The organism is Pseudomonas sp. ATCC PTA-122608 (assembly GCF_001952855.1).
GTDB lineage: Bacteria > Pseudomonadota > Gammaproteobacteria > Pseudomonadales > Pseudomonadaceae > Aquipseudomonas.
The window spans coordinates 1-115,343 of record NZ_LPNO01000015.1 but is presented as its reverse complement, the minus strand read 5'-3'; the positions used below and the strand labels follow the sequence as shown (position 1 = coordinate 115,343).

93 protein-coding genes and 1 riboswitch (1 of these 94 running past the window's edge) are annotated in these 115,343 nt (G+C 61.3%); of the genes, 41 read left to right on the top strand and 52 right to left on the bottom strand.

Annotation, left to right across the window (positions count from 1 at the left end):
• Positions 1–292, bottom strand: the beginning of a protein-coding gene (gene thiC, locus AU074_RS15970) for a phosphomethylpyrimidine synthase ThiC (RefSeq protein ID WP_076015523.1). Its footprint begins 1,613 nt before the window's first position; only the first 292 of its 1,905 coding nucleotides appear in the window; the start codon lies at positions 290–292; its stop codon lies off the left edge, out of view.
• A gap of 145 nt (positions 293–437) precedes the next feature.
• Positions 438–543: riboswitch (TPP riboswitch) on the bottom strand.
• A gap of 195 nt (positions 544–738) precedes the next feature.
• Between thiC and AU074_RS15965 the strand changes: the two genes are divergently transcribed.
• Positions 739–2,178, top strand: a complete 1,440-nt coding sequence (locus AU074_RS15965) for a TolC family outer membrane protein (protein WP_076015522.1) — start codon at positions 739–741, stop codon at positions 2,176–2,178.
• 122 nt (positions 2,179–2,300) lie between these two features.
• Here the strand turns inward: AU074_RS15965 and waaA are convergent, their stop codons facing one another.
• Positions 2,301–3,578 carry a lipid IV(A) 3-deoxy-D-manno-octulosonic acid transferase gene (gene waaA / locus AU074_RS15960; RefSeq protein WP_076015521.1) on the bottom strand — a complete coding sequence of 426 codons (1,278 nt, stop codon included), beginning with the start codon at positions 3,576–3,578 and terminating at the stop codon, positions 2,301–2,303.
• Positions 3,579–3,601: 23 nt separating this feature from the next.
• Complete coding sequence (locus AU074_RS15955; protein WP_076015520.1) at positions 3,602–4,492, bottom strand: LysR family transcriptional regulator; 891 nt, start codon at positions 4,490–4,492, stop codon at positions 3,602–3,604.
• Between the two features lie 200 nt (positions 4,493–4,692).
• Between AU074_RS15955 and AU074_RS15950 the strand changes: the two genes are divergently transcribed.
• From AU074_RS15950 to AU074_RS15935, 4 genes are all read left to right on the top strand, one after another.
• Positions 4,693–5,028: a multidrug efflux SMR transporter gene (locus AU074_RS15950; protein WP_003209492.1), complete on the top strand. Its 336-nt coding sequence runs from the start codon at positions 4,693–4,695 to the stop codon at positions 5,026–5,028.
• Between the two features lie 69 nt (positions 5,029–5,097).
• Entirely contained in the window at positions 5,098–6,273 is a 1,176-nt protein-coding gene (locus tag AU074_RS15945) for an FAD-binding oxidoreductase (protein WP_076015519.1), read from the top strand.
• Positions 6,270–7,082: an aldo/keto reductase gene (locus AU074_RS15940; protein ID WP_076015518.1), complete on the top strand. Its 813-nt coding sequence runs from the start codon at positions 6,270–6,272 to the stop codon at positions 7,080–7,082. Before AU074_RS15945 ends, AU074_RS15940 begins: the two co-directional genes overlap by 4 nt.
• A 41-nt stretch (positions 7,083–7,123) precedes the next feature.
• On the top strand, positions 7,124–8,092 hold the full coding sequence (locus AU074_RS15935; protein WP_076015517.1) for a metal ABC transporter ATPase: 969 nt from the start codon (positions 7,124–7,126) through the stop codon (positions 8,090–8,092).
• Between the two features lie 133 nt (positions 8,093–8,225).
• Here the strand turns inward: AU074_RS15935 and hldE are convergent, their stop codons facing one another.
• Positions 8,226–9,647, bottom strand: a complete 1,422-nt coding sequence (hldE, locus tag AU074_RS15930) for a bifunctional D-glycero-beta-D-manno-heptose-7-phosphate kinase/D-glycero-beta-D-manno-heptose 1-phosphate adenylyltransferase HldE (protein ID WP_076015516.1) — start codon at positions 9,645–9,647, stop codon at positions 8,226–8,228.
• 97 nt (positions 9,648–9,744) lie between these two features.
• Positions 9,745–11,550 carry a lipid A export permease/ATP-binding protein MsbA gene (msbA, locus tag AU074_RS15925; RefSeq protein WP_076015515.1) on the bottom strand — a complete coding sequence of 602 codons (1,806 nt, stop codon included), beginning with the start codon at positions 11,548–11,550 and terminating at the stop codon, positions 9,745–9,747.
• Positions 11,551–11,709: 159 nt separating this feature from the next.
• Here msbA and AU074_RS15920 point away from each other — a divergent pair, with 159 nt between their 5' ends.
• Positions 11,710–13,587 carry a bifunctional O-antigen ligase/aminoglycoside phosphotransferase family protein gene (locus AU074_RS15920; RefSeq protein WP_076015514.1) on the top strand — a complete coding sequence of 626 codons (1,878 nt, stop codon included), beginning with the start codon at positions 11,710–11,712 and terminating at the stop codon, positions 13,585–13,587.
• A gap of 66 nt (positions 13,588–13,653) precedes the next feature.
• Here the strand turns inward: AU074_RS15920 and AU074_RS15915 are convergent, their stop codons facing one another.
• From AU074_RS15915 to AU074_RS15890, 6 genes are all read right to left on the bottom strand, one after another.
• On the bottom strand, positions 13,654–14,538 hold the full coding sequence (locus AU074_RS15915) for a glycosyltransferase (RefSeq protein WP_076015513.1): 885 nt from the start codon (positions 14,536–14,538) through the stop codon (positions 13,654–13,656).
• Positions 14,535–15,683 carry a glycosyltransferase family 4 protein gene (locus AU074_RS15910; RefSeq protein ID WP_076015512.1) on the bottom strand — a complete coding sequence of 383 codons (1,149 nt, stop codon included), beginning with the start codon at positions 15,681–15,683 and terminating at the stop codon, positions 14,535–14,537. The genes AU074_RS15915 and AU074_RS15910 overlap by 4 nt, the downstream gene beginning before the upstream one ends.
• Before the next feature lie 86 nt (positions 15,684–15,769).
• Positions 15,770–17,176 (bottom strand): PIG-L deacetylase family protein, encoded by a 1,407-nt coding sequence (locus tag AU074_RS15905; RefSeq protein WP_076015511.1) that lies wholly within the window; start codon positions 17,174–17,176, stop codon positions 15,770–15,772.
• Complete coding sequence (locus tag AU074_RS15900) at positions 17,173–18,069, bottom strand: GNAT family N-acetyltransferase (RefSeq protein WP_076015510.1); 897 nt, start codon at positions 18,067–18,069, stop codon at positions 17,173–17,175. Before AU074_RS15900 ends, AU074_RS15905 begins: the two co-directional genes overlap by 4 nt.
• Positions 18,070–19,827 carry a carbamoyltransferase gene (locus AU074_RS15895; RefSeq protein ID WP_076015509.1) on the bottom strand — a complete coding sequence of 586 codons (1,758 nt, stop codon included), beginning with the start codon at positions 19,825–19,827 and terminating at the stop codon, positions 18,070–18,072.
• Between the two features lie 154 nt (positions 19,828–19,981).
• Positions 19,982–20,353, bottom strand: coding sequence for a YceK/YidQ family lipoprotein (locus tag AU074_RS15890; RefSeq protein WP_076015508.1), 372 nt, complete (start codon positions 20,351–20,353; stop codon positions 19,982–19,984).
• A gap of 120 nt (positions 20,354–20,473) precedes the next feature.
• Between AU074_RS15890 and AU074_RS15885 the strand changes: the two genes are divergently transcribed.
• Complete coding sequence (locus AU074_RS15885; protein ID WP_076015507.1) at positions 20,474–22,564, top strand: TonB-dependent receptor; 2,091 nt, start codon at positions 20,474–20,476, stop codon at positions 22,562–22,564.
• Positions 22,565–22,831: 267 nt separating this feature from the next.
• Here the strand turns inward: AU074_RS15885 and AU074_RS15875 are convergent, their stop codons facing one another.
• From AU074_RS15875 to glnE, 8 genes are read right to left on the bottom strand one after another with little or no spacing between them, the layout of a single operon-like run.
• On the bottom strand, positions 22,832–24,286 hold the full coding sequence (locus AU074_RS15875) for a lipopolysaccharide kinase InaA family protein (protein WP_076015505.1): 1,455 nt from the start codon (positions 24,284–24,286) through the stop codon (positions 22,832–22,834).
• Positions 24,286–25,038, bottom strand: coding sequence for a lipopolysaccharide kinase InaA family protein (locus AU074_RS15870; RefSeq protein WP_076015504.1), 753 nt, complete (start codon positions 25,036–25,038; stop codon positions 24,286–24,288). The genes AU074_RS15875 and AU074_RS15870 overlap by 1 nt, the downstream gene beginning before the upstream one ends.
• Complete coding sequence (locus AU074_RS15865) at positions 25,035–25,769, bottom strand: lipopolysaccharide kinase InaA family protein (RefSeq protein WP_076015503.1); 735 nt, start codon at positions 25,767–25,769, stop codon at positions 25,035–25,037. The genes AU074_RS15870 and AU074_RS15865 overlap by 4 nt, the downstream gene beginning before the upstream one ends.
• The gene (gene rfaP / locus AU074_RS15860) at positions 25,769–26,575 is read right to left on the bottom strand and encodes a lipopolysaccharide core heptose(I) kinase RfaP (protein WP_076015502.1); all 807 of its coding nucleotides are present in this window, start codon (positions 26,573–26,575) and stop codon (positions 25,769–25,771) included. The genes AU074_RS15865 and rfaP overlap by 1 nt, the downstream gene beginning before the upstream one ends.
• Positions 26,572–27,696: a glycosyltransferase family 4 protein gene (locus AU074_RS15855; protein ID WP_076015501.1), complete on the bottom strand. Its 1,125-nt coding sequence runs from the start codon at positions 27,694–27,696 to the stop codon at positions 26,572–26,574. The genes rfaP and AU074_RS15855 overlap by 4 nt, the downstream gene beginning before the upstream one ends.
• A complete protein-coding gene (gene waaC / locus AU074_RS15850; protein ID WP_017478297.1) occupies positions 27,696–28,754 on the bottom strand; it encodes a lipopolysaccharide heptosyltransferase I in 1,059 nt (352 codons plus the stop codon). The genes AU074_RS15855 and waaC overlap by 1 nt, the downstream gene beginning before the upstream one ends.
• A gap of 1 nt (position 28,755) precedes the next feature.
• The gene (gene waaF / locus AU074_RS15845; protein WP_076015500.1) at positions 28,756–29,790 is read right to left on the bottom strand and encodes a lipopolysaccharide heptosyltransferase II; all 1,035 of its coding nucleotides are present in this window, start codon (positions 29,788–29,790) and stop codon (positions 28,756–28,758) included.
• Between the two features lie 54 nt (positions 29,791–29,844).
• Positions 29,845–32,784 (bottom strand): bifunctional [glutamate--ammonia ligase]-adenylyl-L-tyrosine phosphorylase/[glutamate--ammonia-ligase] adenylyltransferase, encoded by a 2,940-nt coding sequence (glnE, locus tag AU074_RS15840; protein WP_076015499.1) that lies wholly within the window; start codon positions 32,782–32,784, stop codon positions 29,845–29,847.
• Between the two features lie 383 nt (positions 32,785–33,167).
• Here glnE and aceE point away from each other — a divergent pair, with 383 nt between their 5' ends.
• The 4 genes from aceE (at position 33,168) to msrA (ending at position 41,301) form a co-directional block, all read left to right on the top strand.
• Positions 33,168–35,813, top strand: coding sequence for a pyruvate dehydrogenase (acetyl-transferring), homodimeric type (gene aceE / locus AU074_RS15835; RefSeq protein WP_076015498.1), 2,646 nt, complete (start codon positions 33,168–33,170; stop codon positions 35,811–35,813).
• A gap of 11 nt (positions 35,814–35,824) precedes the next feature.
• Positions 35,825–37,471, top strand: coding sequence for a dihydrolipoyllysine-residue acetyltransferase (gene aceF / locus AU074_RS15830; protein ID WP_076015497.1), 1,647 nt, complete (start codon positions 35,825–35,827; stop codon positions 37,469–37,471).
• Between the two features lie 417 nt (positions 37,472–37,888).
• Complete coding sequence (locus AU074_RS15825) at positions 37,889–40,579, top strand: bifunctional diguanylate cyclase/phosphodiesterase (RefSeq protein ID WP_076015496.1); 2,691 nt, start codon at positions 37,889–37,891, stop codon at positions 40,577–40,579.
• Between the two features lie 74 nt (positions 40,580–40,653).
• Positions 40,654–41,301 carry a peptide-methionine (S)-S-oxide reductase MsrA gene (msrA, locus tag AU074_RS15820; RefSeq protein ID WP_076015495.1) on the top strand — a complete coding sequence of 216 codons (648 nt, stop codon included), beginning with the start codon at positions 40,654–40,656 and terminating at the stop codon, positions 41,299–41,301.
• 133 nt (positions 41,302–41,434) lie between these two features.
• Here the strand turns inward: msrA and AU074_RS15815 are convergent, their stop codons facing one another.
• Positions 41,435–42,271: a 23S rRNA (adenine(2030)-N(6))-methyltransferase RlmJ gene (locus AU074_RS15815; RefSeq protein ID WP_076015494.1), complete on the bottom strand. Its 837-nt coding sequence runs from the start codon at positions 42,269–42,271 to the stop codon at positions 41,435–41,437.
• Between the two features lie 174 nt (positions 42,272–42,445).
• Here AU074_RS15815 and AU074_RS15810 point away from each other — a divergent pair, with 174 nt between their 5' ends.
• The gene (locus AU074_RS15810) at positions 42,446–43,723 is read left to right on the top strand and encodes an O-acetylhomoserine aminocarboxypropyltransferase/cysteine synthase family protein (protein ID WP_076015493.1); all 1,278 of its coding nucleotides are present in this window, start codon (positions 42,446–42,448) and stop codon (positions 43,721–43,723) included.
• Here the strand turns inward: AU074_RS15810 and AU074_RS15805 are convergent.
• From AU074_RS15805 to AU074_RS34060, 4 genes are all read right to left on the bottom strand, one after another.
• Entirely contained in the window at positions 43,709–44,422 is a 714-nt protein-coding gene (locus AU074_RS15805) for a DUF4123 domain-containing protein (protein ID WP_076015492.1), read from the bottom strand. The genes AU074_RS15810 and AU074_RS15805 overlap by 15 nt on opposite strands.
• Positions 44,419–46,440, bottom strand: a complete 2,022-nt coding sequence (locus AU074_RS15800) for a type VI secretion system tip protein VgrG (protein WP_076015491.1) — start codon at positions 46,438–46,440, stop codon at positions 44,419–44,421. Before AU074_RS15800 ends, AU074_RS15805 begins: the two co-directional genes overlap by 4 nt.
• Positions 46,441–46,644: 204 nt before the next feature.
• Positions 46,645–48,129 carry a sodium/proline symporter PutP gene (gene putP / locus AU074_RS15795; protein ID WP_076015490.1) on the bottom strand — a complete coding sequence of 495 codons (1,485 nt, stop codon included), beginning with the start codon at positions 48,127–48,129 and terminating at the stop codon, positions 46,645–46,647.
• Positions 48,130–48,251: 122 nt separating this feature from the next.
• Complete coding sequence (locus tag AU074_RS34060) at positions 48,252–48,557, bottom strand: hypothetical protein (RefSeq protein ID WP_159442635.1); 306 nt, start codon at positions 48,555–48,557, stop codon at positions 48,252–48,254.
• Between the two features lie 29 nt (positions 48,558–48,586).
• Between AU074_RS34060 and putA the strand changes: the two genes are divergently transcribed.
• Both putA and AU074_RS15785 read left to right on the top strand, forming a co-directional pair.
• Positions 48,587–52,540 (top strand): trifunctional transcriptional regulator/proline dehydrogenase/L-glutamate gamma-semialdehyde dehydrogenase, encoded by a 3,954-nt coding sequence (gene putA, locus AU074_RS15790; protein WP_076015489.1) that lies wholly within the window; start codon positions 48,587–48,589, stop codon positions 52,538–52,540.
• 226 nt (positions 52,541–52,766) lie between these two features.
• A complete protein-coding gene (locus AU074_RS15785; RefSeq protein ID WP_076015488.1) occupies positions 52,767–54,569 on the top strand; it encodes an acyl-CoA dehydrogenase in 1,803 nt (600 codons plus the stop codon).
• Here AU074_RS15785 and AU074_RS15780 read toward each other — a convergent pair.
• Together AU074_RS15780 and AU074_RS15775 are read right to left on the bottom strand one after the other, a co-directional pair.
• Positions 54,566–54,859 (bottom strand): cell division protein ZapA, encoded by a 294-nt coding sequence (locus AU074_RS15780; protein WP_003209415.1) that lies wholly within the window; start codon positions 54,857–54,859, stop codon positions 54,566–54,568. The two genes, AU074_RS15785 and AU074_RS15780, sit on opposite strands and share 4 nt — an antisense overlap.
• Complete coding sequence (locus AU074_RS15775) at positions 54,856–55,086, bottom strand: hypothetical protein (RefSeq protein WP_003209413.1); 231 nt, start codon at positions 55,084–55,086, stop codon at positions 54,856–54,858. Before AU074_RS15775 ends, AU074_RS15780 begins: the two co-directional genes overlap by 4 nt.
• Positions 55,087–55,363: 277 nt before the next feature.
• On the opposite strand from AU074_RS15775, the gene AU074_RS15770 reads away from it, so the two are divergent.
• From AU074_RS15770 to trxC, 6 genes are all read left to right on the top strand, one after another.
• The gene (locus AU074_RS15770) at positions 55,364–56,989 is read left to right on the top strand and encodes a methyl-accepting chemotaxis protein (RefSeq protein WP_076015487.1); all 1,626 of its coding nucleotides are present in this window, start codon (positions 55,364–55,366) and stop codon (positions 56,987–56,989) included.
• A 233-nt stretch (positions 56,990–57,222) separates the two neighbouring features.
• Entirely contained in the window at positions 57,223–58,965 is a 1,743-nt protein-coding gene (locus AU074_RS15765) for a potassium/proton antiporter (RefSeq protein ID WP_076015486.1), read from the top strand.
• 70 nt (positions 58,966–59,035) lie between these two features.
• On the top strand, positions 59,036–62,386 hold the full coding sequence (gene mscK, locus AU074_RS15760; RefSeq protein ID WP_076015485.1) for a mechanosensitive channel MscK: 3,351 nt from the start codon (positions 59,036–59,038) through the stop codon (positions 62,384–62,386).
• Between the two features lie 49 nt (positions 62,387–62,435).
• The gene (gene selO / locus AU074_RS15755) at positions 62,436–63,899 is read left to right on the top strand and encodes a protein adenylyltransferase SelO (protein ID WP_076015484.1); all 1,464 of its coding nucleotides are present in this window, start codon (positions 62,436–62,438) and stop codon (positions 63,897–63,899) included.
• A gap of 108 nt (positions 63,900–64,007) precedes the next feature.
• On the top strand, positions 64,008–65,189 hold the full coding sequence (locus AU074_RS15750) for an MFS transporter (protein ID WP_076015483.1): 1,182 nt from the start codon (positions 64,008–64,010) through the stop codon (positions 65,187–65,189).
• Between the two features lie 76 nt (positions 65,190–65,265).
• On the top strand, positions 65,266–65,700 hold the full coding sequence (trxC, locus tag AU074_RS15745) for a thioredoxin TrxC (protein WP_076015482.1): 435 nt from the start codon (positions 65,266–65,268) through the stop codon (positions 65,698–65,700).
• On the opposite strand, the gene AU074_RS15740 is transcribed toward trxC, so the two are convergent.
• Positions 65,688–66,023: a DUF6124 family protein gene (locus tag AU074_RS15740; RefSeq protein ID WP_076015481.1), complete on the bottom strand. Its 336-nt coding sequence runs from the start codon at positions 66,021–66,023 to the stop codon at positions 65,688–65,690. The two genes, trxC and AU074_RS15740, sit on opposite strands and share 13 nt — an antisense overlap.
• Positions 66,024–66,441: 418 nt before the next feature.
• Complete coding sequence (locus AU074_RS15735) at positions 66,442–67,212, bottom strand: ParA family protein (RefSeq protein ID WP_003209397.1); 771 nt, start codon at positions 67,210–67,212, stop codon at positions 66,442–66,444.
• A gap of 347 nt (positions 67,213–67,559) precedes the next feature.
• Between AU074_RS15735 and AU074_RS15730 the strand changes: the two genes are divergently transcribed.
• The 19 genes from AU074_RS15730 (at position 67,560) to AU074_RS15640 (ending at position 83,828) form a co-directional block, all read left to right on the top strand.
• Positions 67,560–68,282, top strand: a complete 723-nt coding sequence (locus AU074_RS15730) for a beta-ketoacyl synthase chain length factor (RefSeq protein ID WP_076015480.1) — start codon at positions 67,560–67,562, stop codon at positions 68,280–68,282.
• Entirely contained in the window at positions 68,258–69,070 is an 813-nt protein-coding gene (locus tag AU074_RS15725; protein WP_076015479.1) for a 1-acyl-sn-glycerol-3-phosphate acyltransferase, read from the top strand. The genes AU074_RS15730 and AU074_RS15725 overlap by 25 nt, the downstream gene beginning before the upstream one ends.
• The gene (locus tag AU074_RS15720) at positions 69,048–69,317 is read left to right on the top strand and encodes a phosphopantetheine-binding protein (protein WP_076015478.1); all 270 of its coding nucleotides are present in this window, start codon (positions 69,048–69,050) and stop codon (positions 69,315–69,317) included. Before AU074_RS15725 ends, AU074_RS15720 begins: the two co-directional genes overlap by 23 nt.
• Before the next feature lie 9 nt (positions 69,318–69,326).
• Complete coding sequence (locus AU074_RS15715; protein WP_003209389.1) at positions 69,327–69,581, top strand: acyl carrier protein; 255 nt, start codon at positions 69,327–69,329, stop codon at positions 69,579–69,581.
• The gene (locus AU074_RS15710) at positions 69,578–70,123 is read left to right on the top strand and encodes a hypothetical protein (RefSeq protein ID WP_076015477.1); all 546 of its coding nucleotides are present in this window, start codon (positions 69,578–69,580) and stop codon (positions 70,121–70,123) included. Before AU074_RS15715 ends, AU074_RS15710 begins: the two co-directional genes overlap by 4 nt.
• Positions 70,120–71,790, top strand: a complete 1,671-nt coding sequence (locus AU074_RS15705) for an acyl-CoA synthetase family protein (protein ID WP_076015476.1) — start codon at positions 70,120–70,122, stop codon at positions 71,788–71,790. The genes AU074_RS15710 and AU074_RS15705 overlap by 4 nt, the downstream gene beginning before the upstream one ends.
• Positions 71,791–71,960: 170 nt before the next feature.
• Positions 71,961–72,695, top strand: a complete 735-nt coding sequence (locus AU074_RS15700; RefSeq protein ID WP_076015475.1) for a glycosyltransferase family 2 protein — start codon at positions 71,961–71,963, stop codon at positions 72,693–72,695.
• Positions 72,692–73,627 (top strand): glycosyl transferase, encoded by a 936-nt coding sequence (locus tag AU074_RS15695; protein WP_076015474.1) that lies wholly within the window; start codon positions 72,692–72,694, stop codon positions 73,625–73,627. The genes AU074_RS15700 and AU074_RS15695 overlap by 4 nt, the downstream gene beginning before the upstream one ends.
• Positions 73,611–75,152 carry a histidine ammonia-lyase gene (gene hutH, locus AU074_RS15690; RefSeq protein ID WP_076015473.1) on the top strand — a complete coding sequence of 514 codons (1,542 nt, stop codon included), beginning with the start codon at positions 73,611–73,613 and terminating at the stop codon, positions 75,150–75,152. The genes AU074_RS15695 and hutH overlap by 17 nt, the downstream gene beginning before the upstream one ends.
• Positions 75,145–75,570 (top strand): thioesterase family protein, encoded by a 426-nt coding sequence (locus tag AU074_RS15685; protein ID WP_076015472.1) that lies wholly within the window; start codon positions 75,145–75,147, stop codon positions 75,568–75,570. Before hutH ends, AU074_RS15685 begins: the two co-directional genes overlap by 8 nt.
• The gene (locus AU074_RS15680; protein WP_076015471.1) at positions 75,567–76,262 is read left to right on the top strand and encodes an outer membrane lipoprotein carrier protein LolA; all 696 of its coding nucleotides are present in this window, start codon (positions 75,567–75,569) and stop codon (positions 76,260–76,262) included. The genes AU074_RS15685 and AU074_RS15680 overlap by 4 nt, the downstream gene beginning before the upstream one ends.
• Positions 76,252–78,570: an MMPL family transporter gene (locus tag AU074_RS15675; RefSeq protein ID WP_076015470.1), complete on the top strand. Its 2,319-nt coding sequence runs from the start codon at positions 76,252–76,254 to the stop codon at positions 78,568–78,570. The genes AU074_RS15680 and AU074_RS15675 overlap by 11 nt, the downstream gene beginning before the upstream one ends.
• Positions 78,567–79,301 (top strand): class I SAM-dependent methyltransferase, encoded by a 735-nt coding sequence (locus AU074_RS15670; protein ID WP_003209370.1) that lies wholly within the window; start codon positions 78,567–78,569, stop codon positions 79,299–79,301. The genes AU074_RS15675 and AU074_RS15670 overlap by 4 nt, the downstream gene beginning before the upstream one ends.
• On the top strand, positions 79,298–79,780 hold the full coding sequence (locus AU074_RS15665) for a hypothetical protein (protein WP_076015469.1): 483 nt from the start codon (positions 79,298–79,300) through the stop codon (positions 79,778–79,780). Before AU074_RS15670 ends, AU074_RS15665 begins: the two co-directional genes overlap by 4 nt.
• A complete protein-coding gene (locus tag AU074_RS15660; RefSeq protein ID WP_076015468.1) occupies positions 79,777–80,943 on the top strand; it encodes a beta-ketoacyl-[acyl-carrier-protein] synthase family protein in 1,167 nt (388 codons plus the stop codon). Before AU074_RS15665 ends, AU074_RS15660 begins: the two co-directional genes overlap by 4 nt.
• Positions 80,940–81,401 carry a hotdog family protein gene (locus AU074_RS15655; RefSeq protein ID WP_076015467.1) on the top strand — a complete coding sequence of 154 codons (462 nt, stop codon included), beginning with the start codon at positions 80,940–80,942 and terminating at the stop codon, positions 81,399–81,401. The genes AU074_RS15660 and AU074_RS15655 overlap by 4 nt, the downstream gene beginning before the upstream one ends.
• Entirely contained in the window at positions 81,398–82,126 is a 729-nt protein-coding gene (gene fabG, locus AU074_RS15650; protein ID WP_076015466.1) for a 3-oxoacyl-ACP reductase FabG, read from the top strand. Before AU074_RS15655 ends, fabG begins: the two co-directional genes overlap by 4 nt.
• Entirely contained in the window at positions 82,126–83,352 is a 1,227-nt protein-coding gene (locus AU074_RS15645) for a beta-ketoacyl-ACP synthase (RefSeq protein WP_076015465.1), read from the top strand. Before fabG ends, AU074_RS15645 begins: the two co-directional genes overlap by 1 nt.
• Positions 83,353–83,378: 26 nt before the next feature.
• Positions 83,379–83,828 (top strand): hypothetical protein, encoded by a 450-nt coding sequence (locus AU074_RS15640; protein WP_076015464.1) that lies wholly within the window; start codon positions 83,379–83,381, stop codon positions 83,826–83,828.
• A gap of 160 nt (positions 83,829–83,988) precedes the next feature.
• Here the strand turns inward: AU074_RS15640 and AU074_RS15635 are convergent, their stop codons facing one another.
• Complete coding sequence (locus AU074_RS15635; RefSeq protein WP_076015463.1) at positions 83,989–84,882, bottom strand: LysR family transcriptional regulator; 894 nt, start codon at positions 84,880–84,882, stop codon at positions 83,989–83,991.
• Between the two features lie 181 nt (positions 84,883–85,063).
• Here AU074_RS15635 and AU074_RS15630 point away from each other — a divergent pair, with 181 nt between their 5' ends.
• Positions 85,064–86,275: an MFS transporter gene (locus tag AU074_RS15630; RefSeq protein ID WP_371916628.1), complete on the top strand. Its 1,212-nt coding sequence runs from the start codon at positions 85,064–85,066 to the stop codon at positions 86,273–86,275.
• Here the strand turns inward: AU074_RS15630 and gspM are convergent.
• The 22 genes from gspM to pilM all read right to left on the bottom strand — a co-directional run bounded on the left by gspM (position 86,272) and on the right by pilM (position 112,382).
• On the bottom strand, positions 86,272–86,721 hold the full coding sequence (gene gspM / locus AU074_RS15625; protein WP_076015461.1) for a type II secretion system protein GspM: 450 nt from the start codon (positions 86,719–86,721) through the stop codon (positions 86,272–86,274). The genes AU074_RS15630 and gspM overlap by 4 nt on opposite strands.
• Positions 86,718–87,818 carry a type II secretion system protein GspL gene (gspL, locus tag AU074_RS15620; RefSeq protein ID WP_076015460.1) on the bottom strand — a complete coding sequence of 367 codons (1,101 nt, stop codon included), beginning with the start codon at positions 87,816–87,818 and terminating at the stop codon, positions 86,718–86,720. The genes gspM and gspL overlap by 4 nt, the downstream gene beginning before the upstream one ends.
• A complete protein-coding gene (locus AU074_RS15615) occupies positions 87,818–88,666 on the bottom strand; it encodes a type II secretion system protein GspK (protein WP_076015459.1) in 849 nt (282 codons plus the stop codon). Before AU074_RS15615 ends, gspL begins: the two co-directional genes overlap by 1 nt.
• Positions 88,663–89,211, bottom strand: coding sequence for a type II secretion system protein GspJ (locus AU074_RS15610; RefSeq protein WP_076015458.1), 549 nt, complete (start codon positions 89,209–89,211; stop codon positions 88,663–88,665). The genes AU074_RS15615 and AU074_RS15610 overlap by 4 nt, the downstream gene beginning before the upstream one ends.
• Positions 89,204–89,596, bottom strand: a complete 393-nt coding sequence (gene gspI / locus AU074_RS15605) for a type II secretion system minor pseudopilin GspI (RefSeq protein ID WP_143503589.1) — start codon at positions 89,594–89,596, stop codon at positions 89,204–89,206. Before gspI ends, AU074_RS15610 begins: the two co-directional genes overlap by 8 nt.
• Positions 89,589–90,056, bottom strand: a complete 468-nt coding sequence (gene gspH, locus AU074_RS15600) for a type II secretion system minor pseudopilin GspH (RefSeq protein WP_076015457.1) — start codon at positions 90,054–90,056, stop codon at positions 89,589–89,591. Before gspH ends, gspI begins: the two co-directional genes overlap by 8 nt.
• 4 nt (positions 90,057–90,060) lie before the next feature.
• The gene (gspG, locus tag AU074_RS15595; RefSeq protein ID WP_076015456.1) at positions 90,061–90,519 is read right to left on the bottom strand and encodes a type II secretion system major pseudopilin GspG; all 459 of its coding nucleotides are present in this window, start codon (positions 90,517–90,519) and stop codon (positions 90,061–90,063) included.
• Entirely contained in the window at positions 90,520–91,725 is a 1,206-nt protein-coding gene (gene gspF / locus AU074_RS15590; RefSeq protein WP_076015455.1) for a type II secretion system inner membrane protein GspF, read from the bottom strand.
• 2 nt (positions 91,726–91,727) lie between these two features.
• Entirely contained in the window at positions 91,728–93,188 is a 1,461-nt protein-coding gene (gspE, locus tag AU074_RS15585) for a type II secretion system ATPase GspE (RefSeq protein ID WP_076015454.1), read from the bottom strand.
• Complete coding sequence (gene gspD, locus AU074_RS15580) at positions 93,185–95,080, bottom strand: type II secretion system secretin GspD (RefSeq protein WP_076015453.1); 1,896 nt, start codon at positions 95,078–95,080, stop codon at positions 93,185–93,187. The genes gspE and gspD overlap by 4 nt, the downstream gene beginning before the upstream one ends.
• A 4-nt stretch (positions 95,081–95,084) precedes the next feature.
• Entirely contained in the window at positions 95,085–95,603 is a 519-nt protein-coding gene (locus AU074_RS15575) for a type II secretion system protein N (protein ID WP_256576914.1), read from the bottom strand.
• A gap of 456 nt (positions 95,604–96,059) precedes the next feature.
• The gene (gene gbpA / locus AU074_RS15570) at positions 96,060–97,520 is read right to left on the bottom strand and encodes an N-acetylglucosamine-binding protein GbpA (RefSeq protein ID WP_076015451.1); all 1,461 of its coding nucleotides are present in this window, start codon (positions 97,518–97,520) and stop codon (positions 96,060–96,062) included.
• A 334-nt stretch (positions 97,521–97,854) separates the two neighbouring features.
• A complete protein-coding gene (gene hemE / locus AU074_RS15565) occupies positions 97,855–98,922 on the bottom strand; it encodes a uroporphyrinogen decarboxylase (protein WP_076015450.1) in 1,068 nt (355 codons plus the stop codon).
• A gap of 243 nt (positions 98,923–99,165) precedes the next feature.
• Positions 99,166–100,584, bottom strand: coding sequence for an FAD-dependent oxidoreductase (locus AU074_RS15560; RefSeq protein ID WP_076015449.1), 1,419 nt, complete (start codon positions 100,582–100,584; stop codon positions 99,166–99,168).
• 32 nt (positions 100,585–100,616) lie between these two features.
• A complete protein-coding gene (gltB, locus tag AU074_RS15555) occupies positions 100,617–105,062 on the bottom strand; it encodes a glutamate synthase large subunit (protein WP_076015448.1) in 4,446 nt (1,481 codons plus the stop codon).
• Between the two features lie 351 nt (positions 105,063–105,413).
• Positions 105,414–106,979, bottom strand: coding sequence for an SPOR domain-containing protein (locus AU074_RS15545; protein ID WP_076015447.1), 1,566 nt, complete (start codon positions 106,977–106,979; stop codon positions 105,414–105,416).
• Positions 106,980–106,989: 10 nt separating this feature from the next.
• Positions 106,990–108,090, bottom strand: a complete 1,101-nt coding sequence (gene aroB, locus AU074_RS15540) for a 3-dehydroquinate synthase (protein WP_076015446.1) — start codon at positions 108,088–108,090, stop codon at positions 106,990–106,992.
• A gap of 147 nt (positions 108,091–108,237) precedes the next feature.
• Positions 108,238–108,756, bottom strand: a complete 519-nt coding sequence (gene aroK, locus AU074_RS15535; RefSeq protein ID WP_003209345.1) for a shikimate kinase AroK — start codon at positions 108,754–108,756, stop codon at positions 108,238–108,240.
• A 4-nt stretch (positions 108,757–108,760) separates the two neighbouring features.
• Positions 108,761–110,098 (bottom strand): type IV pilus secretin PilQ, encoded by a 1,338-nt coding sequence (locus tag AU074_RS15530; RefSeq protein WP_076015445.1) that lies wholly within the window; start codon positions 110,096–110,098, stop codon positions 108,761–108,763.
• Between the two features lie 69 nt (positions 110,099–110,167).
• Positions 110,168–111,181: a pilus assembly protein PilP gene (locus AU074_RS15525; protein WP_076015444.1), complete on the bottom strand. Its 1,014-nt coding sequence runs from the start codon at positions 111,179–111,181 to the stop codon at positions 110,168–110,170.
• The gene (locus AU074_RS15520; RefSeq protein WP_076015443.1) at positions 111,178–111,729 is read right to left on the bottom strand and encodes a PilN domain-containing protein; all 552 of its coding nucleotides are present in this window, start codon (positions 111,727–111,729) and stop codon (positions 111,178–111,180) included. Before AU074_RS15520 ends, AU074_RS15525 begins: the two co-directional genes overlap by 4 nt.
• Positions 111,729–112,382: a type IV pilus biogenesis protein PilM gene (gene pilM, locus AU074_RS15515; RefSeq protein ID WP_076015526.1), complete on the bottom strand. Its 654-nt coding sequence runs from the start codon at positions 112,380–112,382 to the stop codon at positions 111,729–111,731. The genes AU074_RS15520 and pilM overlap by 1 nt, the downstream gene beginning before the upstream one ends.
• Before the next feature lie 220 nt (positions 112,383–112,602).
• On the opposite strand from pilM, the gene AU074_RS15510 reads away from it, so the two are divergent.
• Complete coding sequence (locus tag AU074_RS15510; protein WP_371916627.1) at positions 112,603–115,068, top strand: penicillin-binding protein 1A; 2,466 nt, start codon at positions 112,603–112,605, stop codon at positions 115,066–115,068.
• 82 nt (positions 115,069–115,150) lie between these two features.
• Here the strand turns inward: AU074_RS15510 and AU074_RS15505 are convergent.
• A partial coding sequence (locus AU074_RS15505) for an integrase core domain-containing protein (RefSeq protein ID WP_143503588.1) occupies positions 115,151–115,343 on the bottom strand: 193 nt, incomplete at its 5' end.

Below are 115,343 nucleotides of genomic sequence, written 5' to 3'. Positions count from 1 at the left end.
ACGGCGAGCGCACATCCCCCAGGCCTTTGCGCACGTCGATGATCACATTCGGGTCGGTGTACGGGCCGGAGGTGTCGTAGACCACCACGGGCGCGTTGATTTCACCGCCGAAGTCGGTGGGGGTCACGTCGAGGCTGACTTCGCGCATCGGCACGCGGATATCCGGACGGGTGCCCTGGACGTAGATTTTTTGCGAGCGGGTAAACGGCTGTACGGAACCGGAGTCGACCTTGGCCGATTCACTCAGGTGCACGGTATTTTTTGATTTTTGGCTTTTTAATTCGATGCTCATCACGGGCTCTCCAACTATCCAGGCGGTGGATTTTTGTCGGAGTGAACCTGTGACGGATGGACGCACTGTGACAGTGCTGTGCTTGGCGCACGGGCTGTTCGATTGTCGAACAACATCCCGGACGAAGCACAAGAGGACTCGCCGGGTGACGAGAAATCTTGTTCCCTACGCAGGCGCTAACCTGATCAGGTTCAACGGGATCCGGTATTTACCGATCTCAGCCTTCCAACAAGGCACCCCGACAAGAACGCGGCCAGTCTAGACCATGGAGCAGGCAAATTGCCAACGGCGGTGCATTCATCGTGATGAATGGCGTAATTACAGGATTGTTGTGCCGTGATAGCGCCACTACACTCGGTGACTGCTTGAGGTCTTGACGCCAGGAATCGGCCGCCTTAGCCTTGGGCACCAAATTATCGCCGTAATATTATTCTAGGGATCGCCTCATGCTGCGCAAACTTTCACTGGCTCTCGCCGTGTCTTGTGCGACCAACGGACTGGTCTGGGCAGCTGAAGCGCCCCTGACGACCAAAACCGACCTGGTCAGCGTCTACCAGGAAGCGGTGGACAACAACGCCGACCTGGCTGCTGCCCGCGCCCAGTATGGCGCGCAGAAAGAAGTGGTGCCCCAGGCTCGCGCCGGCTTGCTGCCGAACCTGTCGGCCGGTGCCGACATCAATAATGTGCGCACTCAGCTCGATCAACCTGCGGCCACGGTCAACCGCGATGCGCATTCCTGGCGCGCGACCCTGAGCCAGCCGCTGTTCCGCGCCGATCGCTGGTTCCAGTTGCAGGCTGCCGAAGCCGTCAACGAACAGGCTTCGCTGCAACTCTCGGCCACCGAACAGAATCTGATCCTGCAAAGCGCCGAAAACTACTTCGCCGTGCTGCGAGCCCAAGACAACCTGGCCTCGACCAAGGCCGAAGAAGCCGCATTCAAGCGCCAACTGGACCAATCCAATGAACGCTTTGACGTCGGCCTGTCGGACAAGACTGACGTGCTGCAATCCCAGGCCAGCTACGACACCGCCCGCGCCAACCGGATCCTGGCCCAGCGCCAGGTGGACGACGCCTTTGAAGCGCTGATCACCCTGACCAACCGCCAATACAACTCGATCCAGGGCATCGTGCACACGCTGCCGGTGCTGCCGCCGTCGCCGAACGACGCCAAGGCCTGGGTCGAAACCGCCGGCCGCCAGAACCTGAACCTGCTGGCCAGCAACTACGCGGTCACCGCCGCCGAAGAAACCCTCAAGCAACGCAAGGCCGGCCACGCGCCGACCCTGGATGCCGTGGCGCAATATGAAAAAGGTGACAATGACGCCCTGGGTTTCAGCAACCCGAGCGCCTTCGGCCAGCCGTATCAAGGTGACGTGTCGCAACGCACCGTGGGCTTGCAGTTGAGGATCCCGCTGTACAGCGGCGGCCTGACCAGCTCGCAAGTGCGCGAATCCTATTCCCGCCTGGGCCAGACCGAGCAGCAGCGCGAAGGCCTGCGTCGCCAGGTGGTAGAAAACACCCGTAACCTGCACCGCGCGGTGAACACCGATGTGGAGCAGGTGCAGGCGCGCCGCCAGTCGATCATCTCCAACCAGAGCGCAGTGGAAGCCACGGAAATCGGTTACCAGGTGGGAACACGCAATATCGTCGATGTGCTGGACGCCCAGCGCCAGCTCTACACCTCGGTGCGCAACTACAACAACAGCCGCTATGACTACATCCTCGACAACCTGCGCTTAAAGCAGGCGGCGGGAACGCTGAACCCGGGGGATTTGCAGGATCTGGCGCGGTATTTGAAGGCCGACTACAACCCGGACAAGGACTTCCTGCCGCCGGACCTGGCCAAGGCGGCCGCGGCGCAGTTGAAGGCTAACCCCGGTTACTAAGACTGCCGAATAACTCAATGTGGGAGCGGGCTTGCTCGCGAAAGCGGTGTATCAGTCGACTTATTCGCTGACTGACACTGCGCATTCGCGAGCAAGCCCGCTCCCACATTTGATTTGTGTTGTTAGACGTTCAGCAGTCTGCCCAACCCGTCCAGCAAACGCTTCAACGCCCCCTGATTGGCGCGCATCACCGCCAGCCCCGCCTGCCCCATCTTCTGCGCGTCACGCGGCAGCTCGAACAAGCGCTGCACCGCCACCGCCAAACCCTCGGCATCGTCCACTTCCTGCAACGCCCCGGCGTCGCGCATCATTGCGCTGATTTCAAGGAAGTTGAACACGTGGGGCCCGCAAATCACCGGCTTGGCCAAGGCTGCCGGCTCCAGCGGGTTATGCCCGCCCGTAGCGACCAGGCTGCCGCCGACAAAGGCGCTGTCGGCCAGGGCATACAGAAACAGCAACTCGCCCATGGTGTCGCCCAGCAACACGGAAGTCTGCGCCGTCACCGCCTCGCCGCTGGAGCGACGCACGGTGGCGAAGCCTTGCTGCTGGCACAGCTCGAACATCGGGTTGAAGCGCTCTTGATGGCGCGGCACCAAAATCAGCAACGCATTGGGATAGCTGGCGAGCAACTGGCGATGGGCGGCGAGTACCACTTCATCTTCGCCTTCGTGGGTGCTGGCGGCTATCCACACCGGGCGTTCGCTGGCGTGCCATTGCTCACGCAAGGCGGCGGCGCGCTCCAGCAGTTGCGGGTCGATGGTCAGGTCGAACTTGATCGAGCCGGTGACCTCGACGGTCTCGGGCCGTGCACCCAGGCTGCGAAAACGCTCGGCCTCGGTTTCGGTCTGTACGGCGAACAGGCTCATTTCCGCCAACATCGGCGCCGTCAGCTTGGCGAAACGCCCGTAGCCCTTGGCCGACCGGGCCGACAGCCGTGCGTTGGCCAATGCCACGGGGATCCCGCGCTGGGCGCACTGATGAATATGGTTGGGCCACAGCTCGGTCTCCATGATCACCGCCAGTTTCGGCTGCACGCGATCGAGAAACCGCTTGGCCGCACAGGGCAAATCGTACGGCAGGTAGCAATGCTGGATGCTTGGCTCGTTGGCGAACAACGCCTGGATGCGCTCGGAACCGGTGGGCGTCATGCAGGTGACGGTGATCGGCAGCTGTGGATAACGTTCCAGCAGACCGCGGATCATCGGCGCAGCGGCGATGCTTTCGCCCACCGACACGGCGTGCACCCAGATCCCGCCAGGCTGCATCACCGGCAAGCCATAGGAAAAGCGCTCACCCACGCGCTTCGCGTAAGCCGGCGCCTTGCGTGAGCGCAGCCACAGACGTAAAGCCACCAACGGCAGCGCCAGGTAAAACAGACAGCTGTAGAGAGTTCTATTCATGGCGGCGGAGTTTATCGGCTTTTTCAGTCGATCGCCTGCAAGCACTCGGCAAAACGTTCTGCGAGGAAACGCGCGGCCGGGCCGAGGGGTTCGTCGCGGCGCCAGACCAACTCCACCACCAGCGCCGGCGGGGTCCATTCGCTGTTGAGTTCGACCATCTGGTTCTGATAGGCCGGATACTGCACCACATGCCGTGGCAACCAGGCCCAACCCAGGCCCCGCGCCAGCCATTCGGCCAGCACGTAGAAACTGTCAGCCCGCCACACTTGCGGGCTGGCGGCCTCGCTGCCGGGATACACACTGGTCTGAGTGGCCATTAGCAACTGGCGAAACTGTGCCAGGCGCTGGCAATCCACGAACTGTTCCTTGGCCATGGGATGACCGATACCGCACACGGTCACCATCTCCACACTGCCCAGCACCCGGCGCTCCAGCGCTTCGGGGATTTGATCGTGATAGAACAGCAGGCCCAGATCGGCCTTGCGCTCCACCAGTTTGCGCGCGACATCGCCTTGGGCCGCGCTGGACAACTGCACCTCCAGGCTGGGAAATTTTCCCGCCAGCGCTTCGAGGCTATCGAGCACCGGCTGATAGAGCATGGCTTCATCCTGGGCCAGGCGAAGGCGCGCCTCTTCGCCGCGCATCAACGACAAGGCGCGGCCATTCAGGCGCTCACACTGGCGCAAGACTTCCCGCGCCTCTTCGAGCAATGCCGTGCCGGCCTCGGTCAAACGGGGCTGGCGGCCGCTGCTGCGATCAAACAGACACAGGCCCAGGTCCGCCTCCAGCAAGGCAATCCCATTGCTGACCGCCGACTGCGCCCTGCGCTGATCCCGTGCCACCGCCGAAAACGAGCGTTGCTCCGCGACGCTTACAAACAGGCGCATCTGCTCAAGACTCCACTGCACGCTCATGGCTCAACCCATCTTTAATTCGGATAGGTAATGACTTTACCGCATCTGGAAAGTCTCTAGAATGCCGACCTTTGTAGGAGCGAGCTTGCTCGCGAAAAGCCTCAGCGCGCCGCGTTAAACCAGATGCACTGCGTCATCGTTGACTATTTTCGCGAGCAAGCTCGCTCCTACGGTTGAACCCCTGTACCGAGGATTTACCCATGAACGCCGCCTACTATTACCTGGCCATTGCCATCTGCTCGGAAGTGATCGCCACCGTTTCCATGAAAGCGATCAAGGGTTTCAGCACGCCTATCCCGCTGTTGCTGGTGATCGTCGGCTACGGTGTGGCCTTCTGGATGCTGACGCTGGTGGTGCGCACCGTGCCGGTGGGTGTCGCGTATGCAGTGTGGGCCGGGATGGGCATCGTGATGGTCAGCATCGCCGCGCTGTTTATCTATGGGCAGAAACTGGATATCCCGGCGATGCTGGGGATGGGCCTGATTGTGCTTGGGGTGGTGGTGATTCAGTTGTTCTCGAAAACGGCCGGGCACTGATCACCGACAAATCGCCACCGCGCTGTGCCTGTATACTGCGCCTCTTGTCTTGAACACTGAGGTCGCTGCATGCCATCCGTTATTTCCACCGACGTTCTGATTGTCGGCGCCGGGGTTGCCGGCCTCTGGCTCAATGCGCGCCTGCGCCGCCAGGGCTTTTCCACGGTGCTGGTGGAAAGCGCCACCCTCGGCGGCGGGCAAAGCGTGAAGTCCCAGGGGATCATCCACGGCGGTGCGAAATACGCACTGCACGGCGCCCTGACCGGCGCCTCCGAAGCCATCGCCGACATGCCCCGCCGCTGGCGCGAAGCCCTGGCGGGCAACGGCGAGTTGGACCTTTCCGGCGTGCGACTGCTGTCCGAAGCCCACTATCTGTGGTCGCCGGGGACTATCGCCGGCAACCTCACCAGCTTCTTTGCCAGCAAGGCCGTGCGTGGCCGCGTGGACCAAGTGAAGGGCGATGACCTGCCACCGGCCCTGCAAGACCGCCGCTTCAAGGGCAAGGTCTACCGCCTGGCCGAACTGGTGATCGACGTCCCGAGCCTGATCGAACGCCTGGCGCAACTGGCCGGTGACGGCCTGCTTGCCGGGGAGAAGATCGAACCGTTAATGGAAGACGGCACGCTGGCAGGCCTGAAGGTCGATGGCCGCGAGATCCGCGCCCAACGTATCGTCCTCAGCGCCGGTGGCGGCACCGCTGACCTGCTCAGCGCCCTGGGCCTGAGCCAGCCCGCGATGCAACGCCGACCGCTGCACATGATCATCGCCAAGGGCCCCGGCCTGAAGCCGCTGTATGCGCACTGCCTGGGTGGCGGCACCAAGCCGCGAATCACCGTTACCACACACCCCGCCGCCGATGGCAATTGGGTGTGGTACCTGGGCGGCGATATCGCCGAGGCCGAAGGTGTGGCCCGTACCCCGGAGCAACAGATCGCCACGGCACAAAAAGAGCTGGCGCAGCTGCTGCCCTGGATCGATATGAGCCAGACTCAGTGGGCCACCCTGCGCGTGGACCGCGCCGAGCCGTTGCAGTCAGGCCTGACCCGCCCGGACAACGCCTTCCTCGCCGAGCAGGATCGCCTGCTGGTGGGCTGGCCGACCAAGCTGGCATTGGCGCCGGACTTTGCTGATCGGGTGATCAACGCACTGGAACGTGACGGCATCAAGCCCGGCACTACCGAAAAACTGCCTGAACTGCCGAAACCCTCCATCGCCCAACCTGCCTGGGAGCAACTGCTGCCATGACCCTGCCGACCCTGCATGACCTTCATCGCCCGCTGGGCAGCACCGGCCTGCTGGTTTCGCCGCTGGGCCTGGGCACCGTCAAGCTGGGCCGCGACCAAGGGGTGAAATACCCCAGCGGCTTCCAGATTCCCGATGACGATGCCGCGCGGATGCTGTTGCGCCAGGCCCGGCAATTGGGCATCAACCTGATCGACACCGCACCCGCCTACGGCCGCAGCGAAGAACGCCTGGGCCCGCTATTGCGCGGCCAGCGCCAGGAATGGGTGATCGTCAGCAAGGTGGGTGAAGAGTTCGCCGAGGGCGTGTCCCATCATGATTTCAGCGCGGCCCATACCCGACTGTCTGTGGAGCGCAGCCTGAAACGACTTGAAACGGATTTTATCGACCTGGTGTTGGTGCACTCCGACGGCAACGACCTGCATATCCTCAATGACTGCGAGGTTTACCAGACCCTGGCGGACCTCAAGCGCGAGGGCAAGATTCGCGGTTTTGGCTTCTCCGGTAAAACCGTCGAAGGCGGCGTAAAGGCTCTGGAACAAGGCGATTGCGCCATGGTCACCTACAATCTGAACGAACAGGCCGAGAAAGCCGTCATTGATTATGCCGCCGACCATGGCAAAGGCATCCTGGTGAAAAAGGCACTAGCCAGTGGCCATGTCTGCCTCGAATCAGGAGTGGATCCAATTCACGCCAGTTTCATGTTGTTGTTTGCGCAAACCGGCGTCGCCAGTGCTATTGTCGGGACCATTAATCCGCTGCACCTCGCCCATAACGTAGCGACCGCTGCCAAGGTCATTCGCCAACTCTGATGCCGCCGACGCGGCCGACCCCGACGCAAGAAGGAGCCGACATGGCGCGAACGCTCATTAGAAAAAACCCGAGTAACTTTAAAACACTGCCGCTGCATGTCGAAGCCACGCCCGAAGGCTTGAGTTACCAGAGCGTTGGCATGCCGCTCAACTTCGCCCAGACCCTGCAACGGCGCAAGCCGGTGGAGGTGCAAGACACTGAGCGGTTCGTACTGGAACTGGCCAATCTTGGCGTCTCGGTACGCCTGACTCTGCACTGGCAGAACCGCGATTACTGGGTGCTGGTGCGCCAGCGCCGGCAAGACCGCGGCGATGTGGTGCTCAAGCTGATCTCCGGTTATGTGCCGGCCCACGAACTGAACCTGCCACTGCACACCGCCATTCAGGAAATCGCCGAGGAATGCCTGCTGGAAACCCCGGAAGGCTGGCTGGGCGGGCGCTTCAACGACACCTGGCTACCGGCACCCTACTCGTCTGCCCTGCACTACCGCGAAGCGTTGCCGTTTCGCCTCTCGCCGCTGTCCGGGGCCGCGCGCCCGGTGCGCTGCGCCACCATGCAATTGATTGAGCGGCCACGCGCTTACGTGCACCTGCCTACGGCTTCGCTGCAGTTGATTTATGACTTGCGCCTGGAAGTGCCCAAGGAAGCAAAGTCCCTGAGCCTGTTTCATGTGGACGAGCGACTGGAAGGCGATCAACTGGTGGCCCGCCTGGACCGTCAGCGTCCGGACTTGTACCTGATGCCCCTCAAGGACGGGCAGCCGTGTGCAGAGCTGTATACCTTGAAGAAGGATCAGCTGTATCCGGCGAGTACGCGAGGGTTATATCTGGCTGAGAGCTTTGCACAGCAGGAAGGCTGGGTGGTGCGTGATGAGCGAATCCGCTGGAAGGATTGGCTGCGGCAGCAGGGGCTGAGCGCGCCGGAGAAAGAGTCGAAGTTGAAGCGGTTGACGGGTAAGGCGCGGCAGATCTTGCGCAAGATTGTGCCGAAGAAAAAAGCCAACCGGTAACCGGACGTCAGGTCGCGGCGGTCGAATGTGGGAGCGGGCTTGCTCGCGAATGCAGTGTGTCAGTCACTGCATCTGCCAACTGATCCACCGCTTTCGCGAGCAAGCCCGCTCCCACACAAGCCCGCTCCCACCATCAGTTATTGCGGATCTTCTCGACGATCGCCGTAGTCGAGCTGTTTTCCACCAGCCCCAACACTTTGACCTTGCCACCGTAAGCACTGACGATATCGGCACCGACCACCTGGTCGACCGAATAATCACCGCCCTTGACCAGTACATCCGGCTTGACCTGAGCCAGCAGGTTTTCCGGGGTCGCCTCGGCAAAGCTGATCACCCAGTCCACCGCCCCCAACCCCGCCAGTACCGCCATGCGACGGTCGACACTGTTGATCGGACGCCCCGGCCCTTTCAGGCGGCTGACCGATGCATCGTCGTTGACCGCCACGATCAAGCGATCGCCCTGGGCCCGCGCCTGCTCCAGGTAGGTCACGTGACCGGCGTGGAGAATGTCGAAGCAACCATTGGTGAAGACGATGCTCTCGTTGTGGGCACGGGCATCGTCGATCGCCAACAGCAGTTGCTCAAGGCTCAACACACCACGTTCCGAACCTTCCTCACGCTGGATAGCACGACGCAGTTCAGGAGCACTGATGGCCGCCGTACCGAGCTTGCCGACCACGATACCCGCCGCCAGGTTGGCCAGGGCCACCGCGTGGGGCAGCTCCTCGCCTGCTGCGATTGCCGCGGCCAGGGTGGAAATTACCGTGTCGCCGGCACCGGTCACGTCGAACACTTCACGGGCTCGCGCCGGCAGGTGCATCGCCGGCTGATCAGGGCGCAGCAAGGTCATGCCGTGTTCGCCACGGGTTACCAGCAAGGCGCCCAAGTCGAGGTCGGCCATGAGCTTGGCGCCCTTGGTCACGAGCTCGTGCTCATCGACGCAACCGCCGACGATGGTTTCAAATTCGCTGAGGTTCGGCGTGATCAGGCTGGCGCCCCGATAAATCGAGAAGTCCTTGCCCTTGGGATCCGCCAGCACCGGAATGCCCCGGGCCTTGGCGGCCTGGATCAGCATCTGGTGGTTTTTCAAGGCGCCTTTGCCGTAGTCGGACAGCACCAGCACCTTGATGCCTTCGAGCAACTCGTCGACCTGGGCACTGAGGGCCAGGGCGTCGGTGGCGAAGGGTTCTTCAAAATCTATACGCAGCAATTGCTGGTGACGGCTCATGACCCGCAGCTTGACGATGGTCGGCTGATGCGGGATGCGCTGGAACAATGCACGCACGCCAGCGCCACGCAGGCTGTTGGCCAGGCTGTCGGCGGCTTCGTCGTCGCCGGTCACACCCACCAGGGAGGCCGGGGCGCCGAGAGCGGCAATATTGAGGGCAACGTTGGCAGCGCCACCTGGACGGTCTTCGATTTGCTCGACCTTGACTACCGGTACCGGTGCCTCAGGGGAAATCCGTGAGGTACCGCCATGCCAGTAACGGTCGAGCATGACATCGCCGACCACCAAGACAGGGGCTTGATCGAATCGCGGCATGGACAACTTCATGGAGCAACCCACATACAAAATGAACAGGGGCGCGATATTACCACAGGGTTGTCAAAGGCTTGTGCAATGTAGGAGCCGGCAAGCCGGCTCCTACAAATCAGGTGATGTCGGCCGGGATCGGCGCGTCCAGGCCCATGGCGTGCAGGCGGGCGTAATAACCGTTTTGAGCCAGCAGTTCGCCGTGGGTACCGCGCTCGACGATTCGGCCATCGTCCATGACCAGGATCAGGTCGGCCTTCTCGATGGTCGACAGGCGGTGGGCGATGACCAACGTCGTACGGCCTTGCATGACCTTGTCCAGGGCTGCCTGGATATGGCGCTCCGACTCGGTATCCAGCGCCGAGGTCGCCTCGTCGAGGATCAGCAGCGGAGCGTTTTTGAGCAAGGCCCGGGCAATTGCCAGGCGCTGGCGTTGGCCACCGGAGAGCAGCACGCCGTTTTCGCCGACCTGGGTATCGAAGCCCTTAGGCAACTGGTCGATGAAGTCCTTGGCATAGGCATCAGCCGCCGCCGCCTCGACATCGGCCCGCGGCGCGCCGGCCAGGTCACCGTAGGCGATGTTGTTGGTCACGGTGTCGCTGAACAGCGTCACGTGCTGGGTCACCTGGGCAATGTGTCGACGCAGGTTGAGCAGGCGATAGTCTTCGATTTCCACGCCATCGAGCAGAATCTCGCCGCTCTCGTGGTGGTAGAAACGCGGGATCAGGCTGGCCAGGGTCGACTTGCCGCTGCCCGAACGGCCTACCAGGGCAACCATCTGCCCGGGCTCTGCGGTAAAGGTAATGTCCTTGAGGACATGCCGCTCGGTGCCCGGGTAGGTGAAGTTCAGGTTGCGCACTTCCAGGCGACCGCTGACCTTGTCGCGCTCGATGGTGCCGCGATCGATTTCCACGTCTTCGTCCAGTTGCTCGAAAATGCTTTCGGCACCGGCCACGCCTTTCTGGATGGTCGAGCTGACTTCAGAGAGCTGGCGAATCGGCTTGGGCAACAGGCCGGCCAAGGTGATGTAGGCCACCATGTCACCTGCAGAAGCATCACCGCGAAGGTACAGAACCAGGAACATCAGCACCGCCATGGCGCTGTAGATCACCAGTTGCAGCGCCGGCGTGTAGATCGCGCCGGTACGGGTCATGCGCAGTTGCTTGTTGGTGTTGCTCAGGCTGGCCTTGAGGAAGCGCTTCTGCTCATACACCTCACCGCCGAAGCTGCGCACCACGCGGTAGCCCTGGATGGTTTCCGAGGCGACGTGGGTGACGTCACCCATCGCCACCTGGATCTTCTTGCTCTGCTTGCGGAATTTCTTGCTCGCGGTGCTGACCATCACGGCAATCAACGGCAGGATGGCAATCATCACCAGGGTCAGGCGCCAGTTCATATAAAGCAACGAGGCGAACAGGAAGATCACCGTCATGCCTTCGCGAATCACCACTTTGATGGCATCGGTCGCCGCACCGGTGACCATGGTCACGTTGAAGGTGATGCGGGAAATCAGGTGCCCGGAGTTGTGATTGTCGAAATAGCGGTTCGGCAAGGTCAGCAGGTTGTTGAACAGTTGCACCCGCAGGTCATGCACCAGTCCCAGGGACACCTTGGCCAGCAAGTAGTTGCCCAGGAACGAACCGAGGCCCTGCCAGGCGGCGATCAGGATGATCAGCAGCGGCACGGCCTGCAGCAGTTGCAGGTCCCGCAGGACAGGTACCGTGGGGAACAACACCGCTTCAGGGTTGGACAGGCCGTCGACGAAGTACTTGAGGATGTACCCCAGCATTGGCTGGGTCGATGCGAAAATCAGAAAGCCGACGATACTCAGCGCGAACAAGCCGGCATAAGGCTTAACGTAGCTGAGCAGGCGGAAGTATATTTTCAAGCTCGAAGGGCTTGCGCTCGGACTGGAGTCGGTCATATCACGCGGCGGTTTTGAAAAAGGAGGCTGACTTTAGCACAGCTTCTCTGTTGTACTTGCACGCGGCACAACCGCGGCCCCGTTGGACCCAACGGGCGACATTATATAGCCACTACTTTAGTATGGTCGGCTTTCTTTATTTTGGAACGGCTTTTCTGTATGCAATCCAAGCGTCTCACCTATGGCTCAAACCGCGTTTTCGACTTCCTCTGTCTGTGGATTCTGCCCATCGGCTTGTTGCTGCTCCTGAGTGCGCTGTTCTTCGTTACCAATCGAAATGTGCTGCACAGGTTTTACTACCTGCTGTTCGCCGCGCCGACACTGTTACTGCTGTGCCTGCGCCCGACGGAACTCAAGCAGGTATTGCGCGAACCCCTGGCGATTGCCTTCCTGGTCTTCTCGGGCTGGGCGCTCATCAGCCTGTTCTGGAGCCCTGAGCCCACGACAGACTCCGACCTGTTCAAGCGGCCACCGAATACCTTCACGCTGTTTGCCGGTTTCGGACTGTTGCTGCATTACCGCAACGAACTGTTCAAGCCGATCTTCTTCTGCGCTGCGCTGATTGCGCTGGTCTCCAGCGCCTGCAGCCTGGTGGCTTTTGCTCCCCACTTCTCGGAGGGCGCGCGAATGATCGGCGGGCGTGGGGCTCTTGATAATGCGCTACTGAGCTCTCACGTATTCGGATTCTTCTGTGTCTACTGGCTGTACGTATGCATGACCACCAAGCGTCCGCACGTACTCTGGTTCAGCGTTCCGGCACTCGCAATCATGGCCGCTGCAGTGCTGGCCACCGGCTCGAGAACGCCGCTGGTTGCACTGGTCCTCGCCGTACTCTGGATGAGTTTTACCACTCGCAATCGGCGCTCGGCCCTGCTGATTGCCGGCATGGTGCTGAGCGCGGTGGCGTTATTGCTATTCTATCCCGAACTGATCACCAATCGTGGCAGCTCCTTCCGCTTCGAACTCTGGGGCATGTCGCTTGAGCGTATCGCCGAACACCCCTGGATCGGCCACAGCTACGATTCAGAGCTGTACCTGACGCTTGCCGACGGCTATCAGCTGCGCGAGCCCCACAGCTTTGCTCTGGGTGTGCTGTATTACGTCGGCATCATCGGCTTCATCCCATGGGCCTTCATGCTCGGTTGGGGCCTGTACAAAAGCCTCAAGGAACGTGCACAGCCGTTGTTCATCCTGGCCTCTTCCCTGCTGGCCTACGGCATCGGTGCCGGCCTCACCGAAGGCGGCGGCATTCTCTCGCGGCCAAAAGAGCACTGGTTCCTGCTGTGGATCCCGCTGGCACTGATCGCCGGCCTGAGCATCGCCCAGCGTCGCCGCAGCCTGCTGCGCATGCCGGTACAACGCCTGAAACCTCAAGACTTCGAACAGTTGTGCGCCCACGCCCACGTGATTGAAGCCGACGGCCTGGGGCCCAAGGTCCTGCGCCTGGAGGATGGCAGCTTCCTCAAGCTGTTCCGCCCTCGTCGCTGGTACACGTCAGGCAGCTTCAATCCCTATTCGGAGCGCTTTGCCAGCAACAGCGAGCAGTTGCGCGCATTGGGGATTCCATCACCGGCCATCCTCAATCTCTACCAACTGCAGGACGCCAGCAGCGCCGTACGTTATCAGCCGCTGCCCGGGCTGACTCTGCGCCAGGCCCTGCAAAGCCTGGACAGCAGCCTGCGAGAGTCGCTGATTGAGCGTTTCGGCGGGTTCATGGCCCAGCTTCACGAGCGCGGGGTGTACTTCCGCTCCCTGCATTTGGGCAACGTGCTGTTGATGGATGACGGCGAGTTCGGCCTGATTGACGTGGCCGACATGCGCATCTACCCGTCGGCTCTGCGTAACGCCCTGCGCCAGCGCAACCTGCGGCACATGCAGCGTTATCCTCAGGATCGCAATTGGTTGTTCGAAACGCATTTCGAGCAATTGGCCAAAGGCTATGCCTCGGTTGCCTCGCCAAGCGCCACGGCGAAGATCCGTGAACAGGTGCTGAAGCTCAATCGTCCGGTCGCACAGGTCGCGAACCCGGCCAAGTGATGGTTTGAACCGCTGAGGTTCCAAGCCCCTGGCCATTGCGCTATACGCAATGGCCAGGCCAGAGCCCTATGAACTGCGCTGCGGTGCCAGATACAGCCGCACCAACCCACGCAAGGTCTTGCGACCCCAGAACTTCAAGGGAATCTGCTTGAGGATCTCCCGCGCCAGCGGGCGGTCGCGGTCGGCTGTCTTGAGGAACATCGAGTTCAGGAAGTTGTAGCGAACCTGATCATAGGCCGGGTGATCGCTGAACAACCCGTAGGTCTTGAGGATGTTCTGGATCATGTAGCGATGATTCTTGTACGTATTGGTCGCGTGCTGGCGATAGCGCGCCATCACCACGCTCAACACGTCGATGGTGTAGCCGGCGTGGGCAATCTTCAATTCGATCAGCAAGTCTTCCAGCGGAATCAGTGGATCGAAGCCCCCGACCTCTTCCAACGCCTGCCGGCGGATCATCAGGGTCGGTGCCGGCGGAAAGGGTTTGCGGTCCAGGAACAGGTCATCGAAATCCAGGCTGCGAAACGGCAAATCGCGGCGCTGCTTCTTCTCCGGGTACGGCTTGCCGTCACCATCGATCAACTCGATATTGCCGGCACAGATGCCCACCTTCGGCTTGCCTTCCATGTAGGCAACCTGGGTCGCAATGCGCTCGGGCAGCATGATGTCATCGGAACCGAACGGCACGATCAGGCTGCCTTTGGCCCGGGCGATGGCGCCATTCAGGGTGTTGGTCAGGCCTTGGTTCTGCTGAACCTGGAAGTCAAACCCGTGCTCGGCCTGCAAGCGCTGGATGCGCTCTACGCTGTCATCCTTGGAACCGTCGTCCACCACCAGTAATTCGATGTTGGCGTAGGTCTGGCCAAGCACACTGAGGATGCTCTGCTCGATGTACGGCCCGTGGTTGTACGACGCGATGATCACGGTGACCAAAGGTTGCTGCAGACTCATGCTTTACCTACTTCGCGCAGACCGGTTTCGATCAGGTTCAAATACTTGTGCCGGAACTCGTCCAGGGTGTGGTTTTCTTCCAGGTAGCGGAACACTTGCTCGCCCTTGGCACGCAACTGCTCGTCGCTCAACGCCAGGTAAGTGTCCAGCGCCGCCGCCAGTTGCTCGACGTTGCCCGGGTCATGGGACAGGCCGCCCGCACCTTCCACCAACGGCAACATCGCCGGGCCATTGGAGGCGATCACCGGCAGATGCCCGCTCATGCCTTCCAGCAGCGCCAGGCCCAGGCCCTCGAACAGCGAGGGCATGGTCCAGATGTCGAAACCGCGCACGTACTTCATGCCATCTTCACGAAAGCCCAGCAGGTGTGCACGGCCGGTCAGGCCCAAGCGCTCGATGTCAGCACGCAGGTCCGCTTCGGCGCGACCAGAGCCGATGATCCCCACCTGAGCCTCAGGGTATTTGTCCTTGAGGGTGGCGAAGGCTTGCAGCAAATGGGTGTGGCCCTTGATCGGTACCAGGCGGCCCAAGGCACCAATCATCCGCGCCTCCAGCGGCAGGCCCAGGGCCTTGCGCGCTTCATCGCGCGGCAACTGCAAGGCTTCGGCCTGGGGGATGTCGATGGCGTTGGTGACAAAGGTGGTGTTTTCGCGGGTGAACCCACAGTTGAGGTCCACCAGGTAATCCCTGACCGCGGCCGACACCCCGACAAATCGCCACGCCGGGCTGACCCACTTCTGTGTCTGCCGCCGGCGATAGCCACGGGCGTACTCGCCAAAACCGTGGGAGATGCCGATGCACAGGGGAATCTTCAACCAACGGTTGAGGGACAGCATCATGTTCACCGACTTGAAGCGGTTACAGATGACCACGTCGAATTTCTGCTCACGGCAGTATTTGTAGATCTGCCACATGGCGCCGAACCGGATGCCCTTGAGGGACTTTTCCGGCAGCTCGAAGTAATGGGAGTGTTCAGCCACGCTCAGGGGCTGGCCGGGCAGCGGACGGCCGCTGAGAAACCCGGATGTGACCTCGAAACGTTCAGCCGGCAAAGCCTTGACGATCTGCTCGCCGAGGTCGGCGAAGTCGTGGGTCTTGACGTTGTAGTCCGGCTGTAACTGCAAAACCTTGAAACGAGGTTTCATAACTCTCCATGCTGCAATCTGGCTGCGGGCACGCAGCCCGGCGAAAAAGGGGCGGCAGGCCCTGCAAGCCTGCCTTCAATAAGGTCTCAGTCCTGCTTTAAAACCCAGAGCAATTCATGGCGGCGCACCGCCTTGCGGAAGAATTCATTCTCTCCGTAAGGCGATGGACTACGGCCCGCCAGTAATTGCTGCAACCACCTGCGCACGCGGCGCTTGAACGGCGCCCGCGGCTGCAAGTCGTGCATCATGCCCAGCGCCATGGCCTTGTCTTGCTGCTGGTTCAGCGTCAGCGGCAAGCTGCAAGGCACCAGTTCACGCGTGGCATCAAAGCGTGGCGGCAAGGCCACGCCAGCGCCCGAGTCGCCCATGGGCCAACGATCATTATCATGCAGGTGGTTGGCGTAGCCGAGCAACGTGTCCGGTTGCCATTCCAGGTCTTGCAGCGCTTCGAGAATCGCAGCGTGGGCGCAGATGTGATCCGGGTGCGGATCCAGCAGCGGTGTTGGCAACACGATCACCTGCGGGCGCGCCTTGAGCAGCAACGCCCGCAGGTCGGCAATCAGGTTGTTCCAGGTCGGGGCACCGTCCACATCCCCGGGCAAGGCCAGGGCATTGAACTGGCGAAACAGCCGCGTATCGTCCAACTGAGCTTCCCGGGAAGCCTGGGGCTGATCCGGCGCGGCCTGCATCGCCGGCAGTTGCATGCAGAAGTAGCCCAACTGCACGCACTGCGCCTCGGGTACGCCCGCCCAGCGAGGCACGGTAACGCTGTCCCAGGCACGCAGGCGGCCTTTGAGCCGTGCGGCATCGGCCTTGGGCATGCCCATTTGTTGATAGTGATCGGCTTCGATTTCGCCCGCCGTGAGCGTGACGATCCAGCTCTCATCGGCCTGGCTGTAAAGGCTGAAAGCTGCCAGCTCGGCATCGTCGGCATGGGGCGCGATCACCATCACACGCTGGCGATGGTAATCCGGCTGGCGGAACAACCACAGCGTCGGCTGCCCCTTGATCCGGCAGAAACGCCCGCGCAAGCGCAGCTTACCTCCGGACAGCGCTTCGCCCATGCCTGTCAGGTTGAGATAGCGCCGGCCTGCGACACCCCGCTCGAAGACTTGCCGGTCTGGTGCATCCAGGCCCGACACTTCCACCGCCGGGTCGAGAAAACGCCCCAGCCAAGAGCTTTTGAGTTCAACCCCTACGATCAGGGTTTCATCGCCCACCAAGGGCATGTCCAACAGCAGGCGCCCTGCTTCAAGACGCAGACCCGCGCACTCGCTCCCTTCAGGAAACGCGTACTCATAGTCGTCTTTAGGCGAGTAGAACAGGTGGTCGGCAAACCAGGCTTCATGCGCAGCCCACAGCACCACCGCCAGCAGCAGCGGCAACCACCAGGCCACCAGCACACCCACGGCCACCAACAGCAACAGGCCCACCAACAACGCAATACGCTTGTTGCGCCGATGCTGCTTGAGCAGTTGCTGTTTGCGACTCATACGCTGAACACCGGCACCGGATTACACCAACGTTCCTTGTATTCACGATCGGATCGCCCGAAGGAGAAACGCAGCGGCTTGTCACTCGCCCGCGCTTGCTCCCACGCACTTTGGGTATTCAGGAAGCTCAACACGCTGCCAGGACTGAATGCCTTGGTTTCCGGGTCGACACCGCCGTTGACGTACTCGGCGCTGACCCATTCCGGCGCCTGCACCTGATACACCAGTTGCACGGCAATCGCAGCGTCATTGAGAAACAGCACCGAGCCGAACAGGAACTCCTTGAGCAGCTCCAGCACTTCTGCCAGACGCTCGGCGCCTGCGGCCGGGAAACCCCAGCGCCGCTGGAACAGGTCGCAATAAATCGCGGCCAGTTCGCTGCTGGAAAACTCGCTGACCGCCCGCACCACGCCACCCGCCTCTTCCAGCAAACGCAATTCGCGGCGCTGGTTGTAGCGAAACTTCTTCGACAGCTCTTCCGGTGTGCGCGCCATGGCCAACTGCTCGGCCTGGGGCTTGAGGGTGCTTACGCGCCCCTCATTCAGTGCAGAGAGATAACGCGCGCGATGGCGCAGCGGCAACTGCGCATCGGCGGCAATCGGCAGGATGATCTCGGCGTTACCCAGATCAAACAGGCCTTTTTTGCCTTTGCGCTTGAGCACGTCCTTGGACAGGGCCAGGTCGCGCCCCCAGGTAGCAATTGCACCCTTCAGCTCGCCGTCCTGCTCCCAGCCCAGGTAACGCACCGGAATCTGCGCCAGGTGCGCCAGCCGCTCGACGATCTGCGGATGAGTCGCCACGCTGCCGCCAAAACGCTGCCAGGCCTGGGCGTAAACTTCGGCCTCGACAGGCGTCCAGCCACGTTCACGCCAGCCCTGGAAGCGGTTCAGCATTTAGACCACAGCGTCATAAGGGTCCACGCCGTCCTTGACCACCAGGATGTCTTCCATGATCAAGTACTGCAGGTCGGAACCGAAGAACATGTTAAGCGCGTCAGTCGGCGAGCAGATCATCGCTTCACCACGACGGTTGAGCGAGGTGTTCAGCGACACGCCGTTGCCGGTCAGCACTTCCAGCTCTTTCATCATGTCGTAGTAGCGCGGGTTGTATTCGCGCTTGAGCACCTGGGCACGGGAGGTACCGTCTTCATGGACCACTTCCGGCACGCGGGTTTTCCACTCTTCCGACACTTCAAAGGTGAAGGTCATGAACGGCGCAGGGTGATCGACCTTGATCATCTGCGGCGCGACGGTGTCGAGCATCGACGGGCAGAAAGGCCTCCAGCGCTCGCGGAACTTGATCTGGTGGTTGATCCGGTCAGCCACGCCGGTGGCGCTTGGGCAACCGATGATCGAACGACCGCCCAAAGCACGTGGGCCAAACTCCATGCGGCCCTGGAACCAGGCCACCGGGTTGCCGTCGACCATGATCTTGGCGATGCGTTTCGGGGTGTTTTCGATCTGGCGCCATACCGGCTTGCTCGGGTGTTTGGCGCACGCAGCGATCACGTCTTCGTTGCTGTAGGACGGGCCGAGATAGACGTGTTCCATCTTCTCAACCGGTACGCCACGGGCGTGGGACACGTAGGCGGCTGCACCGACCGCAGTACCGGCATCGCCGGACGCGGGCTGCACGAACAGCTCCTTGACGTCGTCACGGGCGATGATCTTCTGGTTCAGCTTGACGTTCAGCGCACAGCCGCCGGCGAAGGCCAGCTTGCCGGTGTCTTTGAGGATGTCGCCCAGGTAATGGTCGATCATCTGCAACGCCAGCTTCTCGAACAGTGCCTGCATGCTGGCCGCGTAGTGGATGTACGGCTCGTCGGCGATATCGCCTTCGCGCTTCGGACCCAGCCACTCGATCAGTTTTGGCGAGAAGTAGAACCCCTTGCCTTTCTCTTTGTAGCGACGCAGGCCGATGACGTTGGCGTAGTCGGTGTTGATCACCAGCTCGCCGTTTTCAAAGGAGGCCAGGCGCGAGAAATCGTACTTGCTGGCATCGCCATACGGCGCCATGCCCATAACCTTGAACTCACCGTCGAGCATCTCGAAACCGAGGAACTCGGTGATCGCGCCATACAGGCCGCCGAGGGAGTCCGGATCGTAGAATTCCTTGATCTTGTGGATCTTGCCGTTTTCGCCGTAGCCGAAGAAGGTGGTGGCGTACTCACCCTTGCCGTCGATCCCGAGGATCGCGGTCTTCTCCTGGAAGCCCGAGCAGTGATAGGCGCTGGAAGCGTGGGCCAGGTGGTGTTCAACCGGTTCGATCTTGATTTTCTTCGGATCGAAACCCAGTTGCTCCAGGCACCAGACGATCTTGTTGCGATAGCGCTTGTAGCGACGGTTGCCCATCAGGATCGCGTCGAGGGCGCGGTCCGGGGCGTACCAGTAACGCTTGGCATAATGCCAGCGGGCCTCGCCGAACAGGCTGATCGGTGCGAACGGAATCGCAACAACGTCAACGTCGGAAGGCTTGATACCGGCTTGTTCCAGGCAGAACTTCGCCGACTCGTAGGGCATGCGGTTCTTTGCATGTTTGTCGCGTACGAAGCGCTCTTCTTCGGCGGCCGCAATCAGCTTGCCGTCGATATACAAGGCTGCGGAAGGATCATGGCTAAGGGCGCCGGACAGGCCAAGAATCGTCAATGCCACAGGGGTCTAGCCTCTTTTAGTCTGCATGCAGGCGCGTCACGCCTGAAAAAAGTGTGCTCCCCGCCTGGGCGAGAAACAGCTAAAGGGCGGGATTATAGCGTAAACACGGCGCGGGATGATCTAGGGATTGTGGCGACCGGTTGTCACTGCAGGCCTAGCGGAAAATCTCGATGCTGCCGTCCTTGTTCTGGCGGTAGACCGTGTAGGGCAGCACGAGGGTGTCGAGCAAGCCGGAGCCCACAAGCTCGGCGGCGAAGATCGGCAAGGAGCCGGAGGCATCGCGGGTGTGCTCTTTGGTGGTGTCGGGGGCGCCGTTCAATGTGCAAAAACCGTAGATCACCCCACTGTAGATACGCGGCACGTTTTCACAATAACTGCGCGATTCCTTGAGGTTCTGGCTGGCAACGGCGTCCGGGCGAAAGACGGTATTGATCGTGCCGCAGGCAGTGGTCGAAAGGAAAATGGCGGCGAGCAGAAGATTCTTTGTAGGATTCACGAGCAATTCCCTTTGGCGCAAGTCGGGCATCTTAACCCAGAGTTGTGTAAGACGTAGGCACCGGCAATCGGCAAGAAGAGTATTCGGCAAAGAGCAGCTGAATCGTTAAACTCGCGCGCTTTTGCGTGCTCTATGGATGTTGGTTTGCTCATGAAAGCTGTTGCTCCTACTCGTTTTGCGCTGTTGCTCCCTGGTCTTTTGGGGCTGTGTAACAGCGCCCAAGCCGACGAGGCGCCGCTGATCCTCGACCCAAGCGTGGTCACCGGCTCGCGCAGCGCCGGCCCGTCGTTTGACCTGCCTTATTCGGTAGACAGCATCAGCCGTGAGCAAATCAGCGATGGCCAGTTGGGTATCAATGCTTCCGAAGCGCTGTCTCGCGTACCCGGCCTGGTGGTTCAAAACCGCCAGAACTACGCCCAGGACTTGCAGATTTCCTCCCGCGGCTTCGGTGCCCGTTCGGCATTTGGTGTGCGCGGCATCAAGCTGATCGCCGACGGCATCCCCGCCAGCACCCCGGACGGCCAGGGCCAGGCGGCCACGTTCAACCTCGACACCGCCGAGCGCATCGAGGTCCTGCGCGGCCCGGCCGCTACGCTGTATGGCAGCAATGCGGGCGGTGTGATCCAGATGTTTTCCCGCAACGGTGAAGGCCCGCCGCGCATCGGCGCCGAGACGCTGGTGGGCAGTGACGGCCTGAGCAAAAACCACCTGACTGCCGAAGGCGCGGCAGACGGCGCAGGTTTTGTGCTGGACGCCTCACGCATGGACACCAACGGCTATCGCGACCACAGCAGCGCCCGCCGCGACCAGACCTTTGCCAAGCTGAATTTCGAGCCTGATGAAGACAGCAAACTGGCGCTGATCTACAGCAGCCTGGAGCAGAACGGCACGCAGGATCCGTTGGGGCAGGCGTGGGAGGCGTACAAGGCTGACCCGCGCTCCGTCAGCAGCGCCGCAGAGCTGTACAACACCCGCAAAAGCATCGACCACCAGCAACTGGGGATGAATTACGAGCGGTACTTTGGTGATGCAACGCTGCAGGTGAATGCCTACACCGGGCGGCGGAGTGTGATTCAATATTTGTCGATTCCCAAGGGAACGCCCGCCAACGAACGCGGCGGCGGCGTGGTGCAGTTCGACCGCAAGTTCTACGGCGGCTCCGTGCGCTGGATGCAGCCAATCGACAGCGTGCCGGGCGAACTGATGATCATCACCGGCCTGGATTTCGACCAGAGCGAAGACAGCCGCCACGGCTACCAGAACTACAGCGGCAACACCCTTGGCGTAAAAGGCCAGCTACGCCGGGATGAAATCGACACCGCTCGCAGCCTCGATCCCTACATCCAGGCCAACTGGGCCATCGACCGCTGGACCCTGCAAGCCGGGGTGCGCCACAGCACCATGGAACTGGACGTCGACGACCAGTTCCTGAGCAACGGCGACTCCAGCGGCAACAAGACCTACCAGAAGAACACGCCGTCCGTCAGCGTGATGTACGCCTTCACGCCCGATCTGCACGGCTACGTCAGTGCCGGCAAGGGTTTCGAGACGCCGACCCAGGCTGAACTGGCGTATGCGCCGGGCAGTGTCGAAGGGTTTAACTTCGGCCTGAAGCCGTCCGAAAGTACGCAATATGAAGTGGGCTTGAAGGCACAGCTGAACGATACCCGGGTCAACGCCGCTGTCTTCCAGATCACCACCGAGGATGAGTTGGTGGTGGATCAATCGATCGGCGGCCGCACCAGCTACCAGAACGCCGGCCGCACCCTGCGTCGCGGCTTCGAACTGGGTATCGAAAGCCAGCTCAGCGAGCAGTGGAGCACCAACATCGCCTACACCCGCCTGCAAGCCACCTACGACAGCGACTTCATCGGCGGCGGCAAACCCGTGGACAAAGGCAACTACCTCCCCGGCGTTCCGCAAACCACACTATTCGCCGAACTGAACTGGAAACCCCGGGACTGGGTCAGCACCGCCCTGGAAGGCATGTACCGCAGCAAGGTCTACGTCGAAGACACCAACCAGCAGCACACGGCACCGGGCTACAGCGTGTTCAACTGGCGTGCGCGCTTTGAGCAGAAGGTCGAGCACTGGACCTTTCACCAGACCTTGCGCCTGGATAACTTGCTGGATCGCCAGTACGTAGGGTCGGTGATTGTCGGGGACGGGAACGGTCGGTATTACGAAGCGGCGCCGGGGCGCTCGTGGTATGCAGGGGCCGGCGCCGAGTACCGCTTTTAACCTTAAAAACGTAGATTTCCGGTCTGCCGCGTCCCCTTGCGAACGGTCGGCTGCTGCCTGTTCAGGTCCGTGCGGCCGACACCGGAGTCGGCAGCCGGCGCAGGTTCCATAACAGGCTCCGGCTCAATCCTGGCCTCGCGTTTCGGGCGACTGTGCGCCGGATCGACAGCGTTATGGGTGACACCAATAGGGGCATTCAAGCGCATAGGTAGATCTTCGAAAAAGAAATGAGCTGAGAAACTACCTCAGCCCAACTACCCGACAAGACTAACTATTTACCCCACCCACATTCGTTGGTAACCGCTGATCAATCACCCGATACAAGGCACTGCTCTCTGGCCAGTTACGCATAAACCTTGCGCGATCCTTGGCGTATGCCGGAGCAAAGCTGCTCAAGGACGTGTGCTGACACATCGAATCCAGGTCGATCAGCGCCCAGCGATCCGTGTGCCAGAACAGGTTGTGCCCCTTGAAATCCCCGTGGCTGATGCGCTCGCGAATCAGCTCGGCGAACAAGTAATCCAGGGCCTGCAACTCGGCCTCGGGCGCCTCACCACTTTCAACATAGGGCGCAAACCGCTCGATGATGTCCGGCCCCGGCAGGTACTCGGTCACCAGGTACGCCCGGCTGCGCAGCCACAGGAAACGCTTTTCCAGCAACGCCAGCGGCTTGGGCGTGGCAATGCCGAGGAACGCCAGGCGATTGCCTTCACGCCACGAATGCCAGGCCCGGCTTGGCCGCCAGAAACGCTTGAGCCAATGGGCAAATCCCTTGATGTTGTAGCGTTTGATCACGAGTGGCCGACCGGCCACCTCGACCTTGGCAACACTGGCTGCACCACCGGTCTTATACAGGTGACCCCGGTCGAGCAGCGCGTCGGCCTGCTCCAGCACTGGCAGCATGGCCGCTTCTTCCTCACGCCGAATCGCGCGCAAGGCAAACGGCCCGCGAGTCACGCTGAACAACGTGCACTCACGACCGACCTTGCCCAGGAAGTCTTTCAAACGCCAGACGCTGACTTTGCGCACCTGCTTTTGCAGCGCCTCCAGCGGCAAGCCGTGTTCGCCGTTGCTGAGCAAATAGTGCACCAGCAATTCTTCGGTAAACGGCTCGAGATTCTTCGGCAGTTGCGCAAAAAACACCCCGAGGTTTTCCAGCACCCGGTTGCGCGACAGCGGCTTGCCCGCCTCTTCGACACAGATCCCGGCACCATCGATCAAATACAGTTTGCCGTCCTGGCGCAGCAGGTTGTCCAGGTGCAGGTCTTCCTGCCACAGGCCTTTGGCGTGCATCTGCGCAATCGCACCCAGCGCTTCGGCGAGCACCGCTTGCTGCTCGTCAGCCAGTGGCGGCAAGCTTTCAACAGCCTGCCACGCATCGGCCAGGCTGTCGGCGCCTTCCAGAAACTCGAACAGCAGCCAGCCGCCCTCACCTTCTTGCAGACCATCAGCCAGCAACAGCGGCGTGGTCAGGCCTTGCTTGGCCAGCAGCCGCACACCCTTGAGCTCACGCTGAAAATGCCGCGCCGCCTTGTTGCCCACCAGCAGCTTGGCCAGCACCGGGCGCCCGCGCCACACGGCTGCGCCGACATAGCGCTGGCCCGGCAATACCCGCAGCAGGCTTAGCAGTTGCAACTGCCCAGGCCCTGCAGCGTCCGCCAGCTCGATGCTCAAGGGCAGGCTTGGCGTGCGGCCGGCATTTTTCAGTTCGGACAAACGCATCAACGTTTCTCCTTGTGACTACGACGGGCCACCAGGCGCTGGTGCCACGTGGCAACCAATGCGCTGTCCTGCGGCTGGTCCAGATACGCCGCCAACAGCTGACGCACCTGATCGTCCGACCACTGCGGCGCACGGCGCAACAGCGGCTCCAGGTCCTTGACCCGGTCACGCCAGCCGAACAACAGCGGGCGGGTTTTCTCAAGGTCGATCAACTGCGCCGCATAACCGTCGCCGGCGGCCTGCAGGAAAATATGCTTGGGGTAAAAACAGCCGTGCACCTGACCCACGCTGTGCAGACGGCGCGCCAACTGACCGCAGGCCAGCAGGATCGCTCGCTGCTGCGAGTCGCTCAATGCAGCCCATTGCTCCAGCAGTGAATCCAGGTCATTCCAACCATCCAGCGCCCGAGTCAGCAACATCGCCCGGTGCTCGCCCGCGACTTTGCGCTCACCGAAAAACGCCGCCTGCAATGCCGGAATTCCCAACTGCCGATAGCGGCTGATATTACGAAACTCACGGGCAAAACTCGGCTCGCCAAACGGGCGGTGCAAGGTGCGCGTCAGGTAGTTGCTCTGGCGCTTGAGGTAGTAGCCTTGGCCTTCGAGCTCGAGGCGAAACACGCTGCTCCAGCCGCCGCGACTGGTATTGGGCTCGTCCACCGCATCCAGTTGCTTGGCCCACAGCGCGTCGAAAGTGCCGAGGCCGTTGCGCTCAAGCAATGCTCGATCTTCGGCCGCCAGGAAATCACTCATTCTCGCCCCTCGAAAAACTTCACCACGTGGCGAATTCGCTGTTTGTCCGCCACGCTCAGGTGTTTGCGCTGACGGTACTGCATGTAGAAACGCAGGCGTTGGGTGGCCGACAAGTGATACTTGGCGACCTTGTCCAGGCAGGCCAGGTCCTTGGTGATACGGTATTTGAGCCAGAACCCGCGCCAGAAATCGCCGTTGGGGCAATCGATCAGGTACAGGGTTTGCTGGTCATCCACCAACAAGTTGCGCCACTTCAAATCGTTGTGGGTAAACCGGTTGTCGTGCATGGTCCGCGTGTATTCAGCGAGCTGGCGACTGATCTTGTTGACCCACACCGGGTCAGACAGTTGCGGGTCTTTGCGCTCGGCCAATGCCGACAAATCTTCGGTCTTTGGCAGCTCGCGCGTGATCATCGCCCCACGGTGATAAGCCAGGCCTTTACGCTCCAGGCCCCAGGCGATCACGTCGGCAGTGGGAATGCCCCACTTGGCGAAGCGCTTGAGGTTCTGCCATTCAGACTTGACCCGTGGCTTGCCCAGATAGCGGCGCAACCCCTTGCCCGCACCGACGTAGCGCTTGACGTAATAGTTGACCCCGCCGCGCTCCACGCGAATCACTTCGGATAGTGGATCACGGGTCAGCCGCTCGCCTTGCAGGGCGAACACTGCTTCCAGGCTACCAAAGTCATCCGCCAGGGCGGCGTAAGCGGGCTCCAGGTTCCAACCCGCCATCAGAGCGCATCCCCGTAGCGTTGCTTGCGGTCGTAGAGCTTGGCCGCCTTGCGTTCCAGCCAGCCGAGCAACGCGGCTTCTTCAGCGAGAATCTGGCGCAATGGCTGCTGAAAGTAACCCTTGAGGAAGCGCAGCTTGTCGCGGCGGGTCAGGCCAATGTCCAGCGCCGAGAAGTACAGCGCGGCCAGGTCCTTGTTGCGCCAGCGCAATGGAATCTTCGAACGCACCTGGGCGCGATGCAGGTCGATCACCGACAACTTGAAGTCATCAGCCACCAGCGGCTTGTCGGTATGCAGCAGGAAATGGCAGATGTAGCAGTCGCGGTGGTTGACCCCGGCGCGGTGCATCATGCCGGTCATGCGCGCCACTTCGGCGATCAGCGCATGCTTGATCACAGGCACCGGCGGCTGCTTGACCCAGTCCATGCTCAGGTCTTCGAGGCTGACGGTCGGCGCCAGCTCTTCGGTGACGATGAACGAGTGCTGGTCCGCCGGGTTGCTGCCCTTTTCGCCGTAAGCGACGGCAGTCATGGTCGGCACGCCCACTTCCTGCAAACGCTGGATCGCCAGCCATTCCTGGCCCGCGCCCAACACCGGCAACTTGGCGGTGATCAGGTTCTTGAGAATTTCGGCCCAGCCGATCCCCCGGTGGATTTTCACGAAAAAGCCGTGGCCGTCCACTTCCGTACGCAAGGTACGCCGGGCATCCAGTTCACGGTACACCTGGCCGTCCAGCTTCTCGACTTCGGCGAACGCATCGCGTCCGGCCCACAGGGTCTTGAACGGTTCGGCAAGAATCAACTTCATCGGTTTGGCTCCGCCAGAATCAGGTCCGCAGCGTACTGCGGCATGCTATAGAGGTCGGCCGTCTCAGCGAAGGCCAGACCATTGCGGCTCCAGGCCGCGCGCGCTTGTGGGTCGTCGAGCATGTCGACCAGGTACTGGTTGAGTTGGGCCTGCTCGAACGGCTCGTCCAACACCCGGCCATTCTGGGCCTTGTCGATGTAAAACGCGTAACCGCAGACCTTGCTCACCAGTACCGGGAGGCCGGCGACCACCGCTTCGATCAGCACCATGCCGGCCGCCTCGTTATACGCGGGGTGAATCAACAAGTCCGCGCCCAGCAGAAAACGCGGGATATCGCTGCGCCCCTTGAAGAACTGCACCTGGTCGCCCAAGCCCAGCGCAACACTCTGTAATTGGAATACTTTGGGGTCGTCCTGGCCGATTACAAATAGCCGGGTGCGTTTCTTCAAGTTCGACGGTAGCGCGGCCACGGCCTTGAGGCTGCGGTCGACGCCCTTGGTCTTGAAGCCCGAGCCGATCTGCACCAGCAGCAAATCGTCTTCGGCCAGACCGAATTCACGACGAAATTCGGCGCGAATCTCGGCAGCGTTGGGCGGCGCGCGGCGGTCGCGGGCGATACCCGGCGGCAACAAATGAAAGCGCTCGGCCTGGGTGCCGTAATACTGGGTGAACAGCTGCTGCTGATGCTCGGACAGCACCATGATCTGCGTCTTGGCGTGCTTGTCGAACACCGCGCGTTCGTATTCGGCAAAGTGCTTGTATCGGCCGAACCAGCGGTACATCGGGTTGCGCAGGGTTTGTGCCTTGTCTTCGAACACACCGTCGGCGGCGAAGTACAGGTCCAGCCCCGGCATTTTGTTGAAGCCCACCACCCGATCAACCGGGCGCTTGGCCAGGTCGGCCTGGATCCAGGCGTAGAGTTTCTCATTGCGCCGATGGTTGACCAGCGCCTTGACCGGCGCCACCAGCACTTCAAAGCCCGGCGGCACGTCACCTTCCCAGATCAGCGTGTAGACGCGGATCTTGTGGCCGCGCTGCTGGCACTCCAGGGCAATACGCATGAAGTCGCGCTGCAGGCCACCAAAGGGGAAATACTTGTAGAGGACAAAAGCCAGCTGCATCAGTGTTCCTCAGCCAATAACAACGTGCTTAATCGCGTTGCGACACGCTCAGGGTTCAGGCGAGTGAAGCACAGTGGCCACTCGCGCTTGAGATCAAACCGGCGCTGGTCTTCAGCGGTCGGTTGATAGGTGCATTTCTTTTGCAGGCACGGCGCACACGGGAAGTCGCTGGCCAGGTGGACCTGCGCCTTGCCGTAGGCGCCGGTCAGGCCAGGATTGGTGGGGCCGAACAGGGAAATCGTTGGCACATCCAGCGCGGCCGCCAAGTGGCCAAGACCGGTGTCGACCGCGACACACGCCTTGGCACTCGCCAGCACTCGGGCCACGCCCGCCAGGTTCAGCTTGGGCAACACTTCGGCGTTTTTCAGGCCGCTGGCCAAGCGTTCGGCCCGGGCCTTTTCGGCGGCATTGCCCCACGGCAATTTCACGTCCACGCCGAAGCGGTCCATGCGTTCGGCCAGGTCGCGCCAGTAGGCTTCCGGCCAGTGCTTGGTGTCCCAAGTGGTGCCGTGCAGCAGCAGTACAAACGGCTTTTTCGGCGGCAGGCCCAGCAGCTTGTCGACGCTGAGGCCGTAATCGCCCAAGCCCTTGGGAAGGTCATAGCCCAGCGCGACGGCAAATAGCTGGCGCAAACGCTCCACCGCATGCTGCCCACGGGCCACGGCCAGGCGGCGGGAATAGAAGTGCGCCGCCAACGGTTCGCGAGCCGACTGCTTGTCGAAACCGGCCACCGGGGCGCGCACGTAGCGGGTCAGCCAGGCACTTTTCAGCAGGCCCTGGGCATCGATCACCAAGTCGTATTTGGTCGACTGCACGCTCTTTTTGAAGCGCCGCCATTCGCCACTCTTGAAGGTCTGCCAGAGGTTCTTGCGCCAACGGCGGATCGCCACCGGAATCACCTTGTCCACCGCCGGGTGCCAGGTGGGAATCTCGGCGAAGCCTTCTTCCACCACCCAGTCAAAACGGATGCCCGGGATCGCCCGCGCCGCGTCGGTCAATGCCGGCAAGGCATGAATCACGTCGCCCAGGGATGAGGTCTTGATTACCAGAACCCGCAACTCAGTGAACCTCGACCACGTCGCCCTGCAACCGCTGCAACGCGTCGCTGACAGGTTGCGGCAGCAATTGGCGCAGGCAGTTGTAGTGGCCGAAGCGGCAGGTACGGTCGAAACACGGGCTGCAATCCAGGCCCAGGCGCACCACTTCGACCTTGTCGGCCAACGGCGGAGTAAACCCGGGAGACGTCGAGCCGTACACCGCCACCAGCGGGCGATTCAGCGCCGCGGCCACGTGCATCAGGCCCGAGTCGTTGGACACCACCGCGTCGGCGCAGGACAGCAGGTCGATGGCCTCGGCCAGGGACGTGTCGCCGCTGAGGTTGACCGCTTCTTCACGCAGGCCCGGGATCAGACGCTGGCGAATATCCTCGCCCACCGAATGATCGTTTTTCGAGCCGAACAGCCAGACTTGCCAGCCCTCGCGAATCTTCATCTCCGCGACCTTGGCGTAATGCTCAGATGGCCAGCGCTTGGATTCGCCAAACTCTGCACCAGGGCACAGCGCCAGCACCGGACGGTCCAGCTCCAGGCCAAACTTGGCCAGGGCGGCGTCACGGGTAACCGGGTCGATTTGCAGGCTCGGGCGCGGATACGGCGCAGGCAACTCGGCACCCGGCGCGTAGGCCAGGGCCATGAAGCGCTCGATCATCAGCGGATAACGGGCCTTGTCGAGCTTGCGCACATCATTGAGCAGGCCATAGCGAAACTCGCCACGCCAGCCGGTGCGCTTGGGGATACCGGCGAAGAACGGCACCAGTGCCGACTTCATTGAGTTGGGCAACAGGATCGCCTGATCGTACTGGCCGGCCAGGGACTTGCCGATACGTCGACGGGTCGCCAGTTCCAGCGCGCCGTGGCCGAGCGGGAAGCTCAAAGCCTGACGCACCTCGGGCATACGCTCAAGAATCGGCCGGCTCCACTCGGGGGCGAGCACGTCGATTTGGCAGTCGGGATGGCGTTGCTTCAGGCACTGGAACAGTGTCTGTGCCATCACCATGTCACCGACCCAACTGGGCCCAACGATCAGAATATTCATGTAGTTTCCACAAACGATACGGGGAGGCTCATGCCTCCCCGCCTTATATAATGTTCAGCTTAACCCCAGTTCATGCCAGATTCGCTGCACCTGGCGCCGTTCGTCAGCGAACTGGTCCCCGGCAACTGTGCCGGCCTCGTTCTGCAAGGCCTGGCGGTGAGCGGCGGAACGGTAGGCTTTATACACCTCGCGCAGCAAATGGGCATCGGCGGCGGGCATCAGCCCGACCTGCTCCAGCCCTTCCAGAATGCGGATATTGTCGGTGTAGCGCAGCAACGTTGGATGTTGCGCAGACCACGCCAAAGCCGCGTATTGCACCATAAATTCAATATCGACGATACCTCCGGCGTCCTGCTTGAGGTCGAACGCCACCGTGGGTTCGAAGGCATTCGCCGCCGTTCCCGCCGCGGTGGACTTGGTGCCGAGGTTGTCGCGCATCTTGGCGCGCATCTCGCTGACCTCCTGGCGCAGCTTGTCCAGGTCCTGCGCGCGGCCCAGCACTTGCGCCCGCACCTGCTCGAAAGCACGACCGACATCCTGACTGCCCACCAGCACCCGCGCACGTACCAATGCCTGGTGCTCCCAGGTCCAGGCTTCGTTTTCCTGATAGCGCGCAAAGGCGCCCAGGGAACTCACCAGCAAACCGGATGCGCCCGAAGGCCGCAGGCGCATGTCCACCTCATACAACTGGCCCGAGTTGGTCTGGGTGGTCAGCAGGTGAATGATCCGCTGGCCCAGTCGGGTAAAGAACTGCGCGCCGTCGATCGGCTTCGCCCCGTCTGTTTCGGCTTGCGGGTCACCGTCATGGATAAACACCAGGTCCAAGTCCGAACCATGCCCCAATTCGATGCCGCCGACTTTCCCATAACCGACAATGATGAAGCCAGGATCGCACAAGGTGCCGTCCACCCGTTGCGGCGAGCCGTGACGGGCAACGGTCTGGCGCCAGGCCAGGGCCAACACCTGCTCGAGGATGGCTTCGGCGAGCCAGGTCAGATAGTCGCTGACTTTCATCAGCGGCAGGCTGCCGGCGATTTCCGAGGCGGCCACCCGCAGACGGTGCGCCAGCTTGAAGTGACGCAAGGCTTCCATCTGCTGTTCAAGGTCGTCTTCGGGAATACGCGTCAGGCGCTCGCGCAATTCGGCGGCCAGTTCCGGCGCCAGCGGCGGTTTGAACAGGCGGCCTTCGTTAAGCAGTTCGTCCAGCAGCAGCGGGAAGCGGGTGATCTGCTCGGCAATCCACGGACTGGCGGCACACAGGGTCAGGAGGCGACGCAGCGCACCGGGGTTTTCCGTCAGCAGCACCAGATAAGCGGAACGCCGGGCGACGGCTTCGACCAAGGGCAGGACGCGCTCCAGCACCAGATCCGGGTTGGCGTGCTCAACGGCCTGGGCCAGCAGGCGCGGGATGAACGCATCCAAACGCTCACGCCCCAAACGCTGCATGGCACGCAATTGCGGGCTGCTGCGCAGGCCGGCCAGGGTTTTCAAGGCTTTGGGCGCGTCGGTAAAACCGCCTTCCTGCAACTGACGGCAAGCGGCTTCCTCGTCCTGAGACTCTTCCCACAACGGCAACCACTCGCCACCCACAACCAACTCGCTCTCTTCACCCTCTTCTTCATCCGGGTCGGCAATTACCTGACGGAAATGCCAGTCCACCCGACCGCGCCAGTACATCAGGCGCTCATGGAACGCGGTCCAATCCGGGAAACCCATCATGAAGGCAATCCGCGCCTGGTCTTCGGGGCCGTCCGGGAGCATCTGGGTCTGGCGATCGGCAATCGCCTGGATCGCGTGTTCGGTGTAGCGCAGGAATTCATAGCCATCGCGCAGCTCGGCGATCACCGCCGGCGGCAGGTAGCCCTGGCCTTCCAGCGTGCCCAGCACTTTTAACAGCGGCCGCTGTTGCAGGCTCAGGTCGCGGCCACCGTGGATCAGCTGGAACGCCTGGGCGATAAATTCGACTTCTCGAATGCCGCCCGAGCCCAGCTTGATGTTCTCGGCCATCCCCTTGCGCCGCACTTCCTGCTGGATCAGTTGCTTCATGGTGCGCAGCGCTTCGATGGCGGAAAAGTCCAGGTAACGCCGGTAGACAAACGGTCGCAGCATGTCGAGCAATTGCGCGCCGGCCACTTGGTCACCGGCCACCACCCGCGCCTTGATCATGGCGTAGCGTTCCCAGTCGCGGCCCTGGTCCTGGTAGTACTGCTCCAGCGCGTTGAAGCTGAGCACCAGCGCCCCGGCCGAACCGTAGGGCCGCAGGCGCATGTCGACCCGGAACACAAAGCCGTCGACGGTCATCGGGTCCAAAGCCTTGATCAGTTTTTGACCAAGTCGGATAAAGAATTCCTGATTATCCAGTGAGCGTTTGACGCCCACGGTGTCGCCGCCTTCGGGGTAGGCGAAGATCAGGTCGATATCGGACGACAGGTTCAACTCCACCGCGCCGAGCTTGCCCATGCCAAGGATGACCATGTGCTGCGGCTCACCACTGCGACGGCCGGTGGGCGTGCCGAACAATGTGCAGTGGCGCTGGTACAACCATTGGTAAGCCTGGTCGATGCTGGCGTCGGCCATGTCCGATAGATCACGGCAGGTTTGCACCAGGTCCGCCTGTCGGGTCAGGTCGCGCCAGATGATCCGCACTTGCTGGCGGGTGCGCTGGCGTCGCAGAACCCGGCCCAGCTCGTCTTCTGTCTCGGCCTGCTGCACGGCAACGGCAATCTGCCCGCACAGCTCGCCGGGGGCAAAGCCGCGGTCCAGCTCGCCCCAGGCCACCAGTTCGAGCAACATCAAAGGGTCACGAACACTCTGTTCAATGACGAAATCACTGGCGGCGCACACACGGGCGAAGTCAGCCCAACGTTGCGGCGTCCACTCAGAAAGGCCATTATCGCCGTCCAATCCGGCCACGGCGTCACGAAATGACTGCTCGGCCCGCTTGGCAAATGGAAGCAGGATGGCCGGTAGTTCGGCCTGCATTGGAAGGCTCATGGTCTATCCTTGATCGGCGCGTAAAGGGCTTGTAGCTGTGAACGCAAGAACCACGCTCGGTGAAGGACTGTCGAACAAAGGTTAGAAATAGCTGAAAATTTTTCTTTTTTGGCAGTCAACATCAAATCTCTACCCTTTCTTGTTCGCAAAAGATCAACAATAACGATTATGCTCGCCAGCTAGACCGAGCAATCCGCTCAGTCTTGTGTAGTTTTACTACTCGTATATACATTCGAAAGGCTGAAATGGCCGACGATTTGTAGTAAAACTACAGGACGCCGAAGCAACCTTCGGCCATCCAAGAATTTATGTCGTCTGCCCACAAGGCCAGTCGCAAACTTCAGGCAACCGATTCTGGTAGCCTTTCCGCCCTGGAGCAAGCCATGCAAGACCTCGATCCCGTCGAAACCCAGGAATGGCTGGACGCCCTGGAATCGGTTCTCGACAAAGAAGGCGAAGACCGTGCTCACTACCTGATGACCCGTATGGGCGAACTCGCGACCCGCAGCGGCTCGCAACTGCCCTACGCCATCACCACGCCGTACCGCAACACCATCCCAGTTACCCACGAAGCACGCATGCCTGGCGACCTGTTCATGGAACGCCGCATTCGCTCGCTGGTACGCTGGAACGCCATGGCGATGGTAATGCGCACGAACTTGAAAGATTCTGACCTGGGCGGTCACATCTCCAGCTTCGCTTCCAGCGCAACCCTGTATGACATTGGCTTCAACTACTTCTTCCAGGCCCCGACCGAAGAACACGGCGGCGACCTGATCTACTTCCAGGGCCACACCTCGCCAGGCGTCTACGCCCGCGCGTTCATGGAAGGCCGCATCACCGAAGAACAAATGAACAACTTCCGCCAGGAAGTCGACGGTCAGGGCCTCTCGTCCTATCCGCACCCTTGGCTGATGCCTGATTTCTGGCAGTTCCCGACTGTATCCATGGGCTTGGGCCCGATCCAGGCGATCTACCAGGCACGCTTCATGAAGTACCTGGAAGCCCGTGGCTTCATCCCTGAAGGCAAGCAGAAAGTCTGGTGCTTCCTGGGCGACGGCGAGTGTGACGAGCCGGAATCCCTGGGCGCCATCTCCCTGGCTGGCCGCGAGAAGCTGGACAACCTGATCTTCGTCATCAACTGCAACCTGCAGCGCCTAGACGGCCCGGTTCGCGGCAACGGCAAGATCATCCAGGAACTCGAAGGCGTGTTCCGCGGTGCTCAGTGGAACGTGACCAAAGTCATCTGGGGCCGTTTCTGGGACCCACTGTTGGCCAAAGACGTCGACGGTATCCTGCAACGCCGCATGGACGAAGTCATCGACGGCGAGTACCAGAACTACAAAGCCAAAGACGGCGCGTTCGTACGTGAACACTTCTTCAACTCGCCAGAACTCAAGGCGATGGTTGCTGATCTGTCCGACGACGAGATCTGGAAACTCAACCGTGGCGGCCACGACCCGTACAAGGTCTACGCGGCGTACCACGAAGCGGTCAACCACAAAGAACAACCGACCGTCATCCTGGCCAAAACCATCAAGGGTTATGGCACCGGTGCCGGCGAAGCGAAAAACACTGCGCACAACACCAAGAAAGTCGATGTCGACAGCCTGAAGTTGTTCCGCGACCGCTTCGACATCCCGGTCAAGGACGAAGAGTTGGAGAACCTGCCGTTCTTCAAGCCCGAGCCAAACAGCGCCGAAGCCCGCTACCTCAGCGAGCGTCGCACTGCACTGGGCGGTTTCGTGCCACAGCGCCGCGCCAAGAGCTTCAACATCCCGACTCCGCCACTGGATACCCTCAAGGCTATCCTGGACGGCTCGGGCGACCGTGAAATCTCCACCACCATGGCCTTCGTGCGGATCCTCGCGCAGCTGGTCAAGGACAAGGAAATCGGTTCGCGTATCGTGCCGATCATCCCGGACGAAGCCCGTACCTTCGGTATGGAAGGCATGTTCCGTCAGTTGGGCATCTACTCCTCCGTCGGCCAGCTCTACGAGCCAGTCGATAAAGACCAGGTGATGTTCTACAAGGAAGACAAGAAGGGCCAGATTCTCGAAGAAGGCATCAACGAAGCAGGCGCCATGAGCTCCTTCATCGCTGCCGGTACTTCGTACTCCAGCCACAACCAGCCGATGCTGCCGTTCTACATCTTCTACTCGATGTTCGGTTTCCAGCGCATTGGCGACCTGGCCTGGGCTGCCGGCGACAGCCGTACCCGTGGCTTCCTGATCGGCGGTACTGCCGGCCGGACCACGCTGAACGGCGAAGGCCTGCAACACGAAGACGGCCACAGCCACATCCTGGCGGGCACCATCCCGAACTGCCGCACCTTTGATCCAACCTACGGCTATGAGCTGGCGGTGATCATCCAGGACGGCATGAAGAAGATGACCGAAGAGCAGCAGGACGTTTTCTACTACATCACCGTGATGAACGAGTCCTACCAGCAGCCAGCCATGCCGGCCGGTGTCGAGGAAGGCATCATCAAGGGCATGTACCTGCTCGAAGAAGACACCAAGGAAGCCGCTCACCACGTGCAACTGATGGGCTCCGGCACCATCCTGCGCGAAGTGCGTGAAGCTGCAAAAATCCTGCGTGAAGAGTTCAACGTCGGTGCTGACGTATGGAGCGTTACCAGCTTCAACGAACTGCGTCGCGACGGCCTGGCCGTAGAGCGCAGCAACCGTCTGCACCCAGGCCAGAAGCCTGCGCTGACCTACGTTGAAGAGTGCCTGGCTGGCCGTAAAGGTCCGGTTATCGCCTCTACCGACTACATGAAACTGTTTGCTGAACAAATTCGTCAGTGGGTACCGTCCAAGGAATTCAAAGTCCTGGGCACCGACGGTTTCGGCCGTAGTGACAGCCGTAAAAAGCTGCGTCACTTCTTCGAAGTCGACCGTCACTTCGTGGTGTTGGCAGCCCTGGAAGCCTTGGCTGACCGTGGTGAAATCGAACCTAAGGTGGTAGCAGACGCTATCGTCAAGTTCGGGATCAACCCGGAAAAACGCAACCCACTGGACTGCTGAGGAGATTTTCTGTGAGCGAACTCATTCGCGTACCTGACATCGGCAGCGGTGAAGGTGAAGTAATTGAACTGTTTGTGAAGGTCGGCGACACCGTCGAAGCCGACCAGAGCATCCTGACCCTGGAATCGGACAAGGCGAGCATGGAAATCCCTGCTCCCAAGGCCGGCGTGGTCAAAAGCCTGAAAGTGAAGCTGGGCGATCGCCTGAAAGAAGGCGACGAACTGCTTGAGCTGGAAATCGAAGGTGCCGCTGATGCGGCCCCTGCGGCGGCCGCTCCTGCTGCTGCCTCGGCTCCAGCCGCCGAGAAGCCTGCCGCCGCTGCCGAGGCCCCTGCGGCTCCGGCTGCTGCACCTGCCGCCGAAACAGTCCAGGACATTCATGTTCCGGACATCGGTTCGTCGGGCAAGGCCAAGATCATCGAGCTGCTGGTTAAGGTCGGCGACACCGTCGAAGCCGACCAGTCGCTGATCACCCTGGAGTCCGACAAGGCCTCCATGGAAATCCCTTCGCCGGCTGCCGGTGTGGTGGAAAGCATTGCCGTGAAGCTGGAAGACGAAGTCGGCACTGGCGACTTCATCCTCAAGCTGAAAGTAGCAGGCGCCTCGGCTCCTGCTGCTGCCGCTCCAGCCGCCGCTGCTCCGGCCGCCAAGGCTGAAGCTGCACCAGCGGCTGCCGCGCCTGCGCCTGCTGCAAAAGCCGAGGCCGCACCGGCTCCGGCTGCTGCACCTGCGCCAAGCGGTGCCAAGGTTCATGCCGGCCCTGCCGTGCGCCAACTGGCCCGTGAATTTGGCGTTGAGCTGAACGCTGTGTCGGCCACTGGCCCGCACGGTCGCGTGCTGAAGGAAGACGTGCAGGTTTACGTCAAATCCATGATGCAGAAAGCCAAAGAAGCTCCGGCAGCCGGTGGCGCTACCGGTGGTTCGGGCATTCCGCCGATCCCGGTCGTGGACTTCAGCCGCTTCGGCGAAACCGAAGAAGTGCCGATGACTCGCCTGATGCAAATCGGCGCGTCGAGCTTGCACCGCAGCTGGCTGAACATCCCGCACGTGACCCAGTTCGACCAGGCCGACATCACCGACCTGGAAGCTTTCCGCGTTGCGCAGAAAGCCGTCGCCGAGAAGGCTGGCGTGAAGCTGACCGTGCTGCCACTGCTGCTCAAGGCCTGCGCCCACTTGCTCAAGGAACTGCCGGACTTCAACAGTTCGCTGGCCCCTAGCGGCAAGGCGATCATCCGCAAGAAGTACGTGAACGTCGGCTTTGCGGTCGATACTCCGGACGGCCTGCTGGTGCCTGTGATCAAGAACGTTGATCAGAAGAGCCTGTTGCAGCTTGCCGCTGAGGCTGCTGCACTGGCTGCCAAGGCCCGCGACAAGAAGCTGACCGCAGACGACATGCAAGGCGCTTGCTTCACCATCTCCAGCCTGGGGCACATTGGCGGTACTGGCTTCACGCCAATCGTCAACGCGCCGGAAGTGGCGATCCTGGGTGTTTCCAAGGCCACTATCCAGCCTGTGTGGGACGGTAAAGCGTTCCAGCCGAAGCTGATGCTGCCACTGTCGCTTTCCTACGATCACCGTGTGATCAACGGCGCGGCTGCCGCACGCTTCACCCAGCGCCTGAGCCAGTTGCTGAACGACATCCGCACCATCCTGCTTTAAGCCTCAACAGGTCTCCTGCCCACGCAGGAGACCTGGCTTCAACGATTTCCGAGCGCCACGCTCGTACCTCAACCCCGCCAATTGGCGGGGCTTTTTTTGCCTGCTTTTCCTGTTCCTCTGTAGGAGCGAGCTTGCTCGCAAAAATCCTTAACATTAACGCTGGCACCCTGAATGAACGCGGTGCCTGGACGTTTTTCGCGAGCAAGCTCGCTCCTACAGTTGGGGTCGTATCTGGCGTTGAAAAAGCCATCGGTCACCCCGGTTGTAGAAAACCGTTCGCTGGCCGATAACCCACTTATAGCACTTAGCCTTCATCCTCTCTTGTCAGCCCGTGCCGCATGATGCAACCTTGCCGCAGGCAACAGTAAAGAGGGCGTGAGCCCGGCGCGAAGCGCATTTTTCCAAGCGAGTTCCCCCATGAAAAGCCAACCCGATGTCGCCCGTACGGCGGCCGAGGTAGTGACGCAATTACCGGTGCCTTCGCGCCTCGGTATGCTGCGTTTCGAGCGGCTTAATGAGGCAAGCTGGGCCCTGCTGTACCTCGACCCCAATTGCGAACGCCAATTCGGCCTGTCCGCCGTCGAGCTGTGCGCCTTGATCGGCTCGCCCTACGCCAGCCTGATGGAACCCCAGGCGCGTTATCAGCTGCATGATGCGATCCAGCAACAGCTGACCATCAGCCCGCACTACCTGGTGCGCTACACCCTGCACACCAATGACGGCCCGTTAAGCCTGCTGGAGCTGGGTGAGGCCTACAAACAGCACAACCGCCACCTGCTGCGTGGCTACCTGATGGTGGTCGATGGCCTTTTCAGTGATATTTCGCTGGCCCCTGCCGTGGATCTCGAAAGCCAGAACAGCCGCTTGCAGATCGCCCTGGAACTCAACCAGCGCGCCCAGCAGGAACAACTGCAACACCTTGAGCGGGTGCGCGCCCAGCAGGAGCTGATCCTGCTGCTGGCCCGCCAGCGCTACAGCACCAACAACTCGCTGCAAGAAGCCGCCGAGCTGATCACCCGCAGTGCCTGCGATATCTACCAGATCGACTGCGCCAGTATCTGGAACCTCGAAAACCAGCACCTGGTGCCGATTTCCGCCTATCACCGCGCCGATCAGCAGCACCACCTGCCAGAGCCTATCGATGCCAGCGGCTTCCCGGATTACCTGGAAGCCCTGCAAACCAGCCGCGCCATCGATGCCAACAACGCCCTGCGCGACCCACGCACCCGGGAAATGGTCGAGAGCCTGCGCCCACGGGACATCCACGCGATGCTCGATGCCAGCATCCGGGTCGATGGCAACGTGGTCGGGGTGTTGTGCCTGGAGCAGAGTGGCAGCACCCGCGTGTGGCAGTCCGACGAGATCGCCTTTGCCGGCGAGTTGGCCGACCAGTTCGCCCAAGTGATCAACAACCACAATCGCCGCACCGCCACCAGCGCGCTGCACTTGTTCCAGCGGGCCGTGGAGCAAAGCGCCAATGCGTTTCTGCTGGTCAATTGCGACGGCGTGGTGGAATACGTCAACCCCAGCTTTACCGCGATCACCCAATACAGCACCGAAGAAGTCCATGGCCATCAGCTGTCGGAACTGCCGGCGCTGGAGAACCTCAGCGAGCTGCTGTTCGACGCGCCTTCGAGCCTGGCCAAGAGCAACAGTTGGCAAGGCGAGTTCAAGAGCCGGCGCAAAAACCTCGAACCCTACTGGGGCCAGCTGTCGATCTCCAAGGTCTATGGCGACAACCGTGAGCTGACGCACTACATCGGCATCTACGAAGACATCACCCAGACCAAGCTGGCCCAGCAGCGCATCGAACGCCTGGCCTACACCGACAACCTGACTAACCTGGGCAACCGCCCGGCGTTCATCCGCAACCTGGACGAACGCTTTGCCCGGGACAGCGACAGCCCCATCAGCCTGCTGCTGGTGGACATCGACAACTTCAAACGGATCAACGACAGCCTCGGCCACCAGACCGGCGATAAGCTGCTGATCAGCCTGGCCCGGCGCCTGCGCAACAGCCTGACGGCCAGCGGTAGCCTGGCGCGGTTTGCCAGTAACGAGTTTGCCGTGCTGCTGGACGACACCGACCTTGAAACCGGCCAGCAGGTCGCCAGCCAATTGCTGGCGACTCTCGACAAGCCGATGTTCGTCGACAACCAACTGATCAGCGTCACCGGCTCCGTGGGCCTCGCCTGCGCGCCACTGCATGGCCGCGACCCGCAAACCCTGATGCGCAACGCAGGCCTGGCGCTGCACAAGGCCAAGGCCAACGGCAAGCACCAGGTGCAAGTGTTTACCGAGGCACTGAACGCCGAAGCCAGTTACAAGCTGTTCGTGGAAAACAACCTGCGCCGCGCTCTGACCCAGAATGAACTGGACGTGTTCTACCAGCCCAAGCTGTGCCTGCGCAGTGGTCGCCTGTTGGGCATGGAAGCACTGCTACGCTGGAACCATCCGGAAAAGGGCATGATCCGCCCCGACCAATTCATCAGCGTGGCTGAAGAGACCGGGCTGATCATCCCCATCGGCAAATGGATCGCCCGCCAGGCCTGCCGCATGAGCCGCCAGCTGACCGCTGCCGGCTTGGGCAACCTGCAGGTGGCAATCAACCTCTCGCCCAAGCAGTTTTCCGACCCGGACCTGGTGGCCTCGATTGCCACGATCCTCAAGGAAGAACAGTTGCCCGCCAACCTGCTGGAACTGGAGCTGACCGAAGGCCTGCTGTTGGAAGCCACTGAAGACACCCGCCTGCAACTGGACCAACTGAAGAGTTTTGGCCTGACCCTGGCCATGGATGACTTCGGCACCGGTTACTCCTCGCTCAGCTACCTGAAGAAATTCCCGATCGACATCATCAAGATTGATCGCAGCTTTATTCATGAAATCCCGGACAACCAGGACGACATGGAAATCACCTCGGCGGTGATCGCCATGGCTCACAACCTCAAGCTCAAGGTAGTGGCCGAAGGCATCGAGACCTCCGAACAGCTGGCGTTCCTGCGCCGCCACCGTTGCGACGTCGGCCAGGGCTACCTGTTCGACCGGCCAATCCCGGGGTCCGAGCTGATCGAGAAGCTTAAACGCTACCCTCGCGGGCCAATCGCCTGACAGCGCGGTAACACTCGGGCAAACTGGCAGTCTGAATTCTTACCTGTAACTCAATCTGACTGAGAGGACTGATCATGGTCTTGCGCTCGGAAATTCTGGTGAACAAAAACGTGCTTCCTACTCAAGAACAAGCTTTGCCTGGCCGTGAAACCCCAATGTCCCTGCCCGAGACTCACTTCGTCAACGGTAACCCGCTGCTCGGCCCATTTGTCGACAACGTAGAGTTTGCGATCTTCGGCCTGGGTTGTTTCTGGGGTGCGGAACGCAAGTTCTGGCAGCGCGACGGCGTGGTCAGCACAGTGGTGGGTTATGCCGGCGGCTATACGCCGAACCCGACTTATGAAGAAGTCTGCTCTGGCCTGACCGGCCACAGCGAAGTGGTGCTGGTGGTGTTTGACCAGGACAAGATCAGCTACGAAGAGCTGCTGAAAATGTTCTGGGAACTGCACAACCCGACCCAGGGTATGCGCCAGGGCAATGACATCGGCAGCCAGTATCGGTCGGTGATCTATGCGGTCAAACCGGAGCATCTGGAAGCGGCGAAGGCCAGCGCACAGGCTTATCAGAATGAACTGACCAAGGCCGGCCTGGGCACCATCACCACTGAAATCGAAGAAGCGCCGACGGTGTACTTCGCCGAGGCGTATCACCAGCAGTACCTGGCGAAGAATCCGCAGGGTTACTGCGGGATTGGCGGCACAGGCGTGACCTGCCCGATCTAAGAGCGACACCGATAAAAATGTGGGAGCGGGCTTGCTCGCGAATGCGGAGTATCAGTCACTGAATGTGTTTCTGATACACCGCATTCGCGAGCAAGCCCGCTCCCACATTGGTCTTCAATACCTTGAGATTGGCTTACTCGGCGATAAGCCAATCCATCTGCCAGCCACCCTGGGTTTGCCCAAGCTGCTTGGACAACCACGGCAACAGCTCACGCAATTCTTCCTCCAAACCCCACGGCGGGTTGGCAATCGCCAAACCCGAACCGGTCAGGGTGTTCGGCGTATCCAGCGGATGCACCAGCAATTCCACCCGCAGCAACTTCGGCGCACCGGTACCGGCCAGGTCCTGGTAGAAGCGGCGCAACATGCGCTGGTCCTTCACCGGGTACCAGATCGCGGCCACTGTCTGGCGCATCCGGCTCACGGCTTCCTTGAGGGATGCGGCGCAGCGCTGCATCTCATCGAGCTTTTCGAACGGCGGGTCAATCAGCATCAGTGCGCGCTTTTCCGGTACCGGCAGCAATGCGCGGGGCACGTGCCAGCCTTCGCCAAGGTGCACTTTCACCCGACGGTCGCCCTTCATGTTGTCCTTGAGCAGCAAGCCGTCTTCCGGGTGCTTCTCGTTGAGCAACACGCGGTCCTGAGGGCGAGTCAGACGTCGCGCCAGCTCCGGGGAACCCGGGTAGTAGCGCAACTCGCCATCCGGGTTCATCTCGTGCAGCACGCGCATGTAGTCGGCGGTCAGCGGCGGCAGGTCGGCCTGGCCCCACAGGCGGGCGATGCCCTCCAGGTACTCACCGGTGCGGTTCGCCTGATCGCCCTGCAGGTCGTACAGACCAATGCCGGCGTGGGTGTCGAGATAGGCAAACGGCTGCTCCTTGCGCGACATCAGGGCGATGAGGCGGGTCAAGGTCAGGTGTTTGAAGACATCGGCGTGGTTGCCGGCGTGAAAGGCGTGACGATAATTCATGGTTGCTCCTGCGCAGGGGGCGAAGTTTACCTTTTACGCAGGCAAAGGTGCAGGGCTGCGCGTCAGGTGGTGCTTATGCCGCAAACACAGGGGCGCCGCCGAAAATAGTCTAATTGCCGGTACGAAAGCGGATTTATTGTGGCCAGCAATTATCCATGGAGGTCATAAAAACTCATGAAAGACGCCACCATCGCCCTGCACCACGGCTTCAAGTCGGACCCGACCACCAAGGCCGTCGCCGTGCCGATCTACCAGAACGTCGCCTTCGAATTCGATAACGCCCAGCACGGCGCGGACCTGTTCAACCTCGACGTGCCCGGCAATATCTACACACGCATCATGAACCCCACCAATGACGTGCTGGAGCAACGCATCGCAGCACTCGAAGGCGGCATCGCGGCCCTGGCCGTGTCGGCCGGCAGCGCGGCGATCCACTACGCGATCCAGACCCTGACCCGTGCCGGTGACAACATCGTCACCACCCCGCAGTTATATGGTGGCACCTACACCCTGTTCGCCCATTTGCTGCCGAGTTTCGGCGTCGACGTGCGCTTCGCCCGTGACGACTCTGCCGCAGCCATCGCCGAACTGATCGATGACAACACCAAGCTGGTGTATTGCGAAAGCATTGGCAACCCAGCGGGCAACATCATCGACATCGAGGCCCTGGCCAACGTCGCCCACGCCCGAGGTGTTCCACTGATGGTGGACAACACCGTGGCCACGCCGATCCTGTGCAAGCCGATCCAGTTCGGCGCGGATATCGTCGTGCACTCGGTGACCAAATACGTCGGCGGCCATGGCAACTCGCTGGGTGGTGTAATCGTCGACAGCGGCACCTTTCCCTGGACTCAATACCCGGAGAAATTCCCCGGCCTCAACCAGCCCGAGCCGGCCTATCACGGCGTGGTCTACACCGAAAAATTCGGCCCCGCGGCGTTCATTGCCCGCGCCCGCACCGTGCCCCTGCGCAACACCGGCGCGGCCTTGGCGCCGATGAATGCATTCCTGCTGCTGCAAGGCCTGGAAACCCTGGCCCTGCGCATGGAGCGCCACACCGAAAACGCCTTGAAGATTGCCCACTTCCTGCAAGACCACGAGCTGGTGGAGTGGGTCAGCTACGCCGGCCTGCCGGATCACCCACACCATCATCTGGCGCAGAAATACATGCAGGGCAAACCGTCGGCGATTCTGTCCTTCGGCCTGAAGGGCGGTTATGAGGCTGGCGTACGTTTCTATGACTCACTGCAAATCTTCAAGCGCCTGGTGAACATCGGCGATGCCAAGTCCCTGGCCTGTCATCCGGCGTCCACCACCCACCGTCAGATGAATGAACAAGAGCAGGCGAAAGCCGGGGTGAAGCCGGAGATGATTCGCCTGTCAGTTGGCATTGAGGCGATTGAGGACCTGATCGAGGACTTGCAGCAGTCTTTGGCTTTAACCCAACTCTGAGCCCAGCCAGGCAGCCAGCGCCTGATGACTGACATCCGGCCGGTGCACGAAGTGAGCGACCTTGTGCTTCAAGGTCGCCGGCGCAAAGGCACTGTGCAGGTCCGGGCGCTGTTCTTCCAGCCATTGCAGGAGGTTGTCCACCAGCGTGACGCTCGATTGCTCACTCAAGTGCTGGAGAACCTGCGGCGGCACTTGCCACCACGGGCTTGGCTTTGCCGCTCCCACCGTTGTGACGGCTACCTCAAGCTGGCGACCATTGATCCAGTAGCGACTGAACACCGGGAGCAACGCCTTTGCCTGCGGCCCCAGTGCCTGCAAAACAGGCAGTACATAGGCGCCGTCCCAGAAGCGAAAGAACACCGCCTGCCCTTCCGGCAACATTACCTTGGTCAGGCTGCGCAGATGCTCGACGACGGTTTGTACGGGACAGGACGACACAGCCAACCATCCCCAATCAGTACCTTCGCATTCGTCGGCCCATTTCAGAAAAGCACTTTCAACGGCAACCACCGCAACGTAGGGCATGACTTCATCCCATGCCGCATATTCGCTGTCCGCCCAAACTGGACTGAGCGAGCTACCACTGGTACGACGCCAGGCTTCAAGCGGCTTGCAGTCGCTGGCATTACCCAACACCGCAAACAACTGCTCACCCGCCTGCAATGGTGCAGACGCCAACCATTGCCCTGGAGAAATCATGGCGCACCTCCGGCCAGTGATGCGTTGCGGTGCAGAGGCCTGTCACACACGCCATTCCTGCAGCGCTCGCACTCTTCACAAAAGGGCGCACTGCGTTTCAGGCTGAACACCTGCACGGCACTCAGCGGTGCTGGTATCACCGCCAGCAACTTTTCCTGTAGCCCAGCCATCAGCGGCGCTGCCGCCGATGCCGGCGAGCCGCCAACCTGAACCTCTGTGCTGCTGAAAATCCCGTCTGACGAAACGTTGATCCAGTGCCCGCCAGCCTGAAGGGTCACACTGGCGCCCGCGTCGATAACGATGCTTTGCCCGGCGCCAATTCGAATGGTCATGCCGGCACGCGTTTGCTGCGAGCCGGCGATCATCAGGTGATCGTCCTGCTTGAGTTCGGTCAGGCGGTTGCCGTGGGTGGTGCGCTGTTCTTCGCCCTGAAGGTCATGACGATCGAGACCTTTCACAATGACATTGCGCTGATTGTCGACCCGTACGTGCTGGTCATGGAGTACGTGTTGGGTCCAGTTGCGCTGGGCACGCAGGTAGATTTCCTCGGCGCCCTTGCGGTCCTCGATGCGTAGCTCGTTGTAGCCACCGCCGCCGGGGCTGGTCTGGCTACGAAAGATGCTGCGGGTCTTGTCGGCCGGCAGGTCCAGCGGCACTGGCGTCGCCGCATTGGCCAGGCAGCCGACCACCAGTGGCGTGTCGGCGTCACCATTGACGAAGCCCACCAGCACTTCCATGCCCACCCGTGGAATCAGCACCGCGCCGTAATGTTCATGGGCCCAGCCACTGGCCACACGGAGCCAGCAGCTGGAATGTTCGTTGTGCTCCCCGGCGCGATCCCAGGCCAGTTGCACCTTGACCCGACCGTATTCGTCGCAATGGATTTCACTGTCGACGGGGCCAGTGACAACCGCGTTCTGATAACCGGATAGGGGGGTGCGTGCCGGCGGCAGGTCGGGGCGAAAAACCGTGTCCCAGGGCGTGGCGACAAAGGTGTTGCTGTATCCCTGGAGCGCCCCATCGCCCATAGACTCCTCAAGTACTTGAGGCTGACTGCCGCGGTGAGCGACCCGAGTCACCAGCCAAAGATCATTCCATTCCTCGCGGGGGTGCGCTGCCATCTTGAAAAGCTGACCACTGACCAACGACGGTTGATCGCCACTGCCATGGGCCTGTCGATAGTCGCCGCGATGTCGCTCAAGAGCCCGCTGCGCCAAGTGCTTGCCGTGGGCCCGATCGGTGAAGTGGCCGGGATAGTCGTGATCTTCCAGGGACGGAAGCTGCTCGCCGAGCACTTCACTTTCCAGCTGCAGTCGCGGCTTGCGAAAGTCGTAATCGCGCAGGTTTACACCCGTCGTGCGGGTTTCCAGACGCACCGAAAAACGCTTGATCACGGGTGCATCGGCGACCATCCCGGTGCCAGGCACATAGTCAGTCGCCTGCTCACCCTGCGCGAACACCGCCTGGTCATCACCAAATACCAGGAGGTGCCCGTCGGGACTGTGCTGGAAATGGTAGTGAATCCCCAACTCGGCACACAGGCGCTGTATAAACCCCAAATCGCTTTCACCAAACTGCACGCAGTACTCACGCTCGGGATACACGCCCGCTAACCTGAATTCGAAAGCATCGCCGTGGATGCCCTGCCCTTCCAGCACCCGCTTGATGATCTGCGGCACACTCTGGTGCTGGAAAATACGCTGGTGGCTGCTGTGTTGCAGGTACGCCAGGCGTGGCACCAGGCTGATCTGGTAGCGGGTCAGGCGCCTGCCGGAATCGCCCTGGGCAACGCGGTAGATTTGGCCGTGAATGCCATTCCCCTGAGCATCGAAGCTCAAGAAGGCCTGGCGGTGCAGCAGGCTTTCAAGGTCGAGGTCTGGCTGGTCGCTGACCAGTTCAAGGTCGAAGCGATAAGGCTCGCTGATGGCTTCGTTGCCCTTGAACTCAAAAACCTTGAGATCACTGGGCACGCCGTCGAGGGTCAGGGTAAAGGCACTTTGATTGGCAGGAGCGAACATCCGGTGTTTCTCTGCGAGTAGTGGGTGGCCGATTCTGCACCAGCTGTTTGCCGAGCTGAGTGCGCTGCAGGCAAATCAGTAAATCCCTACGCCGTGAGCCCCCTGCTCCTATCCACCCCCCTTGAATGCCGCCCATAAAAAACGGCCCGTCATCCATGGGATGCGGGCCGTTTTCACTTCAGCGGGCATTCAAGCCCCCGCCGATTACTTGTTGAGGTTGTAATCCGCCTCGGCCGCGTCAAACCGCTGAACCATGCCAGCCGTCGGAGCGCCCAGCTTGCTCACGAAGTAGATCGCCAGGCTGGCAAAGATGAAGCCCGGGATGATTTCGTACAGGCCCAACAGGTTGAAGTGCTTCCACACGATCACGGTGATCGCCCCCACCAGGATGCCGGCCAGTGCGCCATTACGCGTCATGCCTTTCCACAGTACCGAGATCAGCACCACAGGACCGAATGCAGCACCGAAACCAGCCCAGGCGTAGCTCACCAGGCCCAGTACGCGGTTTTCCGGGTTGGCGGCCATGGCGATGGCGATCAGCGCCACCAGCAGCACCATGGCGCGACCGACCCACACCAGCTCAACCTGGGAGGCGTTTTTACGCAGGAAGGTTTTGTAGAAGTCTTCGGTCAGGGCGCTGGAGCACACCAGCAACTGGCAGCTCAGGGTGCTCATCACGGCAGCCAGGATGGCCGACAGCAGCACACCGGCAATCCATGGGTTGAACAGCAGCTTGGCCAGTTCGATGAACACACGCTCGTGGTTCTCTGTCACGGGACCGGCGACTTCCGGGTGCGCCGAGAAGTAGGCGATACCGAAGAAGCCCACCGCCACGGTGCCGCCCAGGCACAGGATCATCCAGGTCATGGAGATACGACGTGCATTGGCAATCGATTTCACCGAATCCGCCGCCATGAAACGCGCGAGGATGTGCGGCTGGCCGAAGTAACCCAGGCCCCAGCCCATCAGCGAAATGACGCCGATGAAGGTGGTGTTTTTCAGCATGTTGAAGTTGTCAGGGTTCTGCGCTTCGATCGCCAGGAACGTGGTGTCGACGCCACCGGTGGCCAGCAGCACGATGATCGGCGTGAGCAGCAGGGCGAAGATCATCAGCGTGGCTTGTACGGTGTCAGTCCAGCTCACAGCCAGGAAACCACCCACGAAGGTGTAGGCAATCGTCGCGGCAGCACCGGCCCACAGCGCAGTCTCGTAGGACATGCCGAAAGTGCTTTCAAACAGGCGGGCGCCGGCAACAATGCCGGAAGCGCAGTAAATGGTGAAGAACACCAGAATCACCACCGCAGAGATGATCCGCAGCAGGCCGCTTTTATCTTCGAAACGGCTGGAGAAGTAATCCGGCAGGGTCAGGGCGTCGCCGTTGTGCTCGGTCTGCACTCGCAGGCGGCCGGCAACAAACAGCCAGTTAAGGTAGGCACCGACGATCAGGCCGATGGCGATCCAGCTTTCCGACAGGCCAGACATGTAAATCGCGCCGGGCAAGCCCATCAGCAACCACCCGCTCATGTCCGAGGCGCCGGCCGAGAGCGCGGTGACCACGCTGCCGAGGCTGCGACCGCCCAGAATGTAGTCGGAAAGGTTATTGGTGGAGCGATAGGCCATAAAGCCGATCAGCACCATGGCAGCGATATAGATCACAAAGGTGATCAGGGTAGGATTACTTACGCTCATTGAGTTACGCCCTGGCATTGTTTTTATGTAGCGGCGGTCTGTCCGGACGGCCACCCACTAGCTAGTGGATAGACGAAGCCTGGCGCCGCGCATTTATGACTGACGTTTCCCCAGGAAAGCCATCAGCCGATGAACCGCCGGTAAGAGGTTGCACCTTGGGCGCGAATGCTATTCAACAAAGTAAATAAGGTGCAACCAGTTTCTTGAGAATAAGTTGCACCTTGATGTGTTTTCCGGAAAACACCGTGTTTTTGCTCCTTTTCGGAGCAAGCACAGCCAAAGTCAGAAGCAAATGTACCAAGACGCAGCCGATTCGGCTGCGGCGATAATTTTTCCCGATCAGCATCAAAAATTTCATGGATAAAAAGGGTTGCACCCGGTTGCACCTCTCTCGGCGCAAAGCTAATCTTGCCGCCAGCTGATGCCACGCAGTAGTGGCACCCATGAGGATAAAAAGATGGCTACGACCACCCTTGGGGTCAAACTTGACGACCCGACCCGCGAGCGCCTGAAGGCGGCCGCGACCTCCATTGATCGCACGCCGCACTGGCTGATCAAGCAGGCGATTTTCAATTACCTGGAGAAACTCGAGGGTGGTGCAACCCTGGCCGAGCTCAACGGCATGGGCAGCAAGGACGCAGAAGAAGCCGGCGAGGTCCAGACCGACCACGCCCACCAGTGCTTCCTGGAGTTCGCCGAGAGCATCCTGCCGCAATCGGTACTGCGCGCGTCGATCACCGCCGCTTACCGTCGCCCGGAACCGGAAGTGGTGCCGATGCTGATCGAGCAGGCTCGCCTGCCCGCGGCAATGGCCGAAGCCACCAACAAGCTCGCCTCTTCGATCGCCGAGAAACTGCGCAATCAGAAAAGCGCCGGCGGACGTGCAGGCATCGTCCAGGGCCTGCTGCAAGAATTCTCCCTGTCGTCCCAGGAAGGCGTAGCGCTGATGTGCCTCGCCGAAGCGCTGTTGCGCATCCCGGACAAAGGCACCCGCGACGCGCTGATCCGCGACAAAATCAGCACCGGCAACTGGCACCCACACTTGGGCAACAGCCCGTCGCTGTTCGTCAACGCCGCCACTTGGGGCCTGCTGCTGACCGGCAAACTGGTCGCCACCCATAACGAAGCCGGCCTGACGTCGTCCCTGAGCCGCATCATCGGCAAGAGCGGCGAGCCGATGATCCGCAAGGGCGTCGACATGGCCATGCGCCTGATGGGCGAGCAGTTCGTCACCGGCGAAACCATCGCCGAGGCCTTGGCCAATGCGAGCAAGTTCGAAGCCAAGGGCTTCCGCTACTCCTACGACATGCTCGGTGAAGCCGCGCTCACCGAACACGACGCCCAGAAATACCTGGCCTCGTACGAACAAGCCATCCACTCGATCGGCAAAGCGTCCCACGGTCGTGGGATTTATGAAGGCCCGGGCATTTCCATCAAGCTCTCGGCCCTGCACCCGCGTTACAGCCGTGCGCAATACGAGCGTGTGATGGACGAGCTGTACCCGCGCCTGCTGTCGCTGACCCTGCTGGCCAAGCAATACGACATCGGTTTGAACATCGACGCCGAAGAAGCCGATCGCCTGGAGCTGTCGCTCGACCTGCTGGAACGCCTGTGCTTCGAGCCGCAACTGACGGGCTGGAACGGTATCGGCTTCGTGATCCAGGCTTACCAGAAGCGTTGCCCGTATGTGATCGACTACGTGATCGACCTGGCACGCCGCAGCCGCCATCGCCTGATGATCCGTCTGGTGAAAGGCGCGTACTGGGACAGCGAAATCAAGCGCGCCCAGGTCGAAGGCCTGGAAGGCTATCCGGTCTACACCCGCAAGGTGTACACCGACGTTTCCTACATTGCCTGTGCACGCAAACTGCTCTCGGTTCCGGAAGTTATCTACCCGCAGTTCGCTACCCACAACGCTCACACCTTGTCGGCGATTTACCATATTGCCGGTCAGAATTATTACCCCGGCCAGTACGAGTTCCAATGCCTGCACGGCATGGGCGAACCTCTGTACGAGCAGGTTGTAGGCAAGGTCTCCGAAGGCAAGCTGAACCGTCCGTGCCGCGTGTACGCACCGGTCGGTACTCACGAAACATTGCTGGCTTACCTGGTGCGTCGCCTGCTGGAAAACGGCGCCAACACTTCGTTCGTCAACCGGATTGCTGACCAATCCATCTCGATCCAGGAGCTGGTGGCCGATCCAGTGGCCAGCATCGAGCAGATGGCGACGCAGGAAGGCGGCTTCGGCCTGCCGCACCCGCGTATCCCGCTGCCCCGCGACCTGTACGGTGCCGAGCGCGCCAACTCCGCCGGTATCGACCTGGCCAACGAACACCGTTTGGCGTCGCTGTCCTGCGCCTTGCTGGCCACCGCGCACAACAACTGGAAAGCCGCGCCGATGCTCGGTTGCGCTTCCAGCAACGAAGCGGCTGCACCGGTGTTGAACCCGTCGGATCTGCGTGACGTGGTCGGCCATGTGCAGGAAGCGACTGTCGAAGATGTCGATAACGCGATCCAGTGTGCCCTGAACGCTGCGCCAATCTGGCAGGCCACCCCGCCCGCCGAACGCGCCGCGATCCTGGAACGTGCCGCCGACCTGATGGAAGGCGAGATCCAGCCACTGATGGGCCTGCTGGCCCGTGAAGCCGGCAAGACCTTCGCCAACGCCATCGCCGAAGTGCGTGAAGCCGTGGACTTCCTGCGCTACTACGCGGTGCAGGCCCGTAACGATTTCACCAATGATGCCCACCGGCCCCTGGGCCCAGTGGTGTGCATCAGCCCGTGGAACTTCCCGCTGGCGATCTTCAGTGGCCAGGTCGCTGCTGCACTGGCCGCCGGTAACCCGGTGCTGGCCAAGCCTGCCGAGCAAACACCATTGGTTGCCGCACAAGCCGTGCGCCTGCTGCTGGAAGCCGGGATTCCGGAAGGCGTGCTGCAACTGCTGCCGGGCCAGGGCGAAACCGTCGGTGCCCGCCTGGTGGGTGATGATCGCGTCAAGGGCGTGATGTTCACCGGCTCCACCGAAGTCGCGCGTCTGCTCCAACGCAACGTCGCCGGCCGCCTGGATGCACAGGGTCGTCCGATTCCGCTGATCGCCGAAACCGGTGGCCAGAACGCGATGATCGTCGATTCCTCGGCACTCACCGAACAAGTGGTGATCGACGTGGTGTCCTCGGCCTTCGACAGTGCCGGCCAACGCTGCTCGGCCCTGCGCGTGCTGTGCTTGCAGGAAGATTCCGCTGATCGCGTCATCGAAATGCTTAAAGGTGCCATGGCTGAATGCCGCCTCGGCAACCCGGAGCGCCTGTCGGTGGACATTGGCCCGGTGATCGACGCCGAAGCCAAAGCCGGTATTGAGAAACACATCCAGGCCATGCGCGACAAAGGCCGCAACGTTTACCAGGTCGCGATTGCCGATAGCGAAGAGGTCAAGCGCGGCACGTTCGTGATGCCGACCCTGATCGAACTGGAAAGCTTCGACGAACTGCAACGGGAAATCTTCGGCCCGGTGCTGCACGTGGTGCGCTACAAGCGCAAAGAGATCGACCAGCTTATCGGCCAGATCAATGCCTCCGGCTACGGCCTGACCCTGGGCGTGCACACTCGCATCGACGAGACCATCGCCAAGGTGATCGACAACGTCCATGCCGGTAACGTCTACGTTAACCGCAACATTGTGGGTGCCGTGGTCGGCGTGCAGCCGTTCGGCGGCGAAGGTTTGTCGGGTACCGGCCCTAAAGCCGGCGGTCCGCTGTACCTGTACCGTCTGCTGTCGACCCGTCCTACGGATGCCATCGAGCAATCCTTCGTTCGCGGTGATGCCGTGACAGCACCGGATGTTCGCCTGCGGGATGCCATGAGCAAGCCGCTGACGGCACTGCAAGCCTGGGCCGACAGCAACAAGCTCAGCGACTTGAGCGCCCTGTGCGTGCAGTTCGCCGCGCAATCCCAAAGCGGTATCACCCGCCAACTGGCCGGCCCGACCGGCGAGCGCAACAGCTACGCCATCCTGCCCCGCGAGCACGTGTTGTGCCTGGCGGAAGTGGAAGGCGACCTGCTGACGCAACTGGCGGCGGTACTGGCAGTCGGCGGCTCGGCGGTATGGCCGGAAACTGAATTGACCAAGGCCGTGCTCGCACGCTTGCCGAAGGAGCTTCAGGCGAAGGTCAAGCTGGTGGCTGACTGGACCAAGGATGAAACCGTATTTGATGCCGTACTGCATCACGGCGATTCCGACCAACTGCGCGGGGTTTGCCAGCAAGTGGCCAAGCGTGGCGGGGCGATTGTCGGGGTTCACGGTTTGTCTTCGGGCGAAACCGGGATTGCCCTGGAGCGTCTGGTGATCGAGCGGGCGTTGAGCGTCAACACCGCTGCGGCGGGTGGTAACGCCAGCCTGATGACCATCGGCTAACTGAAGAAACGCGGTCAAAATGTGGGAGCGGGCTTGCTCGCGAATACGGAGTGTCAGTCACCAGATGTATTGACTGATCCACCGCATTCGCGAGCAAGCCCGCTCTCACATTGACCGCGCCCCAGCTTCCTCCCCTGTTTTGCCCCTCCATCACCCAGATCAATCTTGCTATCCAGCCTCTATTTCCGCACTTAGACTCGGCCCATTCCCACACAGGTAAGCCGCCATGTCCGAGACGCTGCTCAGTTCCCGCAATCTGGCTTTCGAGCTGTACGAAGTCCTCGATGCCGAGGGCCTGACCCAGCGCGAGCGGTTTGCCGAACACAACCGTGAAACCTTCGACGCCGCCATCGGCACCGCCCGCAGCATTGCCGAGAAGTTCTTCGCCCCGCATAACCGCAAGGGCGACGAGAACGAACCCCGCTACGAGAACGGTCAGGCGATTCTGATTCCTGAAGTGAAACCGGCGGTGGATGCCTTCCTTGAAGCCGGCTTTCTCAACGCCGCCCGCAGCTTCGACGCTGGCGGCATGCAATTGCCAACCCTGCTGTCCCAAGCCTGTTTCGCACACTTCCAGTCAGCCAACGCCGCTTCCACGTCCTACCCGTTCCTGACCATGGGCGCCGCCAACCTGATCGAGAGCTTCGGCACCGAGGAGCAGAAACAACGCTTCCTGCAACCGATGATCGAAGGCCGCTTCTTCGGCACCATGGCCTTGACCGAGCCCCACGCCGGGTCCTCGCTGTCGGATATTCGTACCCGCGCAGAGCCGGCGGCTGACGGCAGCTATCGCCTCAAGGGCAACAAGATCTTCATCTCCGGTGGCGATCACCCGCTGTCGGAAAACATCGTGCACATGGTGCTGGCCAAACTGCCGGATGCGCCCGCCGGGGTGAGGGGCATTTCGCTGTTTATCGTGCCCAAGTTCCTGGTCAATGACGACGGCAGCCTGGGCAAGCGCAACGATGTGCTGCTGGCCGGGCTGTTTCACAAGATGGGTTGGCGCGGCACCACCTCGACCGCGCTGAATTTCGGCGATAACGGCGAGTGTGTCGGCTACCTGGTGGGCAAACCGCACCAAGGCCTGAGCTGCATGTTCCAGATGATGAACGAAGCGCGGATCGGCGTGGGCATGGGCGCGGTGATGCTCGGTTACGCCGGCTACCTGTACTCCCTGGAATACGCCCGCGAGCGCCCGCAAGGCCGCCTGCCGGACAGCAAGGACCCGAACACCGCGCCGGTGTCGATCATTCAGCACGCCGATATCAAGCGCATGCTGTTGACCCAAAAAGCCTACGTGGAAGGTGCCTTCGACCTTGGCCTGTACGCCGCACGCCTGTTCGACGACACCACCACCCTGGAAACCGAAGCGGCGCGCAAACAGGCCCACGAACTGCTGGACCTGCTGACGCCTATCGTCAAATCCTGGCCATCGGAGTTTTGCCTGAAGGCCAACGAACTGGCGATCCAGATCCTCGGCGGCCACGGCTACACCCGTGAATACCCGGTGGAACAGTACTACCGCGACAACCGCCTGAATCCGATCCATGAAGGCACCCACGGCATTCAGTCGCTGGATCTGCTCGGGCGCAAGCTGGCGCAGAACGGCGGTGCGGGCTTGAAACAACTGATTAGCCTGATCGCCGAGACCGGCGCGCGGGCACAGCAATACCCGTCGCTGACTGCCTTGCGGGAACCGCTGGAACAACTGGTAACGCGCCTGCAAGAGGTCACCCTCGGCCTGCTGACGGATCTCGCCCAGGGCAAGGTCAACAGCAGCCTGGCGAATTCGGCGCTGTACCTGAAGGTGTTCGGGCATACGGTGATTGGCTGGCGCTGGCTGGAACAGGCGATTCGCGCCGAGGAAGGGCTGGCCAAAGGCAATGCTGCCGATGTCGCCTTCTATAAAGGCAAGCTCCAGGCCGCCCGGTACTTCCTGACGTGGGAAATACCGGGCTGCCATCATGAACTGGCGATTCTCGAGGCACGCGATGACACGTGCCTGGGGATGCAGGATGAGTGGTTCTAAGGCGTTCCGATCGCCTTGGAAATCACTTCGACCGTGGCGCTGACTTGCTCTTGGTAACGGTCGAGTTCCTGCTGGTGGTGCTTTTGCATTTCGATCTGCTCGGCGCACAGGTTCAGCGCCGCCAGCACCAATAGCTTGTCACCGATCAGCGTCGGGTACTTTTTCTTGGTGGTGGCCAGGGATGCCTTGAGCATCGTCACGGCGCTCATCAGGGTGTTGTCTTCCCCTTCCGGTGCCTTAATCGAGTAATCCTCACCGAGAATCGAAACGACCTTTATCCCTTCATTCATGCGCTGACAGGACCTGCGCTCACACGCTCAACCAACGCCTGGATACGGGCGGCGGTGGCGCCCTGCTTTTCTTCCTGTTCCATCAGGTTGAGTTGCAGGCTGTCGTTCTCATCCTTGGCGCGAGCCAGTTCGGCCTTGAGGGATTCGTTGGTGCCCAGCAGATCCTGGTTCTGCTGTACCAGGTCACTGACCAGTTGTTCCAATTGGCTGAGGGATGCTTCTAACATTTTGATTTCTCGGGCTTTTTCAAAGGGCGGTGACGATAAAGAAAAATCACCTCGGATGCCAGGGTTATCCCCGGCGCGGGGCCTTGATTTTACAGGGCAGGCCACGCTTTCGAGCCTTAGTGACTGCATTTATGGCATCTGGTTCCTGAATCCCGTCGGACCGTCCCGACCTGCGACAAAAGCGCGCACCCCCTCAAGACTTTAGTCGTATGACCGATAGGTCATGGACACCCCGCCCAAACCCCGCATGGATCGCGCTTCTCCCCAGGATCACAGCATGTCTCTTCGTAATATGAATATCGCGCCGCGGGCCTTCCTCGGCTTCGCGTTGATTGGCGCGCTGATGTTGTTTCTCGGCGTGTTCGCGTTGAACCAGATGAGCAAGATTCGCGCGGCGACGGAAGACATCACCCTCAGCAGCGTGCCGAGCATTCGCGCCCTGGACGAGTTCACCCAGCTGACCCTGCGCCTGCGGGTGCTGTCCTATCGCCTGCTGACCAACCGCGAGCCCGACGTCCAGCAAAAGACCCTTGAGTCTTTTGACGTGCGCAATCAGCAGATTCGTAAGGCCCAGGCGGTCTACGAGAAGTTGATCGACAGCAGCGAAGAACGTGCTGCCTACGATGAATATGTGCGTCTGCTGGCCCAGTACCATCAGATTGAAGAGCGCATGAAGAGCCTGTCACGAGCCAATCAGGTGGAAGAACTGCGCACGCTGCTGAATACCGAGCTGCTGAACAACTCGGATCAGGTCAATGCCGTATTGAACCGCCTGCTGGACATCAACAACAAGATGGCGCTGGCCACCAACCAGCAAGCTGCCGACCAGTACGACCTGGCGTTTGAGCTGGTGGTGATCCTGCTGATCCTCGCCACTGCATTGACCATGCTGTTCGCCTGGCTGCTGACCCGCAGCATTACCCAGCCGATTGCCCAGGCCCTGGATGCCGCCGAGGAAATCGCCGAAGGCAACCTGACGCGCCCGATCAAGGTGGAAGGCAACGACGAAGCCGGCCGACTACTGTTGGCAATGGCCAAGATGCAGGACAAATTGAAGGACACCTTGCAGCGCATTTCCGGCTCGGCCACCCAATTGGCCTCCGCCGCGGAAGAGCTGAATGCCGTGACCGACGAAAGCGCCCGTGGCCTGACCCAGCAAAACAACGAAATCGAACAGGCCGCCACGGCGGTGAACGAGATGACCAGCGCGGTTGAAGAAGTGGCCCGCAACGCGGTCAGCACTTCCGAAGCCTCGAAGAACGCCACCTCCTCGGCCGGCGATGGCCGTGACCTGGTGCAGGAAACCGTCGGCGCCATCGAGCGTATGAGCAGCGACGTGCAAGCCACCGCGACCCTGATCGGCAACCTGGCGGAAGAGTCCCGGGACATCGGCAAGGTGCTGGACGTGATTCGCGGCCTGGCCGACCAGACCAACCTGCTGGCCCTGAACGCAGCGATTGAAGCAGCGCGTGCCGGTGAAGCCGGGCGTGGTTTTGCGGTGGTGGCGGATGAAGTGCGGGCCCTGGCCCATCGCACCCAGCAGTCCACCAGCGAGATCGAGCGGATGATCGGCAGCATCCAGGCCGGTACCGAGCATGCAGTGGATTCGATGCGCAACAGCACCGAGCGTGCAGAGTCGACGCTGAATATCGCCAAGGGTGCGGGGATGTCGCTGGACACCATCAATACCGCCATCGTTGAAATCAACGAGCGCAATCTGGTGATCGCCAGTGCCGCTGAAGAGCAGGCGCAGGTGGCGCGGGAAGTGGATCGCAACCTGGTGAACATTCGCGATTTGTCGGTGCAATCGGCGACCGGCGCCAGCCAGACCAGTGCGGCGAGCAGCGAGCTGTCGCGGTTGGCGGTGGATTTGAACGGGATGGTGGGGCGGTTCAGGCTTTAACTGACACCGCATCACTAAAATGTGGGAGCGGGCTTGCTCGCGAATGCGGTGTGTCAGTCACCTTAGTGGTTGGCTGACACACCGCATTCGCGAGCAAGCCCGCTCCCACATTAGATATGCGCTAGCCATTCAAACCTTTTTGACAGCACAGCAATTCAACAGGTTAGAATCGCTGGCACGCAGACTGCATGGTCAGTTTGCGCCTCGTCTTTCCCGCTCATGGAGTACTGCCTTTGAATGCGACGACCATCAACAGCCTGTTCTTGATCGGCGCGTTGCTGGTAGGTGCGAGCATTCTGGTGAGTTCTCTTTCGTCCCGCCTGGGCATCCCGATCCTGGTGATCATCCTGGCCGTGGGCATGATCGCCGGCGTCGACGGCGGCGGCATCATCTTCGATAACTACCCGACTGCCTACCTCGTGGGCAACCTCGCCCTGGCCGTGATCCTGCTCGATGGCGGCTTGCGAACACGGGTGGCGAGTTTTCGCGTGGCGCTCTGGCCCGCGCTGTCCCTGGCGACGGTCGGGGTACTGATCACCACCGGTCTCACCGGCATGGCAGCCGCCTGGCTGTTCAACCTCAACATCATTCAAGGCCTGCTGATCGGCGCCATCGTCGGCTCCACGGACGCCGCAGCGGTGTTCTCGCTGCTGGGCGGCAAGGGCCTGAACGAACGGGTCACCGCCAGCCTGGAAATCGAATCCGGCAGCAACGACCCGATGGCGGTGTTCCTCACCGTCACCCTGATCGACATGCTCGCCAGCGGCCAGACCGGCCTGCACTGGAGCCTGCTGGGCCACTTGATCCGGGAGTTCGGCATCGGCGGCATCATTGGCCTGGGCGGCGGTTGGTTGATGCTGCAGATGGTCAACCGGATCAACCTGGCCAACGGCCTGTACCCGATCCTGGTGATTTCCGGCGGCCTGTTCGTGTTTGCCCTGACCAACGCCCTGCACGGCAGCGGCTTCCTCGCGGTTTACCTGTGCGGTTTGGTGATCGGCAACCGCCCGGTGCGCAGCCGACATGGCATTTTGCATATGCTCGACGGCATGGCCTGGCTCGCGCAGATCGGCATGTTCCTGGTGTTGGGCCTGCTGGTCACGCCCCATGATCTGCTGCCCATCGCGCTACCCGCCCTGGGCCTGGCGCTGTGGATGATCCTGTTTGCCCGGCCGCTGTCGGTCATGGTCGGCCTGCTGCCGTTCAAGGCCTTCCATGGTCGAGAGAAAGCCTTTATTGCCTGGGTCGGCTTGCGCGGCGCGGTCCCGATCATTCTGGCGGTGTTCCCGCTGATGGCCGGCCTGCCCCACGCACAGCTGTACTTCAACCTGGCGTTCTTTATCGTGCTGGTGTCGCTGCTGGTGCAAGGCACGAGCCTGCCATGGGTGGCCAAGCTGTTGAAAGTGACCGTACCGCCCGAGCCCGCCCCAATCTCCCGGGCGGCCCTGGAAGTGCACGTCACCAGCGAGTGGGAGCTGTTCGTCTACCGTCTGGGCGCCGAAAAATGGTGCATCGGCGCCGCCCTTCGGGAGCTGAAAATGCCCGAAGGCACACGGATCGCTGCGCTGTTTCGTGGCCAGCAACTGCTCCATCCGTCGGGTAGTACGGTGCTGGAAGTCGACGATTTGCTCTGCGTGATCGGCCATGAACACAACTTGCCGGCCCTCGGCAAACTGTTCAGCCAGGCACCACAACGGGGCCTCGACCTGCGCTTCTTCGGTGACTTCGTCCTGGAAGGCGACGCCCAGCTGGGCGCGGTTTCGGCGCTGTACGGGCTCAAGCTCGAGGGCATCGACCCGGACATGCCACTGAGTCGCTTCATCACCCAGAAAGTCGGCGGGGCGCCAGTGGTCGGCGACCAGGTGGAATGGAACAACACCATTTGGACCGTCGCGGTCATGGACGGGAACAAGATCGGCAAAGTCGGCGTCAGATTCCCCGAAGGAAGTCGCCCGGGCCCCGGACTCTTCCTCTAAACTGCGGGGCGACGGCGCGCCAGTCGATGTCGGGACGCCCCCTATTTATCACCTTGCTCGACCGGTCTCTATGACAACCCTGCGCACTTTTCTCGCTACTGCCCTGCTGGGCCTGACTCTCTGCGTCGGCACCGTGCACGCCGCCGACCCGCCCAGCATCGACTCCGTCCAGCAAACCCTGGACAAACTGCCAGACCGCAAGCTGCCCGACGCCGACATGAAGGCGCTGCAAAGCATCCTGCAGCAGACCCTCACCTTCCTCGGCAACCAGCAGGATTACCAGCAGCGCCTGGTCGACCTCAAGCGCCAGCTGGAAGACGCGCCGCGCCAGAGCGCCGAGAACCAGCGCGAGCTGACCCGACTCAAAGCCACCAAGGTGATTCCGGTCGCCCAACGCTACGCCACCTTGCCGGTGCCGCAACTTGAACAACTGCTGGTGCAGCGCACCACCCAGCAAGGCGACCTGCAAAAGGACCTGGCCGACGCCAACAGCCTGAGCATCGCCGCCCAGACCCGCCCGGAACGCGCCCAGACCGAAATCAGCAGCAGCCAGACGCGCATCCAGCAAATCAACTCGATCCTCAAGGCCGGCAAAGACAATGGCAAGGCCCTCAGCGGTGACCAGCGCAACCAGCTGAACGCCGAGCTGGCCGCCCTCAATGCGCTGATTCCATTGCGCCGCCAGGAGCTGGCCGGCAACAGCCAGTTGCAAGACCTGGGCAACAGCCAACACGATCTGGTACTGGAAAAAACCGCGCGCCTGGAGCAGGAAATCCAGGACCTGCAAACCCTGATCAACCAGAAACGCCTGGCCCAGTCCCAGGAAACCGTGACCCAGCAGTCCATCGAAGCGCAAAAGGCCGGTGGCAGCAGCCTGCTCGCCACGGAAAGCGCCGCCAACCTGAAACTGTCCGACTACCTGCTCAAAAGTACCGACCGGCTCAACGAACTGACCCAGAAGAACCTGCAAACCAAGCAGCAACTGGACAGCGTGACCCAAAGCGACTCGGCGCTGGACGAACAGATCAACGTGCTCAAGGGCAGCCTCCTGTTGTCCAAGATCCTCTACAAGCAGAAGCAGGCCCTCCCGCGCCTGACCGTGGACCGAGACCTGGCAGATGACATCGCCAACATTCGCCTGTACCAGTTCGAGGTCAATCAACAGCGCGAACTGATCAGCACCCCGAGCACCTACGTCGACAACCTGCTGGTCAACCAACCGGCCGACCAGGTCACACCACAACTGCGCCGCACACTGCTGGAACTGGCGATCACCCGCAGCGACCTGCTGGAGCGCCTCAGCCGCGAGCTGAGCGCACTACTCAACGAATCCATCACCCTGCAACTGAACCAGAAACAACTGCTGAGTACCGCCAGCACGTTGCGGGCAACCCTCGACGAGCAAATGTTCTGGATTCCCAGCAACAAGCCGCTGGACACCGAATGGCTGGAAACCGTACCGGCGCACCTGAGCAAGCAGGTCACCACCTTGCCTTGGGCTTCCAGCGTCAGCGAACTGTATGACGGCCTGACCCAGCGCCCGCTGCTGTTCCTGCCCCTGCTGCTGTTGATCGGCGCGCTGCTGTGGCGTCGTAGCTACCTGTATGAGCGCCTGAAAAAAATCCACCAGGACATCGGCCACTTCAAGCGCGACAGCCAATGGCACACGCCGGTGGCGATCCTGGTGAATATCGCCCTGGCAATGCCGGTGGCCCTGGGCCTGGCGCTGTGCGGTTATGCGTTGCAGATCGATGCCCGCGGGCAAAACGCCAACCTTGGCGCCGCCTTGCTGCAGATCGCCCAGGCGTGGCTGGTGTTCTACACCGCCTATCGGATCCTCGCGCCCGGCGGCGTCGCCGAACTGCATTTCCGTTGGGAAAAACCCCAGGTCGAATTCCTCCAGGGCTGGATACGCAAGCTCGGGCTGGTGGTGCTGGCGTTGGTGGCCGTGGTGGCCATCGCCGAGCATCAGCCAGCGGCGCTGGCAGACGACGTACTGGGCATCGGCGTGGTACTGACCTGCTACGCACTGATGGCGTGGCTGCTCGGGCGCCTGCTGCTCAATAGCCCGACCCACGAAAAAGCCTCGCTGTTTCGCAAAGCCGTCGGCCTGATGTTTACCGCGCTGCCGGTCGCGCTGTTTATTGCCGTGTGCTTTGGCTACTACTACACCGCCCTCAAGCTCAGCGACCGGTTGATCAACACCCTGTACCTGCTGATGTTCTGGCTGGTGATCGAAGCCACCTTCGTCCGTGGCCTGGGGGTTGCCGCACGGCGCCTGGCCTACGCGCGGGCCCTGGCCAAACGCCAGGCCGCCAAGGAAGCGGGGGACGGCGAAGCGGTGATCGAAGAACCGACCCTGGACATCGAACAGGTCAACGAACAGTCGATGCGACTGATTCGCCTGGCACTGCTCGGCGGCTTTATCGCCGCGCTGTATTGGGTGTGGTCTGATTTGATCTCGGTATTTTCCTACCTGGACAACGTCACCCTTTACGAATACACCAGCGGCACCGGCGCCAATATCAGCATGGTGCCCATCAGCATCGGCGACTTGCTCGGCGCCTTGATCATCATCGGCATCACCTTCGCCCTGGCGCGCAACCTGCCCGGCTTGCTGGAGGTGTTGGTACTGTCCAAGCTGGACCTGGCCCAAGGCAGCGCCTATGCCACCACCACCTTGTTGTCCTACGTGATTGCCGGCGTGGGTTTTGTCTCCACCCTGTCGACCCTCGGCGTGAGCTGGGACAAGTTGCAATGGCTGGTGGCCGCGCTCTCGGTGGGATTGGGCTTCGGGATGCAGGAAATCTTCGCCAACTTCATCTCCGGCATCATGATCCTGTTCGAGCGCCCGGTACGGATCGGCGACACCATCACCATAGGCAACCTGTCGGGCACGGTGAGCAAGATCCGCATCCGCGCCACCACCATCACCGACTTCGACCGCAAGGACATCATTGTCCCGAACAAGACGTTCATCACCGGGCAACTGATCAACTGGTCGCTGACCGACACCATCACTCGGGTCACCCTGAAACTGGGCGTGGACTACGGCTCGGACCTGGACCTGGTGAAGGAGCTGCTGCTCAAGGCCGCCTCCGAAAACCCGCGCGTCCTGAAAGACCCGGCGCCCCATGTGTACTTCCTCAACTTCGGTGAAAGCACCCTCGACCACGAACTGCGCATGCATGTGCGCGACCTGGGCGACCGCAACCCGGTAATCGATGAGGTCAACCGCTTCATCAACCGCGAGTTCAAGAACCACCACATCAACATCTCGTTCCGGCAGATGGAGGTTTACCTGAAAAACCTGCATGGCCAGGAATACAAACTGGTGCCGGTGGAAGAAGAAAAAAGAACCATCCTGCCCCTCGCCAAGGACCAGGACCTGCCCGAGCCACCGCCCGCCAAACTCGACTAAACGCGCTATCCCCAGCAGAATGGTCGGACATTCTGCTGGGAGATGGCCGTTGAAAGCCCTCGACGAACTGACCTTCGACAACCGCTTCGCCCGCCTGGGCGACGGCTTCTCAACCCACGTGTTGCCCGAACCCATCGACGAACCGCGTTTGGTGGTCGCGAGCGAAGCGGCCATGGCGCTGCTGGATCTCGACCCTGCCGTGGCCGAAACGCCGGTATTTGCCGAGCTGTTCGGCGGGCACAAACTGTGGGCCGAGGCCGAGCCGCGGGCGATGATCTATTCCGGGCATCAGTTCGGCTCCTACAACCCGCAACTGGGTGATGGACGTGGATTGCTGCTGGGCGAGGTTTACAACGAAGCGGGCGAACATTGGGACCTGCACCTCAAGGGCGCCGGGCAAACCCCGTATTCGCGCATGGGCGATGGGCGTGCGGTGCTGCGGTCGTCGATTCGCGAGTTTCTGGCGTCCGAAGCGTTGCATGCACTGGGCATTCCCAGCAGTCGTGCACTGTGTGTGATCGGCTCCGACACACCGGTGTGGCGCGAGAAACAGGAGCGGGCCGCCATGGTGCTGCGCCTGGCCCACAGCCATGTGCGCTTTGGGCATTTCGAATATTTCTACTACACCAAGAAACCCGAGCTGCAGAAGGCGTTGGCGGAGCACGTGCTGTCGTTGCACTTCCCGGAGTGCATGGAACAGCCCGAGCCGTACCTGGCGATGTTCCGCGAAATCGTCGAGCGCAATGCCGAGCTGATCGCCAAATGGCAAGCCTATGGGTTCTGCCACGGCGTGATGAACACCGACAACATGTCGATCCTCGGCATCACCTTCGACTTTGGGCCCTTTGCGTTCCTGGATGACTTTGACGCGCAGTTCATCTGCAACCACTCGGATCATGAAGGGCGTTATTCCTTCAGTAACCAGGTGCCGATCGGGCAGTGGAATTTGAGCGCGTTGGCGCAGGCGTTGACGCCATTTATCAGCGTTGAAGCGTTGCGGGAAACGCTCGGGTTGTATCTGCCGTTGTTCCAGGCCCACTACCTGGACCTGATGCGCCGCCGGTTGGGCCTCACTACCGCCGAAGATGACGATCAAAAACTGGTAGAGCGCCTGCTGCAACTGATGCAGAACAGCGGCGTCGACTACACCCTGTTCTTCCGCCGGCTGGGGGATCAATCCGCCGCGTTGGCCGTGGCGCGGTTGCGCGACGACTTTGTCGACCTCAAGGGGTTTGATGAGTGGGCCGACCTGTACAAAGCACGTGTCGAGCGGGAAGCCAGTGGCACAGAAGAACAGCGACGTGAGCGGATGCATGCAGTGAATCCGCTTTATATCCTGCGCAACTATTTGGCGCAGAACGCCATCCAGGCGGCAGAGCTTGGGGATTACAGTGAAGTGCGCCGGTTGCACGAGGTGCTGACCAAACCGTTTGAGGAACAGCCGGGGATGGAGCAATACGCTCAGCGGCCGCCGGATTGGGGGAAGCATTTGGAGATTAGTTGTTCGTCGTAGGAGCGAGCCAATGTGGCGAGCTCCCTCGCCACAGAACGGATATATCCAGAAATAAGTATCGGACGCGCCTGACATCCCCAAATACACATTCGGCCTAGGGTTCGGCGGATGTGTAAATCAAATTTGAAGCATAAGACGGTGAATCCAGGCCTTAGGGTCGTGGTGGCCAGGACGCTGGTCAGTGCGGTTGTTTTCGATGCTCTTGTTCCTCTTTCTCCGTTAATCGCTCAGGACTTGAGTGTTTCTCCGGCATTCTTTCAAGGCATGCTCGGCTTGTGCCTGATGGCTTTCGCATTCAGCCAGTTGTTTTCAACGCCGTTGGTCAACCGACTGGGAACCAGCGTCAGCCTGGCCGGTGCATCGGTGCTGATCGCGCTGCTATGTGTCGCAGTGGCGTTATCAACAAGCGCTCTCATGCTATCGATCATCTTTACTTTCATGTTCATCGCCAACGCGGTGGCAGCAACCTCTTCACGCCTTTGGCTACGTCAACGACTTGGGCAACCAACTTTCCAAAGCGCAACAGCTTATCTCTTGAGTGCGATTAGCGTCCTTACGGTACTAAGCCCGCCGACTCTGCTGGCGGCAGCCTCGTTTTGGGGGTGGAGATGGTTTTTTGGCGTACTCGGTTGCCTGCTTTTTATAATCTGCCTGGGACTTCTGGCCACTCATCACGGCAAGGCAAACGACCAAGGCCAACAGGCTGCAACTGAAACCCAATCTTTACTGTGGAAACAGCCGAAGTTCATCTGTGGTTTACTGCTTGCTCTCCTGATACAGAGCGCCTTCACACAGTTGAACCTCAGCAAGGCGTTTGCCCTGCAGGGAGTTTTTCATCTCTCACCACAAGCAACAGGCCTGATCCTTTCAGGTTGGGCGGCGCTGGTAGCGGCAGGATTTTTCTTTTCAGGGAAAGCCGTCACACGATTCAGTGACGCCCAACGCCTGAATGCAGGAGTGGTCTCTCAGTGCCTCGCCGCGCTCTTGATGGTAGCGGCATGGCTACATGTCGATATCTACCTTTACCTGGCAGCTGCAGCAGCAACCAGTATTGCCTTCTGTATTTTGTTGCCCCTTGCGACCGGCTGGTCCCTGGATATCGACGCGTCTCAACAAGCCAAAGCTTCTGCAGTTTTCGGATGCATCACTGTGGCCGGGGCAGGATTATTAACCTGGCTAGGGTCTCAATGGGATGCACCACTGCTTTTCACTCTGATGCTGGTGATTGGGGGTTGTGCTGTGGGCAACGTGCTTGCCTGCCAGCTGGCACGAAAGAAGATTGCACGCTGACGGCTTGTGTTGTTCCTTGATAAACCCCGACGGCGGCTCCAAATAGAACCCATTGGCCACTTTCAAGGAGCCCAGCATGTCCGACTCTCTAGTAATTCCCTGCCCCCACTGCAACGGTCTTAACCGCATCCCCAACGAACGCCTGGGCGATGCACCAAAGTGCGGGCGCTGTAAGCAGCCGGTGCTGCTGAGCAAACCCTTTGAGCTGAAACAGGGCGATTACGCCAGCCAGATCAAAGGCGATTTACCCCTGTTGGTGGATGTGTGGGCCGAATGGTGCGGGCCTTGCAAGTCGTTTGCGCCGGTGTTTGAGCAAGCCGCCGGGCAGTTGGCCGGGAAGTGCCGATTGGCCAAGCTCGATAGCGAGGCCAATCAGCAGTTATCCGCTCAGTTGGGGATTCGCTCGATTCCCAGCCTGATCCTGTTCAAGAATGGCCGGGAAGTGGCGCGTCAGAGCGGTGCGTTTCCGTTACAGCAGTTGATGAGCTGGCTGCGCAGTCAGGGCGTTTGAGGTAACGGGACACCCCGGTCCATCACTTGCCCCATCAGCATTACGCCCAATTCGCTCAATTGATGAATGGCCAACGCGACATCGCGCTGCTTGCCGGTGAGGTCGTCGGAAAGGTCGAGCAAGAGGGTGGTGACTGAGGAGAAGGTTTCGTAGCTGTTGAGGATCAGGGTTTCGTTGTCGATGCCGGGGGTAACGGCAAACAACGTTGCTGAGCTTGGTGTTTCAGAGGGTTTGAGATAGTGGTCGATGGCGCGGTGAGCGGCTCGATTGAGCTTCTCGTCATGAAACGGGGCATCTGGCGGATTTGGCGTTATTTTGAACATGATTCGTCTCCGTAATAGTGAAGCCGCAACCAACTCGCTACTAAACGAAGGGGTGGCAGCTGTACGCAGGTTAGTAGACCGGGGAGACGCAACCGGCGCGCTCGAAAGCGCCCTACGTACAGCCGCCATCAAGCGCAGGAAGTTCCTGACTGAATAAGCACTGGACGTCGTCACCACTGGGCTACTAAACCCGATCGCTGATGTCAGCGATCGAAGAACCTTAGAGATGCAGGGCTAGACGCACAAGCCGGCAGATTCTGGCGTAACTGTAGGCAACGGCGCAAGACGACAGGCTCTGTGTAGGAGCGAGCTTGCTCGCGAAGAACCCGAGAGCGCCGCGGTCATCCAGGCAGCCCGCGTTATCGTTGACGTCTTTCGCGAGCAAGCTCGCTCCTACAGGGGGCGAACGACTGCTGGATCACGCGTTTTCCAGCAAGTTATGCAACTCCACAAACTGCTGTGTCAGCTTGTGCCGTGGGTCCAGGTGGATCAGCGGCATGTTCGCTTGGTGCGATTCGCGCATGCGCACCGAGCTGGTCAGGTACACCGGCAGTACCGGCAACCCTTCGGCAATCAATTCATCCAGCATCTGCTGCGGCAGGCTCGCCCGGGCCTGGAACTGGTTGACCACAATCCCTTCCACTTCCAGCCCTTCGTTGTGGTCTTCCTTCAATTCTTCAATCTCTGCCAGCAGGCCATACAACGCCTGGCGGGAGAAGCTGTCGCAATCGAACGGAATCAACACACGATCAGCGGCAATCAGCGCTGAAACGGCATAGAAGTTCAACGCCGGCGGCGTATCCAGGTAGATCCGGTCGTAGTCTTCGCTCAATTCATCCAGCAGCTTTCGCAGCTTGTTGATCTTGTGCTTGGCTTCGAGCTTGGGCTGCAAGTCCGCCAGTTCCGCCGTGGCGGTGATGACGTGCAGGTTGTCGAACGGGGTTTCGTAGATATCCACTTGGTTCTTCTTCGAAAACGGCCCGGAAGACAGGGTTTGCTTGAAGAAGTCGGCGATTCCCATGGGGATATCGTCGCCGGTCAGCCCGGTGAGGTACTGGGTTGAATTGGCTTGGGCATCGAGGTCCACCAACAGGGTTCGATAGCCTTCGCTGGCGCTGACCGCCGCCAGGTTGCAGGCAATGCTGGATTTGCCAACACCGCCTTTTTGATTGAACACCACGCGCCGCATGGAAAAACCTCCGTGTATCAATGAATGACCGAGTGTAGAGGGCAAAAGCGCCGGTTAGCTACCTCGTTTGTTCCTGTACTACAGCATCAGAGGCTCTATCTCGCACAACATTTTCCCGTCTGTCCGACAAAGCAGGAATTGCCTGACACCTGCTGCCCCACTTCCATGACGGACAATTCGTAATTCTTTCCAGCGAATTTGTAATCAGTCGTGAACAATTCTTTACCAAAGTTTGCTAGAACCCCGCAGCACCGGGATAATGCGCGCCATTCGGCGATTGCACCCTGTCCCGGTATTCGGGGCCAATGGCCGCACAAGGAAGCCCGCAGGGGCGGGATAACTTCTCAGTGATCAATTTCAACATCGCCCAATGGCGTGCCTGGGCTCCCGGGCTCGAAAGCGCGGACGACTGGCGCACCTGGTGCCAGCAGCCGACAGTGCTCCCCCGAAGCGAGTCGGCCCCCGACGTGTCGTTCCTGCCGGCCATGCAGCGCCGACGCCTGAGCCGCCTGGCGCGCATGGCCTTCAGCGTGGGCTGGCCCTTGGCCGAAGGCCTGCAACAACTTCCGCTGGTGTTTGTCTCCCGTCACGGCGAAACGCCGCGCACCCTCGACATTCTCAGCGACCTGGCCAACGACGAGCCGCTGTCGCCGACCCAGTTCAGCCTGTCGGTGCACAACGCGGTGATTGGCCTGTGGTCGATCCTGCGCAATGAAACCAGCGAAATGACCGCCCTCGCCGCTGCCGGCGACGGCCTGGAACACGGCATGCTCGAAGCCGCCGCCCTGCTGAATGAAGGCGCACCGGCTGTGTTGCTGATCATTACCGAAGAGCAGCCGCCAGAGACCTACGCGCGCTGGATCGACGACGTGCCCTTCCCCTACGCCCTCGGCCTGCTGCTGACACCGGGCGACGAGTGGCAACTGGAACTGAATACAGCCGCTGTCCAACCCACCACCAAAGCCCAGTGGCCCCACGCCCTGAACCTGCTGCGCACCCTGCTGAACGAACAGGGCGCCTGCCAACATGCCTGGAAGAACCGAGTATGGAACTGGCAACGCAAGTCCTGACCGAAAAGCCTCGGAAGGCCTACTACTGGCGCCTGTTCGCCACTGCCACCGCCTTCGCCCTGTTTGGTCTGGGCGGCCTGTGCCTGCGCGTGCTGGTGTTCCCGCTGCTCAGTTGCCTGCCGGGTGACGCCAAACAGCATCAACGGCGTGCTCGCCACACCATCAGCTGCCTGTTCTGGCTGTTTATTCGCATGATGTATCGCCTGGGCATCCTGACCTACAGCGTCGAAGGCGCGGAAAAGCTCGGCCGCCCGGGCCAGATGATCATCGCCAACCACCCGTCGCTGGTGGACGTGGTGTTCCTGATCGCCCAGATGCGCCAGACCAACTGCGTGGTCAAACAGAGCCTGTGGCAAAACCCGTTCACCCGCGGGCCGGTGCGCGACGCCGGCTACATCAGCAACGATGGCAGCGCCGACATGCTCGACGCCGCCGCCGATGCCCTGCGGGACGGCCAGACCCTGATCATTTTCCCGGAAGGCACCCGCACCTCACCGGGCCAGGCACCGACCTTTCATCGCGGCGCCGCCGCCATTGCCCTGCGCGGTGCGAGCATCATCACGCCGGTGGTGATCACGGTCAGCCCCACCACCCTGACCAAGGCCGAACCCTGGTATCGCATCCCGAATCGTCGCTTTCACTTCAGTTTGCGCGTAGGTGCCGATATAGAACCACAGGCGTTTGCCGCACAAGGGCCCGCGCCCCAGGCTTCACGCAAGCTCAACGATTACCTGCACCAGTATTTTATTAAGGAGCTCGCCGAAGATGAGCAACCCACACAGCCTTGAGCACGACATAAAAAAGCTGATTATCGAGGCCCTGGGCCTGGAAGACATCAGCGAAAGCGACATCGGCGACGAGCAAACCCTGTTCGGCGAAGGCCTTGGCCTGGATTCAGTCGACGCCCTGGAGTTGGGCCTGGCGATCCAGAAAAAGTACGGCATCAAGATAGATGCCGACGCCAAGGACACCCGCAATCACTTCACCAACGTGGCCAGCCTCGCGGCGTTCGTCACGGCCAGACAGGCAGCTTGAGACCGTACCATGCAAACTCGTGACGATATTTTCAACACCTTGCGCGACGCCCTGGTGGAACTGTTTGAACTGGAACCTGAACGCGTCACGCTTGACGCCAACCTGTACCAGGACCTGGAAATCGACAGCATTGATGCGGTGGACCTGATCGACCACATCAAGCGCCAGACCGGCAAGAAAATCGCTGCCGAAGAGTTCAAGGCCGTGCGCACCGTGAACGACGTGGTTGAGGCGGTGTACCGTCTGGTTCAACCGGCCGCATGAGCCGGCTGATCGGCCTTGGCCTGTTGCTGGCGGGGCTGCTGTACCCTTTTGCGGTGTACTACGGCACGGAGCACTTTGCCCCGTGGCAATTTGGCCTGCTGCTGGGCAGCCTGTGGCTGTTGCGCGCCCTGACCGGCGCCAGGCGCCCGGGCAGCCGCTGGATGGCGGCAGCGATCATCGTCTTTTGCCTGTTGCTCGCCTGGTTCGACAACCCGCAGATGCTGCGCTGGTACCCGAGCCTGGTCAGCGCGTTCATGCTGGCGCTGTTCGGCCTGAGCCTGAAATACGGGCCGCCGATGGTCGAGCGCCTGGCCCGCATGACCGAGCCGCAACTGCCCGAAAAAGCAGTTGTGTACACGCGCAAGGTCACCGTGGTGTGGAGTGTGTTTTTTCTGTGTAACGGCCTGCTCGCCGCCGCCCTCACCCTGTGGGCGCCGCTGAGCTGGTGGACGTTGTACAACGGCATGATCGCCTACGGGCTGATGGGGCTGTTGTTTGCCGTGGAATGGCTGGTACGACAAAGGGTTCGAGGCCGCGTATGAATTGGTTGAATCTTGAGCACTTGCTGCTTGAGCCTGTAGGTCAGCGTTTGGTCACCACCGAACCTGCCCTGGATCACCCACAACTGTGGGAGAAGTCCCTGAGCCTGGCCGCCGGGTTGCAAGCCCGGGGCATCCAGCGCCTGGCGCTGCACCTTGAGGATGCCGGCTTGCTGGCGATCGCCCTGCTGGGTGCGTGGCGCGCCGGCGTCAGCGTGTTGTTGCCCGCCGACCTGCAACCACAAACGCGCCAACGCTGGGACGATGCCGTCGATGCCTGGCTGACCGAAGCCGGCGACTTGGACGCGCTGTATCAAGCACCCTTAAGCGCCGCGGCCCTGGACCTGGACGCCAGTTGCCTGAGCCTGTGCACCTCCGGCTCCAGCGGCGAGCCCAAGCGCATCGACAAAACCCTGCGCCAGATGGCCAACGAGGTCCAGGCGCTGGAAACCCTGTGGGGCGCCGACCTGGGCGAGGCCTGCATCATTGGCAGCGTCGCCACCCAGCATATCTATGGCTTGTTGTTCCGGGTGCTGTGGCCGTTGTGTGCGGGGCGTACCTTTGTGCGACAGCAGTTGGCATTCCCCGAGGACTTGCAGCGCGCCAGCCGCGAGCATTCGCAGTTCGCCTGGGTCGCCAGCCCGGCGTTGCTCAAGCGCATGGGCGACAACCTCGACTGGCCGGCGCTCACGCCGGTCAAGCGGGTGTTCTCCTCCGGCGGCGCCCTGCCCCTTGAAGCCGCCGGCAGCCTGCATCAGCGCCTGCAACAGTGGCCGACGGAAATCCTTGGCAGCTCGGAAACCGGTGGCATCGCCTGGCGCCAGGGCGAACAACCGTGGCAGCCGTTTGCCGACGTGCACCTGAGCCAGGACGCCGACGGAGCGCTGCGCATTGCCTCGCCGTACCTGCCCGCCGGCCATGTCGAACAGACCGCCGACGCCGCCAACATCCACGCTGACGGCCGCTTCGAATTGCTGGGCCGCCTGGACCGTATCGTCAAGCTGGAAGAAAAACGCATTTCCCTGCCAATGCTCGAACAAGCGCTGATGAACCATGTCTGGGTCGCCGAAACGCGCCTGGGCGTGGTGCAGGAAAACCGTGCTTCCCTTGGTGCTCTCGTCGTGCTCAGCGCTGAAGGTTTGCACGCCCTGCGCAACCAAGGCCGGCGCACCGTCACTCAAACTTTGCGCCAGCACTTGAGCCAACACTGCGAAGCCCTGGCCCTGCCCCGCCGCTGGCGCCTGCTGCGCCAATTGCCGCTGAACACCCAAGGCAAGCTGCCCCAGGCCGACGTCGAAGCCCTGCTGCTGGCGCCCCGGCCGAAAGCGCCGGAAGTGTTGGAACAAGTCGAAACCAACGGTGAATGGACCCTGCAACTGGCGATCCCGCCGGACCTCGCCTACTTCAGCGGCCACTTCCCGCAAACCCCGGTACTGCCGGGCGTGGTGCAGGTGGATTGGGCGCTGAACCTGGGCCAGCAACTGCTCAACCTGCCGGGGCAATTTGCCGGGATGGAAGTGCTGAAGTTCCAGCAACTGGTGCGCCCGGATGACCGGATCGAGCTGCACCTACGGTTCGATCAGGAGCGCGGCAAGTTGTACTTCGCTTACCGCAATGAGGCGGCAGCCTGCTCCAGTGGGCGTATTCTTTTGGAGCTGGCGAGTGAATAAGCTTCTGTTGTGGCGAGGGAGCTTGCTCCCGCTGGAGTGCGCAGCACTCCCAACCCAGGCACTGTGGTTTATCAGGCAAATCGGTGTCGCCTGTATTGGGGCCGCTTCGCAGCCCAGCGGGAGCAAGCTCCCTCGCCACAAAAAGCGCTTCTGCCAATGGGGTGCCTGTTATGCATAAGCCCTGCGCCCTGATCCCGGTCTACAACCACGAAGCCGCCGTGCCCGCCGTGGTTCATACCGTGCTGGCCAGCGGCCTGCCATGCCTGTTGGTAGACGACGGCAGCAGCGACGCCTGCGCCGCTGTCCTGGCGCAACTGGCAACCCTCGACAACGTGTCCCTGCTGACCCTGCCCACCAACCAGGGCAAAGGCGCGGCCGTCATGGCCGGCTTTCGCGAAGCCGCGCGCCTGGGCTTCACCCATGCCCTGCAAGTGGACGCCGACGGCCAGCACGACCTGCGGGAAGTCCGCACCTTCCTCGATGCCTCCCGCGCCCACCCGAATGCAGTGATCTGTGGCTACCCGGAATACGACGACAGCGTACCCAAGGGCCGCCTATACGCGCGCTACCTGACCCACGTGTGGGTATGGATCAATACCTTGTCGCTGCAAATCCGCGACTCCATGTGCGGCTTTCGCGTGTACCCACTGCCACCGACCCTGGCCTTGATGGACTCGGCCAACATCGGCAAACGCATGGATTTCGACTCCGACATCCTGGTGCGCCTCGCCTGGCGCAACCAGCCGATGCGCTGGCTGCCGACCAAGGTGCACTACCCCGCCGACGGCCTGTCGCACTTTCGCCTGTTCCACGACAACGCGCTGATTTCCTCGATGCACACCCGGCTGTTCTTCGGCATGTTGGTGCGCGCGCCGATGATCCTCTGGCGCCGGTGGCAGGCATGACCCAGGACACCAAGCACTGGGCTGACCGCGAAGAACGCGGCAGCTTCTGGCTGATGAAATTCACCGCCTTCGCCGCCAAGGTCCTCGGGCGCCGGCTGTTGAGCCCGCTGCTGTATGGCATCGTTCTGTACTTCTTCCTGTTCGGCCGCACGGCCCGCCAAAGCGCCTGGCAGTACCAGCAACGCCTGGCCGACTGGACCCAGCGCGACGACCTGCGCCCCACCCACAGAAGAGTCTTCGGACAGTTCATGGCGTTCGCCGATGCCTTGCTGGACAAGCTCGACGTATGGAATGGCAAGTTGCGCCTGGAGCAGATCGAAATCATCGACCCGGCTCAACTGCGCGGCCAACTGCGCAGCGAGCGCGGGCAGATGCTGGTCGGCGCGCACCTGGGCAACCTTGAAGTGTGCCGCGCCCTCGCTGAGCTGGGCGAAAAGGTCACGATGAACGTGCTGGTACACACCAAGCACGCCGAACGCTTCAACCGCATATTGGGCGAAGCCGGGGCGACCAATTTGCGCCTGATTCAGGTCAGCGAACTCGACCCGGCGGTGATGATGATGCTCAGCCAGCGCCTCGACGACGGCGAGTGGCTGGCGATTGCCGGCGACCGCGTACCGCTGCATGGCGGGCGTACGGTGCGCGTGGATTTTCTCGGCCATGACGCCGCCTTTCCACAAGGCCCATGGCTGCTGGCCGGCCTGCTGAAATGCCCGGTCAACCTGCTGATGTGCTTGAAGCATCAAGGCCGTTATCGCCTGATCATCGAGCCGTTCGCCCAGTTGATCGAATGGAAACGCAGCGATCGCCAGCAGGTGATCGCACAATGGACCGCCCGCTACGCCGAGCGCCTGGGCCAGTTCTGCCTGGAAGCGCCCCAACAATGGTTCAACTTTTACCCTTTCTGGAAGACCGATGACGACGCATCTTGAGCCGGTAACCTTCGGCGAACTCCCTTTGCGCATCGAAGACGTTCTGGCCCTGGCCAACCGTCAGGCGCCGACTCGACTGCAAGCTGATGCCAAGTACCGCCAGCGTATCGCCAAGGGCGCGCAGTTCCTCGATTCGTTGCTGGACAAGGAAGGCGTGATCTACGGCGTCACCACCGGCTACGGCGACTCGTGCGTGGTGGCGGTGCCGCTGGAGCACGTCGAAGCGCTGCCGCGTCACCTCTACACGTTCCACGGCTGCGGCCTCGGCAAGTTACTGGACGCGCAAGCCACCCGCGCGGTGCTGGCGGCGCGGTTGCAGTCGCTGTGCCATGGCGTTTCCGGGGTACGCGTGGAGTTGCTGGAGCGCCTGCATGCGTTCCTGGAATTCGACGTACTGCCGCTGATTCCGGAAGAAGGCTCGGTGGGCGCCAGCGGTGATTTGACGCCGCTGTCCTATGTGGCTGCAACCCTGTCTGGCGAGCGCGAAGTGATGTTCCGTGGCGAACGTCGCCAGGCCGCCGACGTGCATCGCGAGCTGGGTTGGGCCCCGCTGGTTCTGCGCCCGAAAGAAGCCCTGGCCCTGATGAACGGCACCGCCGTGATGACCGGCCTCGCCTGCCTGGCCTTCGCCCGCGCCGACTACCTGCTGCAACTGGCCACGCGCATCACCGCGCTGAACGTGGTGGCGCTGCAAGGCAATCCTGAGCATTTCGACGAGCGCCTGTTTGCCGCCAAGCCGCACCCGGGGCAGATGCAGGTCGCCGCCTGGTTGCGCAAGGATTTGGCCATCGACGCACCGACTGCGCCGCTGCATCGCCTGCAAGACCGTTACTCCCTGCGCTGCGCGCCCCACGTCTTGGGCGTGTTGGCCGACAGTCTGAACTGGCTGCGTTCGTTCATCGAGATCGAACTCAACAGCGCCAACGACAACCCGATCATCGACGCGGAAGAAGAACGCGTGCTGCACGGTGGCCACTTCTACGGCGGCCACATCGCGTTCGCCATGGACAGTCTCAAGACCCTGGTGGCCAACGTCGCCGACCTGCTGGACCGCCAGCTCGCGCTGCTGGTGGACGTGCGCTACAACCACGGGCTGCCGAGCAATCTGTCGGGCGCGCCAGCCGAGCGGGCGATGATCAACCATGGCTTCAAGGCCGTGCAGATCGGCACCAGCGCCTGGACCGCCGAAGCCCTGAAAAACACCATGCCGGCCAGCGTGTTCTCGCGCTCCACCGAGTGCCACAACCAGGACAAGGTGAGCATGGGCACCATCGCCGCCCGCGATGCGATTCGTGTGCTGGAACTGACCGAACAAGTCGCTGCCGCCACCTTGCTCGCCGCCAACCAGGGCGTATGGCTGCGGGCCCAGGTTGAAGACGCGCGCCCGCTGCCCCCGGCGCTGGCCGCCATGCATATCGAGTTGGCCAAAGACTTCCCGCCGGTCATCGAAGACCGCGCCCTGGAGGGCGAACTGCGCCTGTGCCTGAAGCGCATCGCCGAGCAACACTGGAGGCTGCATGCGTAGCCCCGGCGTGCTGCACTGCGACACTGAAATCCTCGTGCCGTTTTTCGACATCGACACCATGAACGTGGTGTGGCACGGGCACTACGTGAAGTACCTGGAAGTCGCCCGCTGCGCCTTGCTGGACAAGCTCGGCCACAACTACACGGCGATGCTGGAAGCGGGCTACGCCTGGCCGGTGATCGACATGCAACTGCGCTATGTGCGCGGTGCGACCTTCGGCCAGACCATTAACGTGCGCGCCAGCCTGGTGGAGTGGGAGAACCGTTTGAAGGTCAATTACCTGATCAGCGACAAGGCCACGGGCGAACGCCTGACCCGCGCCAGCACCGTGCAAGTGGCGGTGGAAATTGCCAGTCGCGAAATGCAGTTGGCATCGCCAAAGGTGTTTGTGGATGCAGTCGAGAGGGCCCTGCAATGACCTTCCCTGTAGGAGCGAGCTTGCTCGCGAAAAACGTCAACGATAACGCAGGCCGCCTGACACCCCGCGGCGCCCTCTGGTTCTTCGCGAGCAAGCTCGCTCCTACAAGGGTCGCGTTGATGCTGTTTTTAGGCATTCCAGGCCTGGCCCAGGCTTTCGACCTGCAACAACTCAGCGATCAGCTTGCAAAGCCAACGGTGATCCACGGCAACTTCATCCAGGAAAAACACCTGCGCGCCCTGCCGCAGCCGCTGACCAGCAAGGGCACCTTCGTCCTGGCCAAGGACCACGGCTTGCTTTGGCTGCTGAAAACCCCGCTGCAACAGGACTACCGCATCAGCGCCACCGGCATCGCCCGGCGTGATGCTAACGGCTGGCAGTTGCTGCCGAACAAGAGCACCGGAGCCGAACAGAATCGTTTGTTCCTCGCGGTATTGCAGGGCGACAGCAGCGGCTTGCAGCGTGACTTCGAACTGCAACTGCAAGGCGAAGCCACCCAGTGGAAACTCACGTTGATCCCGCGCTCTCTGCTGCTCAAGCAGGTGTTCACCCAGATCAATATCGACGGCGGCGAGCGGGTGCAAAAAATCGAACTGCTGGAAACCCAGGGCGACAGCACCGTACTGCGCATGCAGGACAGCACCAGCAGCCAACCCTTGAGCGACGCGGAGCAACACGACTTTGCCGAGTGAACGCTGGTTGCCGCGCCTCTTCCTGATCATGCTGGTGGCCGTAGTGGCCCTGGCGGGTTGGCAATGGCGCCATGGCGCGCCGCTGTCGGCGAACCTGATGGAGCTGGTGCCCGGCACTGCACCCGATGCGCTGGAGCTGCGTGCCGAACAACGCATGCAGGAACCACTAAACCGCGAAATGCTGGTGCTGGTGGGGCATGCCGATCGGCAAAAAGCCGTGGCCATGGCGACGCAATTGGGCGAAGCCTGGCAAGCCAGCGGCCTGTTTGAGAAGGTCCAGTGGAACCTGCAAGCCGACCTGCCGGCCCTGCGTCAGCAGTTGCTGCAAGGCCGGCTCGCGATGCTCTCGGCCAAGGATCGCGAGCAACTGATCGACGAGCCCCAGGCGTTTATTCAGCAGCGGGTTCAGGCGCTGTTCGACCCGTTCACCGGCTTCAGCCTGGTGCCGAGCCAGGACGATTGGCTGGGCCTCACCGGGCGTATCCAGAACAGCCAGCCGCAGCACGGATCGGTGCAGCTGGATATCGGCAGCGGCGCGTTGATCGCCGACGCCGACGGCAAAAGCTGGGTGCTGCTGCGGGCGCGCACCACGGGCAATGCCTTCGACATGAAACTGCCGCTGCAAGTGGCTGAATTACTCAAGGACAGCCGCGAGCAGGCCGACCAGCAAGGCGCGCAATTACTCGCCGCCAGCGGCCTGCTGTACGCGGCCAACGGTCAGCAACAGGCGACGCGGGAAATCACCTGGGTCGGCGGCGGCGCGACTGCCGGGATCCTGTTATTGCTGCTGTTGGCGTTCCGCCGCTGGCGTGTGCTGTTGGCGTTTGTGCCGGTGCTGGTGGGCATGTTGTTTGGTGCGGTGGCCTGTGTGGCGCTGTTCGGGCATATGCATGTGATCACGTTGGTGTTGGGCTCGAGCCTGATCGGCGTGGCGGTGGATTACCCGCTGCATTACCTGTCCAAGAGCTGGAGCATGAGCCCTTGGCGCAGCTGGCCGGCCTTGCGCCTGACCTTGCCGGGCCTGAGTCTGAGCCTGGCCACCAGTTGCATCGGCTACCTGGCTCTGGCGTGGACGCCGTTCCCGGCGCTGACGCAAATCGCGGTGTTCTCTGCCGCCGGCCTGGTGGGCGCCTATCTGTCCGCCGTATGCCTGCTGCCGGCCTTGCTCAAGGGCGTCGAACTGCGCCCGGCCCAATGGCCACTGCGCATTGCCGAGTTCCTGCTGAGCGTGCGCGAGTCGCTGCTCAAGCGCCTGCCGAGTCCGGTGTTATTGGTACTGGTATTGGTGTTTTGCGCCGGTGGGCTGTGGCACCTGAACAGCAAAAACGATATCCGCCAATGGATCGGTGCACCGCCGCAGTTGCTGCAGGAAGCCCAGGCCGTCGCGCGGATTACCGGGTTCCAGCCCACCAGCCAGTTCTTCCTGGTGCGGGCGGACAACCAGCCGCAATTGCTGGAGCGCCAGGCCGCGCTGAGTCAGCGTCTGGATCAGTTAGTGAACATGGACAAGCTCCAGGGTTACCTGGCGCTCAACCAGTTGGTCAGCGCGCCGGCCGAGCAACAGCAACTGCGTGAAGCCCTGAACCAACTGCCGCAGTACTGGCAGCCATTGCTGGACCTCGGCGTGCCCGCCGCCGCACTGCAAGCCGAGCTGGCCCAGTTGCAGGCACTGCCCACCGAAGACATCGATGCCGCGCTGGTCGGCCCGCTGGCTGAGCCGTGGCGCACACTGTGGCTGGGGAATGTCGACGGTGGCGTGGCAGCGATGGTGAGCCTGCAAGGTTTGAACAACCCGGCCTTGCTGCGGGTACAGGCGCTGGATTTACCCGGCGTGCAGCTGGTGGATCGCCTGGGCGACTTGAACCAGGTGTTTGCCGCGACGCAAATCAGCGCCGCCGAATTGAAGTTGATGTCGTGCGTGTTGATCGTACTGTTGCTGATCCTTCCGTTCGGCTTCGGCGGTGCCCTGCGCATCGTCGCCCTGCCGCTGCTGGCGGCGCTGTGCAGCCTGGCCAGCCTCGGTTGGCTGGGGCAGCCGCTGACGTTGTTCAGCCTGTTCGGCCTGCTGCTGGTGACCGCGATCAGCGTCGACTACGCGATCCTGATGCGTGAACAAATTGGCGGCGCCGCGGTGAGCCTGTTGGGCACACTGTTGGCGGCCGTGACTACTTGGCTATCGTTCGGCCTGCTGGCCATTTCCAGCACGCCGGCGGTGAGTAATTTTGGGCTATCGGTAAGCTTGGGGCTGGCATTCAGCTTCATGCTGGCACCGTGGGCCGCCCCGTCCGGGACAAGGAAGAAACGATGAGCAGCCAATACCTCAGCAAGAACTACGTCGAAGAAACCAAATTCGGCTTCTGGTTCCTGCGCAGCCACACCTGGCAGCACCACGTGCTGCGCGTGGCAATCAACGACCTGCGCAGCCTGTTCAGCGACCCGCTGCCGGTTGCCCCGGTGCTGCTGGACGCTGGCTGTGGCCAGGGCAAGTCGTTCCAGTACTTGCAGCAGGTGTTCGCCCCCGAACGCTTGATCGGCCTGGACGCTGACCCCCACAGCCTCGACCTGAGCCGCGCCGAAGCCGCGCGCCAAGGTATCGCCATCGAGTTGATCGGCAGCGATTGCGCGACCCTCGACGTGGCCGACGCCAGTGTCGATGTGCTGTTCTGTCACCAGACTTTCCATCACCTGGTAGAACAACATCGCGCCCTGAAAGAGTTCTACCGCGTGCTCAAGCCGGGCGGCTATCTGCTGTTTGCCGAATCCACCGAGGCCTATATCGACACCTGGGTAATTCGCTGGCTGTTCCGTCACCCGATGCATGTGCAGAAAAGCGCAGAAGAGTACCTTGAGATGATTCGCGAGCAGGGCTTTGAATTCGGCCCGCAGAACGTTTCATACCCGTACCTGTGGTGGAGCCGCGCCACTGATTTCGGCCTGCTTGAGCGCTGGGGCCTGCGCCAGCCAAAACCGGCCGGCCAGCGCGAAGAAACCCTGGTCAACGTGGTTGCCCGCAAACCTCTGGCGAGCGCTGAAACATGATCCGAATGCTGTTGATCGGCTGCCTGTTGCTGCTGAGCGCCTGCGCCAGCCAGCCGCCGCTGCCGTCGAAAAACCCGGTGCTGAGCCTGCCGTTGCAACTGCATGTGCAGCGCGAACAGGATGGCCAGCGCCAGGACTGGCTGCTGGTGATGCAACGCGAAGGCGGCGGGATTCGCTGGTCGATGATGGACCCGCTGGGCATTCCCCAGGCCCGCCAGAGGTTGATCAACGGTGCGTGGCAAGCCGACGGTCTGCTGCCGCCCAATCCCCAGGCGCGTGAATTGTTTGCCGCGCTGTTGTTCGCCCTCACCTCGGCGGATGAAGTCTCCAAGCTGTACCCCGGCACCCAGGAAATGGACCTGATCCGTACCCTGCCGTCCCACTGGAAGATCACCTACCACTCCTCCCTGGTGTTTCGCGTGGACGTGATCGGGCAACCGTTGACCTACCGCATCTCGCCGCTTGAGGCCACCCGATGACCGCCTACCTCAATGCCCTCGGCGTGATCTGCGCCCTGGGCCGCGACAAGCGCGAAGTCAGCCGCAACCTGTTTGCCGGCGACTGTTCCGGCATGCGCGCCGAAAGCGGCTGGGTGCCGGAGCGTGTGTTGCCGGTGGCGGGCGTGCACGGTGAACTCGCGGCGATACCGCCCGGGCTGGAATCCCACCACAGCCGTAATAATCAGCTGTTGCTGGAAGCGGCGTTGCAGATTGACGACGAGATCCGGCAAGCGATCCAGACGTTCGGTGCGTCGCGCATTGGCATCGTGCTCGGCACCAGCACCTCGGGCATTGATGAAGCCAGTCGTGGCATCGCCCACTACCTGCGGGAAAAAAACTTCCCCGGCGACTACGACTACCTGCAACAGGAACTCGGCGCCCCGGCCAATTTCCTCGCCGACTGGCTGCAACTGAGCGGCCCGGCCTACGTGATTTCCACCGCCTGCACCTCCAGCGCACGGGCACTGATGAGTGCCCAACGCCTGTTGGACCTGGGCGTGTGCGATGCGGTGATTTGCGGTGGCGTCGACACCCTGTGCAAGCTGACCCTCAATGGTTTTTCGTCCCTGGAAGCCGTGTCGGCACAGCGCTGCAATCCGTTCTCGGCGAACCGCAACGGCATCAACATCGGTGAAGCTGCGGTGCTGTTCCTGATGAGCAAAACTCCGGCGCCGGTCGCGCTGCTGGGCAGTGGCGCCAGTTGCGATGCCCACCATATTTCTGCACCCGAGCCCACCGGCAAGGGTGCGTTGCAGGCGATGCGCAAGGCCCTGGCCAGCGCACAACTGGTGCCCGGGCAGATCGGTTACCTGAACCTGCACGGCACCGCCACGCAACACAATGACGCCATGGAAAGCCTGGCGGTCGCGGCCCTGTTCCCGGGCGGCGTAGCCTGCTCGTCGACCAAACCCATGACCGGCCACACCCTGGGCGCCGCCGGCGCGCTGGAAGCGGCGTTCTGCTGGCTGAGCCTGGCGGAAGGCGTGGTGCCGCCCCATGTCTGGGACGGCCAGGCTGACCCCGACCTGCCCGTACTGAAGTGGGCGTCGCCCGGCGATACCCTGGAAAAACGCTGCCTGATGAGCAACTCGTTTGCTTTCGGCGGCAACAACGTCAGCCTGATTATCGGAGACGCCCCATGACCCATTGGCCGCTCGCCGAACTGCTGCCCCACGCCGGTGACATGATCCTGATCGATCAGGTCCTGAGCTTTGATGAAGAACAGATTCAGACTCGCCTGACGGTCAAGCCCGGCGGGCTTTTCAACCGCGCCGACGGCAGCCTGCCCGCGTGGGTCGGCATTGAGTTGATGGCGCAAAGCGTCGCGGCCTACGCCGGTTGTCGCGCACGCCAGAAGGGTGAAGCCGTGGAGTTGGGCTTCCTGCTGGGCACGCGCAAATTCGAGTGCAACGTCGAGCACTTTCCCGCAGGCGCCGAGCTGACCATCCACGGCCTCCGTTCCCTGGAAGACGACAACGGCATGGGTGTGTTCGAATGCCACCTCACCGGCGACGGTATCCAAGCGAGTGCACGCTTGAACGTATTTCGACCGCCCCAGGCGGCCAACTATTTAGATGAATCGAAGGACACAACGCCATGACTGAATCCGTACTGGTTACCGGCTCCAGCCGTGGCATCGGCCGCGCTATCGCATTGCGCCTGGCCCAGGCCGGGCACGACATCGTGCTGCATTGCCGCAGCGGGCGCGCCGAGGCGGATGCGGTGCAGGTCGAAATCGAAGCCCTGGGGCGCAAGGCCCGGGTGTTGCAATTCGATGTGGCGGATCGCGCCAGTTGCAAAGAGATTCTGGAAGCCGACGTGGAAGCACATGGCGCCTATTACGGCGTGGTGCTCAATGCCGGGCTGACTCGCGATGGCGCGTTTCCAGCGCTGTCGGAAGACGACTGGGACGTAGTGATGCGCACCAACCTAGACGGGTTCTACAACGTGCTGCACCCGGTGATGATGCCGATGATTCGGCGCCGCGCCGCTGGGCGGATCGTGTGCATCACGTCAGTGTCCGGGTTGATCGGCAACCGTGGCCAGGTCAACTACAGCGCGTCCAAGGCCGGTTTGATCGGCGCCGCCAAGGCCCTGGCCATTGAGTTGGGCAAGCGCAAGATCACCGTCAACTGCGTGGCTCCCGGGCTGATCGACACCGCGATGCTCGATGAAAACGTACCGGTGGAAGAATTGATGAAAATGATCCCGGCCCAACGCATGGGCACTCCGGAGGAAGTCGCCGGGGCGGTGAATTTCCTGATGTCGGCGGAAGCCGGCTACATCACCCGCCAAGTGCTGGCCGTGAATGGAGGCCTGTGCTGATGAAACGCGTGGTGGTCACCGGCATGGCCGGCGTTACGTCCCTGGGCAGCGATTGGGCAACCATCGCCGCCAACTTCCGCGCCAACCGCAGCGGCATTCGGCGCATGGACGAGTGGGAGCGCTTCACCGAACTGAACACGCGGCTGGCCGGGCCGATCGATGATTTCGTGGTGCCCGCCCACTGGACCCGCAAGCAACTGCGCAGCATGGGCCGGGTTTCGCGCCTGGCGGTGTGGGCAGCAGAACAGGCGCTGAAAGACGCCGGCTTGCTGGGCGACGAGTCGATCAAGGACGGGCGCATGGGCGTTGCCTGCGGCTCGTCTACTGGTAGCACCGACGAGATCAAGGCCTTCGGCAATATGCTGCTGAACTCGGTGGCCGAGGGGCTGAATGCCAACTCCTACGTGCGCATGATGCCCCATACCACGGCGGCGAATATCAGCATCTTCTTCGGCCTCACCGGCCGACTGATCCCGACGTCCAGCGCCTGCACCAGCGGCAGCCAGGGCATCGGCTACGCCTATGAGGCCATCAAGTTCGGCCGCCTGCCGCTGATGTTGGCGGGTGGCGCTGAAGAGCTGTGCCCGACCGAAGCCATGGTGTTTGATGCGCTGTACGCCACCAGCCTGAAAAACGATGCGCCGCAAACCAGCCCGCGCCCCTACGACAGTGGCCGCGACGGCCTGGTGATCGGCGAAGGCGGCGGCATCCTGGTGCTCGAAGAACTGGAACACGCACTGGCCCGTGGCGCACACATCCACGCCGAAATCGTCGGTTTTGGCAGCAACGCCGACGGCCAGCACACCACACGCCCGGAACAGGCCACCATGCGCCGCGCCATGGAGCTGGCCCTGGAAGATGCGGGGCTTGCGCCCGACGCCATCGGCTATGTGAACGGCCATGGCACCGCTACCGACCAGGGCGACATCGCCGAAACCCTGGCCACCAGCAGCCTGTTCGGCAGCCGCATGCCCATCAGTTCGCAGAAGAGTTTCCTCGGCCACACCCTGGGCGCATGCGGCGCATTGGAGTCGTGGTTCAGCATCGAAATGATGAACCGCAACCAATACGTGCACACCTTCAACCTCGACGAAGTCGATCCGCGCTGCGGCGAACTGGACTACCTGCAAGGCGAGTTCCGCGAGCTGCACAACGACTACGTGATGAACAACAATTTTGCCTTTGGCGGCGTCAACACTTCGCTGATTTTCCGCCGCTGGGCGTGAGTTTTTTTACTGACTGGAGAAATGGAATGTCTTCCCTGCTACGCGCAACACTGGTCGCTTTGGCCCTGCTCACCACCGCTGGCTGCACCAATAAACCGGTGCTCAACACCCAGCACGACTTGCCGGCGAACCCGCAGGTCAACGAAGAAAAAATGAAGCAGACCATTATCGCGGCCTTGAACAAACGCGAATGGGTCGTACAGCGCCTGAGCCCGCGGCTGGTGCAGGCCGAGATCAACGTGCGCAACAAATTCCACGCTGAAATCGACATCCGCTACACCGCCACCAGCTACGCCATCACCTACCGCGACAGCCGCGACCTGGGCTACAAGGACGGCAAGATCCACCGAAACTACAACCGTTGGGTGAGCATGCTGGACCGGGACATCCTGGCGGCGTTGCGCACCAATGGTGTGAGTGACAACGGGTCGGCGGCGCAGTTGTTTCAGCAGACCGGGACTTCGAAGCAGAACTGAAACACCCGCTCCCTGTGGCGAGGGAGCTTGCTCCCGTTGGGGCGCGAAGCGCCCCTAAAACCTGCTATTGAGGGTTGTCTGGTAAAACTCAGTCGTCGGGTTTTGGGGCTGCTGCGCAGCCCAGCGGGAGCAAGCTCCCTCGCCACAGGTTATACGTCGGTCATACCAACGCTTTACGGGTCAGCAACTCGACAAACGCCTTGGCCATCGGCGTTTGCTGGCCCTTACGCTGCACCAGCCACACCGCCGTCACCGCTTCCTGGTCCAACAGCGTGCGATACACCACGCCATCAATGCGTATCCGCTGATACGACGCAGGCAACACCGAGACACCCAACCCCGCTGCAACCAGGCCAATAATGGTCATCGCCTCCCCGGCCTCCTGGGCGAAGTGCGGGCTGAAGCCGGCATCACGCGCCAGGTTCAGCAATTGGGCGTACAAGCCACTGCCGTAAGTCCGCGGGAAAAATACAAACGGCTCTTCAGCCAATTGCGCCAGGTGCAAACCACGCTCACTGCCCTCCACCAACGGATGCCCGGCGTTCAGCACGGCCACCAAGGGCTCGCGCATCAGTTCCACGACACTCAGGGAATCAGGCAACGGCAACGGCCGCATCAGCCCCACCTGTATCGACTCATCCACCAGCGACTCGGCCACTTCCGTACTGCTCATCTCCTGCAAATTCAAATGCACCGCCGGGAACGCCTGGCGAAAGGCAAAGATCGCCTGTGGGATGCTGGAGTTGAACGGCGCGGAAGAGGTGAAGCCAATCTTCAACTCCCCCAGTTCACCTAACTGCGCCCGACGCGCCACGTCCGCCGCTTTATCCACCTGCGCCAGCACCAGACGCGCCTCTTGCAGGAACAACCGGCCCGCCTCACTCAGCTCGACCCGACGATTGGTACGCTCGAACAACCGCGCCCCAATCTCCTGCTCCAGCGCCTGGATCTGCTGGCTCAGCGGCGGCTGGGAGATGCCCAGCACCTGCGCGGCGCGGCCAAAGTGCAGCTCTTCAGCCACGGCGATGAAGTAACGCAGGTGGCGCAATTCCATGAAAACCTCATTAGGTCGTAAAAGCTCTTAAACAGGTCGAACAATATATTGGAAAGAATCATTAGCGAGCTATATTCTTTTTTGCATTGTCAGCCCTGGCAGTCTTTCCTCCCCGAGGTCCCGCGTGAAATCTGCTGTCGCTCCGCTTGCTCAAGAAGTACCGCCCACCGCCCTCGATGAAGTGGTGGCACAGCTCAACGAGCAGTACATCGAAAAAGGCACCCCGATGTTCATGCGCACGGTGCTGGCGCTGTTTTCCGGCGGTTTTGCCACCTTTGCCCTGCTCTACTGCGTACAGCCGATGATGCCGGCGCTGTCCCACGAATTTTCCATCAATGCCGCACAAAGCAGCCTGATCCTCTCGGTAGCCACCGGCATGCTCGCCATTGGCCTGCTGATCACCGGGCCGATTTCCGACACCTTTGGGCGAAAGCCGGTCATGGTTGCCGCGCTGTTCTGCGCCGCGCTGGCCACCATCGCCAGCGGCCTGATGCCGAGCTGGGAAGGCATCCTGCTGATGCGCGCACTGGTGGGCCTGTCCCTCAGCGGGCTGGCTGCGGTGGCCATGACCTACCTGAGCGAAGAGATCCACCCGCAACACATCGGCCTGGCCATGGGCCTGTACATCGGCGGTAACGCCATCGGTGGCATGAGTGGGCGCTTGATCATTGGCGTACTGATCGATTTCGTCAGCTGGCACACGGCGATGCTGATCATCGGCGCCCTGGCGCTGATCGCGGCCACGGTGTTCTGGAAAATCCTGCCGCCGTCGCGCAATTTCCGCGCAAGCCGCCTGAACCCGCGCAGCTTGCTCGATGGTTTCACGATGCACTTCAAGGACGCCGGCCTGCCGTGGCTGTTCCTCGAAGCTTTCGTGCTGATGGGTGCCTTTGTGACGATGTTCAACTACATCGGCTATCGCCTGCTGGCCTCGCCCTACGAGCTGAGCCAGGCCGTGGTAGGCCTGCTGTCGCTGGTGTACCTCTCCGGTATCTACAGCTCGGCGAAAATCGGCTCCCTGGCCGACCGCCTGGGCCGCCGTCGCGTACTGTGGGCAACCATCGTGCTGATGCTCGGCGGCATCGCCCTGACGCTGTTTACCCCGCTGTGGCTGGTAGTGCCCGGCATGCTGATCTTCACCTTCGGCTTCTTTGGTGCCCACTCGGTGGCCAGCAGCTGGATCGGCCGCCGCGCACTCAAAGCCAAGGGCCAGGCGTCGTCGCTGTACCTGTTCAGTTATTACGTCGGGTCGAGTATTGCGGGGACGGCGGGTGGTTTCTTCTGGCACTACGCCGGGTGGAACGGGATTGGCGGGTTTATCGTTGCGCTGCTGATCGTCGCGTTGCTGGTGGCGTTGAAACTTGCGAAATTGCCGCCGTTGGCCAAAGGCTAGAGCATCACCAACCGCGCCTCCAGCAAGCTGCCGCGCTTTTCCAGGGTCAGCATCTGCAAGGTGCCGGCCTCCCGTTCCAGGTTTGCCAGCCACATCAACAGCGTTTGCGCCTCGCCGCTGATGGTCAGGCGCAGCTGTTCGTCTTCAAACTCGATCTGCTGCAAGTCCAGGCCCGCCGCCGCTGCGCTGGCACTGACCCTTGAAGACAGAGGTTGCGCGGTCATCGTCTGGGCCTGTTGCGGTTGGGCGCTTTGCACCTGGCGCACCAGGGTCAGTTGCTGCTGGTAGTGGCGCTCGGCGTTGGCCAGCCGCTGATGCGCGGGCTGCCAAAGGAGCTGGTAGGCCAGCGCCGTCGATAAAAACACCGCCAAACCCTTGAGTAAAAATCGGTCGCGCGCTGGTATCGCCTGCCAGGTGTTGAGCGCTGACTGGATCCTGATGTTCATAGCGACTCCTCCAGCATCAGCACCGCCTGCACCCGACGCCCCTCTTTGCTCGCATTGCCGATACGTACCGGCATCCCGCTCTGCTGGCCACGCTCGCGCAACTGCTCCAACTCGCTGAAACTGCTGGCCGTCAGCTGGATTTTCCAGCCGTCACTGGCCCGAAACTCCAGGCGCTGCACGTCGACATCGCCGCCGCCAATTACCTGTTCAGTCAGGCTGACCAGGCGCGACAGCGGTGTCGGTGCGTGGCTGACACCCTGGCCCTGTATTGCCTTGAGTTGCGCGGCAAGGTCGACGATTCGAGTCTGTTGCGGATACAACGCCTGGAATCGCTCTACGCTTTGCCGGTAAAGCTGCTGCGCTTGCCCTTCGAGATATTGAATACGGACTTCCTTGAAGCCCCAATCCAGCATGAGCAGCACACCTGCCGCGATGGCAAAAATCGACCATGGCCAGGCACGCTTGCCCTGGCGAAACTCGCCTTGCAGCAAATCAATCGGCGGGCTCTTGCGCGCCCATAAGGCGTGCTCGATAACGGCCTGACTGGCCGACTCATCCAGCCATCGCAGTGGCTCGCCCAACAGTGCCTCAACGGCCTTCAAGGCCGAGGCAGGCATCGCCAAGCGCGTCTCGCCGCCCAGCACTCGGCGCCCGAACCACTCCACGGCGCCCGGGTTGTCAGCGGGCAGCAGGTCGGCATCCACCTGCACACTGCTCACCTTGATTCCCAGCGTCGCCAACAGTTGCAGCAATACCTTGAAGCGTTCCTTGTGCGTGACCAACACCGAGTAACATCCCTGCCGGTCGCGAACCCCTGCACAGACATGCAAGGCATCCAGGTCCTCGGCCAATTGGTCCTCGATGGCGAAGGCAATCGCCTGTGGACTCGGCCGACGCCTTGAGGGCCATTTTTCGCTGCGAAAGCCGCTGCACATTTCCATCGGCAGCAGCAGATGAATCGCCTGTCCCGCCAGCAATTGGGCAGCCTCACCCAGCAGCAAGTCCTGGCTGTCGCCAGGCGCCCGCCAAACACAACAGGGCCATTGGGCCGACGGTGCAGCCAGGCCATCGGCGCTCAAATGGAGCCAGGTTTTCATCACGGAAATGCACTCAAGAGAGGAGGAAGGAAACGCCGCTGCACCACCTGCAGACGCCGGGACTTACGATCGCGTTCAACCTCACTGGCCAGGCGCAGGCGGCTGGTGCCAAGGCTGACGTCAACGTTGATCCGAAACCAGCGACTGCTGACACCAAGCCCATGGCCGCTCAGTTCGAGACCGGCAATCAAAGGGTCACGCATGAATGCCTGGACGCTGGCATAACCATTAGCAGGCCGTTGGCTGACCAACGCTTGCGCCACCGGCAACGACACACCTTCAAGCATCGCCAGTACCGGCGCGGTGGCGGTGTTGATGTTCAAGCTGGCCTCTCTCGGCAACACGGCAACCCAAGGTTCCAGACGCCGCAACGTTTCACCGTCGATGCCCGGCAGCAGCCGTAACTGGCTGAGCTCGCGCAACGGGCCTGAGCCCGCCAACGGCAATGGTTCCAGACCCTGGGACGCCAACAACCGGGACCAGCGCTGTCGGGTGACCTGATCAACCTGCCCGTCAGCCAACAGCACATTGAGATTGAAGCGTCCCGACAAGTCTTCGACCTGAATGCCGATGTGCGCACCGTCCGCGTCAAAAGGCCAGGCGAGCCGCGCCCACGCCTGCGCCAGGTGCACCACCTGTTGCTCATCGTTACCGACCTCCTTGAGCGCCAACAGGGCCCAGGCTTCTGCCGACAACGCCAACTGGCGCAGCTGCATTTGATGCACCTGCCGGGCGCTGCTTTGCAGCATCACATAATGGCTGCGCAGCATGCCTGCCGTCAGCAGCAGCGCCAAGCTCATGATCAACAACACACTGAGCAGTGCGACCCCGCGCTGGCGGTCTTTCATGGCCGAACCTGCGGCAACGGCACGACCCGTCGAATCTGCTGGAAGCTCCCGGCAGACAGCACGACTTCAAGCGCCTGCGGCGGTGTATTGGCTGCGCCCTTGCCGACCGGCCAGACGCTGCTCCAGCCGTGTTCACCGCCATACAAGCGCCAGCTCAAGAAGCCGACATCGTCGAGCAACTTCTGCCGCACCATCGTCGGCGATTCCAGGCCACGGCTTTCACGCCACAGCACTCGGTTGTCCACCCGGTAGGACACTTGCTGACGCTCACTGCGCGGCAGGTCTTGCGGGTTGCGCCAGTGGGTGCGCACCAGTTGCAGCACCGTGGGGCTAAGCACGATGACCGATGAGTCCACTTGCAGCGCATCCCGCTCGATCACCCCGACCGCTCGTTGCAGTCTGCGCAGGTCCTGTTCATGGCCTGCCGTGCTGCGCTGCACACGCACCACCGTGTCAAACAGGCGCCAGCTGGCGAGCCCCAACAAGGCGAAGATGGCCAGGGCGATGACCAATTCCAGCAAGGTGAATCCGGACTGCTTATTCATCCCGGGCCGTTACCCAGCCAGTGGTGTGATAGACCGGCTGTTCACCGTCACTGCGGCTGACGCTGATATCGACCTGGAGCATGCGCGGGTCGGCGGCGGGGGTGATGGTCTGCTCGATAACCCAGTCACGTCGGTCGAAATGTCGCAGCAGTTGCTGCCGCCCAGGCGATGCGGGCAGCAACCGCAGTTCACTCAGCTGATTGTCAGCCACCCACGCACACTGCACCTGCTCTTGCAGCCTGGCGTTCTGGCGCAACGCGTATTGGCTGGCCGCCATCACCGCGCCAGCCAGCGTGGCGAAAATAACCAGGGCGATCATGACTTCCAGCAAGGTAAAACCCCGGTTCTTCAGCGGGCGATTACGCGCGCGGCGTTTTTTAGCCATCGATCAACAACTCCCCGACACCGTCACTGACAAGGCTCAACCAGGACTGCTCTACGGACACGAACGACAGCACAAACTGGCTGACTTCATCGCTGCTGAGCATGAGCAACTGTGGCGCCGCAATGGCCCCGTCGAGACTCAGGCGCTGGCCTTCCTGCTCCAGGCGCATCCGCAAACCATTGGGCAACGAATGCGCTGACCCGGCGGGCCGCCAGCCCAGTGACTCAAGCCGGAACACCTGATACTCGGCCCCCGACAGGCGCACACCGTATTCACGCCCTTCCATCACCGCCTGCTCGCGCAATTGATGCATCAGTTGCAGCAACTGGCCAGCCTCTTGCCGGGCCTGTCGCCCCGGACTTTGCCCAGCCGCCAGCCCCACGGCACCGAGCACGATGCCGGTCAGCGCAATCACCACCATCAGCTCCAGCAAGGTAAATCCACGACAACGCCTGGGCACGCCCTTACTCCGCCCAGTTGCCGATATCGCCGGCATGGCCTTCGCCCCCGGGCACGCCATCGGAGCCCAGGGAATAGAGGTCGTAACCCCCATTGCCGGAGCGTACGCCGGGGTTCAGGTATTGATACGGTGTGCCCCACGGGTCCACCGGCACACTTTTCAGGTAGCCCTGAGGGTTCCAGTTTTTCGCCGTCGGGGTTCCCGCCGGGCGTTTGCTCAGCGCCTCCAGGCCCTGCAAGGTGGAGGGGTAATGCGTGTTGTCGAGGCGATACATCTCCAGGCTGGTGGCGATCGCCTGGATGTCGGTCCTGGCTGCCGTGACCTTGGCCTGGTCCGGCCGACTCATGAATTGCGGGACGACAATCGCCCCCAGCACGCCGATGATCACTACGACCACCATGATCTCGATCAGCGTGAAACCACGTTGGCCATTGGGCCTTTTTGCAGGAGCGGATTTGCGCACTCAGTTCACCAATTGATTAAGGCTAAGGATCGGCAAAAGAATGGCCATGACAATCAGCAACACCACGCCGCCCATGACCACCAGCATCGCCGGTTCGAACAAACTCACCACCAGCGCGATCCGCGCAGCGAGGCTTTTTTCCTGTTGCTCGGCAGCGCGCGCCAACATCGCGTCCAGCTCGCCGGCGCGCTCGCCACTGGCGATCATGTGCAGCATCAGCGGAGGAATATCCCCACCGGCTTCCAGGCCACGGGTCAGGGTCCCGCCTTCGCGCACAGAACGCGCGACCTCCCTCATGCGTGCGCGAATGGTCACGTTGCCAATCACGGCAGCGGCAATTTCCAAGGCGTCCACCAAAGGCACGGCGCTTTTGCCGAGGATCGCCAGGGTGCTCGCGAACCGCGCCGCTTCCATGGCGCGAAACACGCCCCCCAACAGCGGGACGCGCAACGCCAGGCGGTGCCAATGCCAGCGCCAACGCGACTGGCGAAGGCTCCAGTGCAGCAACGCGACGGCCCCGAGCACCATCAGCAACAGGACCAGGCCATAGGCTCGCAAGCCATGACTCAGCGCGATCATTACCTGTGTCAGCACCGGCAGTGGCTGCCCACTGTCGACGAAGATTTTCACCACGTCCGGCACCACGTAACCCAGCAGGAAACCGACAATCACCACGCAGGCAAACATCAGCAACGCCGGGTAGACCAGTGCCAGCTGAATCCGCTGGCGCGACGCCTGGCGTGCTTCGGTGTACGCGGCCAATTGCTCAAGCACTTGGCCCAAGTGGCCCGAGCGCTCACCAGCCGCCACAGTGGCCTGGAACAATTCCGGAAATGCTCGCGGAAAAGTGCCGAGTGCGGCCGCCAGCGACTGCCCTTCCATCACACGCCCGCGAACCTGTGAGAGCAGGCTGGTGATGCGACGTTTCTGGCTTTGTTGCGCGACGGCTTCCAGCGCTTCCTCAAGGGGCAACCCTGCCTGAACCAACGTCGACAACTGCAAAGTCAGCAATGCCAGCTCACCGGCACTCAAACCGGCCCTGCGGCCCTGCCCCTGAGCGCTGCGCTCGGCCGTCACTTGCACTTGGCTCGGTAACAAGCCACGCTCGCGCAACAGTTGCCTGGCGTGACGCAGGCTGTCGGCCTCTTGCTGGCCCTTGCACCGGCGGCCATGGCGGTCTTGGGCGCGGTAGTCATAAGTGGGCATGCCTAATTCTCCTGAGTGACCCGCAGCAGCTCATCGACACTGGTCAGTCCGTCAAGAACCAGCCGGCGGCCATCCTGAAACAGACTGGGAGACGCAACGCGCGCCTCGGCCAACAGCGCTTGCTCGCTGGCGCCCTGATGAATCAGCGCGGACAGCGCCGGTGTCACGCTGACCAGTTCATAGATGCCAATGCGCCCGCGATACCCTTGCTGGCAATCCCCGCAGCCTCCGGGCCTGAACAGCTGGGGCGACTGCCCCGCATCGAGCCCCAGGCGCTGGCACACAGCGGCGTCCGCCATAACCGGAACCTTGCAGGCCGGGCAAAGTGTGCGCAGCAGCCGCTGGGCCAACACCCCGACCAGGGATGAAGCGAGCAAGTAGGCATCAACGCCCATGTCCACCAGCCGGGTGACGGCGCCGATGGCGCTGTTGGTATGCAGGGTCGACAGCACCAAGTGCCCGGTGAGCGAGGCCTGGACCGCAATTTCAGCGGTTTCGCTGTCGCGAATTTCGCCGACCATCACCACGTCCGGATCCTGGCGCAGGATCGCGCGCAAGCCGCGGGCAAACGTCATCTCGACCTTCGGATTGACCGGTGTCTGGCCTATGCCCGGCAAGTGATACTCGATCGGATCTTCGACGGTGAGGATGTTACGAGTCTGGTCATTGAGGTGGGTCAGCGCGGCATACAGGCTGGTGGTTTTGCCCGACCCGGTGGGGCCGGTCACCAGAAAGATGCCATGGGGTTTGCCCAGCAGAAAATGCAGCCCGGCCAGGGTCTGCGGCGACATGCCCAAACGGGTCAATTGCAGGCGGCCGGCGTGCTTGTCCAGCAGGCGCAACACCACCCGTTCACCGTGAGCCGAGGGCAGCGTGGAAACCCGCACATCCACTTCGTGGCCCGCCAGGCGCAGGGCCATCCTGCCGTCCTGGGGGACACGCTTTTCGGCGATATCCAGGCGCGCCATGACCTTGATCCGCGACACCAGCAGCGTCGCCAACTCGCGCCTTGGGCGAAGCATTTCCCGCAGTTGCCCATCCACTCGCATGCGCACCGACAACGTGTGCTCGAAGGTTTCCAGATGCACATCCGAGGCCTTTTCTCGCACCGCCTCGCTGAGCAAGGCGTTGATCAGCCGGATAATCGGCGCGTCGCCTTGCTGCTCGAGCAAGTCGGCGGTCTGCGGCACCTGGTCCACCAGGCTGAGCAAGTCCAGCTCATCGTCGAGCCCTTGGGCTACTTGCTCGGCGGCGCTCTGCCCCTCGCTGTAAACCTCGGCCAGGCGTATCGCAAACGCTTCGGCGGTGATGACCTGCAGCGGCAGCTCGCGCCCCATCAGGCGACGGACTTCGGCCAGGGCCGACAACGGCGCGTCATTGCGAACCAACAGGTGCTGTTGCGGCGCCACACCTTCGAGCAACACGCCGAAACGCCGGGCAAAGCCGAAGGGCAACGGCTTCATTGCTCCGCAGCTTCCTGCTGACGCAGGTCGAATAATTGTCCGGCGTCGTCGGGCAACTGCAGCGAATGATTTTGCCGTGGCGTCGGCCGGCTCAGTTCCCGCAGGTCCTGATAACGCTGCTGGCTGATGCCGGACAGGTCCTGCCCACTGCGCACGATGGTCGGGCGCAGGAATACCATCAAGTTGCTTTTCGTCTGGGTGTCCCTGCTCCAGCGAAACAACGCCCCCAGATACGGAATATCGCGCAGCAACGGCACGCCGCTTTGCTGGGTGCGCACGCTGTCCTTGATCAAGCCACCGATCACGATGATCTCACCATCATCGGCCAGGATCGTGCTCTTGAGCGCGCGCTTGTTGGTGATCAGGTCCGAGGAGTCGACGCCGGAGACCGCCGGTGCAATATCGGAGACTTCCTGCTCGACCTCCAGGCGCAGGGTCGAGCCTTCATTGATATAGGGCTTGATCTTGAGGCTGATGCCAACATCCTTGCGCTCGACCGTGGTAAAGGGATTGTCTGCACCGCTGCTGTTGGTGGCATAGGAGCCGGTCTTGAACGGGACGTTCTGGCCGACGATGATTTCCGCCTGCTGGTTGTCCAGGGTCAGCAGGCTGGGAGTCGACAATAGGTTGCTGCGGCTGTTGCTCGCCAGGGCCGTCACCAATGCACTGAAATGATCGCCTCCCAGCTTGAGCACGGCGCCTTCTGGAACGATGGTTTTTTCGTCAAGCTTGAGGCCCCCGACAACCGGCAATCCGGTACCGGGGAAGTTGATAAGCCCCGAGGATTTGTTGCCGTTCAATGCCCATTGCACGCCGAGTGCTTCGGAAATATCCCCGGAGATTTCGACGATGGCCGCGTGAATCAACACCTGGGCCCGTGGCTGGTCCAATTCTCGGACGATCCCCTCAAGGGTACGTAACTGCGCAGGCTCGGCAACGATAACCAGGGCATTCTGGTTTTCATCGGCGCGCACCATAAAGGGCGTGGCACCGGCGCTGTCTTTCAGGCTGGTAGAAGTGGGTTGCTTCATGCCTTGGCCCAGGGTGTCGAGCACGTCGGCCAATTGTTTGGCGTCGCTGTAGCGCAGGCGGATCACCCCGGCATTGTCCAGCCGCGCCGGGGCCAAGGTGTCCAGGCTGCGGGCCAGTTGCACCAGGCGTTGGCGCACAACCGGCGGGCCGACGATCAGCAGTCGGTTGCTGCGGGTATCGGCCAGCACCTGAATCCCGCTGTCGGCATTTTGCTTGCCGATGGACGCCTCCATCAGCTGTGCGATGTCTGCCGCCACGCCGTGGCGCACCTCCACCAGCTCATGGGTATTCCTTGCGCCCGAGTCCAGCTGCCGGACGACCTCACCAATGCGACGCACGTTAAATGCTGTGTCGGTAACCACCAGTGCATTGGCCGATACCGACGGGCCAACATAGCCGTTGGGTGAGATCAGCGGTCGCACCAGGCCGGCCAAATCAGAAGCATTGCTGATGCCCAGCGGCATAACCTGCGTGATGAACTGCGCAGAGGCAGGTGTGCGCCCATTCTCAGTCCCGGATCGCGACTTGGCGTGTGCGACCGGGACAATAAGGATCTGGTCACCCTGATCGATCACGCTGAAGTCATGGGCATCCAGCACGCTGTAGAACAGCCGCCGCACGCCTTCGCGGTCCAGCGCCTGACGGGACATGACGGTAATTCGGCCCTGGACTTTCGGGTCGAGGATCACCGTAGTGCCGAGAATGCTGGATATTTCCTCGACCACATCGCGCAATTCGGCATTGTTCATCGTCAACTGCCAGCGTTGTTCCTGTGCCTGCACTGCGCCCAGGTTGAACAAGGTGGCGATACAGGCCACGCCGACAATGCAGCGCATGACGTGACACCTCAAGGTGTTCATGGGCTTAATCACTCCTGGGTTGTTCGGCCATTGGCCTTAGATGACGTGCAGTGGGGTCCGGGAGTGCCTCTGCAGGCGGCGACTCGAGGACCTGGAGAAAACGCTCGCCAACCGGCCGCAGCCTCAACACCTCTTCACGCCCCTGCCGCCAAAGCACTACGTGCCCCGGCTCAACGCGGCGCAACAGACTGCCTCCGGGCAACCGCTCGCCGGCCCGGTAAAAACGTTCACTTTCAGGCCCGGCCAGCAACGCACGGGACTCGCTGTCACTGGCTATCAAAGTGCCGCGCAAGGTCAGCGGTTCGGCGCTGTTCAAAAGGCTGCCGTGGGCTGTCAGGCCCAGTACAGTCGCTACGGCCAGGGTGTTGAGGGGGGCGGGCACCTGCACGGTATTCACGGGCACAGGCGCCTGGACGACCGCCGCCTGCCCTTGGCGAAACTGCCATTCCTGCCACGCTAACATCAGCCCGTAGCCACTGGTCAGGGTCATGGCGAGCACCTTGAGCAGGAGAAAACGTGACATTGAATGCTTCACCACGTTGTCACTTGCAGCTCGACTAACGAAAAGCCATGTTTCTGAGTACCCGAAGACCGAACAGGGCGTGCTTGATCACCGCACCAATGTGCAGGGTCACCAAGATCAACAGCACGGGAGCGTTTACTGCCAAGACACGAGCAGCCTTGAAAAAAAGAACAGTAAAGCCCCACAACTATTGGAATATATAATGTAGCCAACGCCCCATTAACAAACCCTGCCCGCTGCGCAGTTAAGCATTCAACTGTAAGTTGCGAGACATAAGGCCCGAAGAACAATAGCCACACGACAACAACAGCCGACAGCCAATGAAGTGCAGTCTGAGCCTTTGAATAACCAAAACTCTTCATCTGCTGAAACCCAATATTCATCAACTACCTGTTCAGCAAAAGCTGCCCAGGGCAAGTTCAAAGCAACTTGCCCTGGGCCTGTTCAGCACAACGTTTAGATGGGGTCCCAGGCGGTTTGCCAGTGATGGCCTACACCCGGTTCAAAACCATTTGCGGTTGGAATGTATTGCTTGCAATAGCCCGATGCCGGGAACGGCTTGCACTCATAGACTTCACCGGTTTGCGGGTGCAGTACACGGGTGCCGGCTTCATAACTGGCCAGGCCGTCAGGGAATACAAAGTGATAGTCCTTCGCGCCACCCTCACCTGTCAGGTTCACCGGCTGGGTGTCTTGGCGAGTGGTGCGGCCATCTTCGGTAGTACCCAGCAGTATCATGTGGTGAATGCCAGGCTCACTGCGTACATCCATTTCAAGCCAGTTGCTGTTGCCCTTCGCCAGGGTCTTGATCGTGCCTACGGGCTTGTTGCTGGTATTGAACAAGGTGGCTTCGATATTCATGTCGCGGTTGGCGATCATGGCAAAGCGCATCTTTGTCAGACCCTTTTCCAGGACGTACTCGCTGGCAATCGCCGACAATGCCATACGGGCTTCGGTGTCTTCCTTAACGTCCAGCGCCAGTTCGTAGCGGACTACGCCACTGTCTTTCTGTGCGAACAGATTATTCTGACCTTTGACCGGGGCAATGCCGCCCTGCTCGTTGCGTATACCCGCTTGAATCAGGGTCTGGGTGGCGTTGATTTTTTCAGCCAACTTGAACGCCCAGTTCTGCGGTAGGCCTTCCTGCGCATTGTCGATACCGATTTCCACGGTGTGCGCAGCGCTCTCGCCACTGGTCGTGAACGCCCGCGCCTTGACCTTGTCGCCCGGGAGCAAGGTAGCCGAGGGACTGATGCTGCCCACGTTCGTCCAGCCACCTGGCAACTCTGGCTCGGCGAGGATATTCACGTCGACCACGTTGTAAAACGCAGCATCGGTGTCGCCAACGGTCCAGACCCCCAGGATCACGTGTGACCCGTTCTTGTCTTGCGGGATTACACACGCTTGCCTCTCACCGGAAACCGGCAGGACATTGCCGCCATCCCTGGTGCAGAAAGGTGTGCTCTCAAACGAAGCACGCTTGAGCGATTCGTTCGGGTTCCAGCCATTTTTTGTGATGAAGTACTCGTGCTTGGTGGCCGGATGGGCTGCGGTGTAGTGCCAGGAGAACGTAATGTTTCGGTCTTTTATCTCGGTCTGGTGCCAGCGGGTTGCGGACTGCGCGTCCATGGCCGAGAACAGGCCGATGCCGCCGCTGGCGATCTTGCCGTCAACCGGTCCCTGCAAGGGCGCCCCGCCTGCACCGGCTGGAAAGCCCTTGAAGGTTTCACCGACGCTTTGCGGTTCGTACTGAGCACCGCCGCAGTCCTTGTTCAAGCCTTTCTGGCAGAGAAACGCCCGCGACGGAGGATCATTCAAGTAACCATGAGCCAACGCGGTTTGCGCGGGCATCAGCAATACACTCAGCAAGGCCAACGAAGATAAACCACCCCACTGCAATACGTTTTTTTCATTCATAAAATTCATACTCTTCATCACTATTCAACAAAACCCGTGCTAAATGAAACGGACTGCGTTTTCTTAATACTGATTGATCGAGAGGGAATTTTACGGAGCACAAATAAAACTTATGTAGGATAAATCTATTTAAACCATTTGAAAGTTCCTAAACTAACAATGTACTACCTAGCCGAAAGATAACTCTTACAACACCCTGCATTTATAACCGAAAAAACACACGCACAAAACTCCGAAAAGAATAACTTTCCGAAGAATAACGCAATAGATAAATATTGATTCTGAAAGATCACCCTCTTGCTAAAAAGAGGGTGATCTCATTCATGCGGGGAGATTACTCGTGATATTGCGCCGACAGCTCATGCACCGCCCGCAGGAACGCGCCTGCGTGTTCTGGATCAACTTCCGGCGTAATGCCATGGCCGAGGTTGAATACGTGACCGCTGCCTTTGCCGTAGCTGGCGAGGATGCGCCCCACTTCAGTACGGATGGCTTCCGGCTTGGCGTACAGCACGGTCGGGTCCATGTTGCCTTGCAGCGCGACTTTGCTGCCCACGCGGCGACGGGCTTCGCCGATGTCGCAGGTCCAGTCCAGGCCCAGCGCGTCGGCGCCAGCGTCGGCGATGCTTTCCAGCCACAGGCCGCCGCCCTTGGTGAACATGATGACCGGCACTTTGCGGCCTTCGTGTTCGCGGATCAGGCCGCTGACGATTTTGCGCATGTAGGCCAGGGAGAATTCCTGATACGCCGCCGCCGACAGGTTGCCGCCCCAGGTATCGAAGATCTGCACCGCTTGGGCGCCGGCCATGATCTGGCCGTTCAGGTAGGAGGTGACCGACTGCGCCAGCTTGTCCAGCAGCAGGTGCATGGCTTGCGGGTTGTCGTAGAGCATGGCCTTGGTCTTGCGGAAGTCTTTCGAAGAGCCGCCTTCGACCATGTAGGTGGCCAGGGTCCACGGGCTGCCGGAGAAGCCGATCAGCGGCACGCGGCCATTGAGCTCGCGGCGGATGGTGCTGACGGCGTCCATCACGTAACCGAGGTCTTTGTGTGGATCAGGGATCGGCAGGGCTTCGATGTCGGCCAGGGTGCTGACGACTTTCTTGAAACGCGGGCCTTCGCCGGTTTCGAAGTACAGGCCTTGGCCCATGGCGTCAGGGATGGTCAGGATATCGGAGAAGAGGATGGCCGCGTCCAGCTGTGGATAGCGGTCCAGCGGTTGCATGGTGACTTCGCAGGCGAACTCCGGGTTCATGCACAGGCTCATGAAGTCGCCGGCGTGGGCGCGACTGGCGCGGTATTCCGGCAGGTAGCGACCGGCCTGGCGCATCATCCACACAGGGGTGACGTCCACGGGTTGCTTGAGCAGGGCACGAAGGAAACGGTCGTTCTTGAGGGCAGTCATGTCGGCATCCGCAAAAAAAGTGCGGGCATTTTCTCAGAGCGCGACGCAAAAGGCACGGCAAGAGCCGTGCCTTTTGTCTATCGGGTCAATTTGTCGCGGATATGAAAGTGTCGCAAAACAAATGTGGGAGCGGGGCGTGCTCGCGAAAGCGGTGGGTCAGCCAACACATCTGGTGACTGATATACCGCATTCGCGAGCACACCCGCTCCCACATTTTGATCCCATTTCAATCCAGGATCGGGGTCAGACCTGCAGGTAATCCAGGATACCTTCGGCGGCGTTGCGGCCTTCGAAGATGGCCGTCACCACCAGATCAGACCCGCGAACCATGTCGCCACCGGCGAAGATTTTCGGGTTGCTGGTCTGGTGTTTGTACTGGCCTTGTTCCGGGGCTACCACGCGGCCCTGGCTGTCGGTCTGGATTTCGAACTGCTCGAACCACGGCGCCGGGCTTGGGCGGAAACCAAAGGCGATGACCACGGCGTCTGCCGGGATGATCTCTTCGGAACCCGGGATCGGCTCAGGGCTGCGACGGCCACGGGCGTCCGGTTCGCCGAGACGGGTCTCGACCACTTTCACGCCTTCGACGCGGTCTTCACCGACGATAGCGATCGGCTGGCGGTTGTAGAGGAATCTCACGCCTTCTTCCTTGGCGTTCTTCACCTCTTTGCGCGAGCCCGGCATGTTGGCTTCGTCACGACGGTAGGCACAGGTCACCGACTTGGCACCCTGGCGAATCGAAGTGCGGTTGCAGTCCATCGCAGTGTCACCACCGCCCAGCACTACGACCTTCTTGCCTTTCATGTCGACGAAATCTTCCGGCGACTTTTCAAAGCCCAGGTTGCGGTTGACGTTGGCGATCAGGAAGTCCAGAGCGTCGTACACGCCCGGCAGGTCTTCACCGGCAAAGCCGCCCTTCATGTAGGTGTAGGTGCCCATGCCCATGAACACGGCATCGTATTCTTCGAGCAGTTGTTCCATGGTCACGTCTTTGCCGATTTCGGTATTGAGGCGGAACTCGATACCCATGCCGGTGAAGACTTCGCGACGATGGCTCAGTACGGTTTTTTCCAGCTTGAACTCGGGGATGCCGAAGGTCAGCAGGCCACCGATTTCCGGGTTCTTGTCGAACACCACCGGGGTCACACCGCCACGTACCAGCACGTCGGCGCAGCCCAGGCCCGCAGGGCCCGCGCCGATGATCGCGACGCGCTTGCCGGTCGGCTTGACCTTGGACATGTCCGGGCGCCAGCCCATGGCGAACGCGGTGTCGGTGATGTACTTCTCCACCGAACCGATGGTCACCGCGCCGAAGCCGTCGTTGAGAGTGCACGCACCCTCGCACAGACGATCCTGCGGGCACACCCGGCCGCACACTTCCGGCAGGGTGTTGGTCTGGTGCGACAGCTCGGCGGCGGCGAGGATGTTGCCCTCGGCCACCAGCTTCAGCCAGTTCGGAATGAAGTTGTGCACCGGGCACTTCCATTCGCAATACGGGTTACCGCAACCCAGGCAGCGGTGGGCCTGATCGGCCGAGTGCTGGGGTTTGAAGGGTTCGTAGATTTCCACGAACTCTTTCTTGCGTTGACGCAACAGTTTCTTCTTCGGATCTTTGCGCCCGACATCGATGAACTGGAAGTCGTTATTCAGACGTTCAGCCATGTTAAAACCTCATCAAACTCTTCAGGCGCATATCACTGCGGGTTGGCACGGATGCTGGAAAGCAACGATTTCAGGTTGGCAGCCTTGGGCTTGACCAGCCAGAAACGACGCAGGTAGTCATCGAGGTTTTCAGCGAGGTTACGACCCCATTCGCTGTTGGTTTCCTCAACGTATTCGTCCAGCACATGCTGCAAGTGGTTGCGATAGGATTCCATCGCTTCGCCGCTGATCCGCTGGATCTCCACCAACTCGTGGTTCACCTTGTCGACGAAGGTGTTGTCCTGGTCGAGCACGTAGGCGAAACCGCCGGTCATGCCCGAACCGAAGTTGTAGCCAGTCTTGCCCAGCACCGCGACAAAACCACCGGTCATGTATTCGCAGCAGTGATCGCCGGTGCCTTCAACCACGGTGTGGGCACCGGAGTTACGCACTGCGAACCGCTCACCGGCCGTACCGGCAGCAAACAGCTTGCCGCCGGTTGCGCCGTACAGGCAGGTGTTGCCGATGATGGCACTGTCTTGAGTCTTGTAGACGCTACCGACCGGCGGAACGATCACCAGCTTGCCGCCGGTCATGCCCTTGCCCACGTAGTCGTTGGCGTCGCCTTCGAGGTACATGTTCAGGCCACCGGCGTTCCACACGCCGAAGCTCTGGCCAGCGGTGCCCTTGAAGCGGAAAGTGATCGGCGCCTTGGCCATGCCCTGGTTGCCGTGCTTGCGCGCGATTTCGCCGGAGATACGTGCGCCGATGGAACGGTCGCAGTTGCAGATATCCAGAGCGAATTCGCCGCCGCTTGCGTCGTTGATCGACGAAGTGGCCATCTCGACCATCTTCTCGGCCAGCAGGCCCTTGTCGAACGGCGGGTTGCGCTCAACCTGGCAGAACTGTGGCTTGTCCGCCGGGATGTGATCGCTGCCCAGCAGCGGCGTCAGGTCCAGGTGTTGTTGCTTGGCGGTCTGGCCTTCGAGGATGTCCAGCAGGTCGGTACGGCCGATCAGCTCTTCCAGCGAACGCACGCCCAGCTTGGCCAGCCACTCACGGGTTTCTTCGGCGACGTAGGTGAAGAAATTCACCACCATGTCGACGGTACCGATGTAGTGGTCCTTGCGCAGCTTCTCGTTCTGGGTCGCCACGCCGGTGGCGCAGTTGTTCAGGTGGCAGATGCGCAGGTATTTGCAGCCCAGGGCGATCATGGGCGCGGTGCCGAAGCCGAAGCTTTCGGCGCCGAGGATCGCGGCCTTGATCACGTCGAGGCCGGTCTTCAGGCCACCGTCGGTCTGCACCCGGACTTTGCCGCGCAGGTCGTTGCCGCGCAGGGTCTGGTGCGTTTCAGCCAGGCCCAGTTCCCACGGCGCACCGGCGTACTTGATGGAGGTCAGCGGCGAAGCGCCAGTGCCGCCGTCGTAGCCGGAGATGGTGATCAAGTCGGCATAGGCCTTGGCCACACCGGCGGCGATGGTGCCCACGCCGGCTTCTGCCACCAGTTTCACCGAGACCAGGGCCTGCGGGTTGACTTGTTTCAAGTCGAAAATCAGCTGCGACAAATCCTCGATGGAGTAGATGTCGTGGTGCGGCGGCGGCGAAATCAGGGTCACGCCCGGCACTGCATAACGCAGCTTGGCGATCAGGCCATTGACCTTGCCGCCTGGCAGTTGCCCGCCTTCACCCGGCTTGGCGCCCTGGGCAACCTTGATCTGCAGCACTTCGGCGTTGACCAGGTATTCCGGAGTTACACCAAAACGGCCAGTGGCGACCTGCTTGATTTTCGAGCTCTTGATGGTGCCGTAGCGCGCCGGGTCTTCACCGCCTTCGCCGGAGTTGGAACGCGCACCCAGGCGGTTCATGGCTTCGGCCAGGGCTTCGTGAGCCTCAGGCGACAAGGCGCCCAGGGAAATACCGGCGGAGTCGAAACGCTTGAGAATCGATTCCAGTGGCTCGATCTCGCTGATGGCCAGCGGCGTGTCCAGGGTTTTCACCTTGAACAGGTCGCGGATCATCGACACCGGGCGGTTATCCACCAGCGCGGTGTATTCCTTGAACTTGGCGTAGTCGCCCTGCTGCACGGCAGCTTGCAGGGTGCTGACCACGTCCGGGTTGTAGGCGTGGTATTCGCCACCGTGGACGAACTTCAGCAGGCCGCCTTGCTGGATCGGCTTGCGCGCGCTCCAGGCTTCGGCTGCCAGGGCTTTCTGCTCGGCTTCGATGTCGACGAAACGTGCGCCCTTGATGCGGCTTGGCACGCCACGGAAGCTCATGTCGCAGACTTCTTCCGACAGGCCGATGGCTTCGAACAGCTGTGCGCCACGGTACGAAGTGACGGTGGAGATGCCCATCTTCGACAGGATCTTCAGCAGGCCCTTGGTGATGCCTTTACGGTAGTTCTTGAACACCTCGTAGAGGTCGCCCAGGACTTCACCGGTACGGATCAGGTCGCCGAGTACTTCGTACGCGAGGAACGGGTACACCGCCGAAGCGCCGAAGCCGATCAATACCGCAAAGTGATGCGGATCGCGGGCTGTGGCGGTTTCAACCAGGATGTTGGAGTCGCAACGCAGGCCTTTTTCGGTCAGGCGGTGGTGCACTGCGCCGGTGGCCAGGGAGGCGTGGATCGGCAGCTTGCCCGGGGCAATATGACGGTCGGTCAACACGATCTGGGTACGACCGGCGCGCACGGCTTCTTCAGCCTGATCGGCGACGTTGCGCACAGCGGCTTCAAGGCCGAGGCTCTCGTCGTAGTTCAGGTCGATGATCTGCCGGTCGAAGCCCGGGCGATCCAGGGTCATCAACGAACGCCATTTGGCCGGGGAAATCACCGGCGAGCTGAGGATCACGCGGGAAGCGTGCTCAGGCGATTCCTGGAAGATGTTGCGCTCGGCACCGAGGCACACTTCCAGGGACATCACGATGGCTTCGCGCAGCGGGTCGATCGGTGGGTTGGTCACCTGGGCGAACTGCTGGCGGAAATAGTCGTACGGCGTGCGCACGCGCTGGGACAGCACGGCCATTGGCGTGTCGTCGCCCATGGAACCGACGGCCTCGTAACCCTGCTCACCCAAGGGGCGCAGCACCTGGTCACGCTCTTCGAAGGTGACCTGGTACATCTTCATGTACTGCTTGAGCTGGTCGACGTCGTAGAAAGCCGAACCGTGGTCGTTGTCTTCCATGGTTGCCTGGATGCGCAGGGCATTCTTGCGTAGCCATTGCTTGTACGGATGACGAGACTTCAAGCGGTTGTCGATGGCATCGGTGTCGAGGATCTGACCGGTTTCGGTGTCCACGGCCAGGATCTGGCCCGGGCCGACACGGCCTTTGGCGATCACGTCTTCCGGCTTGTAGTTCCACACGCCGATTTCCGACGCCAGGGTGATAAAGCCGTTGGTGGTGGTCACCCAACGCGCCGGGCGCAGGCCGTTACGGTCGAGCAGGCACACGGCGTAGCGACCGTCGGTCATTACCACGCCGGCCGGGCCGTCCCACGGTTCCATGTGCATCGAGTTGTACTCATAGAACGCCCGCAGGTCGGGGTCCATGGTCTCAACGTTCTGCCACGCGGGCGGAATGATCATGCGCACGCCACGGAACAGGTCGATGCCGCCGGTGACCATCAGTTCGAGCATGTTGTCCATGCTGGAGGAGTCAGAACCCACGCGGTTGACCAGCGGGCCGAGCTCTTCCAGGTCCATCAGGTCGTTGGCGAACTTGGTGCGACGAGCTACGGCCCAGTTGCGGTTGCCGGTGATGGTGTTGATCTCGCCGTTGTGGGCGAGGAAGCGGAATGGCTGGGCCAGCGGCCATTTCGGCAGGGTGTTGGTGGAGAAACGCTGGTGGAACACGCAGATTGCGGTTTGCAGGCGCTCATCGCTCAGGTCTGGATAGAAGGCGGTCAGATCCGCCGGCATCATCAGGCCTTTATAAATGATGGTCTTGTGGGAAAAGCTGCAGATGTAGTGGTCGGTGTCGGCGGCGTTGGCCACGGACGAACGACGACGCGATGTGAACAGCTTGATCGCCATGTCCTGGTCGCTCAGGCCGTCGCCTGCGATGAACACTTGTTCGATCTGCGGCAGGCGCTCCAGGGCCAGACGGCCAAGTACGCTGGTGTCGATCGGCACTTTGCGCCAGCCGACGAGTTGCAGGCCGGCGGCCAGGATCTCGCGGTTCATGTTCTCGCGAGCGGCTTCGGCTTTTACCGGGTCCTGGTTGAAGAACACCATGCCCACGGCGTATTGCTTGGGCAAATCGGCGCCGAAATGCTCCTTGGCGACTGCGCGCAGGAACTGGTCGGGCTTTTGAATCAGCAAGCCGCAACCGTCACCGGTCTTGCCGTCGGCGTTGATCCCACCGCGGTGGGTCATGCAGGTCAGGGCCTCGATGGCCGTTTGCAAAAGGGTATGACTGGGCTCGCCCTGCATATGGGCTATCAGGCCGAAACCGCAGTTATCCTTGAATTCATCGGGTTGGTACAGACCTGCTTTCATAGACACTTTCTCACCAGGCTGCCTCTTATTTCGAGGCAAATTTCTTTTCAATTCAACCGGTTACCTTCCACGCCGAACGTACGCCGGCTTAGCGGGGGCAAAAGGGAGGTCATTGTACACACCGACACAGACGCTCACAAATTTAGCGACGAAATGTCGCAAATCTATGTCGCATTTATGAAAGGTTTAAAGCGATATGCTGTGCTAGTCAAAACTTTTTTAATTCTGACCGCTACGACTCAAAAGCTACTGTGACGCAGACACCACAAAGCGCGCGGCCTTCAGGGCTGCACGCTGTGTTGTTTTTTTTTGAGGTGCCGAGAGGGCGGCCTGGGTAAGGCCGCCGGATCTTCAGCGAGTTGTTGCCAGTTCTTGTTGGACGCTGGCGACAGTGCGAGGCCAAGGTTTACCAGCCTGAACCTTCGCTGGCAAGGCCTTGATAGCGGATTCAGCTGCTGCGCGGCTGGAGAAGTTGCCGTAAGTGATCACGAAGAGAGGCTTGCCGTTGAGCACTTTCTTGAAATAACGGTACTCGCCGCCCTGCTCTTTCACGAACGCCTGGGCGTTGGCTTCGGAGCTGGTACCCAGGATCTGCACCACGAAGTTACCGGTAGGCTGGCTGGTGTACCAGCTGCTGCCGGCGGCGCCGGCCTTGGCTACGGTCACAGGTTTTTCAGCAGGCTTGGCGGCAGTCGCTGGTTTGGCCACCGGCGCCGGAGCTACTGGCTTCGCAACCGGCGCTGGCTTGGCGGTAGCGACCTGAGCCGGCGCAGGCGTCGGTGCCGGTGCCGGCTTGGCAGCTGGCTGACCCGCCGGCACGCCCGCAGGTGGCGCGGTGGTGGTTACGGTCGGCGGCGTGGCGCTGGAGCCCTCTACCGGCACGCCATCGTCGCCTTCGGAAATCCCGCCGGCTTCTTCGGCGAGCGGGCCGCGCATCACTGGCTGGCCAACCATCGGCAAGTTGGTCGGTTGGCCGGAGTTGGCGAACTCAACGTTCGGTGTTGGTTTGCCCAGTGGCAACTGCGCCTGTTCGGTTGGCGCGCCAGCGGTGGTCGGGGCCTTGTTGCGACCTGGAATCAACCAGGCGGCGGCGACAGCGACCACGACAACGGCAGAAATTGCCAATACGTGCTTCTTAGGCATAGTGAACCCCATCTTTGGACGCTTGACCGCAGAGCGGCTGGCAATCATGGCTTCGATCATGGCATCGCGGGCAACCTGGTTGATGGTGCCAGGCCAGCCGTCGGAGCTTTCGTGAATATCAGAGATCTGCGAAGCGGAGAAAAGTTCGATGCCCTGCCCTGCGCCTTCCAGCCGTTGGGCGAGGTATTCGCGGGTTTCTTCTTCTTCGTAAGGCTGCAGTTCGATGACGTGGAACAGTTCCTGCTCGCCGCTGATCTGCTCAAGTTCGGCAATCAGCGAAGACTCGCCGAACAGGAACACATGCGGACGACCTTCAGGCGTACCGGCCGCCAGGGCCAGCAACGCTTCCAGGGCGGATTCGTCGAGCTGCTCGGCGTCGTCCACCAGCAGATAGACTTCCTGGCCGGTCAAGCCCAGTTGCACCACTTGCTTGAGGATCGCATTCGGCTCGGCAGTGGACACGTCCAGGGCCTGGGCCACTTGGCGCAACACGCCCGCCGCATCACCGGCACCACGGGCGGAAACCACCACGCTCTGTACCGATTGCTTGTTGGTGCTGGCCACCAGCGCCTGGCGCAGCAAGGTCTTGCCGCTGCCCAACGGGCCAGTGACCACCAGCAACAGCTGGCTGTAGCGCGCGAGGTGGTGCAACTGCCCGAGCACCGGCTTGCGTTGCGCAGGGAAAAATTTGAAACCAGGCACCCGTGGAGCAAAAGGGTCGTGGCTTAACTGGTAATGGCCGAGGAACGCCTCGTCGGCATGCAAACTAGTCATCGGGATCTTATTAACCTTTAAGCTGGGCCAGGGCGCGGTAATCCGCTCCCAGCGTGGCCTGTAAAATCTCTTTCGGATAATCGTCGGTCACTACCGCTTCGCCCATTCGGCGCAACAGCACCAGTCGCAGTCGACCGTCGATCACTTTCTTGTCTATTGCCATATGTTCGAGAAAATCTGCCTCAGTCATCTCCTCGGGAGGAATGACCGGCAACCCGGCGCGCTGGAACAGGCGGATCCCGCGATCACGCTCCTGGGCGCTGATCCAGCCCAGGCGTTGCGACATCTCCAATGCCATCACCGTGCCAGCCGCTACGGCCTCTCCATGCAACCACACACCATAGCCCATGTGAGTCTCGATCGCATGGCCGAAGGTGTGGCCAAGGTTCAACGTAGCGCGTACGCCCGACTCACGTTCGTCGGCATTCACCACCACCGCCTTGGCAGCGCAGGAGCGGGAAATCGCTTCGGTCAGCGCCACCTGGTCGAGAGAGCGCAGGGCGTCGACATGCTCTTCAAGCCAGGTCAGGAACGGCTCGTCGCAGATAAGGCCGTACTTGATGACTTCCGCCAGGCCCGCCGACAGCTCGCGGGGCGGCAGGGTGTTGAGGGTGGCGGTGTCGATCAGCACCACATTCGGCTGATAGAACGCACCGACCATGTTCTTGCCCAGCGGATGGTTGATGCCGGTCTTGCCGCCCACCGACGAATCGACCTGGGACAGCAACGTGGTCGGCACCTGGATAAAGTCCACGCCGCGCTGGTAGCAGGCGGCCGCGAAGCCGGCCATGTCGCCGATCACTCCGCCACCCAGCGCTACTACGGTGGTGCGACGGTCATGACGGGCAGTCAGCAGGCCATCAAAGATCAGTTGCAGGGTTTCCCAGGTCTTGAAGGCCTCGCCGTCGGGCAACACCACCGAGATCACCGAATACGCCGCGAGGCTGCGGCTCAGGCGCTCAAGATACAGCGGCGCGACCGTTTCATTGGAGATGATCGCCACTTGCCGCCCGGCAATATGCGGGGCAAGCAACTCGGGCTGGTCCAACAAACCTTCGCCAATATGGATCGGGTAGCTGCGCTCGCCAAGATCGACCTTAAGTGTCTGCATGTGTCCCCGCGTTGAAGATGAAAGCAGGCGTATTGCCCTACGTTAACGTTGTCGGCAACGTCGGGATCTGACGCTGCCTGATGGCTCTACGCCACAACTCGGACGGTCATGACGCGCCGCCGAGAATAGCGCATTTCGGCTCTGGCTTTAACGGGGTGGCAACTGCGCCAGGCGCTCAAGAATGTCGAGAACGACCATTCGTGGCGGCCGCTCATCGGTTTCCACCACCAGATCGGCGATTTCCCGATACAGCGGATCGCGCAGCGTCAGCAGGTCCCGCAGGGTTTTTGCCGGGTCGGCGGTACGCAGCAACGGGCGATTGCGATCGCGAGCGGTGCGGCCCACCTGCTGCTCGACAGAAGCGTGCAGATAAACCACGCGACCGCCGGCATGCAGCGCCCGACGATTCTCATCGCGCATCACCGCGCCGCCGCCGGTGGCCAATACCACGCCGTCACAGCCGCACAGCTCGGCAATCATCGCCTGCTCGCGGTCGCGAAAGCCCAGTTCGCCTTCCTTATCGAAGATCCACGGGATATTGGCGCCCGTGCGCAATTCAATTTCCTTATCGGAGTCTTTGAATGGCAGGCGCAGCTCTTTGGCCAGCAAACGGCCGATGGTGCTTTTTCCAGCCCCCATCGGTCCAACAAGAATCAAATTTCGCACAGAATCAACGACTCACAGCAATCGCCTGGTTATTCATAATACGCGGAGTCAGGAATACCAGCAGCTCGGATTTTTTCTCCGAAACCACATCCCGCCGGAAAAGGCGGCCAAGATACGGCACATCGCCCAAAAATGGCACTTTATCTACCACTTTGCTTTGAGTATTGGAGAAAACTCCACCAATCACGATGGTCTCGCCGTCCCTCACCAGCACCTTGGCGTTAACCTCGTTTTTCTTGATCGGCGGCACGTCATTGAGTTTGTTCAGGTAGTCAGGCTCGTCCTTGGTGACCTTGACCTCCATGTTCACCCAGCCGTCCGGGGTGATTTGCGGCGTTACCTCCAATGACAGCGAGGCCTCCTTGAACGACACCGAGGTAGCACCGGTGGAGCTGGATTCCTGGTAGGGAATCTCGGTGCCCTTGAGGATTCGTGCGGTTTCCTTGTCGGAAGTGACGACCTTGGGCTGCGAGACGATTTCACCGTTACCGGTTTTTTCCATGGCTGTGAGCTCCAGGTCCAGCAACAGGTTGTCGGTGATAAAGGCGATGCCCAGGCCGGCGCTGCCGTTGACCGTACCCAGGTCCACAAACGGCGAGCTGGGCGGGTTTTCAGGCGGCTCGGCGCCTTCGGCCAGCGGTTTCCTGATCCCGCCAGCGCTCCAGTTACCCCGATTGACCTGCCCACCCCAGCGCACGCCAAGGCTTTTGTCGTAATCCACATTGGCCTCAACGATCCGAGCCTCGATCATCACCTGCCTTACCGGAATATCCAGTTGCGCCACAATCTTGCGCAGCTCCTCCAGCCGCTCCTGGGTCTGGTAGGCGATGATGTTGTTGGTGCGATCATCCACCGCCACCGAGCCGCGCTCATCGGTGGCACCTTCCAGGCCCACGGCCGACTGAAACAGCTTGGCCAGGTCCGAAGCCTTGGCGTAATTCACTTGCAGCAGCTCACGTCGCAGCGGTGCCAGCTCGGTCATTTGCTTGCGCGACTCCAGCACCAGCAACTCGCGGGCGGCCAACTCCTCGGCCGGCGCGACCAGCAGCACATTGGCCGTCACACGTTTATCCAGCCCCTTGGTTTGCAGCACCAGATCCAGCGCCTGATCCCAAGGCACGTCCTTGAGGCGCAAGGTGATCGAACCCTGCACGTCGTCGCTGGCCACCAGGTTGAGGCCGGCAACGTCGGCAATCTGCTGCAACACCGCGCGCAGTTCGATGTTCTGGAAGTTGAGGGACAGCTTGTAACCGGTAAATGCCACGCGCTCGGTACTCAGGGGCGTATTACCAGGTGGCGGCAGGTGAATCAGGTCGATTCGATTGGGCACAGCGATGACCATCGGTGCCGTGAACGCTATCCATAGCGCCACACCGAAGGACGAAAAAGTCCTTTTCATTGTTTGTTTCCGTTATGAGTTCACGTTCAGTGCAAGGGTTTGCGAGCGTTCCAGCCAAGCACCCTGGCCATCCGGAAAAAGCTCGGCCAGTTCGACATGGGAGTCGTGGATTGCCGTGATGCGCCCGTGGTCCGGCCCCAGGTAATCGCCGATTGCCAACCGATAGACAGACGACGCGCCGCGCAGCAGCACGAAGGTTTGTGTACCAAGGGACAAGGTTCCAACCATTTCAAACTGATCCAGGGCGACGCTTTCAAGGACTCCGCGCGGCCTGGCGAAATCAGGTCCCGCGGCCGGTCGCCCAGCGGGCCGCACCATCTGACGAGAGGGCGACTGAAAAGGATCGCGCAAGGATGAAAAATCGTAGGCAACTGGCTCGGCGAGCGCCGGCGACGGTGGGTGCAAATCAGCCTCCAGATCATCACCCGCTTGATGGTTGTAGCGATAAGTCTTCGCCACCAGGCTGAGGCGCAACCCTGAGGGATCAACGTGGCTGAACGCCAAGTCATGCACCGTGATAATCCTTGGCATGCCCGCCATGCCGTTGATGAACGCCGCCAGATCGTGAAAGGCTCCGGTGACACCTATCTGCATGGGCGACTCGATGTACAGGGTGCGAGGCTGGTCATCCAGCAGGTCGATGGCTTCCAGCACCAAGCCATTGGTTGCACTCAGGCGGCCAATGTCTTCAAGCAGGCCGGGCACTTCGGTCTCGGCAGGCAGCTGCCGCAACAGGTTGGTGAAACGGCCTTGCATCGTGTTGAGGTCGCTGGCCTGAGATTCCAGCCCGGCAACCTGGACGGTTTTCAACGCAACCTGCTGCTCAAGCGCCACTTCCTGCGCTTCCAGCTGGCGCAATTGCTCTCGTGCCCCGCTCAAGTAGAAGGTGTTGCCCGCTACCCACAGCAGGCAAACCACCGCGCCACCCAGCAAAGCCTTGCCCGGCAGCGGCCAGTCGGCGGCGTTTCGGTAGAGCTGGGCGATGTCGAGTTCCGTCAGCCTTGGCAGGCCTGACGCCCCTCTCATTGGCCTGCCTCATCCGAATGACCATGGCGAACCGTCAACTGAAAGCCATTGCCGTCGCCCGCTTGCGCGCCGCGAACCCGTTGAAGCCGGGGCGACTGCAAGGCGTCGGCAGCCTCGAGACCACGCATGAACTGAGCAACGTCCTGGTTCGATTCGGCAGTGCCGCTGATCGAGACAGAACCACCATCAACGCTGACTTCACGCAATTGCACACCTTCCGGCACGGCACGGGCCAGTTGATCCAGCAACTGAGCACCCGCCGAACGGTCGTCCTGCAAACCCTGCACAACTTTCATCCGCTCCATCAACTGCTGGCGTTGCTCATGCAGCTCGTCGATCGCTTTCATTCGCGAGTCGAGCCCGGTCACGCCCTGGCTCAACTGGCTGTTGCGGGCCAATTGCCGATCAATTGCGCGATCGATCACCTGGTCTGCCAGCCACACCGCAATCAGCGCCACAGCCGCAGCACCCAGCAAGAACACCAGAAAATACTTGCGCCGCCGCTCATTCCGTTCTGCGCGCCACGGCAGCAGGTTGATTCGTGTCATCAGTCGAAACTCCTCAGGGCCAACCCGCAGGCCACTCCCATTCCCTGGGCATCCACGGCCCATTGCGCGCCATCGACACGACGGCCCGGCGTGATGCTGTCCGAAGCCTGCCTGCCCGCGCGAGCCAATGCAAATGCTTCGACATCCACGATCCGCGTCCCCAGGCCCGCCAGGGCCAAAACCGCCTCACGGGCCTCGACCTGTTCCTTGAGGCAGGCGACAAGCAGCACATCGACGCACTGAGGATCACGGGACGAAGGGCCCTGCACCTGAAAGTCGATGGCCACATCCTCCAACGGATAAGGAATGTACTGGTCTGCTTCCGAGTAGATTCGACGCACCATTTCAGCCTCAGTGAGCCCTGCGTCCATCTCGAGCACACGGGTAATCACCGAAGGCCCGGCGACGGCGACGGCGGCATGTCGGAGCGAGGTATGCGCCTGTACCAGCGCCCTGGACAGTGCCTGTGCGACGGCATCAAAGTCCATCACGCTGCTGTCGACCACCGCATGGGCCGGCAACTGCTGCGTGGCGTAACCCCGGACGCTGTAGCCGACGCCTGAAACCTCCAGTTCCACCAGCTTGATGCCGGCGTCATTGATGTCGATACCCAGGACGGCATCGGCTTTTCGCCTGAAAAATCCCTTTCTCATAAAACTCCCCAAAACTTTCCCTGTCTTACGGACTGATTGTTGCCAGGCTTCCTGCATTCGGTCGGCTTGTGTGAGCGGCACGAATGACGCCCGAAGCCGAAAAATGCTTTAATGCCCAGCGTTTTTTCCCGCGTTTATCTGCTGGCCGGGTCGATCCACCGCTTGCCGTGCATGCCCCGACGCCTAACCCATTCTTTTCCTTGGAAATCCAAAAGCCTTGATTCGTCTGCTGAAGTTTTTCGGGTACTCCATTGTCGCGATCGTCTGCGGGCTGATGCTCGTGCTCAGCGGGGCCTATCTCTACCTTAGTCCGGGTTTGCCCTCCGTAGAGGCCCTGAGAAGTATCCAGTTGCAGATTCCTTTGCGGGTCTACAGCAGCGATGAAAAACTGATCGCGGAGTTCGGCGAAATGCGCCGCACCCCGATCCGTTTCGCCGACATTCCACCCAATTTCATCAACGCCCTGCTGTCGGCTGAAGACGATAATTTCGCCAACCACTATGGCGTTGACCCAAGCAGCCTGGTGCGCGCCGCCACGCAGTTGGTAAAAAGCGGACACATTCAGTCCGGCGGCAGCACCATCACCATGCAGGTCGCGAAGAACTTCTTCCTCACCAGCGAACGCAGCTTTTCCCGCAAGGCCACGGAAATTCTCCTGGCGTTGCAGATCGAACGTCAGCTGACAAAGGACGAGATCCTTGAGCTGTACGTCAACAAGATCTACCTCGGCAACCGTGCCTACGGCATCGAGGCGGCTTCCCAGGTTTACTACGGCAAGTCGATTCGTGACGCCAGCCTGGCGCAGATGGCCATGATTGCCGGCCTGCCCAAGGCGCCTTCGCGCTTCAACCCGCTGGCCAACCCGGCGCGCAGCAAAGAACGCCGCGACTGGATCCTGGGCCGCATGTACAAGCTGGGCAAGATCGACCAGGCCGCGTATGAAAGTGCGGTGGCAGAGCCGTTGAACGCCAGCTACCACGTGCCGACGCCGGAAGTGAACGCACCTTATATCGCCGAAATGGCCCGTGCCGAGATGGTCGGCCGTTATGGCAGCGAGGCGTACACCGAAGGCTTCCGCGTGACCACGACGATTCCTAGCAACCTGCAGGAAATCGCCAACAAGTCAGTACACGATGGCCTGGTCGCCTACGACCAGCGTCACGGCTACCGCGGCCCCGAATCTCGCCTGCCGGGCAAGACCCTCAGCGCCTGGACCGTTGAGCTGGGCAAACAACGCCCGATCAGCGGCCTTGAGCCCGCCATCGTCACCCAAGTGAAGAAAGATGGCGTGCAGGTACTGACCCGCACCGGCGAAGAACATGTGTCGTGGGACAGCATGAAATGGGCCCGCCCGTTCCTGAACACCAACAGCATGGGTGCGATGCCCAAGCAGCCGTCGGACGTGGCCCAGGTCGGCGACCTGATTCGTGTGCAGCGCCAGAAAGACGACAGTCTGAAATTCAGCCAGGTGCCCGTGGCACAGGGCGCCCTGGTGTCTCTTGACCCGCAGAACGGTGCTATCCGCGCCCTGGTCGGTGGGTTTGCCTTCGAGCAGAGCAACTACAACCGCGCCACCCAAGCCAAGCGCCAGCCGGGCTCCAGCTTCAAGCCGTTCATCTACAGCGCCGCCCTGGATAACGGCTACACCGCCGCCAGCCTGGTCAACGATGCACCGATCGTGTTTGTCGACGAGTACCTGGACAAGGTGTGGCGCCCGAAGAACGACACCAACACCTTCCTCGGCCCGATCCGCGTCCGCGAGGCGCTGTACAAGTCGCGTAACCTGGTGTCGATCCGCCTGCTACAGGCAATGGGCGTCGGCAAAACCATCGACTACATCACCCGCTTCGGCTTCAACAAGTCGGACCTGCCGCCCAACCTGTCCCTGGCACTGGGTACCGCCACGCTGACGCCAATGGAAATCGCCACCGGCTGGAGCACCTTTGCCAACGGCGGCTACAAGATCACGCCGTACCTGATCGACAAGATCGAAAGCCGTAACGGCGAAACCCTGTTCACCGCCAACCCGCCACGGGTACCGGGCGACGTGGTCAATGGCGTCGCAGCCACTGACGGCCAGGCAGCACCGACCAACGGCGGCATCACCATCGAGCCGACGCCAGGCGAAGCCCCGGCAGCGGGTGCACCTGCCACACCTGCCGCGCCGCAAGCGCCTGCCGTGGCCGAACGTATTGTGGATGGCCGCACCACCTACATCCTCAACAGCATCCTGGAAGACGTGATCAAGAAGGGGACTGGTCGTCGCGCCCTGGCCTTGGGCCGCGCGGACATCGCCGGCAAGACCGGTACCACCAACGACTCCAAGGATGCATGGTTCTCGGGCTACAACGCCGACTACGTGACCACTGTATGGACCGGTTACGACCAGCCGGAAAGCCTCGGTCGCCGGGAGTTCGGCGGCACCGTCGCGCTGCCGATCTGGATGAGCTACATGGGTGCTGCGCTGAAGGATATGCCGCCGCATACCCAGCCGGAGCCGGAAGGCATTCTCAGCTTGCGGATCGACCCGGTCAGCGGTCGTGCGGCAGCGCCGAGCACGCCGAATGCGTACTTTGAGCTGTTCAAGAGCGAGGACACGCCGCCGTCGGTCAACGAGTTGGGCAATGGTGTTGCACCGGGCAGCCCGCTGCCGGCGGATGAGGCGGCACCGATAGATTTGTTCTAACCCTGATCCGCGGGATGAACGCAGATCCAATGTGGGAGCGGGCTTGAACTGGTCCAGTAATTTCGGACATTCTTTTCGGTTCTCACGCTGCTAGCTTTTCCGCCGCTATCGGTGAGTGATAACCGTTGTAGCTGTGGCGCCTTACGCTGTTGTATCGCGCCACATATCGGTTGATATCTACCTGGGCCTCGTACTCAGAGCTATAACCTCCCTCAGGCACCCATTCGGACTTCAAGCTGCCAAAAAAACGTTCCATCGGGGCGTTGTCCCAGCAC

Excerpts from the sequence above, each read along its gene's own strand:
- AU074_RS15705 (WP_076015476.1), top strand. The coding sequence starts at position 70,120 with ATGAATTGGTTGAATCTTGAGCACTTGCTGCTTGAGCCTGTAGGTCAG.
- pilM (WP_076015526.1), bottom strand. The coding sequence starts at position 112,382 with ATGAGAAAGGGATTTTTCAGGCGAAAAGCCGATGCCGTCCTGGGTATC.
- AU074_RS15715 (WP_003209389.1), top strand. The coding sequence starts at position 69,327 with ATGCAAACTCGTGACGATATTTTCAACACCTTGCGCGACGCCCTGGTG.
- AU074_RS15710 (WP_076015477.1), top strand. The coding sequence starts at position 69,578 with ATGAGCCGGCTGATCGGCCTTGGCCTGTTGCTGGCGGGGCTGCTGTAC.
- AU074_RS15870 (WP_076015504.1), bottom strand. The coding sequence starts at position 25,038 with ATGAGTGATTTCCTGGCGGCCGAAGATCGAGCATTGCTTGAGCGCAAC.
- hemE (WP_076015450.1), bottom strand. The coding sequence starts at position 98,922 with ATGACTGCCCTCAAGAACGACCGTTTCCTTCGTGCCCTGCTCAAGCAA.
- AU074_RS15905 (WP_076015511.1), bottom strand. The coding sequence starts at position 17,176 with ATGAGTCGCAAACAGCAACTGCTCAAGCAGCATCGGCGCAACAAGCGT.
- mscK (WP_076015485.1), top strand. The coding sequence starts at position 59,036 with ATGACAACCCTGCGCACTTTTCTCGCTACTGCCCTGCTGGGCCTGACT.
- gspE (WP_076015454.1), bottom strand. The coding sequence starts at position 93,188 with ATGAAGCCGTTGCCCTTCGGCTTTGCCCGGCGTTTCGGCGTGTTGCTC.
- AU074_RS15660 (WP_076015468.1), top strand. The coding sequence starts at position 79,777 with ATGACCGCCTACCTCAATGCCCTCGGCGTGATCTGCGCCCTGGGCCGC.
- AU074_RS15720 (WP_076015478.1), top strand. The coding sequence starts at position 69,048 with ATGAGCAACCCACACAGCCTTGAGCACGACATAAAAAAGCTGATTATC.
- AU074_RS15875 (WP_076015505.1), bottom strand. The coding sequence starts at position 24,286 with ATGCGTTTGTCCGAACTGAAAAATGCCGGCCGCACGCCAAGCCTGCCC.
- AU074_RS15780 (WP_003209415.1), bottom strand. The coding sequence starts at position 54,859 with ATGAATGAAGGGATAAAGGTCGTTTCGATTCTCGGTGAGGATTACTCG.
- msbA (WP_076015515.1), bottom strand. The coding sequence starts at position 11,550 with ATGACCGACTCCAGTCCGAGCGCAAGCCCTTCGAGCTTGAAAATATAC.
- AU074_RS15525 (WP_076015444.1), bottom strand. The coding sequence starts at position 111,181 with ATGAGAGGGGCGTCAGGCCTGCCAAGGCTGACGGAACTCGACATCGCC.
- AU074_RS15615 (WP_076015459.1), bottom strand. The coding sequence starts at position 88,666 with ATGAAAGACCGCCAGCGCGGGGTCGCACTGCTCAGTGTGTTGTTGATC.
- gspD (WP_076015453.1), bottom strand. The coding sequence starts at position 95,080 with ATGAACACCTTGAGGTGTCACGTCATGCGCTGCATTGTCGGCGTGGCC.
- AU074_RS15645 (WP_076015465.1), top strand. The coding sequence starts at position 82,126 with ATGAAACGCGTGGTGGTCACCGGCATGGCCGGCGTTACGTCCCTGGGC.
- AU074_RS15825 (WP_076015496.1), top strand. The coding sequence starts at position 37,889 with ATGAAAAGCCAACCCGATGTCGCCCGTACGGCGGCCGAGGTAGTGACG.
- gbpA (WP_076015451.1), bottom strand. The coding sequence starts at position 97,520 with ATGAATGAAAAAAACGTATTGCAGTGGGGTGGTTTATCTTCGTTGGCC.
- AU074_RS15805 (WP_076015492.1), bottom strand. The coding sequence starts at position 44,422 with ATGATTTCTCCAGGGCAATGGTTGGCGTCTGCACCATTGCAGGCGGGT.
- AU074_RS15900 (WP_076015510.1), bottom strand. The coding sequence starts at position 18,069 with ATGCTGAACCGCTTCCAGGGCTGGCGTGAACGTGGCTGGACGCCTGTC.
- AU074_RS15530 (WP_076015445.1), bottom strand. The coding sequence starts at position 110,098 with ATGGTCATCGCTGTGCCCAATCGAATCGACCTGATTCACCTGCCGCCA.
- gspI (WP_143503589.1), bottom strand. The coding sequence starts at position 89,596 with ATGGCTAAAAAACGCCGCGCGCGTAATCGCCCGCTGAAGAACCGGGGT.
- AU074_RS15680 (WP_076015471.1), top strand. The coding sequence starts at position 75,567 with ATGACCTTCCCTGTAGGAGCGAGCTTGCTCGCGAAAAACGTCAACGAT.
- AU074_RS15885 (WP_076015507.1), top strand. The coding sequence starts at position 20,474 with ATGAAAGCTGTTGCTCCTACTCGTTTTGCGCTGTTGCTCCCTGGTCTT.
- AU074_RS15915 (WP_076015513.1), bottom strand. The coding sequence starts at position 14,538 with ATGAGTCTGCAGCAACCTTTGGTCACCGTGATCATCGCGTCGTACAAC.
- aceE (WP_076015498.1), top strand. The coding sequence starts at position 33,168 with ATGCAAGACCTCGATCCCGTCGAAACCCAGGAATGGCTGGACGCCCTG.
- putP (WP_076015490.1), bottom strand. The coding sequence starts at position 48,129 with ATGAGCGTAAGTAATCCTACCCTGATCACCTTTGTGATCTATATCGCT.
- hldE (WP_076015516.1), bottom strand. The coding sequence starts at position 9,647 with ATGAAGTTGTCCATGCCGCGATTCGATCAAGCCCCTGTCTTGGTGGTC.
- AU074_RS15890 (WP_076015508.1), bottom strand. The coding sequence starts at position 20,353 with ATGCCCGACTTGCGCCAAAGGGAATTGCTCGTGAATCCTACAAAGAAT.
- AU074_RS15640 (WP_076015464.1), top strand. The coding sequence starts at position 83,379 with ATGTCTTCCCTGCTACGCGCAACACTGGTCGCTTTGGCCCTGCTCACC.
- AU074_RS15725 (WP_076015479.1), top strand. The coding sequence starts at position 68,258 with ATGGAACTGGCAACGCAAGTCCTGACCGAAAAGCCTCGGAAGGCCTAC.
- AU074_RS15670 (WP_003209370.1), top strand. The coding sequence starts at position 78,567 with ATGAGCAGCCAATACCTCAGCAAGAACTACGTCGAAGAAACCAAATTC.
- hutH (WP_076015473.1), top strand. The coding sequence starts at position 73,611 with ATGACGACGCATCTTGAGCCGGTAACCTTCGGCGAACTCCCTTTGCGC.
- trxC (WP_076015482.1), top strand. The coding sequence starts at position 65,266 with ATGTCCGACTCTCTAGTAATTCCCTGCCCCCACTGCAACGGTCTTAAC.
- AU074_RS15810 (WP_076015493.1), top strand. The coding sequence starts at position 42,446 with ATGAAAGACGCCACCATCGCCCTGCACCACGGCTTCAAGTCGGACCCG.
- AU074_RS15800 (WP_076015491.1), bottom strand. The coding sequence starts at position 46,440 with ATGTTCGCTCCTGCCAATCAAAGTGCCTTTACCCTGACCCTCGACGGC.
- fabG (WP_076015466.1), top strand. The coding sequence starts at position 81,398 with ATGACTGAATCCGTACTGGTTACCGGCTCCAGCCGTGGCATCGGCCGC.
- AU074_RS15665 (WP_076015469.1), top strand. The coding sequence starts at position 79,298 with ATGATCCGAATGCTGTTGATCGGCTGCCTGTTGCTGCTGAGCGCCTGC.
- AU074_RS15770 (WP_076015487.1), top strand. The coding sequence starts at position 55,364 with ATGTCTCTTCGTAATATGAATATCGCGCCGCGGGCCTTCCTCGGCTTC.
- AU074_RS15655 (WP_076015467.1), top strand. The coding sequence starts at position 80,940 with ATGACCCATTGGCCGCTCGCCGAACTGCTGCCCCACGCCGGTGACATG.
- AU074_RS15940 (WP_076015518.1), top strand. The coding sequence starts at position 6,270 with ATGACCCTGCCGACCCTGCATGACCTTCATCGCCCGCTGGGCAGCACC.
- putA (WP_076015489.1), top strand. The coding sequence starts at position 48,587 with ATGGCTACGACCACCCTTGGGGTCAAACTTGACGACCCGACCCGCGAG.
- AU074_RS15910 (WP_076015512.1), bottom strand. The coding sequence starts at position 15,683 with ATGAAACCTCGTTTCAAGGTTTTGCAGTTACAGCCGGACTACAACGTC.
- waaA (WP_076015521.1), bottom strand. The coding sequence starts at position 3,578 with ATGAATAGAACTCTCTACAGCTGTCTGTTTTACCTGGCGCTGCCGTTG.
- AU074_RS15855 (WP_076015501.1), bottom strand. The coding sequence starts at position 27,696 with ATGCAGCTGGCTTTTGTCCTCTACAAGTATTTCCCCTTTGGTGGCCTG.
- msrA (WP_076015495.1), top strand. The coding sequence starts at position 40,654 with ATGGTCTTGCGCTCGGAAATTCTGGTGAACAAAAACGTGCTTCCTACT.
- AU074_RS15695 (WP_076015474.1), top strand. The coding sequence starts at position 72,692 with ATGACCCAGGACACCAAGCACTGGGCTGACCGCGAAGAACGCGGCAGC.
- AU074_RS15685 (WP_076015472.1), top strand. The coding sequence starts at position 75,145 with ATGCGTAGCCCCGGCGTGCTGCACTGCGACACTGAAATCCTCGTGCCG.
- AU074_RS15950 (WP_003209492.1), top strand. The coding sequence starts at position 4,693 with ATGAACGCCGCCTACTATTACCTGGCCATTGCCATCTGCTCGGAAGTG.
- AU074_RS15575 (WP_256576914.1), bottom strand. The coding sequence starts at position 95,603 with ATGTCACGTTTTCTCCTGCTCAAGGTGCTCGCCATGACCCTGACCAGT.
- AU074_RS15785 (WP_076015488.1), top strand. The coding sequence starts at position 52,767 with ATGTCCGAGACGCTGCTCAGTTCCCGCAATCTGGCTTTCGAGCTGTAC.
- AU074_RS15520 (WP_076015443.1), bottom strand. The coding sequence starts at position 111,729 with ATGACACGAATCAACCTGCTGCCGTGGCGCGCAGAACGGAATGAGCGG.
- AU074_RS15700 (WP_076015475.1), top strand. The coding sequence starts at position 71,961 with ATGCATAAGCCCTGCGCCCTGATCCCGGTCTACAACCACGAAGCCGCC.
- gspL (WP_076015460.1), bottom strand. The coding sequence starts at position 87,818 with ATGAAAACCTGGCTCCATTTGAGCGCCGATGGCCTGGCTGCACCGTCG.
- gspM (WP_076015461.1), bottom strand. The coding sequence starts at position 86,721 with ATGAACATCAGGATCCAGTCAGCGCTCAACACCTGGCAGGCGATACCA.
- AU074_RS15920 (WP_076015514.1), top strand. The coding sequence starts at position 11,710 with ATGCAATCCAAGCGTCTCACCTATGGCTCAAACCGCGTTTTCGACTTC.
- AU074_RS15635 (WP_076015463.1), bottom strand. The coding sequence starts at position 84,882 with ATGGAATTGCGCCACCTGCGTTACTTCATCGCCGTGGCTGAAGAGCTG.
- gspF (WP_076015455.1), bottom strand. The coding sequence starts at position 91,725 with ATGCCCACTTATGACTACCGCGCCCAAGACCGCCATGGCCGCCGGTGC.
- AU074_RS15545 (WP_076015447.1), bottom strand. The coding sequence starts at position 106,979 with ATGACTAGTTTGCATGCCGACGAGGCGTTCCTCGGCCATTACCAGTTA.
- rfaP (WP_076015502.1), bottom strand. The coding sequence starts at position 26,575 with ATGAAGTTGATTCTTGCCGAACCGTTCAAGACCCTGTGGGCCGGACGC.
- AU074_RS15775 (WP_003209413.1), bottom strand. The coding sequence starts at position 55,086 with ATGTTAGAAGCATCCCTCAGCCAATTGGAACAACTGGTCAGTGACCTG.
- AU074_RS15740 (WP_076015481.1), bottom strand. The coding sequence starts at position 66,023 with ATGTTCAAAATAACGCCAAATCCGCCAGATGCCCCGTTTCATGACGAG.
- AU074_RS15815 (WP_076015494.1), bottom strand. The coding sequence starts at position 42,271 with ATGAATTATCGTCACGCCTTTCACGCCGGCAACCACGCCGATGTCTTC.
- AU074_RS15955 (WP_076015520.1), bottom strand. The coding sequence starts at position 4,492 with ATGAGCGTGCAGTGGAGTCTTGAGCAGATGCGCCTGTTTGTAAGCGTC.
- AU074_RS15560 (WP_076015449.1), bottom strand. The coding sequence starts at position 100,584 with ATGGCTGAACGTCTGAATAACGACTTCCAGTTCATCGATGTCGGGCGC.
- AU074_RS15610 (WP_076015458.1), bottom strand. The coding sequence starts at position 89,211 with ATGAATAAGCAGTCCGGATTCACCTTGCTGGAATTGGTCATCGCCCTG.
- AU074_RS15735 (WP_003209397.1), bottom strand. The coding sequence starts at position 67,212 with ATGCGGCGCGTGGTGTTCAATCAAAAAGGCGGTGTTGGCAAATCCAGC.
- AU074_RS15935 (WP_076015517.1), top strand. The coding sequence starts at position 7,124 with ATGGCGCGAACGCTCATTAGAAAAAACCCGAGTAACTTTAAAACACTG.
- gltB (WP_076015448.1), bottom strand. The coding sequence starts at position 105,062 with ATGAAAGCAGGTCTGTACCAACCCGATGAATTCAAGGATAACTGCGGT.
- AU074_RS15865 (WP_076015503.1), bottom strand. The coding sequence starts at position 25,769 with ATGGCGGGTTGGAACCTGGAGCCCGCTTACGCCGCCCTGGCGGATGAC.
- AU074_RS15965 (WP_076015522.1), top strand. The coding sequence starts at position 739 with ATGCTGCGCAAACTTTCACTGGCTCTCGCCGTGTCTTGTGCGACCAAC.
- AU074_RS15945 (WP_076015519.1), top strand. The coding sequence starts at position 5,098 with ATGCCATCCGTTATTTCCACCGACGTTCTGATTGTCGGCGCCGGGGTT.
- AU074_RS15750 (WP_076015483.1), top strand. The coding sequence starts at position 64,008 with ATGTGTAAATCAAATTTGAAGCATAAGACGGTGAATCCAGGCCTTAGG.
- glnE (WP_076015499.1), bottom strand. The coding sequence starts at position 32,784 with ATGAGCCTTCCAATGCAGGCCGAACTACCGGCCATCCTGCTTCCATTT.
- aroB (WP_076015446.1), bottom strand. The coding sequence starts at position 108,090 with ATGCAGACACTTAAGGTCGATCTTGGCGAGCGCAGCTACCCGATCCAT.
- waaF (WP_076015500.1), bottom strand. The coding sequence starts at position 29,790 with ATGAATATTCTGATCGTTGGGCCCAGTTGGGTCGGTGACATGGTGATG.